Here is a 102,787-nt window from a genome sequence, read left to right on the forward strand (position 1 = left end):
TATGATGAGAAATGGCAGAATGCCCGTCAGAAAGTAAAGGTTACGGTTCTGAAGAAAGAAAAAGATACAGAACGTGTCCTTGCAGGTGGTGTCTACGGTCTTTATACCAGTGAAAATATCAAAAATGCAAAGGGCGAGGTACTCCTTGAGAAAGACAGTCTGATTGAGCAGCGAGTAACGGATGAAAAAGGACAGATCACTTTTACGGCAGATCTTCCAGTAGATGGAAAATACTATGTGAAAGAAATCTTTGCGCCGGACGGATTTGTTACAACAGATGAAGTACAGGAATTTACCTTTGAATATGCCGGAGCAGACCAGGCAGAAGTAAGCTACGACTTTACTTTTGAAAATCAGCCGACCACAGTGGAACTGACAAAAACAGACCTGACAACAGGCAAAGAACTTCCAGGTGCACACCTGAAAGTAACGGATTCAGATGGCAATACAGTAGATGAATGGACTTCTACGGAAGAATCCCATGCCATCAAAGAACTGGTTGTTGGTAAGGAATACACCATGACAGAGACAAAACCGGCAGATGGATATGTCACTGCAGAAAGTATTATTTTCACAGTAGAGAATACAGCAGAGGTTCAGAAGCATGAGATGAAAGATGATGTGACAAAAGTACAGATCAGTAAGACGGATATCACAGGAGAAACAGAGATTCCGGGTGCGAAACTGACGATTCTCGATAAGGATGATCAGGTAGTAGAGAGCTGGACTTCCACAGAGGAAGCACACTATATCGAAAAACTGCCAATCGGTAAATATACCTTACGTGAAGAGCAGGCACCGAAAGGATATCTTCTGACATCGGATGTTACTTTTGAAGTAAAGGATACTGGAGAAGTCCAGAAAGTGGCTATGAAAGATGATACTGCCAAGGGAAAAGTGATTCTCAATAAGACAGATAAATCGTCAGGAGAACCACTGAAAGGGGTAGAATTTGAACTCCGTGACAGCAAAGGAAAGGTTCTGGAAACCTTAAAGACAGACGCTGCCGGTCATGCAGAAAGTAAGCTGTATGAGATTGCCACATTTAAGAACGGCAAATATGATACAGCGATCAAGTATTATCTGGTGGAAACAAAAACACTGGATGGATACACACTGGATCAGACCAAGCATGAAGTGACATTTGCTTATGTGAATGACAGTACACCAGTCGTGGAAGTTACTTTCAATCTAACAAATGAGAAACCGGAAGTTCCAGAAACACCGAACACACCGGATACACCACAGTCCCATGAAGAGACAAAGGTATCAAATGCACCAAAAACAGGTGACAGCACGAATATCTGGCTGCCAATTCTGCTTCTGGTGATCTCCACAGGAGGTATGGCAGGACTTTATATCAGAAAAAAGAAAAACAGAAAATAGTAAAGTAATTAATTTGCAGTAAAGGGGGCCCTGAATCAGGGCTCCCTTTTCAATACAACTAATGAAAGAAAGGAACAGAAAACTATGATGAAAACAATGGAAAAAAGACAGGAAGCAAAAAAGAACCAGGAGAAAACTTTAAAGAGAATGATGGCTTATCAGAAAAAAGCTGAGCAGATGATCAGCAGAAAAAGAATGAACCATCACATGATCAGAAAGGGGTAATAACGTATGATTAGCTCCTATTAGGAAAACACACTGTCAAAGGGGTATGTAGCGGGGGTTAGCCCGCTACTGCGGGTTTTGTGGTGTTGATTTCAATGTATTCTGCTATGCGTCTAAATTCATCCGCAAACTTAAATCTCACACTAATGTTTCCATTCTCATAAACCTTGATATGGTCGATCAGCTCAACGAGAAGTTCCCGGGAAAGCTGGTCGATATTTTGATGTTTTGTAAAGGCCACCAATGCGGGATGCTCACTCTTTACACCGTTTGCCAGTTCCGCCCGTTCAGCGTTCAGCCGGGCCAGAACATCCGTAAGAGCGATGGTCTGTCGTTCATAATCGGCTTTCATATCCCGGTAGTCCTGCTGGGTAATTTCCCCGTCTTTCCAGTCCTGATAAAGGGACTGCTTGTAGCGGCTGATTTTTGCCAGTTCCCGCTCTTTCGCAGCAATCAGTTCTTCCAAACGGATGGACTGGCTCTTTTTGACCGGGGCGGTGTTAATGCGGGCAATCATTTCCGAGTATGAAACAGCCAGATGGATTTGCTGTTGTACCGCAAAGAGGACAGCGGCCTCCAGACGGTTATGCTTGATTGAGTGCATTGTGCAGGCTGTCCGGGAGCGGTTCTTGTAGGTGGAGCAGGCATAGTACACATTATTGTTGTTGCCCACGCTCCGGGTAATTGCCCGCCCGCAGTCAGCACATTTCAGAAAACCGCTGAACAGGTGGACTTCCCGGCCTTTTGGAGAAGTACGGGTATCCCGCTGTAAAAGGGCCTGTACCTTATCAAAGGTTTCATAATCAATGATTGCCTCATGCGTACCAGCTACTTCCACCCATTCTTCACGGGGAACGCTTTCAACCTCGTGTACCTTATAGCTTTTTACCCGACTGCGGCCCTGTGCCAAATCCCCGGTATAGGTGGGGTTCGTCAGAATGGAGTGGATCATGCGGGCTCCCCACATAGGATCGTCATATCCTCTTGTTGAAACGGGTATGCCCTTTTGCAGTTTATAAGCCGAGGGGCTGGGTACGCCGTGTTCATTCAGATACAAAGCGATGGCCCGTTTCGATGTCCCTTTTAGGAACAAAGAGAAAATAAGTTTGACGATTTCAGCGGCATCGGGATCGATGATCAACTGGTGTTTGTCCTTTGGGTGCTTCACATATCCATAAGGAGCAAATGCGCCGATGTACTGCCCGTTGCGCCGCTTATAGTCAAATACCTGGCGAATTTTCTTTGAGGTCTGATAGCAGTATTGATCGTTCATCACATTTGTAATCGGGACGATAATACTGGAAACGCTGTCCGGGTTGAGATAGCTGTCCACATTTTCAGCAAGACTGATGAAGCGAACGCCCATCTGAACAAACAGGTTATCAATCAGACTTCCCGCATCACTGTAATTTCTTGCAAAACGGGAAAGGTCTTTTACTACCACGCAGTTTATTTTCCCGCTCATTACATCGGAAAGGAGCCGCTGGAAATTCTCCCGGTTGGCGTCCGTTCCTGTGTGTCCATCGTCTACATATTCGGAAACACTTTCAAATTCTCCGATATGCTTCTGGTAAAAGTCATTGAGCAGATCACGCTGGTTGATGACGCTGTTGCTGTCGTCCTTTCCCTTTTTCAAGTCCTCCTTGGAAAGCCGGATATATTCGCCCAGCCGCCAGCGGCGGACGGTATAAGAGGGAGAGAAACTCTGTTGCAATCCTCTGTTTTTTGCTCGTGCCATTGTTCCTCCTTCCCTATCACATTACATCTATATTATACCTCTGCCCGGGCGGGACAACAAGGATGCCTCCGCCTCGGGACACTTTGTCTCGAAGTAGAAAGGGGCCATAACCGAAGTTACAGCCCGCTTTTTTGCCGGAGCAGAAAGTCCGTCAGCGTGTCCTGCAAGGACGGCCCGCTTTCCGCAAATTCAATTTTTACACCGATCCCGCCGATGCAAAAGCAGTATGGATTTTCTACCGCCTGCAAAAACAGAGCGATCCGCTCCTCCCGGGGGAGAGAGGTGTCAAAGGCCATGCCGCTCACATCCGGCAGGGACTCAGGAGCCACTGCGCCGATGTCAACGCTTTTCATTTGTTCCAGTTCCTTTGCCGTTAATCTCACGGTAAAACCTCCTTATCAAAAATAGGATACGCTTCCCGCATATTGTGGGGAAACGCAAGAGGGCAGCACCCAAACGATGCTGCCCTCTTGCCTCACTCCACCTTGGGACACAATGTCTCGAAGTCAGAAAAGGCTTTTTTGATAGTGGGCCTCGGCCTCCTCCAGAGAAACAAAGTCAAACAGCTCATGGAGCTCGGCCATCATACGGCGGATGTCATCACTGGAAAAGCCGCAGTTTTCCATCGCCATAATGACATAACCACGGCAGGCTCCGTTGCTCCACGGCTCGGCCATCATAGCGGACAGCGCAGGATCAAATGTCATGTTCTTTTCCTCCTCGTTCTCTTTTTCGATTTTGCTCCTTCAATGAAACAACCGGGAGCTCCTGCAATTCCTGTGGGAAACGCCCGCGATATAAGCGGTTATAATTTGCAACCAAAATCACATCGGCGTTGCCCTCTTTCAAAGTCTGGATCACAGATTGCAAGCCAGGACGATCCATTGTCCGGCCATGATACCCCACATCCAGATATATCCCCGCGATTTCTATGTTGTTTTTCTTCGCATAGTCCATGAGATATAGCTGTTGTCCCTTAATTGCATCAAGGGCAAAAGAAGTTTGAGGGCCATCTACTCGGCAATATAGCACCGCTTTCATATCGTCTGCCTCCTGCTTGAAATTTAAGGAACGCCGCTCCCATTTTCTTGTCCTGTCCAAAGACAACCATACTCAGAGCGGCGTTCCCTCGCAGATAAGAGGGCGGCCCGGAGGGACAGGCGGCCAGCCTGTCCTATGCCGGATCGTGGCCGTGGGGTGGCCCGGCCCAGTTGCGGCGTTGGTGTTGTTCGCTCGTTCTTCCAAAGAAAAAGTCACAGCGCACCCGCCGCCCGGCTCCCCGGACTATGCCCAGGGCCGCCGCTGTTTATCTGCGGAAAGAAGAATATCTCCTTTCATAAACCAAGACATTTTTTCATCATTTCCAAGTGGGGAAAATGAAAAAATCAAAAAGTTTTTTTCATGCGCTCAAGGCCACGCTTGATCGACTGGCGGACAGACTCCTCATGTACGCCCTCGGCCTCGGCAATTTCCTTGATGCTCTTTCCAAGAATGATGTGGGCATCAATCCTGCGGCCCTGGATCTCCGGCAAAGAGTTGAGTGCGTTCCACAGACGGATGAACAGCTCCATGCGCTCCAGAAGCTCCTGGGGCGTTGGCTCATGCAGGCAGGCGGAATATTCGATCCCGTCATCGCAGTCCAGAGAATACTGCGCCTTATGCCGGGAGAGCCGCCGCTGGTAGGCCATTTCGTGCCGGGCATCGGCCACAAACACTTCGGCTACCTCGTCAGAAACCTCGATAAACTGATCCTGTGTGTACCAATAATAAAAATCCTTCAGATTGATTGTAGTCATAAATAAACCTCCGTTTCGGTGTTGGGTGGATGAGTGACCGAAACGGGGCTTGGCGGGGAGCGACACTGGGGAATGACTTCGGGCCAACATGACCCGAAGCAGCCCCATAAGAACACAAAAGCGCCCGGGCGGCATGAAGCCACACGGACGCATGAAATGACATAACAATTAAGGTTCCAACAAATTTCGCATACATAGCCGGAATAACCCGGAGGCGGAGCTATGCTTTTTTTAACTGATGTAGGTCATGGGTACTATGAAAAAAGGCAAAAATAGACACGGCGGCAATCCTCCTATATGCCGCCGTGGATTTACACGGCGTTAGGTCGTCGTTGGTTTAGGATAGACGAAAAGAAACGGCGGCTCTGAAAATCAAAGCCACCGCTTCATGGGCGTGTGAATGTGTCTGCTTTACGACGGCTTTTTTTCTTTTGCCGTCGTGCGGCAGATTATTCCATATTTATGAAACTTGGTGCTTCGCAAATATATGGCGAGAAAAACCAGCGCCAATTCCCAAAAAGATCAATGCCGTTGGGATTGCCCATATCGCATACAGCATACCGTTGCTCATTTGTTCCACCGATAGAAGCGAAACAGCCAGAACATGGTAGACAGGAAGAAGCCCGACCAATCGGAACAATGGATTTGTTTCCGGGATCGGCAGCAAAACCGGGAACAGAAAAATTGCCATTGCCGCAACCAAAGCTACAATCTGATTTTTACTGATTGCAGACATCAACAATGTAATTCCTGTAACGCTGATGGTACAGGTAAATGCCAACAGGATTTGATATTTGAGCAGCGTCCCACAGGTGATATTAAAAGGGATAAATGCTTCAACATATTCGCTGGGAGCAAATAGAATACTGCAATTCAATCCTTCCGTTCCGTAAAAAGCACGCGCAAGAAATAAGTTAAAAGCTACTATCAGCGCAGTGGTGAGAATGGCGGTGAGAATGCCAGCTACTACCTTTGCAGTAGCACATTTGGTTTTTCCGTATTTGCTTGTCAATATGATATTGTCAACGCCTTCATACTCGCCGGAGAAAATCGGAGCAAGCATGATGATAACCGCAAGAGCAAGCGCGATAAAAACCCGCACCATGTTTTTACTTGTTGAAAGCCAACCATCTACATAGCCAATTTTGATTTCTTCATTACCGAACACATCGGAAACACTCAATCCGTTCCAATTTCCGTTCAGATCTGAAAATCGTGAAAAGGCTGCGGATTGCATGGCGTTTTGGTAAATATAGGCCGCATTCAACCCATGCAAATCTGATGTCGGCGCAAAATCAGACATCATTTGTCGCACTTTTTCATCGGTCAGGATTCCTTCATACTTTGCTGCGATTTCCTTGTCGATTTCTACTGCTGCTTTGCCGGAACCTTCACCGGCGTTCTGGTCAAAAGCGTATTTGTTTTGATAGGTGGAAAAAGAAAGCAAAGCAGAGAATAGAAGTATCCCGATAAGGGTAACCATAGATAAACGCTTGGAAAAAATCTTCCGCAGTTCAAAATAAATTAGTTTTTTCATTCTTCACAGCCTCCTTTGAAATAGAACAGGTACAAATCTTCCAAAGTAGGCTGTACCCTTACTGCATTTTCCATCGGCGGACGATCTCCAACAATCCGCAGGATTGTCTGGTTTTCGCTGGTATTCCGCAGATTGCTTGTATTATAGGAAGCCGCGTATTTTTCCGCATAGGCAGTCGGAACCGTACATTCCCATACTTGACCGTTGATTTCAGAAGTAATCTCCTGCGGATTTCCAAAATGAATGATTTGCCCGGACTTCATCATAATGATTTCCTCCGCGATAAACTCCACATCGGAAACAATATGCGTAGACAGGATTACAATGCGGTCTTTGGAAAAGGCACTAATCAAATTGCGGAAACGGACGCGCTCTTTCGGGTCAAGCCCCGCCGTCGGCTCGTCTAAAATCAAAATGCGGGGATCATTGAGCATGGCTTGTGCAATCCCTAAACGCTGTTTCATGCCTCCCGAAAAAGTTTTGATTTTGTGCTTACTTTCCTTTGATAAATCTACCGCTTCCAGCAGTTCTTTTGATTTCTTCCGCGCTGCCTTCTCGTCCAAGCCTTTTAGGGCAGAAACATATAGCAGGAAGTCAAACGCTGAAAAGTCCGGGTAATATCCGAAGTGCTGGGGCAAGTAGCCCAAGAGGCTTCGATAGCGTTCACCCAGCCCAACAGCATTTTTCCCATTCAACAGTATTTTTCCGGAAGTGGGATTTTGGATATTGCAAAGCAGCCGCATTAGCGTTGTTTTTCCTGCGCCATTTGCGCCCAGCAAGCCGTAGACACCATTAGCCAGAGTAATATTCAAATCGTCTACGGCGATTTTGGAACCGAACTTTTTTGTCAGTCCAACTGTCTTTAATTCCATAAAAAAGCTCCTTTCTCCATAGGGAGCAATAAAATACTCTCCATGTGTTTTCATGGAGAGTATAGCGGGTAAATATCTATTTTTTATCTACAAGACAGGAGTTTTGAAGAAGGCGGAAACTTTTGCTCCCACTTCGGTATTTTCAATCCTCAGATAACCGTTATGGTGTTCACAAAGTAGCTTACAAATATATAACCCAAGTCCGAAATGCTCGGAATGGTTGCTTTCCCCTGTGAAGTACGGATTTGCGGCTTTTTGTAGGCTGTCTTTATCAAAACCATTCCCATCGTCCGATACGGAAAGCAGCAAACCGTTGTCATGCAAGGCGAAAGATATTGTTACCAAAGTACGGGCATACCGCACAGCATTAGAAATCAAGTTGTTGCATACCTGTGAGATAAATGCACTGTCAAGAGATAGCTGCAAAATAGGGATGTCATTTTGTAAAATCAACTCTTTTCCGTTTTTCGTACAAACGATTTTTGCGCTGTCATATAAAGAAGATACCAACGGTTGCAAGTCAATCAACTTGTAATCCGGCTGCGTATCTTCCATACGCCTAAGATTGCTCATACTGCTCACATAGTTTTCCATACGGGAAATATGCTTTCCCATTGTGGCGGCGGTTTCCCTCGTTTGGGAATTGTCGCTGGCTTGCAGCATTTCATTATAGCCTTTTAGTACCGTCAGAGGGGTACGCAAATCGTGAGCAAAAGCGGCGTTGAGTGCTTTTCTTTCTTCAACTTGCCGCCACATTTTAGAGAAATTATCCGCAAGGGTTGTCCGCATGATTTCAAAGGACGCGCAAAGCTGCCCCAATTCATCGTTGCTGTCATAGTCGATTGAAAAGTCCAAATCATTGTTCGCTATTTTTTCAGAAGCCGCCCGCAGTTCAGCAAGCGGTTTTTTCAGTTTATTTTTGTAAAACAATAGCGCAGCCGCTATGATACAGAATGCAGAATAAATAGGGGGTGTAACGGTTGGCAACAAATCTAATATAGCAAGCAATTGTTCGTCTTGTTCGTTCAAGACAGGCAGCTCCTTATAAATATAAGTCCCTTCTCCCAAACGTTCCCCCTGTTCATTCGTCAAGTAGTATTTTTCGCCAGTATTAGGGTACTTTTCATTGATTTTATCGGCGACAGTTTCACATACAGAAGCAGTCATAATTGATAGGGCAAGAGCGAACATAACAAAGAGAACAATATAGAGTACAAGACTTTTACGCAGAGATAAATTTTGTACGGGTCGCATTATTTTAACCATTTATATCCGCACCCCCAAACTGTTTCAATATATACCCGGTCTGTATATGCCGCAATCTTTGTTCGTATCCTGCGGATATGCTCTGCCACAACGCTGCTGTCGCCCTCGCTGTCATAACCCCAAATACGCTCATAAATCCGTTCTTTATCAAAGACCTGTCCCGGATTTTGAGAAAGCAGTTCCACAATATCAAATTCCTTTTTTGCAAGACCGACACGCTTATCGCCAAAGAACAAGCAACGTTCCGAATAGTCAATCGTCAAATCACCGGAAAACTTGACTTGCGCTTCAAAGTTGTGTCGCGCTTCCCGGCGCAGATGAGCGCACACCCGCGCTTCAAGTTCCATAAGTGAAAAGGGCTTCACAATGTAATCGTCGCCGCCAACAGCAAATCCGTTTACCTTATCTGTATCTTCGATTCGGGCAGTCAGAAAAAGGATTGGGCAGGATATGTGATCGCGGATACGCTTGCAAACCTCTAACCCGTCCGTTCCGGGCATATTGATGTCAAGCAAAATAATATCCGGTTGTTTTTCCACTTGCTTTAGTGCTTCTGCACCATTGGAAGCAGGCAAGACACGAAAGCCCTTGCTTTCAAAAAAGCTGCCGAGCATAGAAACAATATCGCTTTCATCGTCAGCAATCAGTATCTTTGCATTCATTATGCTCACCTCCTAACAGCAAATATAGCAATCCTTTTTCAATTATTTATCTATTTTCCGAAAGTCTTTTGTACGAGCATCCATAGGCTTCTCCGCAGTTTTAGGGAGCAGCCAAACACCGGCCATTTTCACAGCGCCGAGGATACGCCCTCCGGCACAATAATAATTTACCCTACGAGGTGTCACGCCCCACTTTTCGGCAGCCTCTTTCAATGTCATATAGTCCATTTCGCACCTCCACAGGATATATTATAGTTCTCTACCTCGAATAATACAAGTTAGAGCCTACACGGATGCGAAATAAAATACTACTTAATGTAAAATCTCATTACATTCTCATAATTCAACCCGAAATGTAGAATGATATAGGGTGATATGAGAATGAACCAAGATGAAAGAAGGTTTGACTTTCACGGCCTCGGAGCGGCTCTCAAACGAGCCAGAGAAGAAAAGGGCTGGACACAAGCCTATGTTGCGGAATTAGTAGACCGTGACTCCCGTACCATTATGAATATTGAGAACAAAGGTCAGTATCCCAGTTTCGACCTTTTTGTTAAACTCATTACTATGTTTGACGTTTCAGTTGACCAGTTTATTCATGCGGACGGAGGGGCAAGGTCAAGCTCTTGCAGAAAACACATTGATGTGCTGCTAAACTCCATGAATGAAAAAGAGCTTGTCGTGATAGAAGCCACAGCCGAGGGCATTAAGAAAGCCAGAGAAACGGAGGATGCGTAAGAAAAGCGTGACCTCCGTTTTTTTGCGCCATGTAGCGGAAGCGCACGAAACGGCAAGCAATTCGGGTGTGGCCACACTCCGAAATTTTTGCTGGCCGCAGGCCCGCAAAAATGCTTGTTGGGGAGCTCCCCAAACCCGCTGGACTTCGGGACAAATTGTCCCAAAGTTCCGGCGCTATGCGCCTGTTATCTGCGGCCTGTCGCTACCGCTCCTGGGCCTTATTTTCCCGCCCGTCTGTCACGCCGAGCAGATGATCTATGTTCGCTTTGACCGCCACAGTCTGCCGCATATCCGCCTGGGCCTTGCGGTATTCCGCATAGAGGGCTTTTTTCTTTCCCGCCAATTCCTGGCGGGACTTTTTCATATCCGCCATCTTTGGCAATTTTGCCCCGTCCAAAAGCTCATTCATAGTAGCCCGGGCCGCCCGGTAAGTAGCAAGCTCCGTCTCATGCTCCGACAGATACTTTTTACTGTACCGGGCCGCTTTGTAACCATCAAACACAGGCCGGGTTTTTGCGTAGTCCACAGTAGCCGCCATGAGCCCGGAGGTCTTTTCCAGCTCCGCCTCCGTTTGCCGCAATTCCTCGGACAGTGCGTGAAAACGCTCTACTGCCTTTTCTGTACTGGCCGCCAGCGCGTCATAGTCCATCAAATCCTTTTCCCGCAGGTACTGGAGCGCAGCAGCCATCTGTTTCAGATTGTAAACCTTGGCCCACCGTTCATAGGCCGGGCCCTTGCCCTGTGCCATGCGCTCTTGAATGTCTATAATCAGATTGACACGCCGGGCAGGAGCCGGAGCCTCCTGCGGGAGCTCCGGGATCGGACGCTCCCCGGCAATCACAGCCCGGATGTCCTCGGGATCAAAACCATCCCCGAGGGTAGATGCCCGCAGGCGGGTGGGCTTATCCTGCCCGGGAGCAAGGAAGGAGATCACACCGCCACGGCCATGCTTTACCAGAAAGCCGGACTCCTCCATAAGCCTCAGAAACGCCGGAAAATCGGCGGGCTGTTTTTGCAGAGACTCCACGATGGCCAGCCGCACCCGCTGTTTTGCAGAGGGCGGCTTTTCCCCAATCCACTGGCCATAATGGAGATACCGGCCCTTGCTGTGCTGTTTTGGATTTTGGATCACAGAGAGGTCATGCTCAATGCACACCCGGTCAGAGAGCCGCCGCAGGGCAAAGCTGGAGCCGATAAAATTATGGAACTTCCGAGAGCGGTCAAAGGCCGTTGAATTAAAATAAATGTGATTGTGGAGGTGGCCCTTGTCTGTGTGGGTGCAGACAAAAAACTGATACTTTCCCTTCGTCCAGCGCATGGCTGTTTCATAGCCAACCTGGTTGGCCTCCTCCGCTGTCACTTCGCCGGGCGGGAACGCCTGCCGGATTTGAAAAAACAGGGCTCCACGCTCTACGGCCCGGCCTGTTTCCGCCTGGTACTGGCTCTTTACCAGCAGAAACTCAGCGGGAGCCGTGGCCGGATCGCAGAGGTATGAGGACAGGGCTCCCAGCTTTTTCGGATTAAGCCCATAGTCAAAGCGTTCCTCCATTGTCTGGACAGCGCCTTTCCCAGCCGCCACCTTGTAGGGCCGGATATAAGTTGTAGCCGTGGGCACACCTCCTTCCAAAAGAAAACGGCGGCTGTCCGTCCAGCCGCCGCAGGGGACTTCGGGACAAATTGTCCCAAAGCGTTATCCTGTGATAAAACTCTTTAGCGAGTAGTTGAGACTGTCCAGCTTGTCAATGAGCCACTCCGCCACAGCGGGCAGGCCAAAGGGCGAAACAGCAAAGGCGATCACAAGCCCCTGTATGCCCCAGCGATCCCCCGTGAATAAAGCAAACAGGGCTCCGATCAGACAGAGAAAGGACAGGGCGCAGAACACCCATGACGCAAAGGAAAAAGCAAAATTCAATACTGCCACAAGGAGCGTGAGGGCCAGAACAAAGGGGGCCGCTAAAAGTTTCAGAATGATCCGCATCGCTTGATACCTCCTTGAAAAGTGTGGTTTATGGTTCCTTACATGATAATTATACCTCTGTCCGGGAGGGACAACAAGGATGCCTCCGGCTTTCAGCACCTCGGGACAAATTGTCCCGAAGTAGTGAAAACCGGGGAGCGGCATACGCCACTCCCCGGCAGGATCAGAGTTCTACCAATGCGGAGAGCTTTTTCAGCAGATCGGACAGCGGCCCCCACAGGGCGGCATAGTCCCGTTGCAGAGCGGCGATCTCCTCGGGATAAATCCCGCCGTAGGTGTTGGCCTGGATCGCCACTTGATTGAGGTTGTTTGAGCACCGCCGCTGGAGCGATACCAGCTCCCGGACGGGCGAGAGGTCAACATGGAGCACATAGCCATTGAGGGCCATTTTCCGCATATAGGCCCCCATATTGCGGATGCCCGCCTCGGCCATGCGCTGTTGAATAAGGGCCTGCTCCTCCTCGGACACCATCACATGGAGATGGATCGGGCGGCGGCGTTTCTTTGTCATCGTTCCTCCCGTTCCCGGCTTCGGCGCTTGTGGGGCGGTTCCTTAACCTTATCCAGCTCCTTTTCCTCCGGGGGCGGGGCCTGGTTATTGAGAACGCCATCCAGCATATTGTAATTGTGCTCGGTGGCGATCTCCGCACTTTTCATCGGGTTATATCTTTCTTCCATACAAATCCTCCTATCGGTCGCCCCGGTCGGGGGCCTTTTTCTTGTGAACAGGATCGCCCCGGCTGGCCTCGGCCAGAGCCCCGGCCTCCTTCATCTGCCGGGCAATCGAAAGGGGCCTGTCCTCGCTTTTCCGGGATAATTCAGAAATAACGGGGGCAGGACGGAGCTCATAGTCGGACGCCTCCTTTTCGGTCAGCGGCCTCGTATAAGTCAGATGCCCCCATGCCAGAAATGCGCCGCCCTCCACCGGGATGCGGCGGTCATAGTTGACGATCTCATCCGGGGCATTGTGGGGTGGTTTGGGGAATGTCCCGATGTCCACAGGCCGCTGGGTAGAGTAATACTTGTAAAAGCCGGGGGCCTCGGTCTGCACGATCCCCACATGGTAAAGCCGCTGATAGTCCTTTACCCGGTCTGAAAAATCCTGTTCCATAGCGGCCAGATCGTTGCCGTAATGTCCCCATTCATACTGCCGCTGGCCGTTCTTATCATCGTAACAGGCCCATGTGACATAGGGGGATGGGGCTGTGGGATGATGCCCCAGCGCAAAGCCCCTGCCATTTTCCAGCATCACAGCCTTCAAAATGGAATAGCCTTGATTTTTGTCCACAAATACACCTCCTTCATCGTGTCATATCCTTTTCCGTTTTCCGGGCAAAGGGCTGGAGCTGGTAAGGGCTCTGCCCATCCTCCGGGCGTAAAAACTCCATCCGGCCCGCCGCATAGATGGCATTTTTCGTAAGCTGTCTCTGCCATGCCCCCTGGCTGGGAGCCCACTTAAAACCGTTGCTTTTCAGTTCCCGCCGCTGTTCCTCCGATGGCTTTTCCTCAAAAAAGAGCTGCAAGCGGTTTTCTCCTTCGTTGATTTCCGCCCGGCCCCCGGGAAAGGCCCAACCCGAATATTCCGACTGGCTTTTCAAATCCTCAATGCGCTGGCGTGTGCGGCGGATGTTGGCATTGTTGTTGGTAAGCAGATAGGACGGATAGGGTACGGGATTTTTGCGCCAGTCGGATGCCATAGAGGACTGGAGCTTTCCAATTTCCTCGGCGGACAGGACGGGACAGCCCTCCAGTGTTTTATGCTTGCGGTAGTAGGCATTGACGGTTTTCATTTCCTCCTGCATGGCCTCCAGCCCTGCCAGCTTTGCCTCCAGCTTTTCCACAGCCCGGTCATCGTCTGCGCTGATCCCGCCCATACCTGTTGAGCGCACCTTATCCAGCAGGCCCTCGATCTGCATATATTCGCCCATGTTCTTATCCCGGGCGGCGTTCTGCTTTTCCTTTTTCCGCACCGGGAAGTTGGAGCCTCCGGCGATGAGGATGGAGGGTACACGGGCGTCTATGAGATTGCTCTGGTTGATGTTCTCCGCCAGCTTGCGGGCATAGCGATCTATGAGCCCGTCAATCTTTTCGTGGTACATGGGATCGACACGCCCTTTCTGCTGTTCCCCGAGGGCATAGGCCCGATCCACCATTTCACGGTAAGCGGCGGTAGCGGAGCCGGGAACATAGTCGGAAAAGCTGTTGGCGTTTTTGGCACGCCGGGCGGCCTCCTCATTGATGGGGTAATATTTCGGCATAATTCCTCCTCTCAGAAAGCAGGGACTTCGGGACAAATTGTCCCAAAGTCCCGCTGTATGGATGTTGACAGCATCGGGGCAAACGGGGCCATACCGTAGAATGATACGGCAGGCCAACGGAACGGCCCCGGAAAGCCTTGCTATAAGCGGGTTTTGCAGGCCCTAATTGTCAACGGATGCACCCCGCTTTTTCCGCATATATTCCCGTTGCTGGCAGCGGTGGGCTTTCTTTGCACAGGCCGCCGAACAGTACGCCTGCCGCCTGTCCGGGGCAACGGCCCCGCCGCAGACCGGGCATATCTTAAAATCCGGCCTTGGGCCCTCGCTCATAAGGGACGCTTCCAGCGCCGGATCAAGGGGCAGAACAGACTCCCGGAAATAGCGGCAGTATGATCCCGTCCAGCATTTACCCAGCATATAGCAATCGCTATCCAGCGGCAGGCAGCCGTATTCCCGGTCATAGTTGGCGCACCATGTTACCACAAGAGAGCGGATCGCTGTCTTTTCCTTGCGTGTCAGTTCACGGGACAATCCATCACCTCCCGCCAGCCCCGGCCTTCAAAAGCTCCTTGTAGCAGGACACACAGGCGATCCCCCGCCAGTAACAGCAGCCATAACAGGCGGAGCCCCTGGGCGGCCTGTTCTCAGCGGGAGCCTGGGGACGGGGTTTTTCTTTCATCATTCGTTCAAAGGGACTGCTGGTAAAATTCATCTTATTTCCTCCTTTTCTTCGGTTTCGTCCTCCTCGTCCCACGGGGGGCCGTCATCTTCAAACTCGTCATAGTCCGGGTACTCCCCGCCATCGTCCTCCTCGGGCTGGTCAGCCTGCTGGTGTTTCGGACGGTAAATCTTGAAATACCATGCGGCCCCGCCGCCGATGCCCATGACAGCCAGCACCAAAAGGATCATCCCGGCGTTGCCCGGCTTCTCGGGTTCCGGCTCAGGCTCCGGGGCAGGCTCGGGCTCCGGCTCTGCACCTACGCATTTCCCCATATTGACAGAGCATACCGGGCAGTCGGTATTGACAGTCCCCGCCGCACATTTCTCCGGACAGGAGCAGACCGCCTGTTCCACGCCAGCGGCCTCGGCTGCGGCCAGCAGATCCCCCTCATCCACAACGCTGAAAAAGTAGGTTTCATACTGTTCACCTTCCTCGTCCACAGGCTTGTCATAATCAATGACAATGTAAAAGGTATTGCCGCCGCTGGTCTGGACGGTAATAAACTGCTTGTTGGTGTGCTCGTCATAGAGCAGATCACGGGTTACAAGGTTTCCCTCCTCGGAAAAGCCCTCGCCCGGCGTAATAGTCGGCTCCGGGGCCGGGGTTTCCATTGTGGGATCGCCGTAGTCCTCGCCCTCGCCGCCGCCTGCGTAGGCATAGGCGGGAACGCTAAAGCCGCATAACAAAACAGCGGCACAAAGCGCCGCTGTCAAAACTCGAAACCGTTTCATATTCAGTTTTCCTCCTTTTCCTCATCCTCGGACTTCGGGACACTTTGTCCCAAAGCCCCGCCGCCTTTCAGCTTTTCAAACAGCAGGGGCAGTTCCGTAAGAGGGATGCTCATGCCACGCACGATGTCCACGATCTCGCTGTTTTCCGCCTCCAGCTTTTTCTGCTCCAGCTCCTTGAGCCGGGCCTGCTGTTCGCTGATTTTGGCCTTGACCTTATCAATCTCGGCCTGGATTTTCATGCTTTTTGCTGTTGCCATAAATGACCTCCAATCATGGTAAACGCCCGTAGGCGTAAAAATGAGACTGCCAGTAGCTTGTATTTAAGTTTGCATATCCGATGGGATCGCCACAGTGGAGCATCCGCCCATCGCCTACATAAATCCCACAGTGGCTCACGCCCGGGGTATCATAGGTTCCCTTGAAAAACACAAGGTCGCCGGGCCTTGGGGAGCTGGTCGGGGTGCAGATGTTGTAAAGCCCCTGCGCCCCAAGGCGGCCCACATTCCAGCCGGAATGATTGATCACCCATGACACATAGCCGGAGCAGTCAAAGGATGTAGACGGGCTGGAGCCGCCCCACACATAGGGATAGCCGATGTATTTCTCTGCCTCCGAGAAAATAGCGGCGAATGTTTCATCGTCCAGATATTCCCCCGGAACCTCATAACCCTCCGGCGGGTTGGTAATGTATTTGTCCACATAGGGGGAGTCGGGAAACAGGTCGGGACGGTTGCCGAGGGTGGACATATAGATGGAGTACCGGGACATCTGTTCTTCGCTCAACAGGGAAACAGGCAGGTGGGACAGGTTTTTGTTTTCCAGCGTCACATAGCAGATGTACCACGAATAGGGTTCATCGTCGCTGTCATAGCGTGTCTCCACCTCCACACGCTCCGTCAGAATATACTGGCGGTCAAAGAGCATTTGCAGGGAGCCCTCCACCTGTGAAAGCGTCCATTCCCCCTCATGGAGCGCCGACAGCAGGGAAATGAGCACATAGGGATCGTGTTCAATCTCGTCCAGATCGAAGTGGTACTCATCATAATCGTGGGTGCTTTCGTAGGTATCAAGGTAGGTTTGCAGTTCTGCCTCCAGCCCGGCATAAGCCGCCTCCGCCCCTAAAATCGCCTCATCCTCAGAGGGGTATGTGGTGGCTCCCAGCGCCCCGGCTCCGGCGTTGCCGATGGACACCAGCGAGGACGAACAGGACTGGAGCAGGACGATCACAAGGACACAGGCCAGCGCCAGAAGGCATCCGACTGGATGGCGCTTCACAAACCCAGCGGCCCGGGCTGTCAGCTTTTCCGTGGCGGCGGCTGTTTTCCCGGCGGCTTTTGCGCTCTGTTTTGCGGCCTCCTTCGCCCGCTTCTGGTATTGCCTTCTAAGCCGCTGTTTCTGCCAGTACCGGGTAAAATAGTTTTGGGAAAGCTCCGGGTGCTCCTGTGCGGCGGTGTGGAAATGATAATCCGCCGCCGCTTTCTGATACCTGGCCTCGGCCCGGCTGGCCGCCCTTGCCGGATGCTCCCGGACTTTGCGCTTTACAAACCGGGAGCCATGCCGCAGGACAACCTCCCCGGCAAGCTCCGAGCGGTGGGCCCCTTCGGTTCCTACATTTTCCTGTTCCACCTCGTAGAGCTTGCCATGCACAAAGCCGTGAACGCCCCATCCGGCGGCCCCCGCCGCCTTACGGATCGGGCCTTTTTGTTTGGGCGGCTTCTGCTTTGCCAGCTTTTCCCGGGCGGCCTCCCGTTTTTCGCCCCGCTTTTCCATGCGGAGCTTGGATGCCGCCGCTTGTTCCTGCTGGCTTTTCTGCCGGAATTTTGACTTTGGGACACTTTGTCCCGAAGTGCCAGCCGCCCCGGGCTCCTGTTCAGAGCCAGCCCCAAAAGCAGAGCCGCCGGGCTCGGCAGCCCCGTTTCCGGGTTCGGTATGCGTTTGGGCCTCCGGGCGTGGTTTATTCGGTTTTCGCTTCATTCTTCATATCCTCCGGTCGGGTGGTTAAGAGGTCATAGATTTCCCCCTTCGGGAACCGATCCACAAACGGGATGGTCACATTCCCGTAAAACAGCAGGCCCTCGCCGGAATTAGAGTGGGTAATGTAGGAAAGCTGGTGCTCGGAAATACCAAGCTGTCTTGCCAAAATCGCCCGGTCACTTTGAGCCTGCGAAAGCAAAATCATAAAGTCGGTGTTATCCAGAATGTTCTCGATCTCCCGGCTGGCCAGAAGGTCTTTCACATTCTGCGTGAGGGCGCTGGGAACGCAGCCTTTCTTTCTCAGCATTTTCCACACCGCCACAAAATAACTGGCGGTCAGCGGATCACGGAGCAGGACATGGAACTCATCGAAATAGCACCATGTCGCCACGCCCTCCCGGAAGTTGGTATCTACCGCCTGGGACACAAATTCATTTGTGATGTGCATGGCGATCTTGCGGAGGTTTTCTCCCATGTTTTTCAGCACGATACACACCACCCGGCTGTCGGTTTTCACATTCGTGGGATGGTTAAACAGGTTGAGGGAGCCGGTGCAGTAGAGCTCAAGGGCAGTTGCCACACGCCGGGCTTCGGGCTCCGGCTGTTTTAAGAGCTCCTCGTACAAGTCCTGCAAAAGCGGGGTTTTCCCCGTATCAAGCCCAAGGGCCTGTTCCCGGTACACCAGCCGCACACAGCGGTCAACAACTGTTTTTTCGATGGGCTGTAAGCCTTCCTTTCCGCCTACCACCAGCTCGCACAGGGAAAGCAGGAAATCCGCCTTCATGGAAAGAGGGCTCTCCCCGGCGGCCATGTTGAGCTCCACATCCATCGGGTTTAGGTGGTGGGGGCTGTCCGGGGCAATCTCGATCACCTGTCCACCCAGCCTGCGAACCAGCGGGGCATATTCGCCCATCGGATCAACAATGATAATCCGATCCTGGGGGATGGTCAGAAAGACATTGAGCAGTTCCCGCTTTGCCGCAAAGGATTTTCCCGAGCCCGTAGAGCCGAGGTACATTCCGTTGGCCGACTTCAGCTTTTTGCGGTCAGCCATAATGACATTGTGGGAAAGGGCGTTCATGCCATAGTAGAGGGCCTGCCCGTCCATCCGCAGCTCCCTTGTCATAAAGGGGATAAAAATTGCCGTGGAGCTGGTTGTCATACCACGCTGGATCTCCACTTCGTTGTAGCCGAGAGCCAGCGAGGACACAAAGCCCTGCTCCTGTTGCCAGTCCAGCCGCTTGAGGGCGCAGTTGTATTTCTGTGCGATGCCGCCCACGGTAAACACATCATTTTCCAGCCGCTGGCGGGTAGGGGCCATATTGACTACCGTAAAAGTCAAAAGGAACATCCTCTCGTTGCGGGACTGGAGGTCGGCAAGGAGCTCCGCCGCATCCTTGGAAAAGGTAATGAGGTCGGGCGGGAGAATGTCGGGATCATACCCGGCCCGGACAGCCTTCCGCTGTTCCTCCACCTTCATTTTCCCGATGTCGGAGATTTTTCCCTTGATGGTTTTGATGGCCTTTAGCTGATCCACCGTCTGGATATGGAGGGTTACGGTCATTTCCGCATCCAGCTCCAGAATTTCTGCCAGCAGTTTATCCGAGAGCTCAGACGCCAAAATCTGCAAGTAGGAAACAGCGCCCCAATACTGGCCCACCCGGAACAGGCGGGAGTGCCGGAAGTCAAAGCTGTCCGGGGCGATATAGTCCTTGGTGCCGAGCCCCGTCTGCGGGATGTCCTTCCATGAAAAGCGGAACGGTTCCCGGTTGCCCGGATGCATCTGGCTGTGAAGCAGGGCCAGCCTTGCCCGCCCGTCCATCGGTTCACAGGGAACACCCAGCCGCTTAAAGTTGCCCATCACATCGGCCTCCACACGCTCCAGACGGGGCCGGGCCTCCACGATCCCTCCGGCTGGGATGCCGAAAGTAATGTACTTGGAGCGTTCAATCCCGTTGTTAGACCGGGCGATCTGGTTTTTCAGCATCCCGGTAAATTCCTCCCGGACGCTGTTAAAATCATCATCCGCCTGGGGAATGTTTACCTTATAGCGGCTCCGGGAGTGGGAGCGGCGGTTGATAAAGGAAAGCTGGAACGGCAGGGAGCTGTCAAAGTAGTTGAGGAATGAGCTCCAGCCTCCAAAGATTGCAGTCTGATCCTCGGTGGATGCCACGGAATAATTGATGTCCTCATATTCCACGGTCTTTGTGTAGAGCCCGCCGGGGAGCTTGCATACTCCGTCCGGGTGCATCGCCACATAGGGGATCGTCTGCTGGGCGGACAGGGCCGCCCGGTTTTTAGCCTTTGCGGTTTTTCTTCCGCTGGTTGGATTTGCCTTTCGCAATCGCATCCTCCTTTCTCACAGCGCCCCGTCCGGCAAAGGGGGCGTAAATGTTTTGTGTCTGATAGGGCCTGACTCCGGGCCGCAGAAACCGGGCCCGTATGATGTTTTTCAGCACCTTTTCCGCCGGAAGCCCGTCCTTTTCATACATGGCCAGAAGAAACGCCGGGAGCATCACGGCCAGCATAAGGAACATGGCCCCGGTATTACCGATAGAGCCCCGGGCCAGCAGATAGGACGGGATGCCTACCGCCGCCGCACAGCCAAAACAGATGAGCTGGCGCTTGGTAAGGTTTAGGGCCATTTTGGTTTTTACTTTTGACAGGTCGTTGGGTACATTCACATAGGGCATGGATCAGCCTCCTTTCCGGCCCCTTTAACCTCGGGACTCGTCGTCACAAACTCCGCTTGACTACCTCGGGACACTTTGTCCCGAAGTCCGTCCGCTCCGTTGTTCCTCCTCTCCCCACAAAATCGCTGATTTTGCGGGGGCTCCATGAGCCCAAAGTCCGGGATCGTGCTTTTCACTTCATTTCCCCACACCTCCCAGCCGGGCGGGGACTGTCTGGCAAAGAGCTCCACCCGGGGCAGGTCGCCCATAAGGGCCACGATTTTTTCCCGGGCCTCGTCCGGCTTTTTGCTGTGGGCTTCAATCGGGGAAATGATAAACTGATGGATATTTGCCGCCTTCCGTTTGGGATGGCCCTTGGTAGCCAGCAGGCAGATTTCCGCATTTCCCCTCGTCCAGAAGCCAAGACCATAAAACCAACTGTCCGCCTTTTTATTCTTTTTCAGCCAGACAAAGGCCACCGACTTATAGCGAAAGCCCCACGCCTCTATGAGCCGCAGGGCCTCCGGGAGCTGGGGGAAAGTCGCCCACAAAAAAAGTGCGCTGTCCGGGGCGGCCAGATCAGCCACCGGGAGCGCACACAGCTCGTCAATCCCCATTGTGGGATAATGGTTTTCTGCCGCCCCCTGTACTTTATTGCGCTGGTACTGCCAAGGGGGATCGGCGTAAATGATAGAATAGTTTCCGATAGTCATACTCCTTTCTGCCCGGCTTTGACCGCCTCAGTAGCCAGCCGGATGCGTTCTGTAGCTGGGGCGTAAAAGGCCGGGGCGGTTTCAAAGCATACAAAGCGGCGGCCTGTATTGACAGCAGCCACAGCAGTCGTGCCGGAGCCAGCGCAGATGTCTGCCACCAGCTCCCCGGGCCGGGTATAGGTTCTGATGAGATACTCGCACAGCTCCACGGGTTTCTGCGTGGGGTGGACGGTACGCTGTACGGAAGAAAAGGCCAAAAGGTTTCCGGGGAAACGAAGGCCATCCTCTGATCCGCTGCTGGAACACAGGAATTTTCCATAGTTGGGGCTGTTGTCCCCTGTCCGGGAAATTTTCTTATAGGGCTTGCCCTGTTCAAACTGCGGATCGTAATAGGGCAATTTTTGATAAAACACCAAAATGTTTTCCGTCCGCTTTAAGGGAGCCCGCCTTGCATTGAGAAAGCCAGTACACCTGCTTTTGTACCACACCCATTCATAGCGGAGCATAGAGAGGTTGGATGCCCCCAGCACCTTATCATAGGGGCATTGTGCGAAAAACAGCACTGCGCCATCCGGCTTGACAGCCCACTTGACCGCCTCCCACAGCTCCGGGAGCGGAAGCGGCACATCCCAAAAGTTCCGGGTAGTGCCATAGGGCGGATCGGTAAGGAGCATATCAACCGAGTGCTTCGGCAAAGAGCGCAGCCCTTCAATCCCGTCCATCAAAAACAGCCCCTCCGGGCAGGCTGGAGACTTCGGGACAATTTGTCTCGAGGTCACATCACCTGTCATCCCGGGCCTCCTTTTTCTTTGCCGGGGCGGTTCGGGCGGCATTTTCCTTCCCGGCCTCCCTTGCGGCCTGTGCCATCTGCTCCTTGATCGGGGTGGGGCGGACTGCCTCGGCCCGGGCGATGAGCTTTTCCACCGCTGAATGGTACGCCTGGGCTCCCGCCGCATTGAGCCGCTCCTGGGTGGCCCGGTCATTGACCCGCACCGTGGAGCGGTAGCCCGTCCTGCTGGTGGGATCGGGTTTGCTGGGAGCCCCGAGGAAAATCCCGTTCTTGCCATCCACCACCTTGAAATCGTCGATCACTACACCGCCATAGTTGACGCTGGCAAAGCCGATGAGCTTGCCTTGGGGCTCAATCGGGCGAACCGTAACTTCGATGGGAACAGCGGCCTCCTGCAAAATTGCGTCCGTCCGCAGCTTAACTGCCTCGTCCACCGTCACGCCTTTTACCTCGGCCAGCTCCGCAATCGGCGCATCAAACAGCCAGCGCCGCTCCTCGGCGGCGATCTGTTCCGGGGTTAATATGACATCCTTATCCAAAATCGTTTCCTCCTTTCCCGGCCTCGGGACAAATTGTCCCGAAGTCCGTCCGTTTAATGCGCCCCGAAGATGCGCTGGGCGATGCCGCCTGTCTTAAACAGCATGAAGCACAGAAGAACCGTATAGCCTACGGTTCCCCATATCGCTCCAATCGGATCGCCGCCTGTGGTGATGCCCTGGACGAGCACCGCATAGATCGCAACACAGACCAGTATGAGCATCCCTTGAAAGCCCACGGCGAACAGGGATTTTAGGTAGTTCTGCCCTGTACCGCCCAGCTCCCGGTTGGAAAGCGTGGCAACGGGGAGAGGGGCCAGACTGGTCATTAAATATATTTCAATCATTCTTCCGTACACCAGAACGAAAATGATGATCCCCATGATCTGCATGGTCAGCCCGATCACAGAGGACTGGAGCCACAGGCCAAGGAGCGGCCCCAAGTCCATGCCCTCCAGCGTGGTTTCCAGCTCTACCAACATATCCGGCGTAATGTCGGTGGAGCCTTGGATGAGCCCCGCCGCATCCGCAATCACGCTCTGCGACACATCGAACACCGCCATGACAATATTAAAGGTGTTGGAAAGAATGAGGATGGCACAAGCGGTTTTGAATACCCATTTGTAGATATTCGCCACATCAAACTCGTGCATATTGTTCTTTTCCAAAAGCATCTGTATCAGCTCGTAGGTGGCAACAAAGGTCAGCACCAATCCGGCAATCGGCAGGATCACCGTTTCGGAAAGCTGGCGGATGAGGGAGAAAACCCCGGCGTTCCATGCCGCCGGGGTAGTCCCTACCTGTACCGCAATCTCTCCGACTTTGGCATTGACGGTATCAAAGAGCCCTTCGAGGTTCCCCATGATGCCGCTGATCAACAGCTCTTTCAGCCAGTTCGTGAGCCAGTCGGTGAGAAAATCCATAAGCCCTCCTTAGAACAAGCCAGACAGCAGGGGGATCAGCGTGGTTCCCAAAAGGATGATGCCGCCGCCAGCCATGAGCTGTTTCATACCAAAATAGGTGTAAAACTCTGCTCGATGGCGGGCGGCGGCGTGTCAAGAAATTTATGGAATTTTTTTAGAACCGCCCCGGCGGGAACAGGTCAGGCCGTGACCTGTTCCACCTCCGGGATGGGTTTGAGATTAAAATGAATTTCAATAGAAATGTGTCGTGTCTTATCGCTGTCGATGTGTTCATGGACAACGATTTCTTTAATCAGACGGTTGAGGGTGGCAGCGTCCAGCTCCGTGATGTCGGCGTATTCCTGAATGGCGTCCACCCATTGCTTGGCGTCCACGGCAAGGCGGATTTCATCAGCCAGCTTCCTGCGCCCCTGTTCAACCCGTTCCTTTAGTTCAGCCTGTTCCTTCTGCGTCTTATCCAGCATGAGATTGAAGTTTGCTTCGCTGATACGTCCGGCAACCATGTCCTCATAGAGCCGCAGCACCATTTTTTCCAGTACCTCAATCCGTTCCTCGTGCTTCGTCAGGGAACGCTCCAACGCTTCCCGCTGGCCTTTCTGCTCGGCTTCACAGGTGTTGGTAAGCCGTCCGGCAACAGCTTCCCCGTCCATCAGGGCGGCCTTCGCACATTCCCGGATTTTGTTCAGCACAAGGCGGTAAAGGGTTTCGTACTCCACACGGTGCTGGGTACAGTGCTGTTTCCCATAGGCATTATAGGTCTTACAGGAATAAATCTGCTTCGGGTGCTTGTCGTTGGTGTAGCGGATAGTCAGTGATTTCCCACACTCGCCACATTTGAGAAGCCCCGCAAACAGGCTGATTTCCCCGGTCTGGCGGGAACGCTGCCGGGATTTCAGCTTGTCCTGCACGATGTCAAAGCTCTTGCGGTCAACAATCGGCTCATGCCGTTCCTCCACCACAATCCAGTCCTGCGGCTTTTTTTCCCCGATGGTGCCGATTTTGAAGCGGTAGTCCTTCTTCTGGGAAGCGATAGCCCCGGTATAGACGGGATTCATCAGGATGTCCTTGATTACCGAAAAATCCCACATATACCGCCCGTTTACCGGGTCTTTCTTTTCCCATTTAGTGCGGACATTGCGGAAGCCCCGTTCCCGGTTCCACCATGTAGGGCAAGGCACCTTCTGTTCTTCCAGCCTGCGCCGGATAAAGTTCGGGCCGTGTCCTTCCAGCGCCCAGCGGAAGATTTGCCGGACAATGGGGGCGGTTTCCTCGTCCACCAGCAGATGGTTTTTGTCCTCCGGGTCTTTCTGATACCCGAAAGGGGCGATACAGCCGGTAAACTGGCCTTGCTGGGCTTTCAGAAGGTAAGAGGAATGTACCTTCTTGGAAATATCCTTGCTGTACATCTCGTTGAGGATGTTCTTGAACGGCGCAATGTCGTTATTCTCCCGCATGGTGTCGATACCGTCATTCATGGCGATATAGCGGACGCCGTGGCGGGGAAAGAAGTCCTCAATGAGTGTGCCGGTCTGCAAATAATTTCTGCCCAACCTCGATAAATCTTTCGTTATGACAAGGTTTATCTGCCTGCGCTCGATGGCTTTGAGCATCCGTTTCAGGTCGGGGCGCTCCATGTTCAGCCCCGTGTAGCCATCGTCCTGATAGACTGCCACAACCTCCCATCCCTGCTTTTCGCAGTATTTTTCCAGCATATCCCGCTGGTTGGCAATACTGGCGCTCTCCCCGTCAAGGTCATCGTCTTTGGAAAGCCTGCAATAGATGGCTGCCCGGAAGCTGCCTGCCAGTATTGCGTCCATGTCTGTATATTCATATCCGTTCATCATAACCGTTTACCCGCACAATCCAGACGGAACACGGTTCTTCTGAACCTCATCCTTATTATACTCTAAATCTTGTGTTTTCGCAAGATTTTCTTTGCTGGTATTCTGCCCATATTTTTGGGCAATCAGGCTCACAAAGACGTCTGTGGCGTCCAGTTCGCCGTCAAAAACTGTGGTAACATGAATCTCTGTTTTCGTTTTTGCCATAGGCAGTTATCCTCCATAATAGAATAAGCCAGACAAGGAGAAGGTCGGCAACGAAGTCCGGCAACGGGCTTCAAAAAACCTGAAAACTATCTCTGTCTGGCAGTTTGGCTCTTATTTTTATTTTCTTTTATTTTTCTGTTGTTTTGGTTGCTGATAAGGGGAAAAGCCCGCAGTTACGGGGGGTTTCCCGGCAACCGGCTCGGCAACGGGAGTGCAACAGGGTCGGCAACCGGCTGCATTTTTCAGAAGGGAAGCTCCATCTGTTCCGTGACTTCCTCAAATCCTTCCGGGATTTTTTCAGCTCCGTTGCTGATGTCCGTTGCTTTCGTTTCACGCTCCCAGCCCTTTTGCCTGCCGTATTCCGGGAACACACGGGGGTTGGAAAAGTAATTCCAGCCCGTCACGCAATGGTTCATGATGTCGTTGACTTCCCGGATTTCCCATTGCTTCGGCTCGTCAAAGGGGTGGTTCAGGGCTTCCTTGAAAAGCTGCTTGGAACACACCATGCCGCCGGTATAGCGGTCAAGGTATGCCTGTATCATCCCGGCCTTGGTGTCCTCCGGCATGAAATCCCGCTGGTGTTCTTTGAGATAGCGCACCATTTCCGGGCTGAAAGACAGCTTAAAATCCCCGCTGCGGTAAACCGTCATGGCTTCTGCCCAGACCTGTGCAAGATAGGCTCTGGAAGCGGCTTCGTCCTCCAAAATGTGAACCTCGGCCTGTTCCGGGTACACCATGACCGGCAGGAAGCGCCGGTTGCCGGAACGGTCAAGGGGCAGGAAGTCAAGGGCATTGGAAGTGCCGCCGAACACACATTGCCGCAGCCTGTCCTCCGGGTGGGTTTCGTATGGGATTTTATAGACCTCCTTCTGTCGGCTTAAAAATGACTTGATTTCCTCAATGCTCTTGGCATTGGCGGTGGCAATCATCTCCGACATCTCGATAATCCAGTGGCCTTGCAGCTTGCGGTACACGTTATCATCATCCAGCTTCCGCAAATCATCGGAAAACCACTCGTCTTTTACTGCCAGCAGCCGGAAAAAGGTGGATTTCCCGGCTCCCTGACCGCCCACCAGACAGAGCATGACTTCAAATTTACAGCCGGGGCAAAATGCCCGGTGGATGGCTCCCAGCAGGAACAGCCGCAGGGCTTCATAGGTGTACTGGTCGGTGTCGGCTCCCAGAAAGTGGCGCAGGCAATAGCGGATACGCTCCTGCCCATCCCATGAAAGGCCGTTCAGGTAGTCCCGGACGGGGTGGTAGCCGTTTTCATTGGCAACAATCCCGATGGCGGCGGTAATCTTTTTCTCACTGGTAAGCCCATAGGTTTCTTCCAGATACAGGAGCAGATAGTTCATATCCGTGTCCGTGATGGCGGTGCCGATGCGGTGGTAGCCGATGGGCTTTACAATGTCCACTCGCTCGGTCAGCAGATTTTTTGCGATTGCCCCGGAAAGCAGCGGGTCATTCTGAAAGACGGTCAGGCAGTTGCGGATACTGTTGCGGACGCTGCCTTTCTCGGTGCTTTCCAGCATGGCCTTTACTTCCTCAATGCTCCGGGGCGGGGCTGCTTCTTGTATGGTCTGTTCTGCGGCCTGCCGTATCTTGGGCGGCAAGCTCTGCCATTCGTCTTTCAAGATTGCTCACTTCCTTTCCATAGTCAACGATAAGGACTGCCCGTTCCTCCATATCCGGGGAGAGCAGCACATCCAGCAGATATTCCACATGGGATTGCTTCTGCAAGGCTTCCACAAAAAGCGGGTGCCATGCTTCTTCCGGCATCTTAGGGGCATAGTCCCGTTTCCAGCGGCGCAGAAGATGGTAATAATCGGACAGCACCCGGAAGCAGTAACGCTCCATGCGGCAAAACCGCTGCTCCGGGGTTTCCTGCCGGGGTTTGGGTTTTCTCCTGCCGGGTGGTTCCCTGTCCTCATAGGGGATGGAGAACTCCTGCGCCAGCATGAGGGCGGCTTCCTTCGGACTGACAGCTTCCAGACGGGAAACAAAGTCAATCACATCCCCGTCTGCCTGACAGCCGAAACAGTGAAAGCGCCGGTCAACCTTCATGCTGGGGTTTTTATCAGCATGGAAGGGGCAGACACACATCCCGTTTCGTCCCACCCGGATTCCAAAATGCTCCGCAGCCTGCCGGGTGGTAACAGACTGCTTGACAGCTTTAAATACATTCAAATAAATCCTCCTGAAAATAAGAAAAGCGCCTGTCATTCTCGAAAAAGAAAATAGCAAGCGCCTATTAAAGTTCCATATCCTGTTTTTTCTCTGTGCGGGGCTGCTTCCGTTTCTCGGCCTGTTCTTCCCGGATACGCTGCGTCCGGCCTTTGACTGCCTGCTGGATGGACGGTTTCTTTCCCGGCTCGGCGGTCTGGCGGTACTGTTCAGACGGAAGAACCTGATTGAGCCAGTGACGCACATCCCGGAGAATCTTCACATCCTCCTGTAATGCGGACAACCGTTCCTTATATCCGGCAACTTCTCCGGCAAGCTGTGTCTGTTCCTCATTCAGCTTTTTAATGCTGTACTTCTTCTCCTTCAAATGCACCTTGAAATAACGGATAGCGGCATTATAGGCGTCCAGCTCGTCCCGATGGGCGGCGGCAAACTGTTCCCGTGGCTTCTTAAACCGGATGGCAGCATACTCCACATGAACCGGCTTATGGGCTTCAAAGTTGGCGATATGGGAAAGCAGGGTGTTGATTTCTTTCATACGCTGTTCTTTCGGCTTCATCTCTGCCCGGATGGAAACGGCCTGCCCGCTGACGGTATCCAGATAAGCGTCCAAACTCTGCACAGTGGACAGCTCCTTTTCCCGCAGATAGCGGATAGCTTCCATAACCTTGTTGAAATCGGCAACGCTGCCTGTAAGCTGGCCTTTGCTTGTCCAGCCTGTACGTTCCTCCCGGCGCAAATCCAGATATTTCCCCAGCAGCTCCGGCAGGGTGGGTTCCTTCGATTCCTGCAAGGCTTCCAGCAGGGCGGCTTTTTTCTCCTTCAGGTCTGCAATCCAGCCTTTCAGGTGGCGTACCATCTGCCGGATAGATTGCATAAGGGAATTGGCGGCTTTGATGTCCCGGTTCAAGTTGCCGATGTTGGTCTGTATCCCTCGTTTCTCCATCTGGCTGACTGCTGGCCCCATATGGACGGTGGGGATTTTATCAAGCCCCTGCCGTTCATAGGAACGAAGGTCAAGGCGCTCCGGGCGTCCGTTGGCTTCCAGATAGCGGTTAGCGGTAGCCGCCCAGCCCTGCCGCCAGATCTCTCCGTACTTCTGGTCGTTCCAGTCCACGGTATCCTCCTTGTGGCTTTTCCAGCTCCCGGACGGGAGCCGGATACGCTCGCCGTTCTCGTCAAGGTCATAAACCTTCCGGCTCTTGGGAAGCCATTTCCCGTTTTCGTCCATTGCCCGCATGGTCAGCAGGATGTGGGCGTGGGGATTCCCATTCCCTTTGTCGTGGATGGCAAAATCGGCAATCATGCCTTTAGAAACAAAAAACTCCCGGCAGTAGTCCCGGATAAGGTCGGCGTGCTGTTCCGGGGGGATTTCCCTCGGTATGGCAAGCACGATTCTCCGGGCAAGCTGGGAGTTCCATTGCTTCTCGATAGCTTCGGCGGCGTTCCACAAAGTATTGCGGTCTGCATACGCTGGTGGGGCGTGGGGCGGCAGCATGATTTCTGTATGGACAATCTCGCTTTTATGGGAATAGTATTTCTGCTTCTGGTCGTACTCGGAAAACAGCCGTTCCCCACTCTGGTAGGCGGCAGACGCAACGGCTGACTGGTGGTTGCTGCGCTGGATTATTTTTATATCATGGTGTGGACAGGGCATAGCGTTCCTCCTTCCTGTGGTTGATTTTGGGCAAAAGAAAAGCAGGAAACCGTTTCTGATTTCCTGCTTAGTGGTGTCGCTGGTAGGCGATTAGTATTCAGTTTTGAAGGTTCGGGTCAGGTTGGCTCGATGATGGAAAGCTGTCTAATAGCTTAAAAGTTTTTGTTCGCAAATTTACTTGTAATTCCAGTTTCTGTTTTATAAAATCCAAAAATCAGAAAAATAATTCCAACAACTACTCCTGCAAATACGGTAGTCTGTGTAGAAATATTAAGAAGAAGTAAGGATATACACAAAACGATTTCTACCAAACCTAATGTTTTGCCAATACCAATAAAAATATTAGGTGCTATGCTTTGTGCATAATCCCAATGCTCTTGTGACTTCCGAGATGTAGGCGTATTGTATCCGTTACCGGATGTTATATCTTTTACCGGGTGCTTCTTTAAGATATATCCTACAAAAACCATAACAAAGGGTATGATGAAATTCAAAGCAATCAATCCATACATAAAACCATCTCCTTAGATAGTGTTCGTCATTAGCTTTATTATACTACGGGCAGTCCTGTTTTGGAATAGATAAATTGTAAACTTGCTGGACGGGAACAGCTTGCAGCGCAAGGTGTTCCCGGGCGGCAAGTCCACAAAGGGGTAGCTGGCGCAGCCAGCGCAGGGGAAGTGTAGCGTCCCCTGTGATGATTGGAAGCAGCCGCAACGGTGCTGAAAATCATCCGCTTTCCGCAGGAAGCCCCCGGCAGGGCGCAACGCACCGGCTTGACCGGTGTATAGTTGCGCCCTTACTCCGTAAGGGATTCCCCGGCTACCCGCCCTTTCACGCTTTCTGCAACTATTTCCTTCATGCCACTTTGAGAAAATGCCTGTTTCAGAATGTCCATCACATCCTCGTCTGTCAGCACTTCCGGCCTTAAAAGGAAACTTTCCAGCATAGCTCCTCTGGTACAGAGCCGGTGCGTCCGTTCCTTCCGGGTAAGCTGCTTCACCTGGTGTTCCAGTATTTTTTCTTCATGCTGCGCCCGCCGCAGTCTGGCTTCGCCTTTGGCAATCTCCTGATTCAGCTTTTCCAGCTTCTCATTTATCATGGCAGCCCTCCTTTGGGAAGCAGCGTGTAAATGCGGTTTGGTTCTCCCACACCCCGGCGCACCCGCAGGATAAGCCCGATGTCCTCCAATTCTTTCAGGGAACGCTTCACAGTGACGGGGCTGCGGGAGAGGGCTGCCGCTAATTCCATGATAGGAAAACGGACAAACAAAATGCCGTTGCTATCCTCTATCCCTGCCGTAAGGGTGGTGTTCAGCAGACGGGCATACATGACTTTTGCTGTGCTGCTGATCGGCAGCCGAAGCATTGCGGCGGGTAGCGGCATACAAGGCGGCAGAACCGTGTCTGCGCTCATAAATTCAAATTCCATTTAACTGATTTTCTCCTTTCGCTTGGCTCGTTTTGACAGGTAATGGGGGCAGTCTATCACGACAGCCCGGAAACTCTGCTTGCACTTATGCTGGCACTTCCGGCACAGGTCGTTGTAGGCCACACGCCCCCGGTCATTGAGGAAGAAGGAAAGCTCCAACTTCCGTTTCTTGCTCATTCTCGGCATAGTGCCTCCTATCATAGAAAATCCGCCCATTTCAGCCGTAACAACGGGAACAGGCGGATAAAGGTTTTTGGTGTCATGTTTCGGGGCGATTTTCAAGGAAAATACGGCCATAGAGCCGCTTTGAAATGCCCCATAGTATTACGGACGGGGCAGACTACACCCCGCCGATTTGTCGTGTTTGGGTAGCGTTTTGGTATCAGTTCTGCCGGGTTGTCCTGCTGTCGTTCCTGCCCCTGAATCTCACAGCGGCGTTTCGTTCCCGTTGGTACGCTCGCTGCGGTCAAGGTTCCTCCATTTCCTTGCCGCAGGTCGTTGCGCTACATCGCCGGGGAGCATATCCCATCAGGCCGGTCATTCGATTGGAAATAATCCATCGATGAACTGACTTAATCATAGCTCATTTTTGAACCCTTTCCCGTATGTCCATAAAATAGGAAAACCGCCCCAAAATCGAAAAATTCCACGATTTCGGAACGGTATATGGTATAATAAGGAATAACAGCGGCAGCCAGCCGCAGGAAGGAGCGATGTGTTTATGAAAACCCGCATTTCCGTACAGGAACGCCTGAAAGATTTACGGGTGGAACGGGGCTTGAATCTGGAAGAACTGGCACAGGAAACCGGCATTTCAAAATCAGCCCTCGGCAGTTATGAAAACGACAACGACGAATACAAGGAAATTAACCACGGCAGCCTGTTGAAGCTGGCAGACTTCTATCAGGTGTCGGTTGACTATCTGCTCGGCCTTACCAATAATCGGAGATATGAAAACACCCCGATAGAAGAATTACATTTGAGTGATGAAGTCGTGGAACTGCTGAAAAGTGAACGCTTCAATAACCGGCTGCTGTGTGAGATTATCTCCCATGAAAAATTTAAGGAATTGCTGGCAGACGCAGAAATCTATGTGGACGGGATAGCAACCATGCACTTCCATGACACAAACAGCTCACTGGCTGCTTTACGGGCTATGGTACTGGAAGAACACCCCGAAGCTGCGGCAGACCGGGCAATCAAAGTGTTGGAAGCCTGTCAGATAGAGGAAGAAGATTTTTTCTGCCATGTGACGCACAAAACATGGGACGTCATTCTCCATGATATACGCAAGGCGCACGAAAATGACAGCGAAAGTGCGCCGGATACCACGCCTGCCGATGAACTTATACGGGAAGTACAAAAGGCCATGCAATCTCCGGGGGACAGGGTTCAGCAATTCACGGAGATATTCTGCAAGGCGTTCCGGCTCAAATACAAGCGGCTCTCACAAGAGGAACGAAGCCTTTTGAAAAAGCTGTTCAAGAAATCCCCGCTGATAAAACAGTCTGGTATGAACTTCCGGCGCAGGCCGTGGAAATAAAAACAGCCGTTGTAGGATTTTGTTCCTACAGCGGCTGTTTTTATTTATGAATCTTCTCCAACAAAAGACAGGATATTTTCATCAGTTTGTAATGTAATTGTTGCGCTTTCTGAATCATCAGAATAAACTCTTGTTCCATATACGCCTGTAACAGGCTCCTCTAAATTTTCAAAAGTTAATCCGAGTTTCGAAGAAGAATTGTCAATCTTTTCAAGCGAATATGTACCTGTCAATTCTTGTTTATGAGTGTTATCTGTTAAGATAAAACTTTTTTCTTCAAAACTCAATGTCAAATCCAATACTGGTATGTCATCATGCACTGAACCTGAGAATAACATATTACCATCTAAATCAGTAATAAATTCTAAAGACCAGTTATATGATGATACCGACCGAGTTTGGGAAGAATCACACGAACATAAGCCTACACACATAAAAAAACATACGCATATTGCCAATAACCGTTTCATTTTACCTATTACCAACCTTAATTCACAACTGTTTTGCATTTAATTAGGGAAGTGTCACAGGGTAAGAAATAGCGAAAGCTCCACCGCCTGCCAAGGCATTATTAGCGGTAGCAACACCAGAAACAGAAACCGTTCCCTTATCTCCGCTATTACCTGTTCTTCCAGTATCCACATCAGTTTCGATTGTTTCTTCACCGTCGGCTAATTCTGCAAATGCCGTATTGGTGGATTTTTTGTTCATAAGCACATTAACTGTACCAGTCATACCAGTGAACTCCGGTTTTGGAGATTCATACCACGGTACATACAACTTCACATGAACTTGAATCCCATCATCCTCATCATAAGTTGCATAAGAGTTAATACGAACATTAGCGACTGCTCTTTTGGTGACACCATCGGAAATCATAACATCGGTTAAGTATCCGTCATATTCTCCAATGACTACCGGCTGTTGAGTATCCGTTATTTCCGTTGTTGTTTCCGCTGCAAAAGCAGGAACCGCACTCACAGCAAAAAGCATACAAAACGCTACCAACGAGGTAAACAATCTTTTACTAAATTTTTTCATAAACAATGCTCCTTTCTAAAATGACCAGAACCTACATTTTTTGTATTCAGTTATTGGCAATATGCTACTAACCTGCAAGCACACTCTCAAATCATAAAATGTTTCAAATGTACTTGTTTTATTTTATGATAGCACTTATTTACATTGGGTACAATAGAAAATATACACCATTAAAATTTAATTTTTTGTGCAAATCGAATCAAATATAAAATTATATCGCTTTAGATATTGTCCTGTTCTAATTTAATCACATTCATAATACCACAATTCAAGGCTTCACAAATGCGAACCAGCGTTTCCATGCTGATATTCTTTCCCTTGCCCATGTTGGCAATCATATTTGTGGTAAGACCGGCGGCAAGCCGCAAATCCTCTTTCCTCATGCCACGCTCTTTCAGTGTGTTCCATAGTGGCTGATAACTAATGTGCATAGGCTTCCCGCCTTTCTTTCCATCGTCAAGTGTTTTATACCCATTATAGCAGAAATCTTGCGTTTCCACAATATTTCTTGACTACACCGCCGGTTCCGTCTGGATTGTGCTTTTCCTTTCTCCGCTTTTATTACATCTAATTAGCCATGAGCTGCTTCATGCCCTGGCTTTTGGAACCTGGGTTGTCCGATCCATAGCCCTCCAGCAGATTGACAACGCCCCACACGCCAAGTCCAGCGCCGAGGGCTACAACAAGAGTCTGCAAAGTATCAATAGCGGAAGTGAAAAACTGCATAGAGCCTCCTTTTCTCCGGGGTATTCCCGGCCATGAAAAAAGCCGCCATTTCTGGCGGCAGGTTACATACTTCGGGACACTTTGTCCCAAAGCCCTATTTATGCAAAGGCGTCCGGATCGTCGATGTCATCATAATTGAGGATGTCCTCGTCCTCGCTTGTGAGCCCATCGTCCGGCACAGCCACAGCATACACCTCACACAGCTCGTCCGGCCCGGGCCGCCTGCGGCGGTTAATGAGCCGGTCAAGGTCAAAGGCGTTTTTCTTTTTGTCGGCTTCAGCCGTATATCGGTAGTTCGGGTGCTTTTTCAAATCGTATTTCGGGGAATAGAACGGGGGCAGGCCCCGCAACTGCAAAATGCACTTATCCCCGGGCATGGTCGCCAGCTCGCTGGGTGTCATCAGCTCCCGGCCCAGCCGCTGGTTATTTTGACTGTAGCTTTCCGACTGACCACGGGAGCGGCTGTCCGTCTGCATGGAGATTGTAGCCTTACCCAGCCAGTTCTCGGATATTTCCTTGATGGTGCTGGCCTCCCGGCCTCCGAGGAATATCACGCTGTCCATATTTCCCAAAATGGTTTCGGCGTGTTTATCGTAAATCGCCTTACACTGAGCCAACTGCTGATAGAACAGCGTCAAGCTGATCTCACGGGAACGGATGACAGCCACGATCTTTTCAAGCTGGGGAACCTGCCCTGTGTTGGCGGCCTCGTCCCACAGCACCCGTACATGGTGGGGCAGGCGGCCTCCGTGAACATTGTCGGCCCTCTCGCACAGCAGATTGAACATCTGCGAAAAGGCCAGAGCCACAAGGAAATTATAGGTTTGCGTAGTGTCCGAGATGATAAAGAACACCGCCGTTTTCCGATCCCCGATGCGGTCAAGCTCCAGCTCGTCATAGGCCATGACTTCCCGAAGCTGAGGAATGTCAAAGGGAGCCAGCCTTGCGCCGCAGGAAATAAGGATCGACATCGCTGTTTTGCCGCTGGCTAATTTGTACTTTTTATACTGCTTGACCGCAAAACAATCCGGCTTTCGTTTTTCCAAGCCCGCAAACATATAGTCCACGGCGTTCATAAAATCCTCGTCATCCTCCTTGACCTCCATCCCGGAAATCATGTCAACCAATGTGTTCATGTTCCGATCCTCGGCGGGGCCCTCGAAAATGATATAGGCGATAAGGGCGCAGTAAAGCAGGGTTTCCGATTTTGTCCAGAACGGATCGCCTTCCTTACCTTCGCCTTTGGTGTTGGAAATGAGAGCGTCCACAAATTTAAGGATGTCGGCCTCGTTGCGGATGTACGCCAGCGGGTTATAGTGCATGGATTTTGTGAAATCAATGGAATTGAACACCTTGATCCGATACCCACGCTTTTGCAGGAAGTGGCCCACCTGCCCGAGAACGCCTCCTTTGGGATCGACACACACATAGCTGCATCCGCCGTTTTTGTCTGCGCTGGCCTGCAAAATCTGCGGGGTAAGCCAGAACCTGGTTTTGCCGGAGCCGGACGAACCGATCACACAGGCATTGAGGTTGCGGGCGTTGGCCGGATTTTTCGGGCGGGTATTCATGGTAAGGAACTCCGTCCCGGTCAGAATGATGTTGTTTTCAAACTTTGGATCTACGAAAGGGGCTATATCTTTCGGACAGCCCCAACGGGCTGATCCATACTCCTCATCCCGCCGAAATTTTTTGGCGTTTTTGCTTTTCACATAGACCATTACCCGGAACGCCACAGCCCCCACAATGCCAACGAGCCAGTCAAAGGGAGCGAGCCCCGGGGCAAAGTTGGCAAAGGCCGGGCCAATGGTCTGGCCCAGCCCCATGAGCTTATGAGCAAAATCCGCACCCGCCGCCAGACGGTAGGCCGTCCCCAGCTTGAGAAAGGCCCACAGGACAAACAGATACGGGATGTTGGGAATAAGGTATTTTTTGATGCTATCGTTCTTCACGAACCACCTCCTTTGTCCGTTCCTGTGTTTTGGGCGGTTCCTTTACAAGCTGTTCCGCCGCTTTTTTGAGTTGTTCCCGGATGGGGATGCGGCTGGATTTTGACTGTTCCAGCAGCCTGCGGGAGTACCGCTCAAAACAGGCGGTAATTGCATCCGCCTGTCCTGCCTTGAAAAACAGCAGGTATTTGTCCGGCCCGGTTTTGTAAAAGGCATAGTCCACATGAAAACGGCGGGCCATACAATCAAAGAGCTTCGGGGCCTCCACCTCGATGCTGTTCACACTTTCGCCGTGGGCCATGAGCTTTTTCACGCTCTGTCTGCCGTGGGGCCTTTGGGCTTTCTTATGCCGTTTGGCGATCTGGCGGCCCGTCGCCCGGAGTACATAGGCCAGCCCACGGGCTGTCAGCTTGCTGGCCCGGACAGAAATCGCTATGGAGCTCCGGGAAATTTCCTCATCAATCAGTTACACCGCCTCCTTTCGCCTTGGGACAAATTGTCTCGAAGTCCCGTTACCGTTCCTCATGGTGTTTTTCAGCCAGCCGCCGGAACCCCTCCTTTGAGGAACCGTCAATAATTTCTTGATAAGCGGCCATCTGCTCCCGGATCGAAAGCTGGGGGTAAGCAAAAACCCTGTGTTCAGCGGGGATGTCCTGGGGGCCGTGGTAGACCTCCCGGAAATCGTCACTTACCTTCGTCACATAGCCGCCCGGTGCAAAGTGTCCGTTTTCGTTGATGGAAATGTCCCGCCCGTATGCTTCAAAGTCAAAGTAGGGTTTTATATTGTCCGGCACTTCGAGACTTTCCATATCCTCTACATAAAGGCGGCCCAGCATTTCCTCATTGTCCACGCCGGGATGAAAGTCGTAGCAGTCCAGATTTTGCGTAAGGTTGATCAAGTCCTGCACCGAGCCACAATGCTGGCCGCTGTGCATAACCGCCTCCAGCGTTTCCCGTTCTGATGGGGAGAGCTCCTTCAGCAGATGGGCCAGGTGGTTGAGCTCGTCAATGTTTTCATACTCGCCCAGATAGTCATAAAGGCCGAGAATGTCGCTGTCAAAGGAGATAATAAAGTATTCCTGGCAGCGCACCCCGTCCACGCCGATCCGCTTTAAGAGGGACTGCACCTCCTCCGTGTTGGTGGGGAAATGCAGCGTTTCCCCCACCAGATGCCCCGCACTGTAAAGGGCAGGATTTGAAATGAAAGCCTCAAAAACAGACTCCATCAGCGTTTGCCCTGTCCCTTGACAGTCAGGATGCCCTCAAGGGTGGTGGCGGTAATTCCCAGCCGCTGGGCCACGGCAATATCATTTTTCATGGCCTCGGTCATGGTGTGGCCGCAGACCACCAGCACATGGGAGCGGCGGAGCAGGTCACGGCCCATGTCGATGCCGCTTTTATGCTCCTCGGGTACTGCGTCATTGAGAAACAGGGGCAGATAAAGGGGCGGGCAGATCGGGGAAAAGCCTGCCTCATAAACCGCCCGGCAGTAGCGGGCGGCCTGTTCTGCGTTTTCACTGTCGCCGCCAAGCCATGCGGCGGTAATGTATGCAAGGGGACGCTTCATAGTCAATACCTCCGATATTTTAATAAGAAAGTTCAGCCCAATCCCCCCGCCCTTTCCCAATCATGGGAAAGGGGGCGGCTCTGGAGGATATACCCCCGCCGCTTGCCGGGGAAATAGCACAGCCGGGGCAGACCGTCAAGGGCAGGCCGCCGTAAAACGGCGGTGCGATGCACCCTTGACAGCCCGCTCCCGGCTGTACGAAAAAACAGGCGGCGACGGGGGATATATACCACCAGAGCCATGATGCGGAGGGCAGGGCCCTCGGGACAAAATGTCTCGAAGTGGTTACTTGTCCTGCTCCATCTTTTTCGGAGCCTTCGCCAGTTCGGGCGGCTGTTTCTCTTTCCACTCGTCCAGCAAAGTCATGATCTGCTCCTTCATTTTGGCGGGAGTGGCCTCCTTGCCAAAATACTTTTCCAGTTCAGCGGTAGAAATAATCACGCCTCGATCCTCCTTTTTCTTTTCTGATAAGATGCCATCAATGACATCACCATTGAGTTTCCCGTCCTTGTCCAGCTCCCGGAGCTTTTTCGCCTGGGCCAGAGAGGGGGATGCCTGTTCTCCGTCAATGGAAACAGCGATCAGCCGCTGGTTTTTGGGGCGGATATAGGAAATCTCCACAGCGGGCATAAAGCCCATTTTTTTATCGTCCACCTTGTCCAGCAGTTCCGGCACAAGGGAGTTCAGCCGCAGATAACGCATGACCTTTTTATAGTTCATGTCGTGCGCCTCGCCCACGATCTCAACGGAGCGTTTTCCAATATCGCCCTCGGCCACATTTTTCAGCCGCCCGCCCTGGTGCTTGATGTCCTCCACTTCCAGCTCCAACAGGGCGGCCAGTTCGCTGGGGAGCGTCTGATCCCTCTGCTTGTTGCTGTCCTTCATAGCCTGTACCGCCTCGTGGTCAGTCATTTCCCGGACGATAAAGGGCATTTCCTCCAGCCCGGCCAGCTCACAACCATGATGGCGGCGATGGCCCGCCACGATCTCATAACCGTTGCCATCCTTTTCCGGGCGGGCAAGACCAGGAACCATTACGCCGTTTGCCTTGATGGACGCTACCGTTTCCTGCATTTTGGCATCGTCCCGCACCTTAAACGGGTGGGGGCGGAATGTGTGGAACGGATGCATTTCGGAAAGTTTCAGATAGACCAGCTTTCCTTCCTTCACAGGACGGGGTGGATCGGCTGGCTCAGGCGGAGCCTGTTCCGGGGCCGGAGCCGCATTTTCGGGTGGGGCCTTTTCGGGTTCCGGGGCAGCTTTAACCTCCGCAGCCTTTTTCCCACTTCGGGACAATTTGTCTCGCTTAGTCGGCGTGGCCTCGCCGGGGGCCGCCTTATCCGCCTTGGGTGGGCGGCCCTTGCGGGGCTTCGCCGCCTCCTTGCCAGCAGGCTCCGCTTGTTCTTCTTTGGAAGGACGGCCCCGGCGGGCCTTTTTCGGTTCGCCATCCCCAGCGGCTGGAGGTTCCTCCTGCGTTTTCTCCTCCGGCTCTTTTGCCGCCTCCTCTTTTTCTACCTCGGCCCGGGCTGTCTGCCGCTTTTCATTCATCAATTCATTGATTTTGTCAAAGGACACCACCACATCACCGGGCTCGGGCTGGGCAGGCCCATCCTGCTGGGGTGTGGGAGCGGCGGCCTGTTTGGGAGCCGGAGCCTGGGGCTCGTCAGCCGTAACAGGAGCGGGAGTCTCCGGGAGCTTCTCCTCACCGGGGCCTGTGTTCAATTTTTCATCTGCCATTCACTAACCTCCTTTTCGTGAAAGTTGCACAATTTTGCGAGTTAAATTTCTGTAATTATTTTTTCGCCTCCTTCCGGTCTATCCACGCAAAAAAGCCACCCGATTTGAACGCCGGGCGGCTTTTTGTGTAATGTGATAGATCAAATATTATTTTTTGTGGTTCGTAGGCTCCGAAAAGCCTTGTATTTACAGCGTTCCTAATAGGAAACAATCATATGATGAACAGAAAAGAATTTTATGAATATGTAAAAGATAATGTAAAGGCATATTTGCCAAAGTCTTATGAGGAAGGCGAGATTAAACTTCAGGAAGTTGAAAAGAATAATGGGTTGAAGCTGACAGGTATCACAATTCCAAATGGAGATCAGAGAATCGTACCGACAATCTATCTGGATTCCCTTTATCAGGAATATATCAATGGAAAAGATGTAGATTCTTGTGTTGGGGATGTAGCTGATATGCGTATTGAGGCACAGGGCAAGGCAGAATTTTTGGATATGGGAGTTCCGGATATTTTTGATTATGAAAAGATGAAGGACAAATTACAGATGAGAATTTGTGACAAGGAATGGAATACAGACCGTCTGGAAGACAAAGCATTCACAGAACATGGAGATTTTGCAGCTTATTATGCAGTAAATCTGGAGGAAAATAGAGAAGGAATCAGCAGTATTCCAGTAACTGTTTCTCTGATGAACGAATGGGGAGTATCTGTTGAACAGATTCAGGCAGATGCGATGATGGCAGATAGAAATCGTGGTGTTGTTTTGATGAACATGAATGAAATTATAAAATCCATGATTTTTGGTGAAGAACCAGAAAATCTTTTGAATGAGAAACTAGATATCGAAACGATGAGAGAGCCAATGTTCTGCTTGACGAATGCACAAAAAATGAATGGTGCGTCACTATTACTGCAGGAAGATATCCGTAAGCAGATCGGTGAGTGTCTGGGCAGTGATTATTTTGTTCTTCCCTCTTCGATTCATGAGGTGCTGATCCTTCCCGATAACGGACTGTTTGAGGTTCCAGAATTAAATGCCATGGTAAAAGAAGTCAATGAGACGCAGGTGGAAAGACAGGAACAGCTTTCGGATAAGGTTCAGTTCTGCGATGGGAAGACAGTAGTTATGGAAAATGCCGAACGCAGGGAAGCACGTCTGGAAAAGGAAAAAGCAGCCGAAAAAGCGGAAGTAAAAGGTGGAATCCATGGAAGATTGGAGAAAGCCAAGGCAGAGATCAAAGCGAAAGAGGTAAATAAAGCCCCAAAGGATAAGGCTAAGAATCTTGCCGAAGTGTTATAAGCGTAACAGTAGTAATAATTACGAGGGGACTGAGCCAAGCAGTCCCTGATTTTATGTAAAGGAGTAGCAGATGGCAAATAAATTATATGCAATGGAACAGCTGACGGAAGAGGTGGCAAAAGATGTAGCTGCCAGTCCGCAGGAATGGATGAGGTTCCTAAACACGGCATCCAGACTGTACAAATACACTTTTCCAGAACAGCTTTTAATTTATGCACAGCGACCGGAAGCAACTGCCGTAGCATCCATGGAAATCTGGAATCAGAAGATGTACCGCTGGATCAAAAAGGGATCCAAAGGGATTGCCTTGATTGACAATACTTCCGGACCAAAAACGAAACTTCGGTATGTATTTGATGTGCAGGACACTTATAAAGTGCGGAATCTTGGAAAGGATCCTCAGTTATGGAATCTTCCGGTGGAAGGAGAACAGCTGGTGGCAGATTATCTGCAGGAGCAATTATCACTGGAAGATACGGAAGGAGGACTTGCTGAAAGCCTGCATCAGGCAGCGAAGGAAAGTATGCAGGAATGGCTTCCTGATGCATTGGAAGAACTGAGACTGGACGTAACAGGGACATTTCTGGAAGAACTGGACGAACAGAATCAGGAAGTCGAATTTCGGAAACTGATGACCAATAGTGTCTGGTATGTATTACTAAACCGGTGTGGACTGGATGTACAGGAATATCTGGATGCAGAGGATTTTCGGCATATTACGGACTTCAATCAGCTGAAAATATTAGGACATCTGGGAAGTGCAGCCAACGAGATCAGCAGGCCAGTCCTGATGCAGATTGGACGGTATGTGTTGAATGATCTGGAAAATGACCTGAAAACGGTTGCAAAAGAAAAAGAAGTAGTCTATAATGAATTTAACACGTTAATTCGTAAAAGTAAAACAAATAACACAGAAAATAGAGCAGAAAATAAGGAGGAAACGGACTATGAGAGAGATCAGTTACAGCCAGAACGGAGAGTATCAGATTCCAGATATCAGCCTGGAAGAGACAAGAGGAACCATCGGGAAGTACGGAATGATGAGGAAAGAGTATCTGAGAAATCACAAGGTAGCCAGGTTCAACATTCTGACACTGCAGAACCGTCTGGACAGTCATCTGATGGAGATCGACAGTCAGGCAAGACAGAGAGTAGACAACCTGATGAACGAACTTCTGGAGAAAGATCCGGCACCAGACAAGATGGCAGACACAATGGCATGGACCAGACACATGAACCAGATCAAAGCACAGGCAGAGGAACTGGTAATTCAGGAGATTATTTACAGTTAAGCCTGTTCCCAACAGAAGAGGAACAGTTAGGAGAAATAAGGAAAGCGGCAGCTGCATTAGAACAGCCGGCCGCTTTTCTTATTTCCGATGAAGTAGTCGATCATATCCTTCGCACAGGTAGTGGGCAGAAAAATACACTGTTTCATATTACTGCAAGATTGATCGAAGGTCTGGATAATGAAGAAATGCAAAGCTTCCTGAAAGATGAATATGGCACCGGAGGAAAAGGATTTACCATAGATAATCAGAAAATCAGTATCTGGTACGACAACGATGGTATCCGTATCCGGCGAGGTGACTCTGCAAGAAGAAACTTTGACCGTATCGTTACGTGGGAAGAAGCTGCTGACAGGATCCGGGATATGTATGAGGAAGGAAATTACGTTGATAATCTTATCTCCAATAATGCTATCGAGCAGGAACAGAAAGAAATGACAGATCTTTTGGCGCTTCATTTTCGAGATACAAATAGAAATACGGAAGAATACCGGTCTTATACGGATTGGCAGGATACCATTCGGAACGCTTGGACAGATCCAGAAGGGAAAAAAGAAATCTATCAGCAGTTTGAATGGTTACAAGCGGATATGAATGAAAATCCGAGTAATTATCATCGTTGGGAAATTCAGCACAATCCAGTATATTCTCAGCGTTTTCGTGACCTTCAGAGAGATTTCTCCTGGGTGGATCAACAATTTAAAGTAGAACGTCTAGGGCTTTCCTTTATCACACAGGATGAAATTGATGCAGTATTAAGAAGAGGCGGCATTACTGCCGGAGGACGTAACCGAATCTATGAGTATTTCATGGAGCACCATGATATGAAAGATGCAGCTGAGTTCCTGAAAAATGAGTATGGAACAGGTGGTTCTTCACCCGGAATACCAGGAGCAGGTGCTTCCGACGCATCCCACGATGCAAAAGGATTAAAACTTGCAAAAGGGAAAATTGGCAGTCCAGAGGTAGAAGTTTTATTAAAGTGGAACAAAGTTGCAGAACGTGTCCGCCAGTTAGTCCGCACAGATGATTATTTGTCACCGGAAGAAATGGAAAAGTACGAAGAGCGACAGGAAGCACAAAAACTGGCAGACTTGGAAGAAGCACAGCAGGCTTTGGAAGCGGAGCAAATAGATGTGAATCAGCCAGAGGACAAGGAAACATCAGAAACCGTAGAAGAAGTTGAACGGAGAGAAGATACGGTAACAGATATTCAAGCAACAAACTTCCACATCACAGATGATGAACTTGGACAGGGAACACCGAAGGAGAAATTCCGAGCAAATATCATGGCTATCCAGTTGTTAAAGAAATGTGAGGATGAGAACCGTAATGCGACACCAGAGGAACAGGAAATCTTATCCCGATACGTTGGCTGGGGAGGTCTTGCAGATGCATTTGATGAAACAAAAGCTGCATGGGAGACAGAATATCTGGAATTAAAGACTGTTCTTACACCAGAGGAATATGCTGCAGCCAGAGCTTCCACCTTAAATGCTCATTATACACAGCCGATTGTGATTGAAAGTATGTATCAGGTGTTGGAGAATCTGGGATTTACAAAAGGAAATATCCTGGAGCCATCTATGGGAGTCGGGAACTTTTTTGGAATGCTTCCGGAGAATCTGAACCAGTCCAAACTTTATGGTGTGGAATTGGACAGTATCAGCGGCAGAATTGCAAAGCAGCTCTATCCTGATGCCAATATTCAGATCAAAGGTTTTGAGAAGACAGATTATCCTAATGACTTCTTTGACGTGACAATCGGAAATGTGCCATTTGGTGCATACAAGGTCAATGACCGTCAGTATGATCGTTACAATTTCATGATTCATGATTACTTTCTTGCCAAAACGATAGATCAGTTACGTCCAGGTGGTGTGGCTGCTCTGATCACAACAAAGGGAACTATGGACAAGGCATCACCGGAAGTTCGGAAATATCTGGCAGAGCGGGCAGATCTGCTAGATGCAATCCGACTGCCGAACACAGCTTTTAAGGCAAATGCAGGAACAGAAGTCAGTGCTGATATTTTGTTTTTCCAGAAGCGTGACAGCATGACAAAAGAGATGCCGGAGTGGGTGAATCTTGGAAGTGATACCAATGGAATTACAGTCAACCAGTATTTTGCAGACCATCCTGAAATGATTCTGGGTGAGATGAAAGAAGTATCGGGTCCATATGGTATGGAAACAACCTGTATGCCGATAGAAGGTGCTGACCTTGAACTCCAGCTTGCAGAAGCGGTCAAGAACATTCATGGAAACATGGTACCGGCAGTAGATGTGGAAACAGAACTGGATGAGATGCCAGAGAGTATTCCAGCAGATCCAAATGTCCGAAATTACAGCTATACGGTGGTAGATGATCAGGTATATTACCGTGTCAACTCTTTGATGAATCAGGTGAAGATGCCTGCCGCCACTGCAGAACGTGTGAAAGGCATGGTTGCAATCCGTGATACTGTCCGGGAGTTGATCGCCATGCAGATGGAGGAATCCGTCACAGATGAAGAAATCCAGAAACAGCAGGAGAAACTGAATCAGGTATATGATACCTACACAGCAAAGTATGGAGTCATTGGAAGTAATGCTAACAAACGTGCATTTTCTGATGACTCTTCTTATTGTCTGTTGTGTTCGCTGGAGGACTTAAACGAAGATGGAACATTGAAGCGAAAAGCGGATATGTTTACGAAACGAACCATCAAAAAGGCAGTGGCAGTAACCAGTGTAGAAACTACGACAGAAGCATTAGCATTATCTCTGAATGAAAAAGCAAAGGTTGATCTGTCCTATATGGCACAGCTGACCGGAAAAACAGAAGAAAAAATCACAGAGGAACTGGTTGGAGTTATCTTCAAAAATCCACTGACAGATCAGTGGGAGAGTGGAGATGAATATCTGTCAGGCAATGTCAGGGAGAAACTGAATACAGCAAGAACTTTTGCAGAGAACCACCCGGAATTTACACCGAATGTTCGTGCATTGGAGGCAGTTCAGCCGAGAAATCTGGAAGCATCCGAAATTGAGGTGCGTGTTGGAGCTACTTGGATTGAACCTTCAGATTATCAGGATTTTATGACGGAACTGCTTCATACGCCGTGGTATCTTGCACAGAAGGAAATACAGGTAAAATACTCTGAGGTAAATGGTGAGTGGCGGATTACAGGAAAGAATGCCGACAGTCCGAGAAATGCGTTTGCTTATGCAACGTATGGAACTGAGAGAGCAAATGCCTATAAGATTTTGGAAGATACCCTGAACCTGAAAGATGTACGCATCTACGATAAGAGTGTCAATGAAAATGGTGATGAGATCCGTGTCCTCAATAAAAAAGAGACCATGCTGGCATCACAGAAGCAGGATGCCTTGAAGGCTGCATTCCAAGATTGGATTTTCAAGGATCAGCAGAGGAGAGAAAGGCTGGTAAAAGTATATAATGAACGATTTAACAGTATCCGTCCCCGTGAATATGATGGCAGTCATTTGACTTTCCCAGGAATGAATCCGGAAATAGAGCTTCGCCCGCATCAGAAAAATGCTGTTGCACATCAGCTTTACGGAGAGAATGTGCTTCTTGCTCATGTAGTAGGAGCTGGGAAGACCTACGAGATGGTAGCGGCTGCAATGGAGAGCAAACGTCTGGGATTATCACAGAAGAATTTATTTGTCGTGCCGAATCATCTGACAGAGCAGTGGGGAGCAGAATTCCTGCAGTTATATCCGGGAGCCAATATCCTGGTAGCAACCAAGAAAGATTTTGAACCGGCAAACCGAAAAAAATTCTGTGCCAGAATCGCTATGGGAAATTATGATGCTGTTATCATTGGGCATTCCCAGTTTGAGCGTATTCCAATCTCTGATGAGAGACAGGAAGCCATGCTTCAGAGGCAGATTGATGATCTGGAAATGGCAATTCAGAGTGCAAGGTATGAACAGGATGGTGGACGTTATACTGTCAAACAGATTGAAAAGATCAGAAAGACACTGCAGACAAGGCTGGAAAAACTGAATCAGAAAGAGAAAAAAGATCAGGTAGTTACGTTTGAAGAACTGGGAGTGGATCACTTGTATGTAGATGAAGCACACAGCTATAAAAACGCATTCCTTTATACAAAAATGAGAAATGTAGCCGGGATTGCACAGAACGAAGCACAGAAGTCAGCAGATATGTTCAATAAATGTCAGTATCTGGATGAGATTACCGGAGGGAAAGGCATTACCTTTGCTACGGGCACACCGATCAGCAATAGTATGACGGAATTATATGTTATGCAGAGGTATCTGCAGAACAGTAAATTACAAAATATGGGACTTGGATTGTTTGATTCCTGGGCCTCTACTTTTGGAGAAGTTGTCACGAGCATCGAGTTCGCTCAAGTATTATAGGCACATGGAAGCAATTTTAATTCCATACAGAAATACGCTAAAAAACAAAGAAAAAGGAAATGTTGGAACAGACAGGAAGCAAGGAAGCCAGAAATAGATATGGATTAGCGAAGAAAAACGGCAATAAATGAAGCATAAGTGAAAAAGCGACAGAAGGTGCGGAAAGCATTTTCTGCTACCTCTTTCAACATTTAAAATGATAATGTAAAAGTAAAGGTTTGTTTAAGATAGTAATTAAAAAATTTAATACTAAAAAAACGAAATACACAAAAACTACAAGAAAAACTGATAAAATAAAAAAAACGGAAAATAAGAGGTAGCTAAGAATGAAAAAAATTTTAATTATAGAAGATGATTTGGATATTCAAGAGCTGATACAGTTTTTTTTAGAGGATCAAGGGTATGAAGTGATTACGGCATCTGATGGAATAGATGGTATTGCGGTTTTTCTGAAAGAACAAATTGACTTGATACTGCTCGATATTTTACTTCCTAAAATGGATGGGTATGCAGTTTGTGAACTAATACGAAAAGAATCGGAAGTACCAATCATTATGATAAGTGCATTGGGAAGAGAAGAAGACCAGATAAAGGGATTTGAAATGCAAATAGATGACTATATCCCCAAGCCGATTTCTCTTCCAATTATGATAAAAAAAATAGAAGCTGTTCTGCGTAGATATGAAGGAGTAGATATAACAAAAGATCACGAGTTAAAATACAGAGAGATAATATTGATTGTAGGAAATTATCAAGTGAAAATAGGGAAAAAGTTAATTGATTTGACACAGAAAGAATATGAAATTTTGAAAGAATTGATTGAAAATCAGGGATGCGTGATAACAAGAGAGAGCTTTTTAAATCGTCTATGGAAATATGAATTTGAAGGTGAAGAACGTGCAGTTGACAATCATATCAAAAATTTGCGGAGAAAATTGGGAAAAGCAGGGGATTATATAAAAACGGTAAGAGGGGTGGGGTATCGAATTGATAAAGCTAATTAGAGAACATTTGTCTACAAAAATATTTATAATTACAGTATGCTTATTGATTACTGTTGGTAGTGCGATTTATGGAATGGTTGCATTGGGGATGTCACGGAGCTATTTTTTAGAGTTGAATAGAAGTTTGAGTAATCAGACGGAAAAAATGGTACTTCAATTATCGAATACTTCAGTGCAGGAAATAGATGGAATATTAAAAATGTTTGCATTGGAGCATGGGATTTCTATTGTCTTAAAAGATAGTGACGAAAAGGTACTTGGTATATATGGAGATATGGAATATTCACTGGCTCCTGGAACAGATGTAGAAGATATTCTGTTAGGCAGTGGGATAACGGAATCTTATTCCTGTAAGTTAACGAATGGAAAAACATATTGGATTCAAGTGTTTGGAAACAAGGAGAAAGTAAATATTGGACTGGAATCATTAAAAAGAATTTTACCTATGTTGGGGGCTATTACTTTTTTGGCAGCATTAGCTATTGCTGCTTTATACACAAAATATATTACGCGTTCAATTTTAAAGGTGAGTGAAGTTTCAAAAAAAATGGCAAATCTTGATTTTCGAGTTCGATATACAGAAGACCGGAGGGACGAGATTGGAATTTTGGGAGAAAATCTGAACGAACTTTCGGAAAAATTAGAGAGTGCTTTGGATGAATTGAAAGAAAAAAATACTGATTTAGAGAAAAGCATCAAACTTGAGCAGCAACTGGAACAACAACAAATGGCTTTTTTTTCAGCTGTTTCGCATGAATTAAAAACTCCGATTACAATTCTAAAAGGACAAATTCAGGGAATGTTATTAGAAGTAGGGGGATATAAAGACCGAGATAGATATTTAAAACGTTCTTTTGAAGTAGCTAATTCCATGGAGAATATGGTGCAGGAAATTCTGTATGTTTCAAAAATTAGAACATCGGGATTTGAGTTGAAATTGATAGATATACCACTTCACCAACTTGTTGAGAATGTGATTAAGGAACAGGAAGATATGGCTATTGATAGGGGATTACAGTTTCATATACGAATAGAAGAATCAACTTGGATACGGGCAGATGAAGCTCTTTTCACGAAGGTCATAAGTAATGTGGTAGGAAATGCAATTAAATATACGAATGAGGATGGAAATATATGGGTTGGAGTGTATAAAAGAGGTGAAGAAATAATTTTTTGGATTGAAAATGAAACGGAATCTATTGATGAGAAAGAAATTCCAAAATTATGTGATGCATTTTATCGTATTGATAAATCCAGAAATAAAAGAACTGGTGGAAGCGGCTTGGGATTATATATTACAAAAATGATTTTAGAACAGCATCAGTTTCCTTATTGTATTGAAAATACAGAAAAAGGCATAAAAGTGGAAATAAGATGTTATGAACCAACCAGAAGGCTGTTGTGACGGAAAATCACAACAGCCTTTTTATACATATAAAATACATAAAAAAAACGGGAAAATCATACATTCAATTTTTATAATATAAAGAAAAAATATGTAATGGAGGATTTTTTATAAATGAAGAAAAAAATATGTATAGTATTATGTTTGGGTTGTATAGGAACCGTATCAGTTGTTGGGTGCAGCAATAAAAATTTTGATTCAAAAGTAACAGGGGATAATCAGACAACTACCGAGAATGTATCTGATATACTGAATGATCAAGAGAAAAAAGAAGGCGGTTACGAGAACGAGTCAAGTAGTAATGCTGATGACAAAGAGAACTCAGCGGACGATTCAGAAGTGTTGGCAAATGCAGATTTGCGTGGAGCTGTTTTGGAATTTTCAGACACAGGATGTAATATCAGCATAGGGACGCAGACGGATGATGCAGAAATGGTTCCTGCTCCGGGAGCGGTTGTTGAAGAAATGAATCAGGTGAAAATAGTATATGGAGAAAATACCTATTTTCAGATTTCTCATTCAACGATGACGGGTATTACGCTTGAGGATTGCCGGAAAGAAGAAGTGAAAAAGCAGTCAATGCTCTATCTGTATGGGGATTACCAGGAGGATGGTACGTTTTTGGCTAAAAGGGTAATTATTGACCGATTTGAAAAGGAAGGAGAATGGGAATGAATTTTGCAGAAAGAGCATTCCGCTACCTTTTCAGGAAAAAAGGAAAAGCGATTATCTTGTTTTGGGTATTGCTTATTACCGAAACAATGATTTTATCTACTGTCACTATATTACGGGCATCCGAAGTAGCAAGAATTGAACTATTAGGGAAATCAAAAGCGAAATTGTTGATCGAACGGGAAAAAGCGGAGGAATTGTTTACGGATGATGAATACAAAAAACTTGAGAAACTGGAAAATGTGAAGGCGGTAAATCGAGTAGCAGAAGTGCAGTTATATCCAATGGATTTTAAAATTATAACGAAAAGTGAGAGTGTTGATGCAGACAACCAAAAATTGCGCATAATGGCCTACGATAGCCTTGAAGATGATGGCCCATTTGCTGACGGGCAAATTCATCTGACGAAAGGAAAATATCCTCGCAAAGAAGGTGAAATAGTAGTAAATCAGTTTCTTGCAGAAGTAAATCAATGGGAAATAGGGGAAACTGTTTGTTTCAAATCTCATTCAGGTGAACAATCACAGGCAAGCATATCAGGAATCTATATTTCGGGTATAGAAGAAAAGCAAGGGAAGGAACCATTAGCAGTAAACAGAATTGAAAATAGAATTTATGGAAAACCCGAGTTCGTATGTCATTTACAAGAAACGTGCGGATATGAAAACTTAATCGTATATGTAGATAATCCAGAGCAGTTGAGCAGAACACAGCTAGAAGTAACACGCATTTTGAAAAACTATAGAGTGATGAAAGCAGATAACCTGTTTCAGAAAATGGAAATTCCGCTCTTACAAGTTGTTAGGGTTGTAAAAATGATGTTGGGATTATCGGTTGTATCGTCTGTACTTGTAATAACATTGCTTTTGTCTATGTGGATGAGAGCCAGAAAGAAAGAAATAGCAATTTATGTGAGTCTTGGAAAAACAAAAGTAGATTTGTTTATGCAGATTATTTTGGAATGCTTTTCAGTATTTGGATTTTCTACAATAATAGCTCTTTATACTGGAGATAAGATGCTGATAGTATTGGAAAAGTTTTTAGATTGGAAAAGTATTGGGGCTTTTACATCTATGCAAATATATGCACAAAATAAAGATATATGTTATCTCATATTATCAGGAACAATAATTTTATTGCTTTCTATTTCTATTTCACTTTTTCCAATATTATGTACAAAGCCAAAAAAAATTTTAGCAGAAATGGAGGGATAACATGAATGTTTTACAAAGAGGAGTACGTTCAGTGTTAAGAAAACCGATAAAAAGTATTATTCTATTGTTTATTGTAATTGTTATGAGTGGCCTATTTTTAGGTGCTATGGCAAGCCGTTCAGCAAGTATTTATACACAAGACGCTACAAGACAGGCAATAGGGGCTACCTTTCGCATAGAAGGAAATGAGGAGAATAGGAGAAAGCGATTAGATCAGGCAATGGATGTACTGGGTGATCGGGAGGGCAGTTATGGAGGAGTTACTCATAAATGGTTAGAAAATGGGGCGGATATGGTAGTTACAGATAACTCATTTGAGACGGTTAAGGAAGATGATGTAAAAAAAATAGCTCAGGTGGAGGGGATTGAGGAATATAATTTGATAACAATAGCAACTGTTGTGAATCCGGTCAATTTTTCGAGAATAGAAGATTCAGATATGGATCAAAGTACGGATGTAGGCGGTGTCAACCTACGAGGTAATCGCATAATGGAAATGGATATGGACGTATCTGCAGGTAAGATTTCACTGATTGAAGGAAGAATGATTGAAAAAGATGACAGGGATGTTTGTGTCATCTCGAAAGAATTGGCAGAACTAAACCATTTAAAAACTGGGAACTTATTAAAGTTTAATGATTACCATGACAAAGAACATTCCACAATATACAGTGCCGAGATTATCGGAATTTATGAAACAAAGCAAGAACGAAAATCTATTATGTATGGGGATTCTTATCGTCCAGAAAATACAATATTTACGGATATGAGTTTCCCGGAAAAACCATCCGGAAATGAAGGAAATCCTTTCTATCAGTATGCTATATTCAAAGTCCAAAATGCAGGGAAGTACGATCAAGTTAAAAAGTCTGTACAGAAAGCGAATATAGATTGGTCACGATATGACTTAATTGATAATAATGGAAATATTAAAAATATGACAGAAAATTTTGGGCAGATGGATCAGATGAGTATGGGATTATTACTAATAGTTTCAGTGTCAGGTCTTGTGATTTTAGTTTTAGTTTTTCTGTTTTGGATAAAAAATCGTACGCAAGAAATAGGAATTATGATGTCACTTGGAAAGTGCAAATTTGAAATATGGGTACAGTTTTTATGGGAAGCAGTAATGATAAGTATTATAGGGATGTTGTTATCCTTTGCAATTTCCCCAATTATTGCAGAGACTTCAGCTTCATATTTAGCGAAAGAAACGCAGACCTTAAGGTTAGAACAGCAGGAACAGGAAAATACTGGTACCTATATAGATGGATATATTGCACCGGATTTAAAAATACAAGATGTGGAGGTTCATATAACGAAAGAAATGGTTCTGATGGATATTGGGATGATATCAGGTATTTTGATTATTGCAGTATTAGTAGCAGGAATCACGATAATGAAGAAAAGGCCGAAGCAGATATTAAGTGAAATGAGCTGAATAACGGGGTAGGAGGTTATAGAAATGAGTAAAAATGCAGGAAACATTGTTCTTGAGGCAAAGAATGTTGTCTATTACTATAAGGCGAATAAAGGCAAAAAAGTTTTAGATGATATATCATATGGCTTTGAGATAGGAAAAATGTATGCCATTTTGGGACCAAGTGGTTCCGGTAAGACAACTTTTTTATCGCTTTTGGCAGGTTTGGATTCTCCGACGGATGGGGGAATTTATTATGAAGGGGTAAATATAAGAAAAAAAGGACTACACAACTATCGAAAGAAAAATATGTCATTGGTTTTTCAGAATTATAATCTGATAGATTATTTGACTCCAGAAGAAAATGTGATGCTGGGTGGAAAGAAAGACATAGAGAAAATTTTGGAAGCGGTTGGAATACCGAGGGAAGACTGGAAACGGCAGGTCTTACAGTTATCAGGAGGACAGCAGCAGCGAGTGGCTATTGCAAGAGCATTAGCAAGTCCTGCGAAGGTATTGCTTGCAGATGAACCTACAGGAAATCTGGATGAAGAAATTGCAGACGAAATTATTAAGATATTGATGAAAAGTGCGCATGAAATGGGAAAAAGTGTAATTGTCGTAACACATAGCAAAAAAATAGCTGATGCTGCAGATGTGGTACTTAAAATCCATGAGGGGAAATTGTATCATTTGGTTTAAGTGAATGTAAAGTTATAGTGTTTTATAGCATGAAATAATATGAGGTGAGCTGTATAGGAAAAATTTTATTGCTATCTTTTGATGGAGATGAAGAAAATTTAATAGAATCTGTTATTTCCATTTTGGATGCTGGTAGAGAAAAATTTATATTTCAAAAAATGAATCTAAAATCGAACTTACAACACAAGGGAATAATGCTTGACTTAGAGCGACGAGAGGTTATGCGGAATAATGATAAAATTGCCTTGACTTATACAGAGTTTGAAATCCTCCAGCTTCTCGCTCAAAATCCCGGCAGGGTATTCAGTAAAGAACAGATTTATGATATGGTCTGGCAGGAACCGTATTCCGGTGATTACAACATTGTGATGAGCCATATCAGCCATATTCGGGAAAAAATAGAGGATGATCCGAGTCATCCGGTCTATATTCAGACTGTGTGGGGAGTTGGTTATAAGTTTAATGAAAAAATGTGTGAATAATTAAATCAGATCCAGTGTTGTGTGACTGTCAAAAAATGATAGATATTTCTGATGGTTCGTGGTATGATAAAGACAGAAACATGAGTGCTATTTTAAGAAAGGGTGATGGTTATGGCATTGGCACAGGCAACGAAATCCCGTGAAACAACTTATACGATCAACGATGCAATGGATGTCCTTCTGTCAAAGCTGGATGAAGCCATTGACGATATGGAAAATGGCAGAGTGCAGACAGTGGAAGAAGCATGGGCAGAAATTGATGCAGTATAAGGGGTACGGATGGAAAACAAAAAATACAAAGTTGTCATTGCCCAGAGCGGCAAGCTGGATGTGAAAGAAAAAAAGAAATATATCCTTCAGCAATTTAAGTACCGGGAATATGCAGAAAACTTTTCCAAAAAGATTAAAAAAGCGGTTCTTGCACTTGATACACTTCCGACCGGGTATAATACAACAGGCTTCCGGTATCGTGGTTATGATATTTACATGAAACCGTGTGAATCCTATCTGCTGTTTTATACTGTGGATGAAGCAGTGAAAACAGTTACAGTTCTGCGTGTCATGCAGGATGGAATGGACTGGCAGTATATCATCAATCGGTGGCTGCGGGAAAACGCATAGGATATACAAAAAGATTATAGTGACAGGCAGTATTCAAACAGATTGGGTACCGCCTGTTTTTATGTCCGCTGAAAACAGATGGACAGCAGAAGAAAAATATTAGAAAATAACGGACAGATTGTGAAATTTAAAAGAGAAAAAACTTTTTCAAAAATATTCAAAAATATTGGAACATTTTAATGGGACTTCTGCCATGTATCAGTAGGGGGGTGATTTTGGATGAAAGATGTAAAAGAACAGAAGCAGAATGACAATGGAGAAATCATTGAAATGAAGCAGGGACAGGTGATAAAAATTCCAAAGAACAGCGGCAAAGCATGGCTGACATTATTTTATAGTCTGCCGCAGGAGTTTGTCAGCAAACGTCCTGTTTATCTGAACTTCCCACGCTGCCCTTATGAGGTGCTGCGGACGGATAAATATGACAGTATGATAAACAATGATACATTTCTGGAACTGGTATGGGATTGTGTGGCATGGAGCGCATGGCAGTATTTTGAAGTTCCATATCAAAAAGGCGGCTACCGGGAGATACCCGGCAGTGCGGCGCAGTATTCCGGGGACTTTCCGTTGTGGCGGCTCTCTTACTCTATGCTTCCGCTCCTGCGTGACAAATTTGAGGTCAGCGGATTTTCTTTCCAGCAGCTTTACAACGTGCCGGAGGGAACGGAACTTCCGTGGCTTACTTATCAGCAGTTTGGCAACCTGATCGGTACCCTCGTGCCGGAAATTATACAGGAACAGAACTGGCAGCCTATGATCGATGAAATCTGGAACAACCGAACCATTGAGGACTTCGATAAAAGGGGAAGTCAGGTAAAACTGGACTTCATGCGTTCGTGGGAACACAGCCGTTCCAGGAAAAAGGCGGTATCCATAGAGCAGCTTGCAGAGGAAGCAGAAGAAAATGGCACAGACTTTGATATTCCGGATACGAGTAGTGAGTTTGAAAACTCGGTGCTGTCAGAACTTCAGATTGCGGAGTTTGCCGCTAGGCTTTCCGGGCGTGATAAGAAGATTTTGGAAATGAAAATGGAGGGGCATACGGCACAGGAGATTGCGGAAGCTGTAGGCTATCAGACACACAGTGCGGTGCTGAAAAGAATCCGTCATATTGCAGACTGTTATGAGGAGTTTATCTCAGAAGAATATCAGAAATATCTGGAAACATTCTAATCCATCCATCCCATCGGTAGATATCCTATGATAGCTGCTTTCTTTTACCCATTTCTAAACAGGGGGTGATTTTTGTGGGGAAAGAATTATTTGAAATGCTGCCGGACGTGCTGGATGCAAAAATGCTGGCATCGGCGCTTTCCATTTCAAAGGCAGGAGCATACCAGCTATTGAACCTTCCGGATTTTCCAACCTTGCAGGTGGGAGGACGGAAACTTGTCACAAAGCAGAAGCTGGCTTTGTGGATGGAACAGCATACAAATACAGCAGGACAGGCGGGAGCCGGAAAGGAGAATAAAAGTAGATGAAATTGACAAAGTATGAGCAGGAAACGATTATCAATTTTAATAACGATGAACAGGAAGCCAGTATTTATACAGCCAGCCCGCAGATGATGCGGAAACTGGATGCACTGGCGGCAGCTTATCCGGAGCATTACCGGGTGGTAGAGCAGACCGAAGTGAGCAAGACCTATTCCTGTGAAAAACACCTCATCAACCTTCGGAAACCGAGAAAGCAGAATGAGGAACACAGCCAATGGGCAAGGCAGAGGATGCAGGAAATGAACCGCCATAAAAATGCGGGAAATTTATGAAAGAACCGCACACAAAGGTGACAGCTCTGTGTCAGGAAGAAAGTTGTCCGTGAAAATACGGAAATTAAGAAAAATAGAAAACCAAATGGTAGGAGAGCGGCTATGGACATGGAAAAGGTTCAGGCTGTTTTTTTATGCCATAAAATAAAAAATCAAACAGAAAAATGAGAAAAGGAGTATAAACACATGATAAAAAACAGGAATGAAACCAGTGCTGCAATGGATAAGGCACTGAAAAATCTGGAACAGGCAAAGGCAAGATATGAGGCAGAGCGCAAAAAGGAGAATGAGAAACGCAGGAAAGCACAGAACTATCATAAATATCTGATGGGCGGCATTGTTGCAAAGTATTTCCCGGAATGTTATCAGTATGAAGAAAAAGAACTGAATGTGATCTTGTCAGCGGCTCTTGCTTCGGCAGAGTGCAGGCAGGCGGTGGAAAACGTAAAAAGGATGGAGAAAAATGCGGATGAGATGGAAGATGAAAAAGACAGAAACGGCGGTCACGCCGATGAAACGAAGACAAAAGAAAACAGCGGCGGATACGCCAATTCAAAAGATTTTGCGGGTGGCAGTTTTTCGCAGGGAGTGTAAGCAGTATCTCCGGGAGTATGGGTTCACCCCAGTTATGGGGTGCGCACAGATAGACCACACTCCGTATGGTCTTGTGCGCTCTCCGAGGGCACCTGCGGTGGGCGTTGCCTGCCTTGCACCAGTCAAGAGGGGAAATAACCTTTCCCCTCCGTCCGCTGCGCTTCCTACCCCTTTGTATCCTTTGCATCTGCCCGTAACCCGGAAAACACACCCGGCTTTCGTCCATCTGCAAAGGCTTTTCTTGCTGCCCTCTATTTTACGGTAAGGGAGGAACTTTGTGAGTATGCGCACGAAATATGCCAGCACAAGGTTCGGCATTGTAAAGCGGAGCAAAGGGCAGTCGGCGGTAGATGCAGCTTCTTACATCAGCAGGAGTGTTCTTGTCAGCGAGTATGACGGGAAAACGTATCGCCCGAAATACCATGAAGATTTGGTGCATTGTGAAATCAATCTCCCGGAATATGCACCGGAGGAATGGCTGGACAGGGCAGTGCTGTGGAACTCTGTGGAGCTGAATGAGAAACAGAAAAATGCCCAGCTTTGCCGGACACTGAAAGCAGCACTTCCAAATGACTGGAGCTATGAGCTGGCAGAAGAAACGGTGCGGGATTATGTGCAGCGGAATTTTGTTTCCAAAGGGATGTGTGCGGACTGGGCAATCCATGATTCTGTTAATCAAAATGGCATCCATAACCTGCATTTCCATCTTATGCTCACCCTGCGCCCGGTGGAAGAAAACGGGAAGTGGGGAGCCAAGCAGAGAAAGGAATATATCCTTAATAAAGACGGCAATAAAATCCGCAATAAGTCCGGACGGGGATTTAAGAGCAGGGCGGTAGATGTGAATGACTGGAATGAAAAAGGTAATTCCCGGAAATGGAGAAAGGATTTGACGGACACCATCAATGTGGTGAATGACCGGATCGGACTGCCGGAATACTGGGAACACCGTTCTTTTAAAGAGCTGGGACTGGAGCAGGAGCCGACCAGACACTTAGGCCCGATTGCCAGTGCATTGGAGAGGAAAGGCATCCGTACCGAAAAAGGGGATGCGAACCGGGCAATCATGGAGCATAACCAGACGCTGCAAAGGGCAAGGATGTTCTATGATATTGCATGGAACAGTGTAAAAAATTTGGAGAAATGGGAACAGGAAAAAGCTGCGGAAGCTGCAAAGAATGCCGCAGAAAAGAAAGCAGGAAAAATGGCAGGAGACATCCCTGCGGCACAGGAAGGTGAAGCAGAACAGACAGCAGTTGGTTCGATACAGAAAGAAACTTCCGGTACAAAGGAAGTCAGCGTGTTTGCAGCGATGAAAAATGAGGTTCTGGAAATGCTGGAACGTATTCTTGCAGCATTTGGAAGGCTTCATCTGCCGCTGATACAGGCACCGAATTTTAAAAAGGTAAGTAATCGTGCAGCACTGATGGATATTGAAAACGTGCGGAGGTTCGTGGAAGAAAAAGGCATTGACAGCTTTGAAGCACTGGAAACCTTTGCAGTACAGCAAGAAGCTTCCAAGAAAGAAGCAGAGGAAATCTGCAACAGAGATGGAAGGGAAATCCGGCGGTTAAAGGAAATGTCAGAGGCTTATGCCGCCTATGCTCCATACATTCCCATCCGTAATGAATATCTGCAGAAGAAAGGAATCGCACAGGCAGTTTATCACAGCCAGCATAAGAAAGAACTGGAAACGGCGAAAGAACTCCGTATTCCGGTCTATGAACTTCTTCGGGAAGGAGAAAAATTCACACCGAAAAAGTGGGAAGCACAGATCAAAGAGCTGACACAGGAATACGAGAAACAGTCCAGACGTTACGGCAGGAGTACCGTCAATCTTGCCTATGTGGAGCTGCTTCGTCATAACCGGAAGATGGATGAGCGGGATCAGAAGAACAAAGACCAGTCCCAGAGCCGACAGCATGAAAAAATGGACAGGGGGCAGAAGCAAAAGAAGAAACATCAGGAAATGGAACTTTAGATTTATACATCGTTAAGGAAAATCTGCCGGGATGTTCCCCGGCAGGCAGAAAGGAGATTGCAATGAGTAAAGATTGCAGGACTACGAAAAACAGAAACAATAGTTTGACAGTTGGTGTGCTGGCAGGGATAATCCTCTGCCAGCATTGGTATTTATGGAGGGATTTTATGCAGAGAAAAGCAGGGAACCGCCGGAGAGAACCCATCCGCTATGTGGTGGAACACGTTTATTCCGGCAAGGAGAGCATGGAAAAGGTACTGACTGCCGTTAGTGAAGAAGCGGCGAAACAGAATGTAAAGGAGAAACTGGAAAATCAGAAAAAGGTGGGATGAGAAAAGATGCAGATTTCACCGGAAAAATAAAATCAGCAGTTGCAGGAGGTGGCAGGAATCGCTATAATAAAGACAGCGTATTTCTGTCACTGGATATTGAAGAAACCACAGGAGGTCAATATGCAGACAACAGAAATCAGAGAAACATGGACAGCACTTTATGCAAGATTATCATTGGATGACGGCAATGTGGGCGAGAGCATGAGCATCCAGAGCCAGAAGGCGATCCTTACAAGAAAAGCAGAAGAACTGGGAATTTATAATTATCGGTTTTATGTAGATGATGGTTATTCCGGTACGAATTTCAACCGTCCGTCCTTTCAACAGATGATAGCGGACATCGAAGCAGGAAAAGTTACCTGTGTGATCACAAAAGACCTTTCGAGATTAGGCAGGAACTATCTGGAGAGCGGTGCTTATATCGAGGTATTTTTCCCAAAACATCAGGTACGGTATATCGCCGTGAATGACGGTGTGGATTCCGCAAACAGCGGTGAGATGGATATTACCCCGTTTAAGAACATTCTTAATGAGTTTTATTCAAGGGATGTTTCTAAAAAGGTGAAGTCAGGTAAGTACATCCGGGCAAGCCAGGGAAAATTCATGGGAACACACGCACCATTCGGGTATCAGAAAGACCCGGAGGATAAAAACCACCTGATTGCTGATGAAGAAACCGCACCAACCGTCCGTTATATTTTCCAGCTTGCACTTCAGGGAATGGGAAACAATAAAATCGGGAAAATCCTTTATGAACAGAAAATCCCAAAGCCGGCATATTATAAACCGGAATATTTTGGAAAGTTTCTGGTAAAAGAAGATGATGCCTATAACTGGAAACAGGAAACCGTTATCCGGATTTTACGCAACCCGCTTTACAAAGGCTATTTCTGGGTGCAGAAATATGATAAGAAGCATTTCAAGCAGGAAACAAGGGGTTATATCCCCATGAGTGAGCGAACCATTATTCCCAGTGACCATGAGGCACTTGTTGATGAACACACATGGGATACGGTGCAGGAAATCCTTGACCGCCATACGAAAGTCAAGCCCTGTACTTCCGGGTATGAGAATAAGTTCCGGGGCATTTTAAAATGTGCCGACTGCGGAAGTACCCTGATGGTGCATACCGATGGCAGGAATAAAGAGAAGCCAGTCATCGAACGGACTTTTTATCAGTGCCGCATCTACCGTGTGAGGGGAACCGGGTTCTGCAGCCAGCACCGCATCAATGCGGACGATCTGGAGAAACTTGTACTTGCGGACATCCAGACCCATGCAAAAAAGGTCATAAAAAACCGGGAGAAATTCATGCGGAAGGTACTGGGGCAGATGGATATGACAGCGGCGAATAACCAGGAAAATATCCAGAAAAAGCTGGAGAAACTGGAGAAAAAGCTCCTCGAATCGGACAGACAGTTCATCAAGCTGTATGAGGATTTTACAAAGCAGCTTGTGTCAGAACAGCAGTTCCGGATGTTGTCCACCCATTTTGAACAGGAAAAGAAAGAAACAACCGAAGAAATTGAAAAACTGAAAACTACGGCTGACAATCTGAAGGACAGCACCTGCAAAGTGGAACAGCTTGCCAATGAAATGGCAGAATGTGCAGAGATCAAAGAGCTGACCACAGCCATAGTAAACCGTCTTATCGAAAAGATTGAGGTATCTGAACCTCAGACCATCGATGGAGAGAAAGTCCAGAATATCCGGATTTTCTACAAGTTCGTTGGAGAAATCAATTAAATTTCCATAATGTACCTATAATTCAAGAGCCATTGAACTTGCACCGGAAGGAACAGGATATCGTGCAAAGTTCAGATTTGCACGGTTTTATAATATTCCGGAACTGATGAATATGTTTAAGGAGATTGCAGATATCAAGACTTCCGATCAGTTGAAGCTTCCTGTGCCGGAAGCAGAATATGAAACAGTGGTGCTGAAACCAACGGAACAGCAGAAAGAAATCGTAGAAAGCCTTGGAGAACGTGCAGAAGTTGTCAGAAATGGTGGGGTAGATGCCTCCGTTGATAATATGCTGAAAATCACCAATGATGGAAGAAAGTTAGCACTGGATCAGCGTTTAGTGAACGAATTATTGCCAGACAATCCAGAAAGCAAAATATCAGTATGTGCAGAGAAAAGCTATGAAATCTGGAAAGATACAGCAGCACAGAAATCAGCACAGTTGATTTTCTGTGATTTGAGTACACCGAAAGGCGATGGCAGTTTTAATGTCTACGACGACCTGAAACGGAAACTGATGGAAAAAGGAGTGCCGGAAAAAGAGATTGCTTTTATTCATGATGCAAATACAGAAGCTAAGAAGACGGAGCTGTTTGGAAAAGTGAAATCCGGACAGGTTCGTTTTTTGATTGGTTCTACAGCAAAGATGGGTGCAGGAACCAATGTGCAGGATCGTCTGATTGCGTTGCATCATCTGGATATTGGCTGGAAACCATCTGACTTGGAACAGAGGGAAGGACGTATTATCCGTCAGGGAAACCATAATAAAAAGGTTCATATCTTCCGGTATGTAACAGAATCCACATTCGACAGTTATATGTGGCAGCTGATTGAGAATAAGCAGAAATTCATTTCTCAGATTATGACCAGTAAAGCACCTGTGCGAAGCTGTGAAGATGTGGATGAAGCGGCACTTTCTTATGCGGAGGTCAAGGCCCTTGCAACTGGAAATCCGGCAGTAAAAGAAAAGATGGCATTGGATGTGGACGTAGCAAAGTTGAAACTTTTAAAAGCGAACCACATGAATAACCAGTACCGCCTGGAGGATGATATTGCAAGGAATTTTCCACAACAGATTGCAAAACTGACGGAGATCATAGACAGCTACAAGGTAGATATCGCTCATTATTCTGAGCATAAAATCATAGATCCAGAGCTGTTTTCTATGGAAATCAGTGGCAAAGTGTTCACAGAAAAGAAAGAGGCAGGTATGGCACTTCTGGCGGTCTGCAAAGACATTAAGTCTGTGGATGCAGCTATGGATATTGGAAGCTATCAGGGATTTAACATGAGAATCCAATTCGACAGTTGGAGCAAAGAGTTTATCCTGTCTGTAAAGCATGAATCGGTAGCTAAAGTTCGATTGGGAGCCGATGCTCTAGGAAATATCACTCGTATCAATAATCTTTTAGAAAGTTATCCGGAGAAACTGGCAGAAGCAGAACAACGGCTGGAAACGGTACAGGAGCAGCTGGCAAATGCCAAAGAGGAAGTCGGGAAGCCATTTCCAAAAGAAGAGGAACTGAACCAAAAACTGGAGCGGCTGTCAGAGTTAAATGCACTTCTCAATATGGATGAACGGGAAGATACAGAAACAGAGCAGTCGGAATCAAAAGAGAAAGAAGAAAGACCGGCACGAGGTTCTATCCATGAGAAACTGCAGATTTATAAAGAAAAGAGTCAGCGGGAAAGTGAAACTGGCAAGGAAACCAGAAAACGGGATTTCGGTCTGGAATAAATAGGAAAGATGGCATAATTTGGTAGAAGAAGGTTCTGTCGGTTATGCCATTTTTTAGAACACAGGAGGAATTTATATGGCAAGAAACAGGATAACGGGCAGAGAAACACAGAAAATGCAGGAATATACGCAGGAACAGATCAGTCAGGCAGAGCGTAGAGGCATAGAATTTCCAACAGATGTAAAAGAACAGCTTTTTGAATATGCGAATCTGATCGGTGAGGAAGAGAAAGTTAGGACTCTGGTAAGAAATCTAGCAGATGCAGTGATCCAGGCAGATAAAGAAGGGGTAGAGGATTTGCTGGATGACGCAAAAATGGATATTCAAGAACTGCCGGATCCAACCATAGGTAAGCTAGAATTACGTGACTATGGATATACAGCAGAAGATATGGTACCGCTTAGAAAAGAAGCAGCTCTTGATTATCACAGAATGGGTTCTAAGATTTATTGCCTTGGAAGTGATGGCAGTAAAGGTGAATATGCGAGTAAAGAAATGATACAGGCGCATGAAGGTCTGTTTGGAATGGAATCGAAGATGTGGGAACGGATAGAGGAGAATGATCTGGATTATGCCGATGAAGATTTTGGAGCATTTCAGGAGCCTATGAGTGTGATCAATCAGGAAGAAGCACTGAAATTATACGATGCCGGAGCAGATATTTATTTGATTACTAATTTTTCATCACCGATCTATGTCACGGAACGCATGGAAATTGAACGAGGACCGGAACATTATCAGATGTCCATGGCAGAACTGGAGCGTTTCCGTAACCTGGAATGGGAAATGCAGAAATATCCACAGATTCAGTCTTTGAAAGAGGCAAACCTGTTGTTAGGAACAAGGCGAACCTTTGGTATTTATCAGATCAAGGACGATTCACCGGGCGAAAACTATGCATTTATGAATATGCGCTTTATTGAAAGTCATGGTATGCAGATAAAAAAAGAAGATTATAAGCTGGTCTATGTTGGCGAATTACTGGGAAATATGTCACTGGATGATATCTTTGAAAGATTCAACATTGACAGAGCGGAAGACTTCCGGGGACATTCCCTGTCAGTCAGTGATATCGTGGTTCTGAATGACGGAGAAAATGTAACCGCTCATTTTGTAGACAGTATCAGTTTTGAACAGCTGGATTCTTTCCTGAATCTGGAAGAGCAGGTTCTTAGTGAACTGGCATATGAGGTGGGAGAACGTTACTTTGCTATTCAGAGGACAGAAGAAGGATATGATTATTCCTTTTATGATGAAGATTTCCGTCTGCTGGATGGTGGAGTCTATGAGAATGATGAAATTTCTATTGAAGAAGCGGCAGAGGAACTTTTGGAAGACGAAGGATGGACTGGAGAACACATCCGTGGGGATTATGATCAGTTGATGGAAAAGGTAGAAGAAATGGATGAGGTTGTAATGGCAGAGATTCAGAAAAGCCAGGGCGAATATAAGCCTTTGGCAAAGGTGGAGGAACTGGAAGAGGCGAATTATAACATGATTGATAACGTCCTCAACAATATGCCACCGAAGAAAGAGCCTTATCTGGAATACTTTGCCACAGAATGCGATGAGTTCCATGACATGGGAGCTTATGAAAAAAGTACCGATGTTAATCAGATAGCTGCAGTCTATGAAAAATATAGGGAGAATCCAGAAACAGCTTATCTGGGATGCTCAATGGGAATTATCTATCGTGATCCGGAAGACAGTTACTATGATGAAGCCGAATTTGCAATCGTTAAAGGAAATACCGTACTTGGAAATCTGATGGATGATGTTCGATTTTATGGAGAACTTGCACTGGTACGGGAAGGAATTGAAAAAATTCATGAAGCATTGCCGGATTATAAGTATGTACCGATGCGGGATGTTCGGGAAGCGATGTATCCAGAGAAGATGACCACAGAACAGCTGGCAGAGGCAATGGATGAGATTGCAGAAGCTTTTGATCCGTATGAGTATCGGGATAATGTTGAGCTGGGAGAAAATACGGTACAGGAAGTAATGTTGGATTTACAAAGTGGTAATATTCATTCCTATATTTCGTATCTGAAGGATATCGTAGATGAAGAATGTGACCAGTCTGTGCGTGCAGGTGTATTGATTGAAAGACTGAAAGCCTATGAACCTGAACTTCCAAAGGATATGGAACCAATGGTGTATGTGAATTATTGTGAGAAAAGTGAGCTGGGGAATCCAAGATGCCAGAAGTTATCTGATTTGGATTCAAGAACCGTAGAACAGGACAAAGCCTGGTATGCTGATCGTGATCCAAGCACCAACGAACCAAAAACGACAGCACAGATGTTTTTCACAGTATATTATGCTGAGAAGGGCGACAAGATGTTGCATCATTTTCAAGGTAAGATAGATATTGGTACCGGAAACGGCGGTATTATCAGTCAGTTAAAGATGCAGAATGAAATGAAATTGACGGATGAAAGCTGGATCAGCTACCAGCAAGGAAAAGGTAATGAAGAGTATCAGAAGTATATGGAAGATCTGACGGATATGCAGAATCATGTACTGCCATATTTGCAGAGCTTTTGCAGTCTGGAAGAAAAAGGTGTGAAGGAGAGACGAGAACAGCAGGTGGTGGAAAGAAATGAGGGGAAAGAAGCTGTGTCAAGAGCTGGTGTTAAAGCAAATACAGCAGTTAAGGACGCAGGGAAAGCTGAAAGAAAGGCAGTAGCACAGAAAAAGGAAATGCCAGGAAAAGAAAAGAAACCGTCAATCCATGAACGCTTGGAAATCAATAAGAGAATCATCCAGGAAAAGCAGGGAAAAGATAAGCCGGAGAGAGGAGCTGATTTGGGTGTAAGATAAACAGCGGATATTAAGCTACTAATGAGGATGTGGGAAGTTGATTCCTACATCCTTTTTAGTGCGTAAAGAACGATTGAATGTTATAATAAAAGCAGCCTGCAAATAAAAAGTCAAGGCTAAATTGAAGAACATTGAAAATTTTATACAGGTTGAAAATTAGGTATCAAAATAAGACCACCACACCAGTGCTGGTTTGAAAATATTAGTGGATAATTAAGATTCAGGAAGAGATGAAAGATATTCTTTCACTCGTCCGTAATAGATTCTTAGAAACTTGTTGGCACCTGCAGTCATATAGACATAATAAGGCTTGCCTTGTGCCCGTTTCTTATCTATGAACTGATACACAGGATCATCCTGTGGGTGTGTTTTTATTAAGACATCCATTACCTGAAATAAAGTCTTTCTAAGATCAGATGAGCCTCGTTTTGAAGTTGGAACACTTTTTTGTTCATAACTTCCCGATTCATTAACACCGGGATCTACACCGGCAAAAGCAGTAATAGCACCTTTATGGGTAAAACGGGAAACATCACCAATCTCAGCCATCAACTGAGATCCGAGTGAAGTTCCAACACCTTTCATAGCCATAACGACAGAATATTCAGGGAGTTTGGATGCAGTTTCATTCATGAGAGTGCGTAGTGACTCAACAGTTGTAGAGGCACTGTTAAGCTGATCCACAGCCTGCTTAATTATAAGCTTTGTAATGGCATCCTTTGGAAGTACAGGAACAAGTTCCTTTGCTTTTCCATAGATTTCCTCAGCTTTGGATTGGCTGAAGTTGTACTTCTTACGTTTGCACCAGTTTTGATAATGGTCGATAAAGGCATTCAGAGACATTTTACGGACACAGTCCACATGCCAGTATGTAGATGCAAAATCAACCCATTTCTGGCTGCCATCACTGCGTGCAGGACTGTCAAAGTAAGTATTAACACCAGGATAGGTTTGGTCAAGGATGCCGATAAGATTATTTTTCATAGCCGTCTTGTGCTTCATGTAAAAGCCGAACTGACGGTTCATGGTTTTGAGCTGATTGCGTAATTCATCCATAACATTATACTGTTTAAGATTTTGCCATTTGTCAAGAGCATATCGGGCAATCTTAACAGCATCCGCTTTATCAGATTTCACTTTACGAAGAGAATCATTATCAAAGTCTTTGATAAGTTTTGGGTTAATGGCACTGACGAAAAGATTTGCCTTTGAAAGCTGATGGGCGAGGACTTCATAATAACGTCCTGTGTGCTCCATCACGATTCGGGACTCCCCTTCAACAGAGTTGATGAGTTCTACAAGTGAATGGATATCACTGGCTGTGTGTTTGATTTCGAAAGGTGCGGAAACAATTTCACCGAAAGGTCGCATGATAGCAACCATACTCTTACCTTTTGAAACATCGATACCTACTGCGTTCATAAATGGTCACTCCTTAAGATTATTGCAATGGATAAATACCAGTTTTACTCATTGCCTATTCAATCTACTGTGGTGTGACGCGAATGCACCTATGGCGATTCAACCTGCATAAAACGAACGTTGCGAATGAGGAGCTGGTTATCAGTCTAATTTACGGACGCGAAGTCCAAGATTGGAAGACGATATACCGATTGCTCCATCATTATACAGCTTAAGCAACAAGATGGATAATTCCTTACTGGCTGTAAGGGATATTAACCATAAATATATTGTAGTAGATTGGAGGAGAATTAATGCTAACCACACTATTAGGAGATATTGAAATATATGTAGATGACAACAAGGTTGAATATATGGAAAAGTATATTAGAGTGTCAGACAAATTATGTCATGACGTAAGTGGGAGATATGCCATTAAAATTGATTTTAATCCAGATGGAAAAATACATACAATCTCTTGTAAAATAAAGGGACATGTTTCATCTAAAAAGGATGGAATAGAACCAGGAGAGCGATTAGAATTCTAAATTGTCAATAGGTATGGAAGGCGAATCAGGATATTATGCGGATGGTATGAATGATGACAAAGCGTTTTGGTAGACGAAAGAAGGGATGAGGAAGTATGTCACAAATGAAAAGAGACAAAGAAATAAGGCCAACAAAGCTTGGCAAAAGAAAAAGATTAAGTTTACGTTCAAGAACACAAAATAAAGGAAATGCTTGTAACATATTGATTGTTACTGAAAAAGGAGAAGAATTAACATATAGAATAGCTCGTAGGCGTAGAATATATAAAATAGATAAAAAGAGTGAAGTACCCTATACACATATAAAAATTGCAAGTAGTCTAAAAGTTAATTCTAGAATTAAGTTATATGGTAAAAACGGAGTAGTTAATGGCATTATTAAAAGAATAACCTTTTTAGATCCATCAACAGATGTTGAACCAGGAGATACCCCGCCAATTAAAAGACCAGGAGGACACTAATGTTAGAATTCATAACAGATATCTTACAAATATTAAATAATTACATTACGTACATATATCCAGGGTTAATCTCTATATTTGTTTATAAATATTTAGAAGGGAAAAAAGTTGAAGAGAATAGTATTATAGTAATTAAAAGTATTGCTATAAGTTATCTCTATATGGTGTTTTTGCAAAAAGTAATTCAATTTAATTTGAATATTCCTAAGCTAACAAAAATATTACCACATGTAATTCTGTTGATTGCTTCTGTTATATTGCCAATCATATTATATAAGATTGTTAATGTGAAGTGGTTTGAAAAAATACAAAAATGGTTAAAAATTTCAACACGAAGAAGTTCGAACCCGACAGAAATTGCTCTTTCAAAAGAAAAATCCCCTTGGGTATGTGTATATATGGACGAGCTAGGAATAATGTATGAGGGCTATATTAGAAATTATGTAAAAGATGTGGATCGAATGACATATTTAATGTTAAGTCAATACAAAATAAGTAAATTAAAAGGGAATACTAACGAATATGAACAGACATATCCTGCGATTATTCAAGGAACAGAATCAGATGTAAGTAAAAAAGATTGGGTTATTCTATATTTTGAACACATTACACGTATAGAAATAGTTTATGAAAATGAACACTAAGCAAAAGATAAGTATTAGATATGTTTGAAATCGGTATTTCACATGGAGAACACAGATTGCCATAATTTGTTGAGGAATTTGCGAAGTCTCCGTAGAGGTGATTTCGCTTTTGAGTTTGTGATATCTTACTTTACTATAAAACTTATCGAAACGGAGCGGGGCAACAAATTAGACTGGAAAAAATATTTTTTATTATTATAGATTGTGTGGAAAAATCCGGTTTTACAAATAAAATAGTTATCAGCTTTTTAGGCTTTGTAGAGCGAAAGATTTTGATATGATTCTATATTGCAGTATTATAAATATTTTTACGGAAGATAGCGTATACATGATTATATCCCAATGAATAGGAAGAGTGATTCGGAAGACCTTTGTTTGACAATCAGATAGAAAGGACCGCCACTACTGCCATAGTGACGGCCGTTGCATAGTTATATATGTCGCTTTGAGAGAAGGCCAGTTTACTGGCTTTCTTTTTTTATATAATATGGCAGGCAATATGAAGCAATTAACGTTTGCAAAATAATGGGTTAATTAAGTTATACAGAAAATATTTGAATTATCATTTTTTTGCTTTGGTTTCAGCAATTGTAAAATATAAATTATAATGGAATTTTGATTGCTGATCGAAATGCACACAAAACATTGATGATACAAGCAAAATAAGATATTATGTGATTGAAATTCAGCAATACTTTGTTTGTAAAATCAACGGTAGAGGGTCAGGGCTTGATCGTTTGGTACAGTTAAGGAGGGACATTACTATGAAAAATATAGGATTATCTATTGAGTATAGTGAAGGTAAGAGTACCATTTTAAATATTCCTGACACTAAGATATATACAGCGGGTGAAATTTTGTGTGATCTTATGGCGGGAAATTCATTATATATCCTGTTGAGAAAAGTAAGAGTTTATCCATTCTGCTTCCCAGACGGTGACGATCCGATTACACCAGATAATGTAGACTTTGGAGAGCAGTTTGTTGTAAGAGGACTCTTGGGCGATTTCGATGAGGACCCTGTTGCAGCACAGCTATCAGCAAGCCTTTTTTACAGAACGATAGAAAGACACAGAAGTCTTATCGGAAGGAGCCAGAAAGAACTGGATGATTATATTTCTGAAAGAAATGCAGAGATAGCAGCAGATGTAAGATGGGATTATATCGGTGAAGGACTTCAACTTCGTAATATGCATGGATTCCTGATGACATGTTATGCGGAGTATTTGGTGGACGTCATAGATAGCATAAATTTTTTTGAATCTTTGGCTGCGGTCATGTCTGGAACCGAAACTGAATTTGACAAAGAACAGGTTAAGTGGTTGAACGAACTTCTTTCAAAGCAGGAATCTATCAAAGGTGTGGAGACAACTATTAGGTATGATGCTAAGAAAGATTCATATGGCTTGGTATACAATTTTAATAGTTTACTTGCTCTGGTGGTATTTGAGTATATCCAGATGAAAAACAATGGTGTAAGGCTTATGAAGTGTCAAAATCCTGATTGTGGGAGATATTTTATAGCAAAGAGAAAAACCGCCATGTATTGTTCATATCCAGCACCGCAGGATGAGAAGCGTAGCTGCAAGAAGGTATATCCGCAAATAACCAGTCAGCGAAGACGCAATGGAGATGCGGCAAGGAAAGCATACCGCAATACACAGTCAAAACTTATTCATCGGAGAACCGCAAATCCGGATATTGAGAAATACAGACAGAATGTGGATGATCTTCAAAAAAAGTATAAAGAAAAAAAGGAAGCTGTAGATAATGGGACGATGTCTCTTAAGGAATTTAAGGACTGGCTTAATTCATATTAGTGTTAGAGAGGATGAGTAATATGATGAATTTGAATGGATTAACAAAGATTTTTACGGGTAACGGAGGAACAATCAGATTTGCAATTGCAGGTGTGACTATACTTGGTATTGTAGGGACTGTTGTGGAACATAATTATGGAGTCTCAGGAGGATCTGGTAATGGCAGATTTTTCTCGTTTCATCCATTAGGTGCTGTTAACACAAGACAACCGGCACCTTGTATCGTGGATGAAGGACGGAATGTGATAGATGGGTCGGTAGAAAGCAAAGAAAATAAAATTGCTGAGAAGAACGTATGATGCTTGTTGTACGGAAGAAGCTCAAATGAATCACTTTCTGACATATATAATATAAATTTGTAGCTCTTATAAAAAAACTCACTCAAACGTGTGAAAAATAAGTTCAAAGTGCGAAAAAACGTGTTATACTGTTGAATATGAAGATGCAGATAATTAATTTACAATACTCAACAATTGAGAGTGAGGTTATTTATGGCAATTTCTTATAAACGATTATTCAAACTAATGATTGATCGAGATATAAAGAAAAAAGATTTAAAACAGAGCACCGGACTCAGCTATACAACGATTTCCAAACTTGAAAAAGGAGAAAATGTTACAGCCGATGTACTGGATAAGATATGTTGTCAGTTGGAATGTCAGTTAAATGATATTGCTGAGATTATACCGGATAAAGAGGAGCATTAATAGATGTGGTGCAAATTTTGCAATATAGAGACAAATGAAGAAACATGCCCGGTTTGCGGAAAACCCACATCGGAAGACATTCCTATTGAAATCTATTGGTGTGATTCTTGTAAGGTACCTGTCATTAAGCAGACGACGGATAATCACAAGGAGGATTGTCCTTGTTGTGGAAGAAAAATGAAGTATCTTGCAAAGGATATCAGACCGGTATTTCCGGAGGAACGCCTTTTGATGGAACTTCTTCTGAAAAAAGAACCAAATACATATGCGAAATCTTCTGTTTGGGCATCAACAGGTAGCAGATATTATATTGATGGAAAAGCAAAGAATATTCCCGGTAAAGTCTATACTGAAACTGATACTGAAAAAATTGCAGAAGATATCGCTAGATATAAAGAAACAAATACATATGAATATTTCAATATATATGCTGAAAGGTTTGTAGAAGCCAATAGAGACAGGCTGAATTACCTTATTGATGAAGCAACAGAGTTTGTCAGGGAGACAGCAGCAAAGTATAAAGAAGAAAACCGTATCATTTCTTTTTCGGGAGGTAAGGATTCTACCGTTACAGCAGATGTTGTAACAAAGGCTTTGAGTGACCCAAGCCTTGTACATATTTTTGGAAATACTACACTTGAGTTTCCTACTACTTTGGAATATGCAAAGCGTTTCCGCGAGAATCATCCGCACGCAATATTCCAGATTGCTAAGAATAATGAACAAGAATTTTTAAGCATGGCGAAAGAAATCGGCCCTCCAGCACGTATGATGAGATGGTGCTGCAGCATGTTTAAGACGGGACCGATTACTAGAGTTTTAAATAGCATGTACAGAAATCAGCAGGTTCTGACTTTTTATGGAATCCGCAAATCAGAATCTGTATCAAGAAGTAAATACAATCGTGTAGAGGACAGTTCGGAATCTGTAAAGATCAATAAACAGACGGTAGCAGCTCCGATTTTCTTCTGGCTGGATGCGGATATCTGGCTGTATATCCTAGCTGAAAAGATAGATTTTAATGATGCTTATCGTCTGGGATATGAAAGAGTTGGATGTTGGTTATGTCCCAATAACAACACAAGAGATGTTTTTCTTGCCAATGTTTATATGCCTGAACGTGCAAAGGAATGGAGAGAATTCTTAATTGAATTCGCCAAAAATATTGGTAAACCGGACCCTGAAGAGTATATTGATTCCGGTGCATGGAAAGCACGGCAGGGGGGAAATGGTTTACCAGCAGCGCAGGATGTAAAGATTAAATTTACGAACTGTACGACGGAGGAACATGCAAAGATATATAAGCTCTCAAGGCCATTTGATGATGAATTGGTAGGTATGTTTGTTCCTTTTGGAAAACTGGCTCCTGAGTTGGGGAGAAAACTGCTCAATGAGACTATTGTTGTGGAACCAAGAACGAATGTCCCTATCATGTCAATCCAGCCATTTAAAGAAAATGATTTTGAATATGCTGTGAAGATCCGTACGATGAATGTTGCGGATCATGAGGCATTACAGAGAAAAGCTGGATATCAGGTGAGAAAATTCAATGCTTGCCATAAATGCCTGAAGTGTGAATCCGTATGTAAATCGGGTGCTATTTCTATTATGGGTGATTACTACTATATAAATCCTGATAAGTGTGTTCACTGTGGAATGTGTGTGAATCAGAAGATTTTACGTGGTGGATGTATGATGGATAAATACCTTAGAACAAAAGACTAGGAGTGGAAATACAAAAAGATGACTATGAAATTTCGAGCTCATGAAACATTCTTTATTCGAAAAGGATGGATCAGCAAGGGCATGAAAGCAATACATAATGATCCAAATGCTTTTATATCAAAAGAACGAAACCCAATGGATACTCTTGGTATTGGGTCTAATATGGTAAAATCCATGCGCTTTTGGATGCAGGCAGTTGGTATTACAGAAGAACCAAGCAGGGGAAGAAGAAGCCAGACATTTACACCGCTTGGAGAAAAGATTTATCAGCATGACAGATATATTGAAGAAATTGGAACACTATATCTTCTTCAGTACCGTCTTGCCTCACAGGATGAACTGGCTACAGCCTGGTATTATTTTTTCAATGTATTTAATATTACAGAATTTACAAAAGAGGATTTTGTTGGTGCATTAAACGGGTATGCGATTGATGGTGGTGAGGAGGCAGCACTTCGTTCTTTAACAGATGACTTTAACTGCATTATTGGTACCTATGTTCCAAGATATAAGACAAACCCGGGTAAAGTTTCCGCGGAAAATAACATCGATTGTCCGCTGGGAGAACTGGGATTGGTTGATATCGTGGATAAGGCAAAGAAAATTTACAGAAAGGTAACCCCTTCCGCAGAAAGTATCGATCCCTGGGTGGCACTTGCTGTGATCATGGATCAGGCAGGGGAGGCTACGGAAGTAGGACTAAATGAGTTACTGACAGGTGTGAAGAATATTGGAAAGGTCTTCAACCTTGATGTTATCACTATGATTGATGTGCTCCATGAAGCAGAGAAAACCGGTGCAATCAAGATTATTCGTACAGCAGGTTTGGATATTATCCGTATTGAGCACAGATATACGTTTGAAGAATGTGTCGACAAATTTTATGAATCGATAGAAAGAAACAGGAGATAAATATGGCAGATATGATTTCAGTGGCAACTGGATTCCAGAGTTCCGTCAATATCGCATATGATATCAATGACGAAGCAAAACTGAAAAATTATATTCCAACAAAATCTGCATTAAAGCTTCTTGAAGATATCCTTCTCAGTACGGGAAAGGAGTCTACTGACAGAGCAAGGATTTTGATTGGTGCATATGGAAAAGGCAAGAGTCATATTGTACTCATGATCTTGTCTATCCTTATGAAAAAAGATATTACACTTTTTGAAAAGCTGATTCCGGTAATTGAAAAAGAAAAACCAGAGTTGTATCAGCTGATCAAGAATTATTATGCCGGCAAAGGGAAAATTCTTCCAGTTGTGATTTCTGGAAGCAGCAACTCCCTTGCACAGGCTTTTCTTCTCGCGCTTCAGCGCACCCTTGCGGAAAATGAACTGAACGATATTATGCCGGAGACAAATTATCAGGCGGCGGTTAATACGATTCAGCGATGGAAAGGTGATTTTCCAGATACATATGAGCAGTTTAAAGGATTGCTTACGGATGATGTTGAAGAATTCGTAGGGCGTCTTACTGATTTTGATCCTTCCGCATATGAAGAATTTGAAAAACTGTATCCCTCACTTACTGCAGGAAGCTCTTTCAATCCTTTTATTGGATTCGATGTTGCTGATCTGTATGAGGAAGTTGTGAAAGCCCTGAAACCGAAAGGATATTCAGGAATTTATGCCATTTACGATGAATTCAGTAAATATCTTGAGAATCATATTGCTGATGCAACTAAAAGTGATACAAAGATGCTTCAGGACTTTGCTGAAAAGTGTGGAAGAAGTGCAGATAATCAGCTTCATCTGATGCTGATCTCGCACAAAGAGATTACCAGTTATATTGACCGTGCGTCAAAAGCGATGGTTGATGGATGGAGAGGTGTGTCTGAGAGATTTCGTCACGTCTATCTGAACAATAACTTCACGCAGACCTATGAGATCATTGCTGCAGCAATAGAAAAGGATCAGGAACAGTGGTCTGCATTTGTTGGTGAACATGATACGGAGTTTCAGGGAATGAAGTATCTGTATAGTGGACATCCATTGTTTTCGGATACATATGAGGAAGGTATTGACCGTGTGATCTATGATTGTTATCCACTTCATCCGGTATCAACCTTTATCCTTCCAAGATTGTCAGAAAGAGTGGCACAGAATGAACGTACACTGTTTACGTTTATTTCTGCGACCGGAGAGTCTACACTATCTGCGTTTTTGAAGAAAAATGCAGATAATGCGTTTGAACTGGCAACCCCGGATCTTATTTATGATTATTTTGAACCACTTCTCAAACAGGAAGTGTATTCTGGGAACCTTCATAAGTATTACATCCTTACATCTTCTATTCTTAGAAAAATCGATGAGAATAGCCTGGATGCAAAGATTGTCAAAACAATCTCGTTGATCTATATTCTTGAGCAGTTTGAGAAACTTCGTCCAACAGTGGATGAACTGAATGGAATTTTTGCTGCATATGGAGCGGATGCTGTTAATGAGGCGGTAAAACGTCTTGTAGAAGATAAATATGTTGTTTATCTGAAGAGAAGTAATAGTTATCTGCGTTTAAAAGAGACTTCAGGTGTGGATATCCGTGCTCAAATTTCAAATATTGTGGAAAAGCGGGCATCAAAACTGGATATAAAAGCAGTCCTTAATGAGTCAAACTTTGATCATTATCTCTACCCGTCAAGATACAATGACGAAAAAGAGATGACCAGATACTTTGATTTCAGATTCATCGACAGTTCTGAAGTTAGTGAAGATACAAACTGGGCGATTAAACGAGAGAATATTCAGGCGGATGGGGTTGTTTTTGCCATCATTCCTGAAAAAGACGAGGAGATTGAGGGATTAAGAGCGATTCTTAAGAAATCCACGGCAGGATGTGTTGATTGTGTATTTGTTATTCCAAATAGATATCAGGATATCCGTTCAGCAGTGTCTGAATTTGATGCGGTGCAGATTCTTATGCAGACAGTGGATGATGACCCAGTACTGTTTGAGGATTATGAAGTTGTTTATGAAGACCTTAGAGATGTCCTTAGGGCATTTATCGAAGTATATACAAGACCGGAAAGACGAGGAGCAACATATTTTTATAACGGAAGTTTACAGCCTATAGCTAGAAAATCAGACCTGACAAGCTTGCTTTCAACGATTTGTTCTGAACTTTACGGCCTGACACCGGTTATCAATAACGAGGTAATTAACAAGGAAGAACCTACTACGGTCGCTACAAACAGCCGTAATAAATTGATCGCAGGGCTGCTTAGGACTGAATTAGAACCTAACCTTGGTCTTAGTGGAAGTGGACAGGACGTATCCATCATGCGAAGCACAGTGCTTAATACAGGTATAGTTGTTGAGCAGGATGGTGTAGTAAGACTCAATCTCCAACCAGAAGATGAACTGCTTGCTGGAATGCTGGCTGTTATTGAATCTTTTGTGATCAATGCAAGAAAAAATGACGGGGCATGTTTTGCAGATCTTTATAAAGAATTGACATCTGCAGAGCAGCATATCGGCTTAAGAAAAGGTTTGATTCCTATTTATCTGTCTGTAGTATTGCACGAATACAAGAAAGAAATTGTTATTTGTGACAGATATGGTCAGATTACGATGAATGCTGATGCGATTGAACAGATTAATGCCGAACCGGGATTGTTTACACTTTCTTATATTGATTGGAATCCTGAAAAGGAAGAATATATTGCTGCTCTTGAGGAAGCATTCAGTGAATATGCGATTGAAGACAGAACGACGGCTCCGTATGAATATGTCATGATTGCTATGAAGCGTTGGTATATGGAACTTCCGAAGTATGCTAAGAACGCAAAATCCGTTGCTGGCAAAAAAGTTGCGAAAGAGTACAAGTTGTTCTTACAGGAAATGCGCAAGAATGTAGGAAGTTATAATCTAATCTTTAATGCCATTCCTAAAATTTATGGTGCAGAAACGGTAAACAGGGAACTTGCTGAGAAAGTAAGAATGACTAAGAATTATTTCGATGGTGCACTTGAGTGTCTGAAGAATGAGCTTTCAGAGAAGATGCGGAATATGTTCTGTACACTTGACACCGCAGCATGTGAAAAGATGTCTCTGCCGTCCATTATTCGTGACTGGTGTGAAAAATTAGATCAGGCAGCTTTTGAGCAGCTGTTTACTGATGGGACCGATCGTTGTTTAGCGCTTTTCAGAGATGTAACGAACGACGAAGATGCGTTTATTGCAAAAGCAGCTAAGATGGCAACAGACCTTCGTTTAGAAGACTGGGATGAAGATGTTATCAGTATGTTTAGCGGAAACATGGAGCAGTACCGCAATACTGCTGAAAGTTTCCATCGTACTGAAGAAACCGTATCAGCTGCAGAGATTACAGAAGACTATGAACTGACATATAAAGACGAAAATGGCAAGGCGGTTACTAAGCGTTTTGCTAAGGTTGAAGAAAGCAGAAGAGGAAAACTTCTTTACAATGCAATCATCTCTCAGCTTGATTCTATGGGGCAGGCGATTCCAGAACAGGAAAAACGTCAGATTCTTATGGAAGTATTAAAAGAGATGTGTTGAAAGGAGCTGTAGACGCATGGCATATTTTGATAATGCTGCGACAACTTATCCAAAACCAGAATGCGTTTATCAGTATATGGATAAGTTTTATCGCGAATGTGGCGGTAACGCGGGAAGAGGGAATTATGAACAGGCAAAAAGTGCCGGCGAATTGATAGCAAACACCAGGTCAATGATTCAAGATTTGCTTCATTGCCCTACAAAACAGGTTGTCTTTGAGCCGACAGCAACGATTGCTTTAAACCTGATCATTCAGGGAAATATTGAACGCGGGGCACATAATATTTATGTGTCTCCGTTTGAACATAACGCAGTTACCAGAGTTTTGCATCACTTCGAAAAGCAGGAGAAGATTGTTGTAAGACAGCTGACCGTTGGAGAAAACCTTAGATATGATATGGAGCGTATCCGTTATCAGTTTGAGGAAGAAAAACCAGATTTCGTAATCGTATCACATGCAAGTAATTCTTTCGGTGTTGTTGCGCTATTAGAAGATATTTTTGCTTTGGCAAAAAAGTATGGAGCGAGAACTTTAGCAGATATGTCCCAGACTGCCGGTTTGATAGATACAAATGTCGGACTGGAAACTTTTGACTATGCAGTTTTTGCTGGACATAAGACATTGTATGGTCCGACTGGAATTTCTGGATTTGTTATGAATCCAGAAGCGGATTTTCCTGCTGTTTTGTTTGGTGGAACTGGTTTTGAGTCTGCAAATCAGGATATGCCAGAATCTCTACCGCAAAAATATGAAGCAGGAACCTTAAATATTGCAGGAGTTGCTGGTCTATATGCTGCAATTAAGTGGATTAATGAAACAGGTCTTGGTATAATATGGGAAAAGGAGCAGGAACACAGAGCAAAACTGATGGAAATTCTCTCAGGGTACGATTTTATTCATGTCGTTGGTGCGGATAAAGATGTTCCGTATGTTGGAATTGTGTCCTGTCTGATTGATGGAATCAGCAGTGATTCTGCCGGAAATATTTTTGATGAGCAGGGTATTTCTGTAAGAACAGGTTTAGAGTGTGCACCATTAGCACATCAGTTCATGAATACTTATCCTGCGGGGACCATTCGTTTCAGTGTAAGTTATTTTACTTCGGACAAGGATTTCAAAGAACTTAGGAGAGCACTGGATTATATAGAGGATAATTTATAACGTGAATATATAAACAAAGGAGAAGACAATGGCTAACTCAAATTATTCTGATTTCAAAGAAATCGTCAGAGACATTGACGACAGAAAAATCTTGTTGCCTGATTTCCAGAGAGATTTTGTATGGAAAGATGAAGAGAGGCAGAAAAAAATAGTTGCATCTGTACTTACCAAGATGCCAATCGGGAGCATATTACTCTTAACATCCAGTGCTGACGAGTATTGCTCAAAAATAATCGGGCGTAATGCAGACCTTAATACGTCAGATATTACTGGTGATGTGGATTTTCTTTTGGATGGACAGCAGCGTATTACGGTTTTGACGAATGTATTTTCAAATGTAATTCATGATAAATGTCCAAGAGTATCCGAATTGGTCAGCCCATCTTTGAAACGGAGATTCTTTTTAAAGATTCCGAAATGGATTGATGTCCATAACGGAAAAGAAGCGGATTTATTTGGAATTCAGACATTAGCTTTTCCGCTGGCAAATCCAGATGTGGATATTCCGGAATTTCTTTCTGGAGAGATATTATCATTCATAGAAACACAGACTTTTAATGCAAACGATAACAAGCCGTATAATCCTCATAATAACCTGTCGACAGATTTGGATCAGTTCTGTACGAGTTTTTCCAATGGATATCTGATTCCTCTTTATCTTTTGATACAAACAGGAAGAAAAAAAAGTCAGATGCAATTGCGGTTTAAGGACATTATGACCAGAATTTCGGAATATATCAAAAGTGAGATGTACGATTATTTTACGTCTCTTCCTTCTGATGCGGAACAGAGAGCGTTTGTGAAAAAGGTGATGCATGATGATCCGGACGAGTGCACTGAACTTCTTGACAAAGTTACGTATGTAGATGAGTTTGAAACCGTACTTGATAATCGCAAAGACATCTGGGTGGATTCCATGAAAATATATCTTGATTCTTGTGTGAAGACGGTATATCTTTCTCAGATCCGCGTAAGTGCATCCCAGAGAGGCCGTGCAATTGACATTTATGAGAATCTGAATATGGGTGGAGTATCTCTTAATACGTTTGATTTGATCATGGCACGTGTCGCAAAGGTTGATAAAAAGAACTTCCTGCAGCGAATCAAAGAAAGTATTGAGAGTACAAAAACTTATCCAAATTCTGTATTGGAGTCATCCATTAAAACGATTTTGAGTAGTGCATTGACCAATAAAACTTATAATGCAACTTTAAAAACGAATTGTATCAACAAGGGAGAATTAAACCCGAGATATATTGATGCATTTCTTGACGTACTCTGTTTGTATTGTAATAATCCGAGTTTTGATCCTGATAAGTATAAAGTGGATTTTATTAAAAAGGACAAGATCCTGAATCTGGTTCCGGAGGAAATTAACGATAATTGTGAAAAGGTAATTAATGCATTGGATCGTGCCCTTTTCTTTTTCCAGACTCGATGTGGAATCCGAACCATCGGAGAGATTAACTACAACCTTATGCTTGTGCTGGTAGGAACGCTGTTCATGGAAGATAGTTATTTCTATAACTACGAAGTCCACAGATTGTTAGAAGCCTGGTATTGGAGTGTTGTTTTTTCTGGGGAATATGATAAAGATCAGAACTCACACATGATCTCAAATCTCCAGAATATCGTGAGATGCGTCAGTGGAACGAATAGAGATTTGACTTGGTTGAATTCTATTTCTGCCAATGTACTGAAAATGACTAATTTCTCGGATAAAGATCTGCTTCTTATGAATAAGGTAAACGAGGACAGATATCCTAAGCCGGTATTGAGAAATTTCATGTGCCAGTACTTATTGTCTGGAACTTATATGGATATGTTTGATGAAACAAAGAAAATCAGCGTATTCTGTGAGGATGCAGACACTTTGGAAGCCCATCATATCATTCCACTTGGTTCTGCAAAGAAGGTGGGCGAAATTACTGCAGATATCAGAAAGAATCCTCGTCATATCTGTAATTCACCGTTGAATTTTGTATATATTACAAAAGCGGCGAATAAAGATATTTCAGATGATGCACTGGATGCTTATGAAAAGAAAATACAGCCTGCCGCAAAAGCTGCCTTGTTTATTTCATCTTATACGCCGGCAAGTCATGATACAGAAATAAAAGTACGTGGACTGTTAGAAAGCAGATATAGTATGATGCAAGGAACCATTAGCGGAGAGATTAATGATTTATTGACGAATTGGATGTAAGACGTAGCAGCGGCTCAGCGTAAGTTGGGCTACTGTTTTAATATTATAACCAAACACGCACGGATACTCATCAAAAACTACCATCAGATGCATGGAAACTGGTTAAATATGGAATTGTCCATTTGACTGAAAAAATGCATCTGAGGGTGTTTTTTGGATATAGAGAACGAAGGGAATATTTTTCGTAACTTTTTTCTTATTCGAAAAGGTTCCTTACACATGATAGGATATGGTATCCGAATGACCAGAACGAACATCTGCTAATTTCTGGTATTTATGGACTTCTATACAAGCCCGTTTACAACCTGTTATGGTTCTGTAAAGCAGTCCAAAATATAAAATGGAACAGTATATAAGACCAAAAATCATGCCTTTGGTCTTGTATAGTAGCCCAATCAAAATATTGGACTTCTTAATAAGACCACATAAATAGAAGATAGAAAAACAGCAACTTAAGCAATGAAGCCTGGGTTGCTGTTTTTTCTTAAGAATCATATTTTCGTACAAGAAAACTATTCTTCCTTTTCGGCGTCGTATGATCCAAACGGAAGTCTGTCATCTTCATCATCGTATGGGTCGAATGGAAGCCTTCCATCAAAATCTTCTGGTCCGGCAGAAACATTAGGAAACACTAATGTTGAAGAGAGGATGCAACGGTGCGAGAGATATCGTTGTTCGATATTTGAGGAGCATTAAGCAGTGCTGTGAAATTCTGCTGAATGATATCCAGTGTTTTCTGCTTTTTCTGTAGTTCCTTTTTTTCCCGGACGGTAGCAGCTTGTTCAGATTCAAGATTTTCAATCCGCTTCTGGATTTTATTAGAGCTTGGGATTTTGGTAACACCGAGATCCTGAAGCTCTTTTTTTAGTGAATCGTGGAGCTTGTATTCTGCCTGATACTTGGTGCGGTATGCTTTTGGATTATTTGCAGATTTGCAGTTTTCTATTACTTTACGGCAGAGTCGGTAAGAATCGCAGTGTTTCTGAATGATTTTTTGTGTGCTCAGCTCACTGTCGATTTGTGCTATTCTCTGATCAGCCGCTTTAACAGAAGCATCAACATCAGAAATATGCTGCCTGAAATCCTCATAATTCAGTAGGTTATTTTCAGAAAGATAGTTGAAAGTACGAGCCGCTTCTTTCAGGTTATTGAGTTTTGCCCATCGTTCAAATCCTTCTCGATTGCCGGTCGTAACATACGTGGAGATATTGATATACAGGCGGGCTTCTCTGGACAGATGCTTTGGAGTTTTCACTTTACTACGATTTTTAGCCAGACGGATGCGGACATTTTCTTCCGAATAATAGCTTCCGAGAGATTTCATATAAGTGAAGTTTTTCTGCTCCGGTGCACGGAAGGATAGGTGCTTTCCTTGTCGAACTTCATATCCTGCTAACTGCATTTTTTGTAGAAATTCCTCATAGTTGATGGAAGTCCAGATTGCTTTATCAACTGCGACACGTAGCTTGGCTTTCCAGCTGGTGCCACGATGATATTCCATATTCTCTTTATAGCTTTTACCTTTTTCTCCGGTTGGCATACTGGTGGCAAGTCCATTTTCATGGCAGATACGATTACTGATTCTGCAGAGTTTGTGGTAGCTCCGCTTATTGGAAACATACTTGTGATGATCAACAAAACTTGCTGCATTAAAGATGATGTGGTTATGGATATGATTTTTGTCAACATGGGTACTGATCACGTATTCATATTTTCCTTTCAGTGCTTCATCTGCAAATTGCTGTCCCAAGCGATGGGCAGTTTCGGCATCAACTTCTCCAGGTTTAAATGACTGGATCAGATGAAATGCCAGGTTATCGCCTTTGTCCATTCCATTCTTTTTTGCCAATTCTCTTGTCATAGAAAATTCAAGATCTGCAGTTTCCGGGGAACAGCCAAAACTGGAAACTAACAGTTTTTCATCTGTCTTATCTGGATTTGTAATATAGTCCAGAGCTTTCTTGTCTGTTACTTTAATGGGGAAGATCTTAAGATACGCCATAATTCTTTCACCATCTCTTTCAATTCTTTCATTTCTTCCGGATATAGATCTCCGGTGGTATTTACCTTTTTTGCAATCTGGTTGATATTTACGCCAATCTTGTGCATTTCCTCATACTGTTTCTTCAGTGGAGTTGTATCGGCGTTGACGATGTAACCGTCGATTGCCATTTTACGAAGATAAGCTCCCATATTTTTTGTCTTTGATTCAATCATCTTTCTACGAATAAGCTTTTTTTCTTCAGGGGAAACACAAAACAAAATCTGTATATTTCTTTTTCTCTTTGCCATAGGCAGATTCTCCTTTCCTTGGTTCTTCGAAGTAGTGACTTCTGTGATTTTAATTTAGGGCCGGGTTCCCTAAATTGTACTTTCAGCGGGAGTGTATATACACTTCCTGTCCTTGCTATTTACCGGTGGCAAAGCCGCCGGAAGAGAGTCCTTAAAAAAGATCCCTCTATAAATAAGGTACTGAGAGAAGAAAAAGAGGACATCGAAGCTCAGAAGTATGACGCAGGAATGATTCTGTGGTATAGTAAAATCTGAACGAGAAAGAAGAAAAGAGGTCATACCGATGTCACGGAAAAATCATAAGATGATAGATGGAAGACTACTGCAAACGGATAAAAAGTATTCCCAGTTAAAAATGAAGCAGAAAGAAAAGATTGCAGAATGGATGTTTCAGGCAACCAGAGATTATTATATGAAACAATGTACATTTCCGAATGACAAACATCTGGAAGAAGTAGTGGATTCTGTTTATGAAAAAATCGAAGATGCAGAAATCTGGATTCCATACGGGGAGGTCTTCAAGCATTATAAATCCAAACGATCGGATATCAACAAACGTGTCAGAAAATCTCTGAATGAAAAAGAAGAGAGCCGGATTGAGAAGGTCTGTTTTATGAATATGTGTATGATTCAGGATGATGAAGGAAAGGTACTGGCACTGGATAAAGTAAATGATAGCTATACCGGTACAACTTTTCCAGGTGGTCACGTAGAAGCAAATGAGATTTTCCAGAAATCCATGATTCGAGAAGTCTGGGAAGAAACAGGACTTACGATAGAAGCACCGAAGCTTGGAGGATTATATCATTGGCATAAGAGTGGAGTGCACTATGCCATTACCCTGTATAAAGCGAATAAGTTTACCGGAGAATTGAAGAGTTCTGAGGAAGGAAGAGTTTATTGGATTCCGCTGGAAGAGTTGAAAACAAGAGAACTTGCTACAGGTATGGAATACGTTTTGCAGATTCTGGAATCAGACAAGGTGGATGAGTGCTATATGCATCTGGAAGCAGATGGATATGTGGGAGATTTGTATTAAAGAATTTTGTAAGAAATGGCTGCCTGATCATTGGAGAAAAGACAGCCATTCTTTATAAGATACATCATTCATCTATTCTGTTTTTTGCTGTTCACTTTTGGAAGTGAAATTAATATATTTGGCACGTTGTAAAATTGAGATAACTGCATCAATGCTTTCTGGATTGGAAAAGCTCATGATAAAAGGTTCCTCTTCAAATTCCATGGGTTCGAATCCGGGAATCTGATCTGGATTCTTAATTATATGGATGGGACGTGCACTCTGGTTATAAAATGCCAGTTGTGCTGAATCTGTAGTGTTTCCGATGACACCAATACCTACGTCACCTTTTCCAAAATCTATTCTACGTTTATTTAAGTTGATCATATTCAAAAATCTCCTTTTTCAAAAATAGCATATTTAGTAATTTTCTATTATTCCCGAAGTAGGGATATCTTTTAAAAAGTCACTGTTGGAAGTGATCGGAGAATCTATAATCTGAACGCCGCTTCGTTTCATCATTCGGAATTTGAAATCAAGAAGTTCCGGTGGAACTTTCAGTTCAGCGGCAGCCTGGAAAAAGGACATATCAGCGTTAAGCATCTCCAGGACATCTTCATCCTCCAGAAGATAATCAGCGGCAAAGCAATTGGCTTCATATTCACATTGTGATACTCCATCGAATAATTCAAAATCATGAAAACACTTGATCTGAAGGGTTTTCTGATGAAGGAGTGCGTGTCCGATTTCGTGAATCAGGATAATCTGCTGTATGATTTCCGGCAGATCACTGTTAATGACGATGCAGGTCTTTCGACATTCCCGCATACAGAAGCCTTTACAACAGTTTGGATCAGTTCCAAGCGGAAGCTTCTTAACAATAATATGCATAGAGGCTGCAAGGCGGTACGGATCACTTTCCTGATATTTTGTTTTTACTTTATTAACAGTGTCTCTTATACATTTTGAACTCATAAAAACACCTCGATATTTCATAAGATAGTTTGCTGCAAGTATAGAGTAGCAAAAGTGCTGTACGAAAATACGGACACCTATGAATCACATTCTGTTTCAGTGTTTTTCTTTTTCCGTCCAAATGTCTTTTTAGCTTCCATCTTACAGGAAAGATATGCTTTGGTTACAGCCTGATAAAATGCATCTTTGGCTTCTTCGTCCAGTTCACCGCCTGCGAAAAGAGCACGGTTGGCTTCGAGAATCTCATTGATGTCTCTGGCTCCTTTTTCACCAAGCTGTCCATTGACTTCATCAATATAATCCATTTTTTCAATTCCATAAGAAGGATCTGTGATCTCGTCATGTTTCAAATAATCGTAAGAGACATTTAATGCATGAGCGAGCTTTCTCATAGTAGAGATTCGTGCGATGGTGCCGGAACTTTCATAAGCTGCGATCGCACGCTGGGATACGCCGACCAGTTCTGCAAGTTCTTTCTGTGTCAGATGATTTTGTTCTCGTTGATATTTAATCTTGTCTGAAAAATTCATAGTGGGATCCTTTCCAAGTTTTTGAAATCGTAACTTCATCAACTTTATAAAAACTATTGACAGAGTTCATTATCACGTATAAAATACAAACAAATGTTCGTGAAGTTAGTAGAAATTATAATCTATAAACTTCACAAAGTCAATATGAAGCAAAGAACTTTTATTATGATTTTTAAGACTGGTAGGTGAATGTTATGAGCAGGACAATTCTCCATTCAGATATGAATTGTTTTTACGCAAGTGTCGAGATGCTGCATCATCCGGAACTTGCCGAAAAGCCGATGGCAGTCGGTGGTGATCCGGAGGCAAGACATGGAATTGTGCTGACTGCGAATTATATTGCAAAGCGAGCCGGAGTAAAAACAGGTATGGCATTGTGGCAGGCAAGGCAGGTTTGCCCGGAAATAATTTTTGTACCGCCTCGCATGGATCTTTATTTGAGGTTTTCCCGAATGGCACAGGAGATTTACAGTGAATACACGGATCAGAGAGAACCATTTGGGATTGATGAAAGTTGGCTGGATGTAACTGCCAGTACTTCTATCAAGGGAGACGGAATGAAGATTGCAAAAGAGATCAGCAGTCGGATTAAATATGAACTGGGCGTTACCGTAAGTATTGGTGTTTCCTGGAATAAGATATTTGCAAAGCTTGGTTCAGATTATAAAAAGCCGGATGCCATCACAGAGTTTTCCAAAGACAATTACAAGGATATTGTATGGAAACTTCCAGTGGGTGATTTACTTATGGTTGGAAGAAGCACTGAACGGACGATGAAGAAACTAGGTATTTGTACAATTGGAGATCTGGCAGGTGCAGAACCTTCTATATTAGAAACATATCTTGGAAAGATGGGATTGGTACTTCATACCTTTGCAAATGGATGGGATGAAACTCCAGTTTCAGTAGAAGGATATAAAGCACCGATCAAGTCTATCGGGAACAGCACAACAACACCAAGAGATCTTGTTAGTGAATTGGACGTGAAGATAATTTTGATGGCTCTTTCAGAAAGTGTAGGAGCAAGGCTTCGTGAAAATGGTTTCCAATGCAGGACAGTAGAAATCTCGATTCGGGATAATGGACTGTATCATTTCACAAGACAGTGCAAGCTGGACAGTGCAAGTAATCTTACAGAAGAAATTGCCAGAACAGCATTTGAGTTATTTCAGAAAAACTATAACTGGGAACATCCAATTCGTAGTCTTGGTGTTCGAGGATGTGATCTGGTATCAGAAGAGATACCTTATCAGCTTGATTTATTTATGGATGAAACGAAAAGAGAAAAAATCAAAAAAATGGACCAGGTGGTAGATGAGATCCGTGGAAGGTTCGGTTATCAGAGTATTCAGAGAGCATTTATGTATCAGGATAAGATACTCGCACAGTTAAATGCTAAAGAACACACGATTCATCCACAGGCATATTTTCATGGATAGGAGAGAGCAGGTGTTTTGTAATGACAGCTAAAGTGTATGTAGATGTCCTGGCAGTATTCAGCCGGGAAGGAGAATTGATCCCTACAGCGTTTGTCTGGGAAGATGGACGTAAGTATGCGATTGATAAGGTTTCAAAACCGGAGCGTTGTGCCAGTCGAAAAGCTGGCGGAACCGGATACCGTTATACCTGTCAGGTGGGCGGGAAAATCTGTCATCTGACTTATGAAGAAAATTATAAATGGTTTATGGAACGTAAATAATGGCGCCCTAAAAGGGAGCCCTGAATCAGGCCCCCTTTGGAGAGATAGATATTCGATGAGAACATCAGCAGTCGGGGATACATCCTTTCCCGTGAGAACCGATTGCTTTCAATAGATCATACAGTTGCCGGTCAGCCAGAAATAGAAGCTATCACACGGCGGAGATTTCTGCGGAATCTGCATGAAGAGATGTTAGGACAGTGACAGACTGTGAATGGAACAAACAATATAATGATTGGTCTGGCTGCGGAAGCGGTCGGGAAGGAGGACAATTATGCAGAGAATACAGGATATGTTTATCAATATGGAAGAAGTGGCAGAGGATGCTTATAAGAATACGGAATTATTGCTGAGTCAGTATACCAAGGTAATGTTCCGTATTGAGAAGAATCTTGTGGATATTGATTATGAAATGTATGCAGAAGAAGGGAAGTATCTGAAGGAAATGTTATATGATCTGGTAGATTTTGATGCGACTGCAGAGAAACGCAGAATCCAGGAAAAGCTTCTGAATAATGATATGAATCTCTGTTTGCTTGAAATTATGAGAGATTCCCTGATAGCTTTGAGGGATTATCCAAAGAATGGACAGCTGTATTATCGGCTTTTGAAATATAGATATTTTGAAGCAGGAAATACGAATGAAGATGTGATGCTGATGCTGGATGATATGCCAAGCACCACTTATTATCGAAACCGTAAGAAAGCAATCCGGTTGTATGCAACAATGCTCTGGGCATTTACACGACCGGAAAAGATACAGAATAAGATGGAGGAAATAAACTGGAAGAAAAGTGGAAGTAAAGTGGCAGTGAACTGACAGTAAACTGGCATGTGAATGGTATTACAATGAAAATAAGTGCATGTTAGAATTGATATGCTGAGAGAAATAGACCTTCGCAGACGTAATGTTTGCGGAGGTTTTTCTTTTCTAGAAATTGAGGATCACCTTATTTTGTGTAGGGTCAAAGCTATTATGTTGGTACTACATGAAAGTGTGAATCATTTTTTTGTTTTTGTATGTAAAAGACATATTAATAATGTAAAACAAGGCGTCAGGCTGTGTCAAATGTGACATGGCCTTTTTTTATACCCAAAAAACAGGTTGCAGATTTGAAAAAGCTTCCTTTTTAACAGGTAGATGCCGGAAAGGAAGCATATCAAGATGCAGGGAAGAGGCAGGCATTATGCCAGATATCCATGATTTTTCGATTTGTCACAAATCAACAAAAACAACAAATCGGAGGAATAATCATGGAAGAAAGAAAATACACATTTTACGACAGATATCAAAAGGTGAAATACGCTAATATTACTGCAGAGGAGCAGGAAGTTCTTAATATTTCTTATAATAAGGAGCATTATATGTTTGATCAGCAGCATCAGAGAAATAATACAGTATTATTTTGTGGATTAGAATCAGAAAACGGTTGTGCGACAGACTTTATCGCAGATAGCGGATGTGACATTGCATCGGATATCACAACGGAGATTTTTTTCAAAGAACTCTTTAGTGATCTGACAGAGAAAGAAAAGAAAATCGTGAGCGATTATTTTATCATGGGGAAACAGGTTAAGAAAATAGCAGAAGAACTGGGCATCAGCACACGTCAGGTGAGTAGAGACAAAAACAGTGCTTTGGCAAAAATGTTAAAGAAAATGAAAGCAGCTGGATATGAATCATATGCTGAGGCGGCAGGTGCATTTCTGCAGGAAAGCGATTATATTCCAACCCAGATGGAAACACAGAATTCAATTATGAAAAAAAGAACTGGGGAAGTGAGATTGCCATCGGATAACAAGGCAAAAAAATAGATGGATTAACTATCAGTTCTTCGTAACCGAACAGGACGAGGACGGCGAGGAAACAGGCGAGGATGTGACCCGTGACGATAGCTGGAACTATGCCGACATTCTCTGGAACGGCATCCAGGCGAACAAGGTACAGAAAGCCTTTGACAAGCTGAATTATCGGGAACAGACATTGCTGGAGAAACGACTTGCCATCTGCATGACCTGCGGGCGTGTAGGTTTCTGGAAAGACCGTCCCACCTTTGAAGAACTGGCTGTTATGTTTGAGGGCAGCACCGCCAGCGGTGCAGAGCGAGCCTACCGCAGAGCAGTGGACAAACTGACGGAACTTCTGGTTGCTGAAGGTGCAATCCATGCTGTCCGGCTGAAACAAAAATCCAAAACCAAACGAAAAAAGAAAATCGCCGCCGCAATCTACGAATATCAAGCAGACTGCGACAGCGAATGGGGCGAAATTGTATTCGATTTTGAAAGCGGCACAGGGTCGATTGTCCGGCTTGCCGATTGGGATACAATTAAAACGAACTGGTTTGCCAATGAGGCGATCCGGTATATTTTATCATTGTCGCCTGATGCTCTCACAAAATATATGCTCGTCCCCCTTGAGCCGCCACTTATATCTTGAATCCTTACAACAACTGTAAGTGGTATTTGCTGTGTTCCCATGCTATCATTTTATTACAAATGATAGGAGGTATTCACATGAAACCCATTTTGAATATTGAAAATTTAACAAAAATCTATGGCAATGTGCCAAGTCAAACAAAGGCACTGAATGGGATCACCTTCCAGGTGATGCCGGGAGAGTTTCTTGGCATTATGGGAAGCAGCGGTTCTGGTAAATCCACACTGCTCAATTGTATTGCGACTGTGATTCAACCCACAGGTGGAAGCATTCAGGTGGAGGGCGTTAATCTGCAAGCACTCAAGGGAAGGACTCTTGCAGATTACCGTGGAAAAATAGTTGGTTATCTATTTCAGAATTTTGAGCTACTGGATAATCTGACCGGACGTGAAAATATACTGCTTCCAACTTCTCTGCATGGTATACCCGAAAAGGAGAGCAGCCAGCGTCTAAGCCAGTTAGCGAAGTATCTGGAAATCAACGATGTTCTGGACAAATTTCCCTCCAAGATGTCTGGGGGGCAGCGCCAGCGTGTAGCGGCAGCAAGGGCGCTAATCCTGAACCCCAGAATGATTCTTGCCGACGAGCCTACCGGTGCTTTGGATTCCAAGAATGCAAGAAACATTATGGAAAAACTGTCCGGCTTGAACTGCGACGAACAGGCAACGATCTTGATGGTGACCCATGATTCCAATGCCGCCAGTTTCTGCAAGCGCATTCTATTCATCCAGGATGGCATTATTTTTCATGAGCTTCGCCGTGGTGATGAAAGCCAGCATGAGTTCTATGGACGTATCCTGAAGGTGATGGCGCAACTGGGAGGGGGGAGTTCCAATGTTCTCTAATCTGATTTTTCGAAATAGCCACCGCAGCCGAAAGGAAAACGGTCTGTTTTTCAGCTCCCTAGTAATTTCTATTATTGCCTTTTATATGATTCTTTCCATCTCCACCCAGGATGTAATGATTTTTTTGCAAAAAATGGAGAGCGATGCAGTGAACAAACTCTTGCTTCTGATTCCTGTGTTTTACGGAATGACCCTGGGGATTCTTTTCTTTTTGATTTACTTCGCCTGCAAGTATCAATTTGAGCGCAGACGCCACGAGTTTGGTGTCTATCTGATGTTGGGAATGCGCAGAAGCAAACTGTTCTGGATGCTTTTGGTGGAGGATTTGTTAAACAGTATTCTGGCACTGCTCATTGGCTTGCCTACGGCTGTAGTGCTTTCGGAAATCGTTAGTCTTGTCACCGCCAAGCTTGTGGGTATGGGGATCATCGGCCATCATTTTTCTTTGTCTTGGTCCGCAATGAAATGGACACTGGCAGGATTCTTGGGTATTAAACTGCTGGCACTTCTGATTTTGAGCGGAAAGATTAGTCGACAGGAGATTGGAACTTTATTATCCCAGCCGACGAACCGCCCCAAAAAGCAAATGCCCTCCGTTATCTATGGGCTGGCTGCTGTATGCGGAAGTGTGATGTTGGCAGTGGCTTACTACATGGCGATTCAGGGAATTGCATGGACGAAGGTAAGTATGATGGGGCTGACTTTACTGTTGGGTTCGGCTGGTACGATGCTGCTGTTCTACGGAATGCGGGCACTGATTGCACTGATTGTTAAAAAAGGCAATGGAAATAAGCAGCTTCATGTATTTACCTTCCGTCAAATTCAGGAGAATGTCATTCATCAGTCAAGCTCCATGGCAATCAGCTCTCTGCTGATTCTGGCAGCACTGTGTTGCTTTGGTGCAGGCGTGGGAATCGCAGGAACAAACAATCTATCCACCGGTCATGTAATCGACTATACCTTTGAAGATTATACCGTTGAAGATTCGGCGCAGGTTCTTCCAAATATACAGGCAGCCCTGAAAGAAAACGGTTTGGAAAATCAGTTTTCTGAGCTTTTTGAAATGAAGGTTGGGCATATTCGCACCACAGAAGATTATGAGAATGCCTACAGCATGGACGCTGTTATGGACTCTCTTCGGAGCCTGCCCCAGTCGGAAGATCGGGATGTCCTTCTGAACAATCTTGGTTATGCCACATACCCGTATTTGATTTGTCTGTCGGACTATAATCGTTTACTGGAATTGTCCGGCAGGCCCGTCATTAAATTAAGTGAAGATGAAGCCGCTGTTTATATAGGTTCCGACTTTACTACTGTAAATCGTACCGCAATGCTGAACGGCATACTTGCTGAACAGCCTGAAACGGAACTGGTTGGCAGTCCGATTTATCTTACTGGAGAGGTTCAGTCTGTAAATTTGATTACGGATCGTTCTATTACTTTGTCCTTTGCATTGATTCTTCCGGATGAAGCCTTCTTCTATCATACCCAAGGAATGTATGATACGTATGTGAATGCGGTACTTAGTGAACAGGCTATGGAAGGAAATAGCCTTATGACTGCCTATTCTGGTCTGAACGAGGAGCTGGACGAAATAGGTATCGAATATGAAAGCTATCTTCAGAACATGGGACGCCAGCTTTTCTATACTGTAGCATCCAGCTATATCACCCTCTATCTGGCGATTGTGTTCCTGGTGGTTGCCAACACCATTGTGGGTGTTCAGTTCCTGATGAGCCAGCAGAAAACCGGGCGTAGATACCAGACCCTGATCCGCCTGGGAGCCACTTACGAAACCCTTTGCCAGTCTGCCGGAAAGCAGATTGCGTGGTTTATGGGACTTCCTGTATTGGTTGCAGCTGTCAGCAGTCTGTTTGGAGTCAGAGCGTTGTTTACAGGGATACTCTCGTCCCGAACCCGTGGGACAGTGTCTGAAATGCTGCTTGTATCTGCTGCTATGATTTTGCTGCTTTGCGTGATAGAATATATTTATATGAGAGTGGTCAAGCACTCCAGTGATCGGTATTTGCTGACACTGATGCAGCCGCAGAGAGAAGAATAATTGGGAAGGAGGTGCTGTCGTGAAAAAAATTGCTGTTGTGGAAGATGAAGTCTATATGCGGGAAGAACTCTGCAATATGCTCCAAAAGGACGGGTATCTTGTGGAGGCAATCACCGAGTTTGAAGATGCCGCTCAGCTCTTGGCAGCCCTCCGTCCTGACCTTGTGATCTTAGACCTGAATTTGCCGGAGATCAGTGGCTTTCAAATCTGCCAGGAGCTAAAGAATAAAACAGCTATCCCCGTCCTGGTACTGACTTCCAGAGACCAGGTAAAGGATGAACTGCAAGCGTTCCAGTTGGGTGCAGATGAATATTTGACGAAGCCGTGCAGAAAAGACCGGCTTCTTGCCAGGGTATCCAATATTCTCAAAAGGTATGAAGGCCGTACCAACCTCATAGAGGGATTGGATTTCTTGTTGGACCAGCAGACTTACACACTTTATATTCATAACACCTCTGTGGTGCTTCCCAAAAATCAGGGAAAACTGTTGGTTGCTCTTTTGGCCAGTGGTGATGCTCTGGTCACGACGGAGCAGCTTTGCTTAGCACTATGGGGAACCACAGAATACATAGACGAAAATGCCTTGCAGGTTAACCTGACCCGGTTGAAAAAGACGATGTCCGGTCTGGAGATGAAGCAACGAATCGTTGCGGTTCGTGGGATGGGCTATCGTTTGGAAGCGGAGGTATCTCCATGAAGCAGTTTTGGCGCATAATAGAACGGTACTACCCTTGGCTGCTGTTGCTGCTGGGTGTGGATTGCTTTTGTTTTATCATTTTTTGGATTTCTGACATTCAGGCATTTCAGACCTTGATTGGGTTAGTGGTTCTGACAAGCATCCTTCTGTTTTCGGCGATCCTGTTTGTACTAAACAAGCGGGAGACCACCCGCCGGGAGCTGTTCCGGGATTTCCTCAGTGATCCTACCATCTGCAACGAGGAAAGGCTGCTCAGTGTCATCAGCCGGGAAGAAGGAGAATCTATCCGGCTTCTGGCCTCAGTTTTACAGGAACACAAAAATGAGAGTAGCAGTATGGCAGATGCCCTACGGGACTATGAAGAATATGTGGAAGGCTGGGCACATGAAGCGAAAACGCCCCTGTCGTTGCTGACCATGCTTTTGGATAACCGAATCGACGAAATATCGCCTTCCCTGCAAGCTAAGTTGGATTATGTCCGTAGTCAACTTCAGGAGAATGTCACGCAGATGCTTTACTATGCCCGGTTAAAGAGCAGTACAAAGGATTATCGGTTTGAAGATGTCAATTTGAATGACTGCTTGGGGGAAGTTCTGGAGGACTATGCCCCACTTCTGGAAGAAAAGCAGTTTGTAATTCTCAACAAACTGCAATCTGAAACAGTTTATACAGACCGTAGAGGGCTTCAGTTTATGTTGGGACAAATCGTGAGCAATTCCATAAAATATAGCAGTGATAGTCCCATGCTAACGATTTCCATGATACATTCGGAGACCGCAGATGTCCTTTCTGTTGAGGATAACGGCATTGGTGTAAAAAAATATGATCTGCCGTATATTTTTCAAAAGGGCTTTACCGGGGATTCTACTGACAGCCGAAAGAAAGCTACTGGTATAGGGCTTTACCTGGTTAAGAAGATGGCTGACGATCTAAACCTTCGTCTGGAAGCTACTTCCCAGTGGGGAAAGGGCTTTAAGATAGTCATTTTCTTTCCAAAACTGGGATCCAACGGTGGAAAATAATATAAACAGAAAAACGCCCGCAGGATTTTCTCCTGCGGGCAGCATGTTGTCAGCTATCCAAAGGCTTGTATTCTGTTACAGTTTTCAAATAGGTTTCGGGATCGCCGTTCAAGATAAGGTCTGCATATCCAATCGGGTCATTGTAAATCAGATAGTCAAGCTCTGACCGTTGATATATATTGTCGGCAACCTCGTTCTCCACTGCAATGGTATCAATCGCAATCATGCTGCCATCGGCGAATTTCAGTTCTACACAGCAGTTATCCATATTGTAGGCACAAGATATTAAGGTCTTCATGGTATGTCCTCCATAATTCGTAATATAAAGCGAAAATCCCGTCTGACTTCCTGTTAGAAATCAGACGGGATTTGTCCGTATGCACCACGGAAACCGTCAACTAACAGTTGATAAGTAAATTAGTTCCTTATCACTGTTAAGCCAACATGAATAACAAGTTAGAAGTAATCGGCATTGATCATGGCTGGTCAATGATGAAAACAATCTTTCGGGTATTTGTCACAGGTGTTAAGGAGATTACAAGTCTGATGTTATAAGTTACTATGAGCAGAAAACATTCTGGTCTTTATGCTGTTACATGGTGCGCAGCCGCAAAGGAATCAAAATGCTGATAAATCTGATAAATATCAGCTATTCCTCAATGAAGCTTTTGCCTTATGTTGATGACAAATTTGCCGGCTACAGGAATAAAAGCGTTCAGGATTTCAGATTTGCCCTAAGCGAAGGAATTCGTAGCCAGGTATTTTTTGCCACTTTCGTGGAGAAAGTCGAAAACCAGATAAAATCAATCTCTGTCATAAATGCCTCTAAACTGTTTTTACATCGTAGTGGTTATGCAAGTTCTAAATTTAAAAATAATTTTCACGAATAACTAACTTTTCTATATGCTGAATTGTCATAAAATATAGATTATTAAATTTGAAAGCAGATTGAAGGTGATAAACATGAGAAGTTATAAAAGGTATACCAGGCGAAAGAGACTTTTGAAGCAAATCGCTGTGGTTGCTTTAGTGTTTATATTGGGATTTGTGCTTTTGCGGGCTGTTTCGTATATGGTGATTCAGGGTGAAATTCCGATGATTAACAGTTTTAATCTATTTAGAAGAGAAGCTGATACTTCTTTTGGATGGAACTTGATTCTTGTAAATGACGATTATTGTGTTCCCCGTAATTATGAGGTAGAACTCACAGAATTATCAAACGGAGAAAAAGTGGATTCGAGAATCTATCCTCAGCTTCAGCAGATGTTTGATGATGCCAGAGCTGAGGGACTTGAATTATTTGTAAGAGAAGGGTACAGGACAACTCAGGATCAGAAAGATATTATGAATGAAAGAATTCAGCAGTATCAGAATGAAGGCTATTCACGTGGGGAGGCAAAAAAACTTGCGAAAGAATATGTTGCCGAACCTGGAACAAGTGAGCATGAACTTGGGATAGCCGTTGATATCAATGCGGATACGTCCAAGTGTTCTTCGGATGCTGTTTATACATGGCTTGCCAATAATGCATATAAATATGGTTTTATTAAAAGGTATCCTGATAATAAGATAGAAATTACAGGAGTGAACAATGAACCCTGGCATTATAGGTATGTAGGGGTGGATGCTGCCCTGGAAATGCAGGAAAAAGGATTGTGTCTGGAGGAGTATATCGAGACTCTAAAATAAAAATTAAAAAATAATTTATCTTTAACTAACTTTTTATGCTTGTTAGGTGTCTTAGTATATAGGAGGGTAAAATATAGGGGGCAAATGAGGAAGGAGGAATGAGATGACTTCTGACTTCTTATTACTACAGAAAATCAGAAACGGCAACAACCATGCAGGTAATCAGTTTGTTGAAAAATATTATTCTTTTATCTATCAATATTGCTTTCTGCACATCCACAATCAAGAATGTGCAGAAGATATGGTACAAGAAACTTTTGTGAGGTTTTTCGGAGCGCTGATGAGCGGAGCTGAAATAGGAAAGGCGAAGAGCTATCTATACAGCATAGCGGGAAATATCATTAAAAACTACTATAAAAAAAAGAAGGAAATATTATTGGATCAGTTGCCGGATATAGAAAAGGATAATCTGTCAGAGATAGAAATCCGGATTGATGTAGAACGGGCGTTAGATCTGCTTCCGGAAGAAATAAAAGAGACGGCAATCTTGTTTTTCTTTCAGGGGTTAAAACAAAAAGAAATTTCTGATTTATTACATATAAAATTATCACTTGTAAAATATCGTGTTTCGAAAGCAAAAGAATTACTGTCAAAACAGTTGGAGGAGGGAAGAGATTGAAGCAGTATCAGAGAAAAATCAAGGAGTATAAATCCTTGATACAGAAGGAATATATACAGGAAACGGCAGTTTGCACAGTAATGGAACGGTGTTCAGACATTGTGAGCCGTCAGGATAACAGACGGGCGTCGTATTTTGAATTTTTATTTGAGCAGTTCAAATTTATCAAGAAAAGATGGTGGGCCCTGCAGGGAGGAATCCTGTTTCTGCTTTGGATTCTGCTGACGGACTCAGATGGAGGAGCAAATACAGAGCGGACACTGGGGGCTATGTCGGTGATGTTTTCTGTGATGATCGTACCTGAAATCTGGAAGAACCGGAGATTTTCTGCAGTCGAGATCGAAAAAACGGCATTCTATTCACTGCGCCAGATCTGTGCTGCAAGGACATTGCTATTTGCAGCAGTGGATCTGGTTATGATTACAGCTTTTTTCAGTATTTCAGTTTATACGCTACAGATTTCGGCATACCGGCTCATCATAGATTTTCTAGTTCCGTTTAATGTTTCCTGTTGTATCTGTTTCCGACTATTGTATAGCAAATGGAATGATATGGAGTATATTGCCGTTTTTCTAAGTATAGCCTGCATACTGATCTGGACGCTGATTGTGTCGACAGATTCTATTTATCAGAGAATTTCGATGCCGATTTGGGTTGGCTTACTGATTATATCATTTGGTTATCTGATCTTTTGTGTTCACAAATCGCAATGTAACTGCGAAATAAACTGGGAGGTGAAGTCGAGTGGAACTGCAATTTAAAAATGTAACAAAAGATTATGGAGATGTACATGCAGTAGATCACGTAACATATTCTATGGAGAAAGGTGTATATGGGTTATTGGGAGTAAACGGAGCGGGGAAATCCACTTTGATGCGGATGCTGTGTACAGCGATAAATCCGACAAGCGGAGAAATCTTGTGGAATGGAAAGGATATCTTCAGTTTGGGAGCATCTTATAGAGGGATACTCGGTTATCTGCCGCAGAATTACGGGTTTTATCCGGATCTTTCAGTGTATGACTACATGATGTATATTGCATCCATCAAAGGACTCCGTCCCATTGTGGCAAAGAAAAGGGCTTTAAAACTGCTAGAGCAGGTCGGGCTGGCTGAAAAGCGGAAAAAAAAGATGCGGACTTTATCAGGAGGAATGATCCGGAGAGTCGGAATTGCTCAGGCGATGTTGAATGATCCGCGGATATTAGTATTGGATGAGCCAACCGCCGGTCTTGATCCGAATGAGAGAATCCGGTTCCGAAATCTGGTCAGCGAATTGTCGGAAGACCGCCTTGTCCTGCTGTCTACCCACATTGTGTCAGATGTCGAATACGTGGCAAATGAAATCATATTGATGAAAGAAGGAAAATTTTTCTATACAGGAACATCGGATGAGATTATTTTGTCTATGGATATGTCAGTATGGAATTGTACTGTGCCTAAAAGGGAACTGAATAATTATATGAAGAAATATCTGACTGGAAATGTAAGGACAGTTGCCGACGGAGTGGAACTAAGAGTCCTTTCAAAAACGCCGCCGGCAAGGAATGCAGTACAGGTGGAGACAACACTGGAGGATGCATTTCTTCTGTATTTTGGAGAAAAGGCAGGTGATAAAGATGATGTTCAAATATGAGTTGAAAAAGATCTTTTCTAAGCGGATTAATCAGGTCTTGCTTGCGGCAGTGCTTGTGGTGACGATTATTTATTCCGGTATGGCAATCGGAAGTATGCGTTATGTGGATGAAGAGGGGCAAGATCACACTGGGATTGAAGCGGGACGGCTTCTGGCTGAAAATATCAATCAATGGAAAGGAAAACTTACAGCGGAGAAAATTTCCGAAGTAATAGATGATTACAAGACGATATCGGCCAAATATCCAGATGAAATACCAAATACAGAATATGGAAAAACAGTACAGTCATATTACGATATTTATAGTTTTGTAATTGGCATAATGACTCCAGATTCAGAATGGAATGAAAGTGTAGTAGATCAGCTTTCAGATGAACAGCTACAGAATATCTATACAATCTATCAGGACAATATGAAGAAAATAGTGGAAGAGTATGGTACTACACCTGAAAAGAGAAGTTATCTGGAAAGCGTTTATAAAAAGATAGAAATACCTTTTACGTTCGAAGCAAAAGATTCCTGGGCTACGATGACAATGTACGCACAAACTTATGTACTGTTAATGGCAGTGATCATAGGTTTTTTGGTAGCCGGTATATTTTCCGGAGAGTTCCGCCCGGGAACAGAGGATGTTTTTTTGGCCACTAAATATGGAAGATCGAAGGCAATAAAAAACAAGATTTTTGTGGGAATACTTGTGTCAACGGTTACCTATTGGATCGGAGTGGGTATATTGTCTCTTATCTCATTTGCAGTAATGGGAACAAGTGGATTTTTCACACCGTATCAGATTGATGATCCATACAGTATTTATGTTATGACATATGGAGAATATTATTTGCTGATACTTGTGGGCGGATATATCGCAACGATGTTTTGTGCTGCTCTGACTATGCTGGTGACAGTTAAGATGCATACACCGAATTTGGCGGTTTGTATCCCATTTTTCCTGCTTTGTATGATGCCGTTTATCGCAAGAGTATTACCGGCATTTGATGATTTTTTCAATTTGCTGCCGACTGTATTGACTAATATTTTTAATGCAGTGAGGACGCCGATTATTTTTCAGATTGGTTCGTTTGTATTTTGTCAGATTTCGTTCTTGATGTTCCTGTACATCGTATTATTTATTGTACTGTTGCCTTTAATATATAGAGGTTATAACCGATATGGATTAAAGAAGAAATAGTATTACAATCTAGAAAAGGGGTGCACTACTATGCTGAGAAAGTTGAATTGTTTTTTAAACATCGTTATTGGTTCATTCATAGGAGTTTTCATTGGGTTCGGAATTTATAAGTTCTGGCACTTCAAAAACTATCCAAATTTATATGCCATGCAGTCTGCACCATGGTACACAGAGTTGCTGTTGGATGGTGCCTTGGTGGCAGTTTTGGTGGTCGTATGTATTATACTAAAGCTGATTATTTGGAGGAAGTTAAAGCCATAGGTGTCAAGTGAGACTGCCATCAGATCATAAGATGAAAAAATAAACGTAATTGAAAAACCAATCATCAAAAAAGGGCACTGGAGAAAAAACCAATGCCCTACTTTAATTTCAGTATATCATTCGGTGTGCAGTCCAAAAATTCACAGAGTTTTGCAAGTATTGTGAAGTCAATCCTACTTACTTTATTTTTGCAGTAGTTGTTAAGCTGTGTGCGTTGTAAATTACAGGCTTCACAAAGCTTATTTTTGCTGATATTCTTTTCTTTAAGTAGATTTTCTAAATCAATATATACAATCATAACGGCACCTCGTCTTTTCCTAAAATTATAAATACAACTGTATTGAAAAATAAGCTGTGCTGTCATACACTTGTACTATAATACAGGGGGGGATAAAGGAGCGAGAAAATGAAAAAAAGGTGGTTTACCAGCCTGATAATCGGTATAATAATGGTTATAAGCGGTTGTCTTGGATGTTTGCAATATGGGCGTGACATGGATGTGTATGGTTCCTATGCAATGACAGCAGACAATTACCATGAAGAACGGTTGACGGTAGTGGTAAATAAACTGTATGTAGCGGACCAGAAAGTATGTGCAGAAGAAATCGTGAAACGTTGCAGGGAAAATTCATTTAAAAGTGTGCGGTTCAGCTACGATCAGTCGATTCCGAATGCGCTATATGTGACGGTATATTCATCAAAGCGACAGGCAGAAAAAGGAAAGCAGATATTTTCATTTTCTTACTTGCCGGAGGACAGTGATGAAACGTATAATATTGTTAATGATTCGGATAAATTTATGTTGAAGCTGGAGAAATAACACCGCTGATGATACAGCTTAGAAGAGTAGGAGTGAAAGAATGGTAGAAGATACTATGTTTTCAGGGGAATCGAAAAATATTGAGTACAAGGTATCCTTACCTGATAAAAGTGAAAAGTACATGAAGACAATCGTAGCTTTTGCCAATACACAAGGTGGCAAGCTGATTGTTGGAGTAGATGATAAAACACACCAGATTGTTGGTGTGGAAAATGATGTGTTGTTTCAGCTGATGGATGGAATTGCCAATGCAGTTTCTGATTCCTGTGTGCCACAGATCATTCCTGATATTGAGCCGCAGACGGTAAACGGGAAAACAGTTATTGTTGTATCAGTAGAAGCAGGAAAGAATAGACCATATTATCTAAAATCAAAGGGAAAAGATAATGGCACTTATATCCGTGTAGCAGGTACATCAAGACAGGCATTTCCGGAGAAGATAAAAGAACTGGAAATGGAAGGAGCCAGAATCTCATGGGATGAGCTTACTTGTGTGGGTTATCCTGTTTCAGAGGAAGCAACAGAGAAACTTTGTCTGGATATCGAAAAGTTCCGGAAGAAAGCAGGAATGTCAGAACATTCTGTAAAGAAAGAGCAGCTGATAAACTGGAAGATCTTAAAGCAGAGTGAGGGACAACTTCTGGCAACGAATGCCTATGCGTTGCTGACATCAGATTATTTTCTTTTTTCTAAAACACAATGTGCGGTATTCAAGGGAACAGATCGTGCAGTGTTTCTGGATAAGAGAGAATTTACAGGACCGATTTATACACAAATCGAAGAAGCAGTAGATTTTGTATTGAGAAATATTCGGCTTGGAGCAACAATTGACGGATTGGTGCGAAAAGAGAAATATGAGTTACCACCGGAAGCAATCAGAGAAATGATTATTAATGCCCATTGTCACCGTAACCTATTAGACGAATCCTGTATTCAGGTCGCAGTTTATGATGACAGACTGGAGGTGACTTCTCCAGGCGGATTATATAACGGATTAACTTATGAGGAAGTCATGAATGGTCATTCTAAGATCCGGAATAAAGGAATTGCCAACATATTCAGTCAGATGGGACTCGTAGAAGCATGGGGAAGCGGAATTAAAAGAATCCTTAATGCAGCAGAAGCGTATGGACTTTCGAAGCCGAGATTTCAGGAATTCGATAATATGTTTCGGGTAGAGCTGTTCCGTAATTCATTTCCGATGACAAATGAAAAAGAAGACATCGGAGAAACATCGGAGAAACATCGGAGAAGCATCGGAGAAACATCGGAGGCAGAGTGGAGAACAGACCTCAACGATACACAACAAAAGATTATAAAGTTGCTTTCAGAAGATCGTCAATTATCAGCAGTTAAGTTAGCTGAGAAAATCGGGGTTGCCAGTCGAAATATTGAGAACAATATTAAGAAGTTAAAAGAGTATGGTATTCTTATAAGACATGGATCTCCAAAGAATGGTTACTGGGAGATTGTAGATAAAGATCTACAGGAGTGAGAAGTAAATTAGTTCAAGATAGCTCAAGATTAGTCCAAGAGAATATATATATAAATAACAAAAATAGATTGACATTTTGTAGTAATCAGTAGTAAACTGTACTTGTGGAAGGGAAGTGATATGTTTGGCTAGAAAAACACCAAAAGATGGCAAAGAAGAAAACATACGAGTACGGGTGACTCCAGAGCAAAAACAGAGACTTGTTGAGTATGCAGAAAGACACTATCAGAGCATGAGTGGTGTTGTATGTCAGGCATTGGACCTCCTGTACGCAAGAGAAGAACAACAAAATAACAAAGAGTAAAATGGAGTTATTTTGGAGTTTATTTCTTCATAAGCGGTGCGAAAAGCACAAAATCAGAACACACGTTCGAAGTATAAACCTCTAATAATAGCCTTTGCGTGTTATGAAACGCAGTCCGCAAAGGAGTTTGAGTAGCGGACTAAATTGCGAAAAAGCCCATAAATAAAGGATTTGTGGGTAGTTGGAAAGACCAAATGGAGTGCAAATGGAGTTTAAAAAATATTTTTTTCTCTTGTTTATATTCCAGATTCACCTGCAAATTTCGTGAAATCAGTTATTCTCATAAAATATAATTAGAGTGAATATGAAGAACAGTTTGTTTTGATTGAAGTGATTTTCGTCAAGGCAGACTGTTTTTTTTGTTGCCTGCATTTAGAAAAAAGATACCAAAGAAAGGATCTTTATTTTCAATGAGCTAAACTCCATGACACAGTAACCACACTGATGGAGAATTAAAAAACAAAAAAATTTGATAAATTTCGGAAAAGGATGTCCGATTTTGTATCTGCCAGTACAGAGTATATGAAGAGATAAATATTCAAAACACAGGAGGTACTGATTATGCAGAACAAATTATTTTTAAAGGCAGCCGATATATGTGAACTTCTGGAAGTAAAACAGACATCGGCTTATGAGATCATCGGAAATCTGAACAAGGAGCTGGAACAGGGATATCTGACGCTTAGAGGAAAAGTTCCGACAAAGTATTTTGTGAAGCGTTTCTACGGAGTAGAAGATACTTGTGAGATTCCACAGGAAGAGGGAAAGGAATGGTTTCATGCGTAAAAGAAAAATGTATTTATCAGTGGAAGACATTGCAGAACTCTTTGGATTATCAGTTTCATTTGCTTACCGGGTGGTGGAAAGAATGAATACCGATCTGGAAAGCAAGAACTATTATGTGATTCTCGGACGGGTGCCAACCCGCTATGTAGAGGACAAGATCTATGGTCTGGAACATGTTGAGCAGTATTTGAAGGAGGATAAAGTGGTATGAGTATGGTGCAGGAAAAAATGTATATGGATGTGGAAGATGTGTGTGCAATTCTTGGAGTTTCAAAAACTTATGCATATAGTCTGATGCGAGAATACAACAAAGAATTGAAGGC

The 102,787-nt window shown here is 44.6% G+C and carries 108 protein-coding genes and 3 pseudogenes; 57 read left to right on the forward strand and 54 right to left on the reverse strand.

From position 1 onward, the window contains the following. Together LKD71_RS08045 and LKD71_RS08050 are read left to right on the forward strand one after the other, a co-directional pair. On the forward strand, window positions 1-1,386 hold a 1,386-nt coding region (locus tag LKD71_RS08045; RefSeq protein WP_227615035.1), incomplete at its 5' end, for a SpaA isopeptide-forming pilin-related protein. A gap of 84 nt (window positions 1,387-1,470) precedes the next feature. Next, window positions 1,471-1,611, forward strand: coding sequence for a hypothetical protein (locus LKD71_RS08050; protein WP_167702486.1), 141 nt, complete (start codon window positions 1,471-1,473; stop codon window positions 1,609-1,611). A gap of 58 nt (window positions 1,612-1,669) precedes the next feature. Here LKD71_RS08050 and LKD71_RS08055 read toward each other — a convergent pair whose 3' ends face one another. From LKD71_RS08055 to LKD71_RS08100, 10 genes are all read right to left on the reverse strand, one after another. Then, the gene (locus LKD71_RS08055) at window positions 1,670-3,349 is read right to left on the reverse strand and encodes a recombinase family protein (RefSeq protein WP_038353772.1); all 1,680 of its coding nucleotides are present in this window, start codon (window positions 3,347-3,349) and stop codon (window positions 1,670-1,672) included. 116 nt (window positions 3,350-3,465) lie between these two features. Next, a complete protein-coding gene (locus LKD71_RS08060) occupies window positions 3,466-3,732 on the reverse strand; it encodes a DUF6870 family protein (RefSeq protein WP_054328128.1) in 267 nt (88 codons plus the stop codon). 123 nt (window positions 3,733-3,855) lie between these two features. Beyond that, window positions 3,856-4,056, reverse strand: a complete 201-nt coding sequence (locus LKD71_RS08065; RefSeq protein ID WP_227615036.1) for a hypothetical protein — start codon at window positions 4,054-4,056, stop codon at window positions 3,856-3,858. Continuing rightward, the gene (locus LKD71_RS08070) at window positions 4,046-4,390 is read right to left on the reverse strand and encodes a recombinase family protein (protein ID WP_227615037.1); all 345 of its coding nucleotides are present in this window, start codon (window positions 4,388-4,390) and stop codon (window positions 4,046-4,048) included. The genes LKD71_RS08065 and LKD71_RS08070 overlap by 11 nt, the downstream gene beginning before the upstream one ends. A gap of 344 nt (window positions 4,391-4,734) precedes the next feature. Then, window positions 4,735-5,145, reverse strand: a complete 411-nt coding sequence (locus LKD71_RS08075) for an RNA polymerase sigma factor (RefSeq protein WP_118013838.1) — start codon at window positions 5,143-5,145, stop codon at window positions 4,735-4,737. Window positions 5,146-5,605: 460 nt separating this feature from the next. Next, window positions 5,606-6,682, reverse strand: coding sequence for a hypothetical protein (locus tag LKD71_RS08080; protein WP_021651276.1), 1,077 nt, complete (start codon window positions 6,680-6,682; stop codon window positions 5,606-5,608). Further along, window positions 6,679-7,554 carry an ABC transporter ATP-binding protein gene (locus LKD71_RS08085; RefSeq protein WP_044961423.1) on the reverse strand — a complete coding sequence of 292 codons (876 nt, stop codon included), beginning with the start codon at window positions 7,552-7,554 and terminating at the stop codon, window positions 6,679-6,681. The genes LKD71_RS08080 and LKD71_RS08085 overlap by 4 nt, the downstream gene beginning before the upstream one ends. Window positions 7,555-7,641: 87 nt before the next feature. Continuing rightward, window positions 7,642-8,820, reverse strand: coding sequence for a HAMP domain-containing sensor histidine kinase (locus LKD71_RS08090; protein WP_044961421.1), 1,179 nt, complete (start codon window positions 8,818-8,820; stop codon window positions 7,642-7,644). Next, window positions 8,808-9,482 (reverse strand): response regulator transcription factor, encoded by a 675-nt coding sequence (locus LKD71_RS08095; protein WP_021651273.1) that lies wholly within the window; start codon window positions 9,480-9,482, stop codon window positions 8,808-8,810. The genes LKD71_RS08090 and LKD71_RS08095 overlap by 13 nt, the downstream gene beginning before the upstream one ends. Window positions 9,483-9,524: 42 nt before the next feature. Continuing rightward, window positions 9,525-9,710 (reverse strand): helix-turn-helix domain-containing protein, encoded by a 186-nt coding sequence (locus LKD71_RS08100; RefSeq protein ID WP_050005652.1) that lies wholly within the window; start codon window positions 9,708-9,710, stop codon window positions 9,525-9,527. Window positions 9,711-9,863: 153 nt separating this feature from the next. Here LKD71_RS08100 and LKD71_RS08105 point away from each other — a divergent pair, with 153 nt between their 5' ends. Further along, on the forward strand, window positions 9,864-10,220 hold the full coding sequence (locus LKD71_RS08105) for a helix-turn-helix transcriptional regulator (RefSeq protein WP_054328119.1): 357 nt from the start codon (window positions 9,864-9,866) through the stop codon (window positions 10,218-10,220). Window positions 10,221-10,422: 202 nt separating this feature from the next. On the opposite strand, the gene LKD71_RS08110 is transcribed toward LKD71_RS08105, so the two are convergent. The 27 genes and pseudogenes from LKD71_RS08110 to LKD71_RS08240 all read right to left on the reverse strand — a co-directional run bounded on the left by LKD71_RS08110 (window position 10,423) and on the right by LKD71_RS08240 (window position 31,025). Further along, on the reverse strand, window positions 10,423-11,769 hold the full coding sequence (locus tag LKD71_RS08110; protein WP_227615094.1) for a relaxase/mobilization nuclease domain-containing protein: 1,347 nt from the start codon (window positions 11,767-11,769) through the stop codon (window positions 10,423-10,425). Between the two features lie 141 nt (window positions 11,770-11,910). Beyond that, window positions 11,911-12,198: a CD1845 family protein gene (locus tag LKD71_RS08115; RefSeq protein WP_055246214.1), complete on the reverse strand. Its 288-nt coding sequence runs from the start codon at window positions 12,196-12,198 to the stop codon at window positions 11,911-11,913. Between the two features lie 163 nt (window positions 12,199-12,361). Next, window positions 12,362-12,709, reverse strand: coding sequence for a plasmid mobilization protein (locus tag LKD71_RS08120; protein WP_015560015.1), 348 nt, complete (start codon window positions 12,707-12,709; stop codon window positions 12,362-12,364). Then, window positions 12,706-12,876: a DUF4316 domain-containing protein gene (locus LKD71_RS08125; RefSeq protein WP_005933602.1), complete on the reverse strand. Its 171-nt coding sequence runs from the start codon at window positions 12,874-12,876 to the stop codon at window positions 12,706-12,708. The genes LKD71_RS08120 and LKD71_RS08125 overlap by 4 nt, the downstream gene beginning before the upstream one ends. 10 nt (window positions 12,877-12,886) lie before the next feature. Beyond that, complete coding sequence (locus LKD71_RS08130; protein WP_227615038.1) at window positions 12,887-13,486, reverse strand: defense against restriction DarA-related protein; 600 nt, start codon at window positions 13,484-13,486, stop codon at window positions 12,887-12,889. A 13-nt stretch (window positions 13,487-13,499) separates the two neighbouring features. After that, entirely contained in the window at window positions 13,500-14,456 is a 957-nt protein-coding gene (locus tag LKD71_RS08135; RefSeq protein WP_015560017.1) for a hypothetical protein, read from the reverse strand. Window positions 14,457-14,618: 162 nt separating this feature from the next. Continuing rightward, window positions 14,619-14,987 (reverse strand): cysteine-rich VLP domain-containing protein, encoded by a 369-nt coding sequence (locus LKD71_RS08140; protein ID WP_227615039.1) that lies wholly within the window; start codon window positions 14,985-14,987, stop codon window positions 14,619-14,621. Window positions 14,988-14,991: 4 nt separating this feature from the next. After that, window positions 14,992-15,168: a hypothetical protein gene (locus tag LKD71_RS08145; RefSeq protein WP_166433533.1), complete on the reverse strand. Its 177-nt coding sequence runs from the start codon at window positions 15,166-15,168 to the stop codon at window positions 14,992-14,994. Then, window positions 15,165-15,908: a DUF4366 domain-containing protein gene (locus LKD71_RS08150; protein WP_227615040.1), complete on the reverse strand. Its 744-nt coding sequence runs from the start codon at window positions 15,906-15,908 to the stop codon at window positions 15,165-15,167. The genes LKD71_RS08145 and LKD71_RS08150 overlap by 4 nt, the downstream gene beginning before the upstream one ends. 2 nt (window positions 15,909-15,910) lie before the next feature. Further along, window positions 15,911-16,165: a DUF4315 family protein gene (locus tag LKD71_RS08155; RefSeq protein WP_227615041.1), complete on the reverse strand. Its 255-nt coding sequence runs from the start codon at window positions 16,163-16,165 to the stop codon at window positions 15,911-15,913. Window positions 16,166-16,178: 13 nt separating this feature from the next. Beyond that, window positions 16,179-17,882, reverse strand: coding sequence for a C40 family peptidase (locus tag LKD71_RS08160; RefSeq protein WP_227615042.1), 1,704 nt, complete (start codon window positions 17,880-17,882; stop codon window positions 16,179-16,181). Next, window positions 17,863-20,232: a VirB4-like conjugal transfer ATPase, CD1110 family gene (locus LKD71_RS08165; RefSeq protein ID WP_195556688.1), complete on the reverse strand. Its 2,370-nt coding sequence runs from the start codon at window positions 20,230-20,232 to the stop codon at window positions 17,863-17,865. Before LKD71_RS08165 ends, LKD71_RS08160 begins: the two co-directional genes overlap by 20 nt. Next, window positions 20,180-20,575, reverse strand: a complete 396-nt coding sequence (locus LKD71_RS08170; protein WP_015560022.1) for a PrgI family protein — start codon at window positions 20,573-20,575, stop codon at window positions 20,180-20,182. Before LKD71_RS08170 ends, LKD71_RS08165 begins: the two co-directional genes overlap by 53 nt. A gap of 161 nt (window positions 20,576-20,736) precedes the next feature. After that, window positions 20,737-21,267: pseudogene (locus LKD71_RS08175) on the reverse strand (MT-A70 family methyltransferase); the annotation flags it as partial. After that, complete coding sequence (locus LKD71_RS08180; protein ID WP_227615043.1) at window positions 21,264-22,058, reverse strand: DNA-methyltransferase; 795 nt, start codon at window positions 22,056-22,058, stop codon at window positions 21,264-21,266. The pseudogene LKD71_RS08175 and the gene LKD71_RS08180, both read right to left, overlap by 4 nt. Then, a complete protein-coding gene (locus LKD71_RS08185) occupies window positions 22,048-22,596 on the reverse strand; it encodes a septation protein SpoVG family protein (RefSeq protein WP_227615044.1) in 549 nt (182 codons plus the stop codon). Before LKD71_RS08185 ends, LKD71_RS08180 begins: the two co-directional genes overlap by 11 nt. Window positions 22,597-22,649: 53 nt before the next feature. Then, a complete protein-coding gene (locus tag LKD71_RS08190; protein WP_227615045.1) occupies window positions 22,650-23,516 on the reverse strand; it encodes a VirB6/TrbL-like conjugal transfer protein, CD1112 family in 867 nt (288 codons plus the stop codon). Window positions 23,517-23,525: 9 nt separating this feature from the next. Further along, window positions 23,526-23,606, reverse strand: a pseudogene (locus tag LKD71_RS08195) (Maff2 family mobile element protein); the annotation flags it as partial. 89 nt (window positions 23,607-23,695) lie between these two features. Then, on the reverse strand, window positions 23,696-25,360 hold the full coding sequence (locus LKD71_RS08200; RefSeq protein WP_007884068.1) for a recombinase family protein: 1,665 nt from the start codon (window positions 25,358-25,360) through the stop codon (window positions 23,696-23,698). A 6-nt stretch (window positions 25,361-25,366) separates the two neighbouring features. Beyond that, window positions 25,367-25,564, reverse strand: a complete 198-nt coding sequence (locus LKD71_RS08205) for a hypothetical protein (RefSeq protein ID WP_006858666.1) — start codon at window positions 25,562-25,564, stop codon at window positions 25,367-25,369. A gap of 242 nt (window positions 25,565-25,806) precedes the next feature. Next, window positions 25,807-27,099 (reverse strand): virulence-associated E family protein, encoded by a 1,293-nt coding sequence (locus LKD71_RS08210; protein WP_007884071.1) that lies wholly within the window; start codon window positions 27,097-27,099, stop codon window positions 25,807-25,809. 13 nt (window positions 27,100-27,112) lie between these two features. Further along, window positions 27,113-27,754, reverse strand: coding sequence for a CHC2 zinc finger domain-containing protein (locus tag LKD71_RS08215; protein ID WP_014081132.1), 642 nt, complete (start codon window positions 27,752-27,754; stop codon window positions 27,113-27,115). 64 nt (window positions 27,755-27,818) lie between these two features. Beyond that, the gene (mobQ, locus tag LKD71_RS08220) at window positions 27,819-29,408 is read right to left on the reverse strand and encodes a MobQ family relaxase (RefSeq protein ID WP_006859284.1); all 1,590 of its coding nucleotides are present in this window, start codon (window positions 29,406-29,408) and stop codon (window positions 27,819-27,821) included. A gap of 152 nt (window positions 29,409-29,560) precedes the next feature. Then, window positions 29,561-29,920: an SdpI family protein gene (locus LKD71_RS08225; RefSeq protein ID WP_117841576.1), complete on the reverse strand. Its 360-nt coding sequence runs from the start codon at window positions 29,918-29,920 to the stop codon at window positions 29,561-29,563. Window positions 29,921-30,207: 287 nt separating this feature from the next. Beyond that, complete coding sequence (locus tag LKD71_RS08230) at window positions 30,208-30,510, reverse strand: DUF3847 domain-containing protein (RefSeq protein WP_006859273.1); 303 nt, start codon at window positions 30,508-30,510, stop codon at window positions 30,208-30,210. Then, complete coding sequence (locus tag LKD71_RS08235) at window positions 30,507-30,839, reverse strand: hypothetical protein (protein ID WP_006859272.1); 333 nt, start codon at window positions 30,837-30,839, stop codon at window positions 30,507-30,509. Before LKD71_RS08235 ends, LKD71_RS08230 begins: the two co-directional genes overlap by 4 nt. After that, the gene (locus LKD71_RS08240; RefSeq protein WP_033118356.1) at window positions 30,840-31,025 is read right to left on the reverse strand and encodes a hypothetical protein; all 186 of its coding nucleotides are present in this window, start codon (window positions 31,023-31,025) and stop codon (window positions 30,840-30,842) included. Window positions 31,026-31,560: 535 nt separating this feature from the next. Here LKD71_RS08240 and LKD71_RS08245 point away from each other — a divergent pair. Beyond that, on the forward strand, window positions 31,561-32,382 hold the full coding sequence (locus LKD71_RS08245) for a helix-turn-helix domain-containing protein (protein WP_006859270.1): 822 nt from the start codon (window positions 31,561-31,563) through the stop codon (window positions 32,380-32,382). A gap of 44 nt (window positions 32,383-32,426) precedes the next feature. On the opposite strand, the gene LKD71_RS08250 is transcribed toward LKD71_RS08245, so the two are convergent. The 9 genes from LKD71_RS08250 to LKD71_RS08290 all read right to left on the reverse strand — a co-directional run bounded on the left by LKD71_RS08250 (window position 32,427) and on the right by LKD71_RS08290 (window position 39,402). After that, window positions 32,427-32,852 (reverse strand): hypothetical protein, encoded by a 426-nt coding sequence (locus LKD71_RS08250; RefSeq protein ID WP_227615046.1) that lies wholly within the window; start codon window positions 32,850-32,852, stop codon window positions 32,427-32,429. A 43-nt stretch (window positions 32,853-32,895) separates the two neighbouring features. Next, on the reverse strand, window positions 32,896-33,423 hold the full coding sequence (locus LKD71_RS08255; RefSeq protein ID WP_117841577.1) for a hypothetical protein: 528 nt from the start codon (window positions 33,421-33,423) through the stop codon (window positions 32,896-32,898). A gap of 221 nt (window positions 33,424-33,644) precedes the next feature. After that, window positions 33,645-33,854: a helix-turn-helix domain-containing protein gene (locus LKD71_RS08260; protein ID WP_015514784.1), complete on the reverse strand. Its 210-nt coding sequence runs from the start codon at window positions 33,852-33,854 to the stop codon at window positions 33,645-33,647. 136 nt (window positions 33,855-33,990) lie between these two features. Then, a complete protein-coding gene (locus LKD71_RS08265; RefSeq protein WP_044927226.1) occupies window positions 33,991-34,149 on the reverse strand; it encodes a Maff2 family mobile element protein in 159 nt (52 codons plus the stop codon). 98 nt (window positions 34,150-34,247) lie between these two features. Beyond that, window positions 34,248-36,101, reverse strand: a complete 1,854-nt coding sequence (locus tag LKD71_RS08270; protein WP_227615047.1) for a VirD4-like conjugal transfer protein, CD1115 family — start codon at window positions 36,099-36,101, stop codon at window positions 34,248-34,250. Then, window positions 36,088-36,564, reverse strand: a complete 477-nt coding sequence (locus LKD71_RS08275) for a PcfB family protein (RefSeq protein ID WP_331466417.1) — start codon at window positions 36,562-36,564, stop codon at window positions 36,088-36,090. The genes LKD71_RS08270 and LKD71_RS08275 overlap by 14 nt, the downstream gene beginning before the upstream one ends. Window positions 36,565-36,610: 46 nt before the next feature. After that, window positions 36,611-37,324 (reverse strand): antirestriction protein ArdA, encoded by a 714-nt coding sequence (locus tag LKD71_RS08280; protein ID WP_227615048.1) that lies wholly within the window; start codon window positions 37,322-37,324, stop codon window positions 36,611-36,613. Further along, window positions 37,324-37,665, reverse strand: coding sequence for a DUF7768 domain-containing protein (locus tag LKD71_RS08285; protein ID WP_015560029.1), 342 nt, complete (start codon window positions 37,663-37,665; stop codon window positions 37,324-37,326). The genes LKD71_RS08280 and LKD71_RS08285 overlap by 1 nt, the downstream gene beginning before the upstream one ends. 285 nt (window positions 37,666-37,950) lie before the next feature. Continuing rightward, entirely contained in the window at window positions 37,951-39,402 is a 1,452-nt protein-coding gene (locus LKD71_RS08290; RefSeq protein WP_227615049.1) for a ParB/RepB/Spo0J family partition protein, read from the reverse strand. Between the two features lie 215 nt (window positions 39,403-39,617). On the opposite strand from LKD71_RS08290, the gene LKD71_RS08295 reads away from it, so the two are divergent. The 21 genes and pseudogenes from LKD71_RS08295 to LKD71_RS08395 all read left to right on the forward strand — a co-directional run bounded on the left by LKD71_RS08295 (window position 39,618) and on the right by LKD71_RS08395 (window position 64,895). Next, window positions 39,618-40,706: a DUF5688 family protein gene (locus LKD71_RS08295; protein ID WP_195456758.1), complete on the forward strand. Its 1,089-nt coding sequence runs from the start codon at window positions 39,618-39,620 to the stop codon at window positions 40,704-40,706. Window positions 40,707-41,653: 947 nt separating this feature from the next. Beyond that, the gene (locus tag LKD71_RS08300) at window positions 41,654-41,998 is read left to right on the forward strand and encodes a TnpV protein (protein ID WP_177273869.1); all 345 of its coding nucleotides are present in this window, start codon (window positions 41,654-41,656) and stop codon (window positions 41,996-41,998) included. Between the two features lie 1,214 nt (window positions 41,999-43,212). Next, window positions 43,213-46,374, forward strand: a pseudogene (locus tag LKD71_RS08305) (DEAD/DEAH box helicase family protein); the annotation flags it as partial. Between the two features lie 338 nt (window positions 46,375-46,712). Beyond that, entirely contained in the window at window positions 46,713-47,390 is a 678-nt protein-coding gene (locus LKD71_RS08310; RefSeq protein WP_055056588.1) for a response regulator transcription factor, read from the forward strand. Then, window positions 47,374-48,795, forward strand: coding sequence for a HAMP domain-containing sensor histidine kinase (locus tag LKD71_RS08315; RefSeq protein ID WP_227615051.1), 1,422 nt, complete (start codon window positions 47,374-47,376; stop codon window positions 48,793-48,795). Before LKD71_RS08310 ends, LKD71_RS08315 begins: the two co-directional genes overlap by 17 nt. Window positions 48,796-48,909: 114 nt before the next feature. After that, on the forward strand, window positions 48,910-49,470 hold the full coding sequence (locus LKD71_RS08320; RefSeq protein ID WP_055056590.1) for a hypothetical protein: 561 nt from the start codon (window positions 48,910-48,912) through the stop codon (window positions 49,468-49,470). After that, entirely contained in the window at window positions 49,467-50,681 is a 1,215-nt protein-coding gene (locus tag LKD71_RS08325) for an ABC transporter permease (protein ID WP_227615052.1), read from the forward strand. Before LKD71_RS08320 ends, LKD71_RS08325 begins: the two co-directional genes overlap by 4 nt. A 1-nt stretch (window position 50,682) precedes the next feature. Continuing rightward, window positions 50,683-52,122 carry an ABC transporter permease gene (locus LKD71_RS08330; RefSeq protein WP_055056592.1) on the forward strand — a complete coding sequence of 480 codons (1,440 nt, stop codon included), beginning with the start codon at window positions 50,683-50,685 and terminating at the stop codon, window positions 52,120-52,122. Between the two features lie 45 nt (window positions 52,123-52,167). Next, entirely contained in the window at window positions 52,168-52,803 is a 636-nt protein-coding gene (locus LKD71_RS08335; protein ID WP_055056639.1) for an ABC transporter ATP-binding protein, read from the forward strand. Between the two features lie 68 nt (window positions 52,804-52,871). Beyond that, on the forward strand, window positions 52,872-53,285 hold the full coding sequence (locus LKD71_RS08340; protein WP_179979061.1) for a winged helix-turn-helix domain-containing protein: 414 nt from the start codon (window positions 52,872-52,874) through the stop codon (window positions 53,283-53,285). Between the two features lie 111 nt (window positions 53,286-53,396). Then, a complete protein-coding gene (locus LKD71_RS08345) occupies window positions 53,397-53,555 on the forward strand; it encodes a hypothetical protein (protein WP_154108127.1) in 159 nt (52 codons plus the stop codon). A gap of 9 nt (window positions 53,556-53,564) precedes the next feature. Further along, window positions 53,565-53,906 (forward strand): type II toxin-antitoxin system RelE/ParE family toxin, encoded by a 342-nt coding sequence (locus LKD71_RS08350; RefSeq protein ID WP_055056593.1) that lies wholly within the window; start codon window positions 53,565-53,567, stop codon window positions 53,904-53,906. A 219-nt stretch (window positions 53,907-54,125) separates the two neighbouring features. Continuing rightward, window positions 54,126-55,082, forward strand: a complete 957-nt coding sequence (locus tag LKD71_RS08355; protein ID WP_227615053.1) for an RNA polymerase sigma factor — start codon at window positions 54,126-54,128, stop codon at window positions 55,080-55,082. Window positions 55,083-55,156: 74 nt separating this feature from the next. Then, entirely contained in the window at window positions 55,157-55,390 is a 234-nt protein-coding gene (locus LKD71_RS08360) for a DNA-binding protein (protein WP_227615054.1), read from the forward strand. Then, the gene (locus LKD71_RS08365; RefSeq protein WP_118393048.1) at window positions 55,387-55,677 is read left to right on the forward strand and encodes a hypothetical protein; all 291 of its coding nucleotides are present in this window, start codon (window positions 55,387-55,389) and stop codon (window positions 55,675-55,677) included. The genes LKD71_RS08360 and LKD71_RS08365 overlap by 4 nt, the downstream gene beginning before the upstream one ends. A 186-nt stretch (window positions 55,678-55,863) precedes the next feature. After that, window positions 55,864-56,271: a hypothetical protein gene (locus LKD71_RS08370; RefSeq protein WP_227615055.1), complete on the forward strand. Its 408-nt coding sequence runs from the start codon at window positions 55,864-55,866 to the stop codon at window positions 56,269-56,271. Between the two features lie 283 nt (window positions 56,272-56,554). Next, window positions 56,555-58,252 carry a MobA/MobL family protein gene (locus LKD71_RS08375; RefSeq protein WP_227615096.1) on the forward strand — a complete coding sequence of 566 codons (1,698 nt, stop codon included), beginning with the start codon at window positions 56,555-56,557 and terminating at the stop codon, window positions 58,250-58,252. Between the two features lie 167 nt (window positions 58,253-58,419). Beyond that, window positions 58,420-58,584, forward strand: a complete 165-nt coding sequence (locus LKD71_RS08380; RefSeq protein WP_155512691.1) for a hypothetical protein — start codon at window positions 58,420-58,422, stop codon at window positions 58,582-58,584. 120 nt (window positions 58,585-58,704) lie between these two features. Beyond that, window positions 58,705-60,330: a recombinase family protein gene (locus LKD71_RS08385; RefSeq protein WP_227615056.1), complete on the forward strand. Its 1,626-nt coding sequence runs from the start codon at window positions 58,705-58,707 to the stop codon at window positions 60,328-60,330. Between the two features lie 112 nt (window positions 60,331-60,442). Next, window positions 60,443-62,068, forward strand: a complete 1,626-nt coding sequence (locus LKD71_RS08390) for a helicase C-terminal domain-containing protein (RefSeq protein ID WP_331466411.1) — start codon at window positions 60,443-60,445, stop codon at window positions 62,066-62,068. Between the two features lie 76 nt (window positions 62,069-62,144). Beyond that, window positions 62,145-64,895 carry a YodL domain-containing protein gene (locus LKD71_RS08395; protein WP_227615058.1) on the forward strand — a complete coding sequence of 917 codons (2,751 nt, stop codon included), beginning with the start codon at window positions 62,145-62,147 and terminating at the stop codon, window positions 64,893-64,895. A 213-nt stretch (window positions 64,896-65,108) separates the two neighbouring features. Here the strand turns inward: LKD71_RS08395 and LKD71_RS08400 are convergent, their stop codons facing one another. Next, a complete protein-coding gene (locus tag LKD71_RS08400) occupies window positions 65,109-66,317 on the reverse strand; it encodes an IS110 family RNA-guided transposase (protein ID WP_227615059.1) in 1,209 nt (402 codons plus the stop codon). A 293-nt stretch (window positions 66,318-66,610) separates the two neighbouring features. On the opposite strand from LKD71_RS08400, the gene LKD71_RS08405 reads away from it, so the two are divergent. From LKD71_RS08405 to LKD71_RS08455, 11 genes are all read left to right on the forward strand, one after another. Then, the gene (locus tag LKD71_RS08405; protein ID WP_227615060.1) at window positions 66,611-66,844 is read left to right on the forward strand and encodes a hypothetical protein; all 234 of its coding nucleotides are present in this window, start codon (window positions 66,611-66,613) and stop codon (window positions 66,842-66,844) included. A 104-nt stretch (window positions 66,845-66,948) separates the two neighbouring features. Further along, window positions 66,949-67,305 (forward strand): hypothetical protein, encoded by a 357-nt coding sequence (locus LKD71_RS08410; protein WP_227615061.1) that lies wholly within the window; start codon window positions 66,949-66,951, stop codon window positions 67,303-67,305. Beyond that, window positions 67,305-67,949 (forward strand): hypothetical protein, encoded by a 645-nt coding sequence (locus LKD71_RS08415; RefSeq protein WP_227615062.1) that lies wholly within the window; start codon window positions 67,305-67,307, stop codon window positions 67,947-67,949. Before LKD71_RS08410 ends, LKD71_RS08415 begins: the two co-directional genes overlap by 1 nt. 764 nt (window positions 67,950-68,713) lie before the next feature. After that, complete coding sequence (locus LKD71_RS08420) at window positions 68,714-69,769, forward strand: DUF6076 domain-containing protein (RefSeq protein ID WP_227615063.1); 1,056 nt, start codon at window positions 68,714-68,716, stop codon at window positions 69,767-69,769. Between the two features lie 20 nt (window positions 69,770-69,789). After that, entirely contained in the window at window positions 69,790-70,068 is a 279-nt protein-coding gene (locus LKD71_RS08425; protein WP_227615064.1) for a hypothetical protein, read from the forward strand. Between the two features lie 192 nt (window positions 70,069-70,260). Continuing rightward, window positions 70,261-70,476, forward strand: coding sequence for a helix-turn-helix domain-containing protein (locus LKD71_RS08430; RefSeq protein ID WP_227615065.1), 216 nt, complete (start codon window positions 70,261-70,263; stop codon window positions 70,474-70,476). 231 nt (window positions 70,477-70,707) lie between these two features. Beyond that, on the forward strand, window positions 70,708-72,201 hold the full coding sequence (locus LKD71_RS08435; protein ID WP_331466418.1) for a phosphoadenosine phosphosulfate reductase domain-containing protein: 1,494 nt from the start codon (window positions 70,708-70,710) through the stop codon (window positions 72,199-72,201). A gap of 18 nt (window positions 72,202-72,219) precedes the next feature. After that, window positions 72,220-73,113 (forward strand): DUF4007 family protein, encoded by an 894-nt coding sequence (locus LKD71_RS08440; protein WP_227615067.1) that lies wholly within the window; start codon window positions 72,220-72,222, stop codon window positions 73,111-73,113. Window positions 73,114-73,115: 2 nt separating this feature from the next. Beyond that, window positions 73,116-76,721, forward strand: coding sequence for a restriction endonuclease subunit S (locus LKD71_RS08445; protein ID WP_227615068.1), 3,606 nt, complete (start codon window positions 73,116-73,118; stop codon window positions 76,719-76,721). A 16-nt stretch (window positions 76,722-76,737) separates the two neighbouring features. Beyond that, a complete protein-coding gene (locus LKD71_RS08450; RefSeq protein ID WP_227615069.1) occupies window positions 76,738-77,883 on the forward strand; it encodes an aminotransferase class V-fold PLP-dependent enzyme in 1,146 nt (381 codons plus the stop codon). Window positions 77,884-77,911: 28 nt separating this feature from the next. Further along, window positions 77,912-80,089 (forward strand): DUF262 domain-containing protein, encoded by a 2,178-nt coding sequence (locus LKD71_RS08455; RefSeq protein ID WP_227615070.1) that lies wholly within the window; start codon window positions 77,912-77,914, stop codon window positions 80,087-80,089. Between the two features lie 631 nt (window positions 80,090-80,720). On the opposite strand, the gene LKD71_RS08460 is transcribed toward LKD71_RS08455, so the two are convergent. Together LKD71_RS08460 and LKD71_RS08465 are read right to left on the reverse strand one after the other, a co-directional pair. Next, window positions 80,721-82,091, reverse strand: coding sequence for a relaxase/mobilization nuclease domain-containing protein (locus LKD71_RS08460; protein ID WP_227615071.1), 1,371 nt, complete (start codon window positions 82,089-82,091; stop codon window positions 80,721-80,723). Further along, window positions 82,058-82,381 (reverse strand): MobC family plasmid mobilization relaxosome protein, encoded by a 324-nt coding sequence (locus LKD71_RS08465; RefSeq protein ID WP_227615072.1) that lies wholly within the window; start codon window positions 82,379-82,381, stop codon window positions 82,058-82,060. Before LKD71_RS08465 ends, LKD71_RS08460 begins: the two co-directional genes overlap by 34 nt. 283 nt (window positions 82,382-82,664) lie before the next feature. Between LKD71_RS08465 and LKD71_RS08470 the strand changes: the two genes are divergently transcribed. Continuing rightward, window positions 82,665-83,420, forward strand: a complete 756-nt coding sequence (locus tag LKD71_RS08470) for an 8-oxo-dGTP diphosphatase (protein WP_227615073.1) — start codon at window positions 82,665-82,667, stop codon at window positions 83,418-83,420. A 72-nt stretch (window positions 83,421-83,492) separates the two neighbouring features. Here the strand turns inward: LKD71_RS08470 and LKD71_RS08475 are convergent, their stop codons facing one another. The 3 genes from LKD71_RS08475 to LKD71_RS08485 form a co-directional block, all read right to left on the reverse strand. Next, window positions 83,493-83,786, reverse strand: coding sequence for a hypothetical protein (locus LKD71_RS08475; protein ID WP_227615074.1), 294 nt, complete (start codon window positions 83,784-83,786; stop codon window positions 83,493-83,495). Window positions 83,787-83,819: 33 nt separating this feature from the next. Next, window positions 83,820-84,374, reverse strand: coding sequence for an ImmA/IrrE family metallo-endopeptidase (locus tag LKD71_RS08480; protein WP_227615075.1), 555 nt, complete (start codon window positions 84,372-84,374; stop codon window positions 83,820-83,822). A 77-nt stretch (window positions 84,375-84,451) separates the two neighbouring features. Then, window positions 84,452-84,904, reverse strand: a complete 453-nt coding sequence (locus tag LKD71_RS08485) for a helix-turn-helix domain-containing protein (protein ID WP_227615076.1) — start codon at window positions 84,902-84,904, stop codon at window positions 84,452-84,454. A gap of 194 nt (window positions 84,905-85,098) precedes the next feature. On the opposite strand from LKD71_RS08485, the gene dinB reads away from it, so the two are divergent. The 9 genes from dinB to LKD71_RS08530 all read left to right on the forward strand — a co-directional run bounded on the left by dinB (window position 85,099) and on the right by LKD71_RS08530 (window position 93,666). Beyond that, a complete protein-coding gene (gene dinB, locus LKD71_RS08490) occupies window positions 85,099-86,343 on the forward strand; it encodes a DNA polymerase IV (protein WP_227615077.1) in 1,245 nt (414 codons plus the stop codon). Between the two features lie 20 nt (window positions 86,344-86,363). Then, a complete protein-coding gene (locus tag LKD71_RS08495) occupies window positions 86,364-86,603 on the forward strand; it encodes a hypothetical protein (RefSeq protein ID WP_026650126.1) in 240 nt (79 codons plus the stop codon). Between the two features lie 274 nt (window positions 86,604-86,877). Beyond that, window positions 86,878-87,423, forward strand: coding sequence for a hypothetical protein (locus LKD71_RS08500; protein ID WP_227615078.1), 546 nt, complete (start codon window positions 86,878-86,880; stop codon window positions 87,421-87,423). Between the two features lie 434 nt (window positions 87,424-87,857). Next, window positions 87,858-88,418 carry a sigma factor-like helix-turn-helix DNA-binding protein gene (locus LKD71_RS08505; protein WP_227615079.1) on the forward strand — a complete coding sequence of 187 codons (561 nt, stop codon included), beginning with the start codon at window positions 87,858-87,860 and terminating at the stop codon, window positions 88,416-88,418. A gap of 64 nt (window positions 88,419-88,482) precedes the next feature. Continuing rightward, window positions 88,483-89,040 carry a hypothetical protein gene (locus LKD71_RS08510; protein WP_331466413.1) on the forward strand — a complete coding sequence of 186 codons (558 nt, stop codon included), beginning with the start codon at window positions 88,483-88,485 and terminating at the stop codon, window positions 89,038-89,040. Window positions 89,041-89,117: 77 nt separating this feature from the next. After that, a complete protein-coding gene (locus tag LKD71_RS08515; protein ID WP_227615080.1) occupies window positions 89,118-89,885 on the forward strand; it encodes an ABC transporter ATP-binding protein in 768 nt (255 codons plus the stop codon). Further along, entirely contained in the window at window positions 89,875-91,947 is a 2,073-nt protein-coding gene (locus tag LKD71_RS08520) for an ABC transporter permease (protein ID WP_227615081.1), read from the forward strand. The genes LKD71_RS08515 and LKD71_RS08520 overlap by 11 nt, the downstream gene beginning before the upstream one ends. Window positions 91,948-91,966: 19 nt before the next feature. Next, window positions 91,967-92,644 carry a response regulator transcription factor gene (locus tag LKD71_RS08525; RefSeq protein WP_227615082.1) on the forward strand — a complete coding sequence of 226 codons (678 nt, stop codon included), beginning with the start codon at window positions 91,967-91,969 and terminating at the stop codon, window positions 92,642-92,644. A 113-nt stretch (window positions 92,645-92,757) separates the two neighbouring features. Further along, window positions 92,758-93,666: a sensor histidine kinase gene (locus LKD71_RS08530; RefSeq protein ID WP_331466414.1), complete on the forward strand. Its 909-nt coding sequence runs from the start codon at window positions 92,758-92,760 to the stop codon at window positions 93,664-93,666. Between the two features lie 49 nt (window positions 93,667-93,715). On the opposite strand, the gene LKD71_RS08535 is transcribed toward LKD71_RS08530, so the two are convergent. Further along, window positions 93,716-93,964 carry a DUF6061 family protein gene (locus LKD71_RS08535; protein WP_113999293.1) on the reverse strand — a complete coding sequence of 83 codons (249 nt, stop codon included), beginning with the start codon at window positions 93,962-93,964 and terminating at the stop codon, window positions 93,716-93,718. Between the two features lie 325 nt (window positions 93,965-94,289). On the opposite strand from LKD71_RS08535, the gene LKD71_RS08545 reads away from it, so the two are divergent. From LKD71_RS08545 to LKD71_RS08570, 6 genes are all read left to right on the forward strand, one after another. Beyond that, complete coding sequence (locus LKD71_RS08545) at window positions 94,290-94,556, forward strand: hypothetical protein (protein WP_227615084.1); 267 nt, start codon at window positions 94,290-94,292, stop codon at window positions 94,554-94,556. A gap of 73 nt (window positions 94,557-94,629) precedes the next feature. Then, entirely contained in the window at window positions 94,630-95,355 is a 726-nt protein-coding gene (locus tag LKD71_RS08550; protein ID WP_227615085.1) for a M15 family metallopeptidase, read from the forward strand. A 103-nt stretch (window positions 95,356-95,458) separates the two neighbouring features. Next, window positions 95,459-95,974 carry an RNA polymerase sigma factor gene (locus tag LKD71_RS08555; RefSeq protein WP_227615086.1) on the forward strand — a complete coding sequence of 172 codons (516 nt, stop codon included), beginning with the start codon at window positions 95,459-95,461 and terminating at the stop codon, window positions 95,972-95,974. Next, a complete protein-coding gene (locus tag LKD71_RS08560; RefSeq protein WP_227615087.1) occupies window positions 95,971-96,735 on the forward strand; it encodes a hypothetical protein in 765 nt (254 codons plus the stop codon). Before LKD71_RS08555 ends, LKD71_RS08560 begins: the two co-directional genes overlap by 4 nt. Further along, a complete protein-coding gene (locus LKD71_RS08565) occupies window positions 96,719-97,609 on the forward strand; it encodes an ABC transporter ATP-binding protein (protein ID WP_227615088.1) in 891 nt (296 codons plus the stop codon). The genes LKD71_RS08560 and LKD71_RS08565 overlap by 17 nt, the downstream gene beginning before the upstream one ends. Next, entirely contained in the window at window positions 97,593-98,798 is a 1,206-nt protein-coding gene (locus LKD71_RS08570) for an ABC transporter permease (protein WP_227615097.1), read from the forward strand. Before LKD71_RS08565 ends, LKD71_RS08570 begins: the two co-directional genes overlap by 17 nt. A gap of 358 nt (window positions 98,799-99,156) precedes the next feature. Here the strand turns inward: LKD71_RS08570 and LKD71_RS08575 are convergent, their stop codons facing one another. Then, complete coding sequence (locus tag LKD71_RS08575; protein WP_227615089.1) at window positions 99,157-99,357, reverse strand: helix-turn-helix domain-containing protein; 201 nt, start codon at window positions 99,355-99,357, stop codon at window positions 99,157-99,159. Between the two features lie 108 nt (window positions 99,358-99,465). On the opposite strand from LKD71_RS08575, the gene LKD71_RS08580 reads away from it, so the two are divergent. From LKD71_RS08580 to LKD71_RS08600, 5 genes are all read left to right on the forward strand, one after another. Continuing rightward, the gene (locus tag LKD71_RS08580) at window positions 99,466-99,879 is read left to right on the forward strand and encodes a hypothetical protein (RefSeq protein WP_227615090.1); all 414 of its coding nucleotides are present in this window, start codon (window positions 99,466-99,468) and stop codon (window positions 99,877-99,879) included. Window positions 99,880-99,919: 40 nt separating this feature from the next. After that, window positions 99,920-101,374 carry an RNA-binding domain-containing protein gene (locus LKD71_RS08585; RefSeq protein ID WP_227615091.1) on the forward strand — a complete coding sequence of 485 codons (1,455 nt, stop codon included), beginning with the start codon at window positions 99,920-99,922 and terminating at the stop codon, window positions 101,372-101,374. Between the two features lie 124 nt (window positions 101,375-101,498). Beyond that, complete coding sequence (locus tag LKD71_RS08590) at window positions 101,499-101,678, forward strand: hypothetical protein (RefSeq protein ID WP_028086473.1); 180 nt, start codon at window positions 101,499-101,501, stop codon at window positions 101,676-101,678. Between the two features lie 561 nt (window positions 101,679-102,239). Further along, entirely contained in the window at window positions 102,240-102,464 is a 225-nt protein-coding gene (locus LKD71_RS08595; RefSeq protein WP_227615092.1) for a DNA-binding protein, read from the forward strand. Next, a complete protein-coding gene (locus LKD71_RS08600; protein WP_227615093.1) occupies window positions 102,457-102,675 on the forward strand; it encodes a hypothetical protein in 219 nt (72 codons plus the stop codon). Before LKD71_RS08595 ends, LKD71_RS08600 begins: the two co-directional genes overlap by 8 nt. The last annotated feature ends 112 nt before the right edge of the window (window positions 102,676-102,787 follow it).

Origin of the sequence: Fusicatenibacter faecihominis, assembly GCF_020686945.1 — a bacterium.
Taxonomy (GTDB): domain Bacteria; phylum Bacillota; class Clostridia; order Lachnospirales; family Lachnospiraceae; genus Limivivens; species Limivivens faecihominis.

Bases quoted from the DNA above. Each gene is read 5' to 3' on its own strand.
- LKD71_RS08050 (WP_167702486.1), top strand. From the start codon at position 1,471: ATGATGAAAACAATGGAAAAAAGACAGGAAGCAAAAAAGAACCAGGAG.
- LKD71_RS08055 (WP_038353772.1), bottom strand. From the start codon at position 3,349: ATGGCACGAGCAAAAAACAGAGGATTGCAACAGAGTTTCTCTCCCTCT.
- LKD71_RS08065 (WP_227615036.1), bottom strand. From the start codon at position 4,056: ATGACATTTGATCCTGCGCTGTCCGCTATGATGGCCGAGCCGTGGAGC.
- LKD71_RS08070 (WP_227615037.1), bottom strand. From the start codon at position 4,390: ATGAAAGCGGTGCTATATTGCCGAGTAGATGGCCCTCAAACTTCTTTT.
- LKD71_RS08075 (WP_118013838.1), bottom strand. From the start codon at position 5,145: ATGACTACAATCAATCTGAAGGATTTTTATTATTGGTACACACAGGAT.
- LKD71_RS08080 (WP_021651276.1), bottom strand. From the start codon at position 6,682: ATGAAAAAACTAATTTATTTTGAACTGCGGAAGATTTTTTCCAAGCGT.
- LKD71_RS08085 (WP_044961423.1), bottom strand. From the start codon at position 7,554: ATGGAATTAAAGACAGTTGGACTGACAAAAAAGTTCGGTTCCAAAATC.
- LKD71_RS08090 (WP_044961421.1), bottom strand. From the start codon at position 8,820: ATGGTTAAAATAATGCGACCCGTACAAAATTTATCTCTGCGTAAAAGT.
- LKD71_RS08095 (WP_021651273.1), bottom strand. From the start codon at position 9,482: ATGAATGCAAAGATACTGATTGCTGACGATGAAAGCGATATTGTTTCT.
- LKD71_RS08100 (WP_050005652.1), bottom strand. From the start codon at position 9,710: ATGGACTATATGACATTGAAAGAGGCTGCCGAAAAGTGGGGCGTGACA.
- LKD71_RS08105 (WP_054328119.1), top strand. From the start codon at position 9,864: ATGAACCAAGATGAAAGAAGGTTTGACTTTCACGGCCTCGGAGCGGCT.
- LKD71_RS08110 (WP_227615094.1), bottom strand. From the start codon at position 11,769: ATGGAGGAACGCTTTGACTATGGGCTTAATCCGAAAAAGCTGGGAGCC.
- LKD71_RS08115 (WP_055246214.1), bottom strand. From the start codon at position 12,198: ATGCGGATCATTCTGAAACTTTTAGCGGCCCCCTTTGTTCTGGCCCTC.
- LKD71_RS08120 (WP_015560015.1), bottom strand. From the start codon at position 12,709: ATGACAAAGAAACGCCGCCGCCCGATCCATCTCCATGTGATGGTGTCC.
- LKD71_RS08125 (WP_005933602.1), bottom strand. From the start codon at position 12,876: ATGGAAGAAAGATATAACCCGATGAAAAGTGCGGAGATCGCCACCGAG.
- LKD71_RS08135 (WP_015560017.1), bottom strand. From the start codon at position 14,456: ATGCCGAAATATTACCCCATCAATGAGGAGGCCGCCCGGCGTGCCAAA.
- LKD71_RS08145 (WP_166433533.1), bottom strand. From the start codon at position 15,168: ATGAATTTTACCAGCAGTCCCTTTGAACGAATGATGAAAGAAAAACCC.
- LKD71_RS08150 (WP_227615040.1), bottom strand. From the start codon at position 15,908: ATGAAACGGTTTCGAGTTTTGACAGCGGCGCTTTGTGCCGCTGTTTTG.
- LKD71_RS08155 (WP_227615041.1), bottom strand. From the start codon at position 16,165: ATGGCAACAGCAAAAAGCATGAAAATCCAGGCCGAGATTGATAAGGTC.
- LKD71_RS08160 (WP_227615042.1), bottom strand. From the start codon at position 17,882: ATGAAGCGAAAACCGAATAAACCACGCCCGGAGGCCCAAACGCATACC.
- LKD71_RS08165 (WP_195556688.1), bottom strand. From the start codon at position 20,232: ATGCGATTGCGAAAGGCAAATCCAACCAGCGGAAGAAAAACCGCAAAG.
- LKD71_RS08170 (WP_015560022.1), bottom strand. From the start codon at position 20,575: ATGCCCTATGTGAATGTACCCAACGACCTGTCAAAAGTAAAAACCAAA.
- LKD71_RS08180 (WP_227615043.1), bottom strand. From the start codon at position 22,058: ATGACAGGTGATGTGACCTCGAGACAAATTGTCCCGAAGTCTCCAGCC.
- LKD71_RS08190 (WP_227615045.1), bottom strand. From the start codon at position 23,516: ATGGATTTTCTCACCGACTGGCTCACGAACTGGCTGAAAGAGCTGTTG.
- LKD71_RS08200 (WP_007884068.1), bottom strand. From the start codon at position 25,360: ATGATGAACGGATATGAATATACAGACATGGACGCAATACTGGCAGGC.
- LKD71_RS08205 (WP_006858666.1), bottom strand. From the start codon at position 25,564: ATGGCAAAAACGAAAACAGAGATTCATGTTACCACAGTTTTTGACGGC.
- LKD71_RS08210 (WP_007884071.1), bottom strand. From the start codon at position 27,099: ATGCTGGAAAGCACCGAGAAAGGCAGCGTCCGCAACAGTATCCGCAAC.
- mobQ (WP_006859284.1), bottom strand. From the start codon at position 29,408: ATGCCCTGTCCACACCATGATATAAAAATAATCCAGCGCAGCAACCAC.
- LKD71_RS08225 (WP_117841576.1), bottom strand. From the start codon at position 29,920: ATGTATGGATTGATTGCTTTGAATTTCATCATACCCTTTGTTATGGTT.
- LKD71_RS08230 (WP_006859273.1), bottom strand. From the start codon at position 30,510: ATGATAAATGAGAAGCTGGAAAAGCTGAATCAGGAGATTGCCAAAGGC.
- LKD71_RS08235 (WP_006859272.1), bottom strand. From the start codon at position 30,839: ATGGAATTTGAATTTATGAGCGCAGACACGGTTCTGCCGCCTTGTATG.
- LKD71_RS08240 (WP_033118356.1), bottom strand. From the start codon at position 31,025: ATGCCGAGAATGAGCAAGAAACGGAAGTTGGAGCTTTCCTTCTTCCTC.
- LKD71_RS08245 (WP_006859270.1), top strand. From the start codon at position 31,561: ATGAAAACCCGCATTTCCGTACAGGAACGCCTGAAAGATTTACGGGTG.
- LKD71_RS08250 (WP_227615046.1), bottom strand. From the start codon at position 32,852: ATGAAACGGTTATTGGCAATATGCGTATGTTTTTTTATGTGTGTAGGC.
- LKD71_RS08255 (WP_117841577.1), bottom strand. From the start codon at position 33,423: ATGAAAAAATTTAGTAAAAGATTGTTTACCTCGTTGGTAGCGTTTTGT.
- LKD71_RS08260 (WP_015514784.1), bottom strand. From the start codon at position 33,854: ATGCACATTAGTTATCAGCCACTATGGAACACACTGAAAGAGCGTGGC.
- LKD71_RS08265 (WP_044927226.1), bottom strand. From the start codon at position 34,149: ATGCAGTTTTTCACTTCCGCTATTGATACTTTGCAGACTCTTGTTGTA.
- LKD71_RS08280 (WP_227615048.1), bottom strand. From the start codon at position 37,324: ATGGAGTCTGTTTTTGAGGCTTTCATTTCAAATCCTGCCCTTTACAGT.
- LKD71_RS08285 (WP_015560029.1), bottom strand. From the start codon at position 37,665: ATGAAGCGTCCCCTTGCATACATTACCGCCGCATGGCTTGGCGGCGAC.
- LKD71_RS08290 (WP_227615049.1), bottom strand. From the start codon at position 39,402: ATGGCAGATGAAAAATTGAACACAGGCCCCGGTGAGGAGAAGCTCCCG.
- LKD71_RS08295 (WP_195456758.1), top strand. From the start codon at position 39,618: ATGATGAACAGAAAAGAATTTTATGAATATGTAAAAGATAATGTAAAG.
- LKD71_RS08300 (WP_177273869.1), top strand. From the start codon at position 41,654: ATGAGAGAGATCAGTTACAGCCAGAACGGAGAGTATCAGATTCCAGAT.
- LKD71_RS08310 (WP_055056588.1), top strand. From the start codon at position 46,713: ATGAAAAAAATTTTAATTATAGAAGATGATTTGGATATTCAAGAGCTG.
- LKD71_RS08320 (WP_055056590.1), top strand. From the start codon at position 48,910: ATGAAGAAAAAAATATGTATAGTATTATGTTTGGGTTGTATAGGAACC.
- LKD71_RS08325 (WP_227615052.1), top strand. From the start codon at position 49,467: ATGAATTTTGCAGAAAGAGCATTCCGCTACCTTTTCAGGAAAAAAGGA.
- LKD71_RS08330 (WP_055056592.1), top strand. From the start codon at position 50,683: ATGAATGTTTTACAAAGAGGAGTACGTTCAGTGTTAAGAAAACCGATA.
- LKD71_RS08345 (WP_154108127.1), top strand. From the start codon at position 53,397: ATGGCATTGGCACAGGCAACGAAATCCCGTGAAACAACTTATACGATC.
- LKD71_RS08350 (WP_055056593.1), top strand. From the start codon at position 53,565: ATGGAAAACAAAAAATACAAAGTTGTCATTGCCCAGAGCGGCAAGCTG.
- LKD71_RS08355 (WP_227615053.1), top strand. From the start codon at position 54,126: ATGAAAGATGTAAAAGAACAGAAGCAGAATGACAATGGAGAAATCATT.
- LKD71_RS08365 (WP_118393048.1), top strand. From the start codon at position 55,387: ATGAAATTGACAAAGTATGAGCAGGAAACGATTATCAATTTTAATAAC.
- LKD71_RS08370 (WP_227615055.1), top strand. From the start codon at position 55,864: ATGATAAAAAACAGGAATGAAACCAGTGCTGCAATGGATAAGGCACTG.
- LKD71_RS08375 (WP_227615096.1), top strand. From the start codon at position 56,555: ATGCGCACGAAATATGCCAGCACAAGGTTCGGCATTGTAAAGCGGAGC.
- LKD71_RS08380 (WP_155512691.1), top strand. From the start codon at position 58,420: ATGCAGAGAAAAGCAGGGAACCGCCGGAGAGAACCCATCCGCTATGTG.
- LKD71_RS08385 (WP_227615056.1), top strand. From the start codon at position 58,705: ATGCAGACAACAGAAATCAGAGAAACATGGACAGCACTTTATGCAAGA.
- LKD71_RS08390 (WP_331466411.1), top strand. From the start codon at position 60,443: ATGTTTAAGGAGATTGCAGATATCAAGACTTCCGATCAGTTGAAGCTT.
- LKD71_RS08395 (WP_227615058.1), top strand. From the start codon at position 62,145: ATGGCAAGAAACAGGATAACGGGCAGAGAAACACAGAAAATGCAGGAA.
- LKD71_RS08400 (WP_227615059.1), bottom strand. From the start codon at position 66,317: ATGAACGCAGTAGGTATCGATGTTTCAAAAGGTAAGAGTATGGTTGCT.
- LKD71_RS08405 (WP_227615060.1), top strand. From the start codon at position 66,611: ATGCTAACCACACTATTAGGAGATATTGAAATATATGTAGATGACAAC.
- LKD71_RS08410 (WP_227615061.1), top strand. From the start codon at position 66,949: ATGAAAAGAGACAAAGAAATAAGGCCAACAAAGCTTGGCAAAAGAAAA.
- LKD71_RS08415 (WP_227615062.1), top strand. From the start codon at position 67,305: ATGTTAGAATTCATAACAGATATCTTACAAATATTAAATAATTACATT.
- LKD71_RS08420 (WP_227615063.1), top strand. From the start codon at position 68,714: ATGAAAAATATAGGATTATCTATTGAGTATAGTGAAGGTAAGAGTACC.
- LKD71_RS08425 (WP_227615064.1), top strand. From the start codon at position 69,790: ATGATGAATTTGAATGGATTAACAAAGATTTTTACGGGTAACGGAGGA.
- LKD71_RS08430 (WP_227615065.1), top strand. From the start codon at position 70,261: ATGGCAATTTCTTATAAACGATTATTCAAACTAATGATTGATCGAGAT.
- LKD71_RS08435 (WP_331466418.1), top strand. From the start codon at position 70,708: ATGGAACTTCTTCTGAAAAAAGAACCAAATACATATGCGAAATCTTCT.
- LKD71_RS08440 (WP_227615067.1), top strand. From the start codon at position 72,220: ATGACTATGAAATTTCGAGCTCATGAAACATTCTTTATTCGAAAAGGA.
- LKD71_RS08445 (WP_227615068.1), top strand. From the start codon at position 73,116: ATGGCAGATATGATTTCAGTGGCAACTGGATTCCAGAGTTCCGTCAAT.
- LKD71_RS08450 (WP_227615069.1), top strand. From the start codon at position 76,738: ATGGCATATTTTGATAATGCTGCGACAACTTATCCAAAACCAGAATGC.
- LKD71_RS08455 (WP_227615070.1), top strand. From the start codon at position 77,912: ATGGCTAACTCAAATTATTCTGATTTCAAAGAAATCGTCAGAGACATT.
- LKD71_RS08460 (WP_227615071.1), bottom strand. From the start codon at position 82,091: ATGGCGTATCTTAAGATCTTCCCCATTAAAGTAACAGACAAGAAAGCT.
- LKD71_RS08465 (WP_227615072.1), bottom strand. From the start codon at position 82,381: ATGGCAAAGAGAAAAAGAAATATACAGATTTTGTTTTGTGTTTCCCCT.
- LKD71_RS08470 (WP_227615073.1), top strand. From the start codon at position 82,665: ATGTCACGGAAAAATCATAAGATGATAGATGGAAGACTACTGCAAACG.
- LKD71_RS08475 (WP_227615074.1), bottom strand. From the start codon at position 83,786: ATGATCAACTTAAATAAACGTAGAATAGATTTTGGAAAAGGTGACGTA.
- LKD71_RS08480 (WP_227615075.1), bottom strand. From the start codon at position 84,374: ATGAGTTCAAAATGTATAAGAGACACTGTTAATAAAGTAAAAACAAAA.
- LKD71_RS08485 (WP_227615076.1), bottom strand. From the start codon at position 84,904: ATGAATTTTTCAGACAAGATTAAATATCAACGAGAACAAAATCATCTG.
- dinB (WP_227615077.1), top strand. From the start codon at position 85,099: ATGAGCAGGACAATTCTCCATTCAGATATGAATTGTTTTTACGCAAGT.
- LKD71_RS08495 (WP_026650126.1), top strand. From the start codon at position 86,364: ATGACAGCTAAAGTGTATGTAGATGTCCTGGCAGTATTCAGCCGGGAA.
- LKD71_RS08500 (WP_227615078.1), top strand. From the start codon at position 86,878: ATGCAGAGAATACAGGATATGTTTATCAATATGGAAGAAGTGGCAGAG.
- LKD71_RS08505 (WP_227615079.1), top strand. From the start codon at position 87,858: ATGGAAGAAAGAAAATACACATTTTACGACAGATATCAAAAGGTGAAA.
- LKD71_RS08515 (WP_227615080.1), top strand. From the start codon at position 89,118: ATGAAACCCATTTTGAATATTGAAAATTTAACAAAAATCTATGGCAAT.
- LKD71_RS08520 (WP_227615081.1), top strand. From the start codon at position 89,875: ATGTTCTCTAATCTGATTTTTCGAAATAGCCACCGCAGCCGAAAGGAA.
- LKD71_RS08535 (WP_113999293.1), bottom strand. From the start codon at position 93,964: ATGAAGACCTTAATATCTTGTGCCTACAATATGGATAACTGCTGTGTA.
- LKD71_RS08545 (WP_227615084.1), top strand. From the start codon at position 94,290: ATGCTGATAAATCTGATAAATATCAGCTATTCCTCAATGAAGCTTTTG.
- LKD71_RS08550 (WP_227615085.1), top strand. From the start codon at position 94,630: ATGAGAAGTTATAAAAGGTATACCAGGCGAAAGAGACTTTTGAAGCAA.
- LKD71_RS08555 (WP_227615086.1), top strand. From the start codon at position 95,459: ATGACTTCTGACTTCTTATTACTACAGAAAATCAGAAACGGCAACAAC.
- LKD71_RS08570 (WP_227615097.1), top strand. From the start codon at position 97,593: ATGATGTTCAAATATGAGTTGAAAAAGATCTTTTCTAAGCGGATTAAT.
- LKD71_RS08575 (WP_227615089.1), bottom strand. From the start codon at position 99,357: ATGATTGTATATATTGATTTAGAAAATCTACTTAAAGAAAAGAATATC.
- LKD71_RS08580 (WP_227615090.1), top strand. From the start codon at position 99,466: ATGAAAAAAAGGTGGTTTACCAGCCTGATAATCGGTATAATAATGGTT.
- LKD71_RS08585 (WP_227615091.1), top strand. From the start codon at position 99,920: ATGGTAGAAGATACTATGTTTTCAGGGGAATCGAAAAATATTGAGTAC.
- LKD71_RS08595 (WP_227615092.1), top strand. From the start codon at position 102,240: ATGCAGAACAAATTATTTTTAAAGGCAGCCGATATATGTGAACTTCTG.
- LKD71_RS08600 (WP_227615093.1), top strand. From the start codon at position 102,457: ATGCGTAAAAGAAAAATGTATTTATCAGTGGAAGACATTGCAGAACTC.